This is a genomic window from Hymenobacter sp. GOD-10R, from assembly GCF_035609205.1.
GTDB lineage: Bacteria > Bacteroidota > Bacteroidia > Cytophagales > Hymenobacteraceae > Hymenobacter.
The window spans coordinates 1,150,868-1,266,210 of sequence record NZ_CP141184.1; the positions used below are offsets into that span (position 1 = coordinate 1,150,868).

The window sequence follows — 115,343 nt, forward strand, 5'->3', positions numbered from 1 at the left end:
CGGCCCATTGTAACGTTAGCAGTACGTCCTCCCCGTGCGAGATAGTAAAGGCTTGGGTGAGGTCGGTACCACTAGGGTTAAAATTGAGCTGGGCGCTGCCTTGCGTGCCTACCGGTACAAAGACTGGTTCCGTATTCTCATAACTCTGGCTGCCGTAGTTGCCGGCGGAGGAGAAGTAGGCGACGCCCCGTTGGGTGACTACTTCATTGATAGCCTGCGCAATGACTCCATCCTGAAAAAAGGGTTCTTCATAGTAGCGGATGTCGTCGGTAAGAATTTTACAGTTTCCTTGGCTTGGGCTAGCTAGGCGTCGAATTTGAGTTGCGAAATCTCCCTCACCTAGAAAAACGCTGCTAAATACTGGTTGCGCTCCTGGTGCTAAGTCATAAATGAGCTGGCACATGGCCCGTCCTTCATCGGAAGCGCCAGGCGTAGTAGGTAGCAAGTCCTGAAGTACCTGTACTCCCGCCGCTGGTAAGTCGCCGGAGGCAATGTCAGCAGCAGCTCCACCTAGGGCATTAAAAGAATCACTCATTACCCCGACCCGAATACCACGGCCGGTGTAACGGCCCGGTTGAGTAGCGCGTACGCGTTCCGTTTCAAGTACGTGGTCGGCTTCGCTGGTTACTCGACCAGTGTTGTTGAAGGGCCGGTAAGAGGCTCGTACTCCCAGAAGACCTAGCTTCGTAAGATGTGCCAAGCCACCCGAAGAGGCATCTAGCTCGGCAATAGGGAGGAAGCCATCTACAAAATGCAGCGCCGGCCAAGCAGACTGCACAACAAACCCGCGTGCTTGTAAGGCCGGTAATAAGCCCTCGATGTCGCGCGCCGTGATACGTACTAGTACTGTAGAAGCATCCGTGTTGAGTTGGAGCAGCGGGTAAGCAGCCGGCAACTGTTGGGTAGCAGTGTGCGCTGTTAGGCTTGCTGTCCTCGCGGCGTACAAGCGTTGCAGGTCACCTGCTATTGGGGAACTACGATCAATACGCAGACTAGCAAGAAGGGAAGAAGCCGTACGCTGCTGATGAGGAGTAGCTCGCTGAGTGCTGTTTAGCAAAGCAACAACGTGAGAAGATTGCGCCTGTGCTGACCACTGTGTGCTAACCCATAAAAGAAGAATGAGCAGTTTTAATCTGAGAAAAGGTAGCATGAAAAGTCACAAAAGCTGAGAAGCGCCAATCGTCAGCTGAACGAGCACTTCTTAGAATAACTACTTAATGTTTAAGTATATTAATTATATAATTATTAAATAGTATTTGTCTTATAAATATTTTAACACATGAATGTTTTCGGAACCGTATGCTAGGGTCACCGGTTTAGTAGGATGAATGCAGTATCTTTGTGTACTGCACTTTTCTCACTTTAAAGTTTGCACCTCATTATGGCCACCTATCCTGAATATATGGTAGCGCCCATCCGGCAAGACTTGGTTGAAGCCGGTTTCGAGCAACTCATGACTCCTGAAGAAGTCGACAACGCCCTAAATGAGCAAAGCGGCACCGTTCTCGTTGCTGTTAACTCTGTATGCGGTTGTGCGGCGGGCAAAGCACGCCCCGCGTTAAAGCTAGCCCTAGCTAGTTCCGAGAAGAAGCCAGCGAAGCTCGTAACGGTTTTTGCTGGCATGGAAACGGAAGCTGTGGCGAAGGCTCGCGAGCATATGCTACCTTATCCTCCCTCGTCACCTAGCATTGCGCTATTCAAAGATGGCGAGCTAGTGCACATGATTGAGCGTTACCACATTGAAGGCAACGACATGATGCGCATCGCCAACAACTTGCAGGGTGCTTTCGACGAGTATTGCTAGGCATATTGCAATTCTGAGTAGCACCTAGCTTCCAAGCTAAGTCACGATCATTCAAAACCCGCGGCAGCAAACCGCGGGTTTTGTTTTATTAATCAGCTAGCTTTTGTCGTTTACTTTGAGGACTTACCAAGGTGCCTTTCGTCACGCTGCTCGTCAATGCCTGCTTTGCCCACCAAGAAAGTTGCCATTCTACAATCGAACTACATTCCGTGGAAGGGATATTTTGATATCATTGGCAGCGTCGATGAATTCATCTTCTACGACGAAGTGCAGTATACTAGGCGGGATTGGCGCAATCGGAACTACATCAAAACGGCGCAGGGCTTAGCTTGGCTTACGATTCCGGTGGTGCAGCAGGAGCGAGAAACCCAACGGATAGACGAAACAATAGTATCTGACCGGAAGTGGGCGATGAAACACTGGCGCACGTTGGCGCAGACTTATGCCCGCGCCGCAAACTTTCACGTGCATAAAGAGCAGTTCGAAGAACTATACGCGGGTTTGACAACTGTTTACTTGTCGGAAATAAATGCTGCCTTTGTTCGGATGATTTGCCAAGTGTTAGGAATTCAGACGAAGCTTTCCTGGTCGACCGACTATAGTCTACCGACTGGGCTGGACAAAACAGAACGCCTCGTGCGCTTGGTGCAAGCTGCCAGTGGTACGGAGTACCTTACCGGTCCGGCTGCCAGGAACTACCTCGATGAAGCGCAATTTGCCGAGGCAAACATCACGTTGAGCTGGATGAATTACGAAGGTTATCCTGTCTACCGGCAGCTACATAGTCCTCCTTTCGCGCACGGTGTGTCCATTGTTGATTTACTTTTCAACGAAGGAGAGGAAGCCTCTACGTTTTTAAAGAACCGTCCTAACCTGCACAACCATGCCTGAATACTCGGTGGTGGTTCCAGTGTACCAAGGAGAAGCAACATTACGTTCGCTCACTCTACAAATACAGGCGTTCTTTCAGGAGCTAGGTCGTTCCTTTGAAATCATCTTCGTGTGCGACGGTGGCCCCGATAATTCGTGGCAAGTGATTCAGACTTTGCGTGCTGAGCTAGGTGCCGACGTGATTAAGGCAGTGCAACTGTCGCGCAATTTTGGGCAGCACAATGCTTTGCTTTGTGGTTTTAGGCACGTATGTGGCCGCTTCATCATCACCATGGATGAGGACTTGCAACACCGCCCTACTGATATAGCGCGCCTGCTGGAACGCCAAGCAGAGGCCGACTACGACGTAGTATATGGTAAATACGAGACGTTGCAACACTCTGCCTTTCGCAACAGTACATCGCGGACGATGCGGCGCTTGCTACGCTTAGGCATTCCGGATTTGCATCCTGATTATTCGGCTTTTCGCCTGATAAAAATGGAGGTGGCGCAGCATTGCCTGATGATGCGCAATTCCTACACCTTCCTCGACGGCTACCTGACCTGGGTAACCAACCACGTAGCCAGCGTGCCGGTGGAGCACCAAGAGCGAGCGGTCGGAAAGAGCGCTTATACCGTTGGAAAACTGGTTGCTCACTCCATCAACATATTTGCTACGTTCTCCGACTTACCCATTCGATTGCTGTCTATCACGTCGGTGGTCGTGTTTCTACTCACTAGCGCTTATTCCATCTACGTGCTGGTGCGTAAATTCCTGTACAATGATTTTTTGTCGGGCTTTCCATCGCTGATCATTTCGATCGGCTTTGGCGTGGGGCTGCTGCTGCTCGGCATGGGCATTTTGGGCGAGTATATTCACCGCATCAATCTGAAGACGACGCGCCGCCCCAACTTCGTTGAGCGTCAGGTGCTCGACTGAACGATGAGGCTAGAGTTTGCGGGCTGGCGCGCCAACGTATATCCCGGCTTCTAGCAAGTCACGCGTAACGACCGTGCCGCCGCCCGTACGCACGTCAGGGCCTAGGGTGCAGTTGTCGATAATGGTCGTACCGATACCTAAGAAACAGCGCGAGGCTATCTGCACGCGGCCAGCCAAGCGCACGCCCGGCGCTAAGAAAGAATGGGCCCCAATCAGCGAATCGTGGCTAATAAGGCAGTTTGCATACAGAAACGTGTTAGCCTCCAACGTCACGTTCAAATCGAGCACGCAACCTGGTGAAATAAATACGCCGGCACCTAGGGTAGCGCTTGGATCGACATAGGTCGAAGGGTGAACAAAGCGCCCAAAAACAATATGTGCCGCTAGCTCTTCATACAGGCGTTGCCGGGCTGCTATGTGCTTGTAGCCGATGCCTAGCAGTAACTCGTCAAAAACACCTTGTTCAAAGGCTGTCCGTGCGGAATGTATAGGACCTAGCACGAGGCCATGCTGTGTTACTCTGCCAACGGCTATGCTGTCGTCAAAGAAACCTGCTACTTGGTAAGCGCCAATTTGCGTTACGTGTTGCGCTATTTGCTGACCTAGCTCACCCGCGCCGATAATTGCCAAGCGTTTCATGCAGATCAACATCGTTAAAAAGACTAAAATAAAACCGCCATGCCGGCTCAATGCAGCATGGCGGTTTCACTAGCAAAGCTAGGGTAACTTCTTAGTTGGCTACTTCACTCAAGAACTTGATGCGCATCAAACGAATATCTTCCTCCGTGAAGTCATCTGGACCTAGCTCCTTCAGGGCTACCGCAATGTTGTCGGTTGTCGCCTGCATGAAGTAGTCGTAGATTTCCTCTTGACGCTCTTCGTCCAGTACGCCGTCGATGTAATAATCGAGGTTAAGCTTGGTGCCGGAGTAGCAGATGTGCTCAATTTCTTCGATCAGCTCGCGCATGTCGATGCCCTTGGAAGAAGCAATTTCCTCTAAGTCCATCTTCTTATCGATCTGCTGAATGATGTAGATCTTGATTTTCGACTTGTTGACGGCCGACTTTACCACCACATCGGCGGCCGTGACAATGTCGTTTTCCTCCACGTACTTCTGAATCAGGGCGAGGAAGGGGACGCCAAATTTCTGCGCTTTGCCTTGCCCCACGCCTCCGATGTGAGAAAGGTCGTCCATCTTCGTGGGGAAGGTGGTGGCCATTTCCTTTAGTGAGGGGTCCTGGAACAGCACGTAGGGGGGCAGGCTTTTTTGCTGGGCAATCTTCTTGCGCAGCGCCTTCAACATCTCAAATAGCGTCTCGTCGTGGCCGGCGGCTTGTTGCACCTCTTCTTGCTCTTGCTCCTGCTGCACCTCTTCGTCGAAGTTGTGGTCTTTGGTGAGCTTGATAGAGTGGGGCGCCTCAATGAAGTCGAGACCCTTCTGCGAGATTTTTACTACGCCGAAGTTCTCGATGTCTTTCTCTAAGAAGCCATTGAGTAGTGCTTGGCGCAGGAGCGAGTGCCAAAATTGCGCGTCGTGGTCTTTGCCTTTGCCGTATACGGGCAAGCTGTTGTGGCCGTAGCTTTCCACGTGGGCGTTGTTCATGCCCATCAGCACCGTACCGATATGATCGAGGCCGAAGCGCTCCTCCGTCTGCACGACGGCTTTCAAGGCTAGCAGTACTTCTTCTTTGCCTTCAAAACGCTCTTTAGGGTGCCGGCAGTTGTCGCAGAAGCCACAATCTTTTTCGAATATCTCTCCGAAGTAGTGAAGCAACTGTTTGCGGCGGCACACGGCTGAATCGGCGTAATTAGCCATTTCCTGCAGCAGCAGCTTGCCATTGTCGCGCTCAGTTACGGGCTTGTCCTTGTTGAACTTCTCCAGCTTCACGATGTCGTCGTAGCTGTAGAACATTAGGCAGTTGCCTTCTAGGCCGTCGCGGCCGCCGCGGCCGGTTTCCTGGTAGTAGCCTTCAATGCTTTTGGGGGTGTCGTAGTGTACCACAAAGCGTACATCGGGTTTATCGATGCCCATGCCAAAAGCAATGGTGGCCACAATCACGTCGGCTTCTTCGTTCAGGAAGGCGTCTTGGTTGGCCATGCGCACGTGCGGGTCGAGGCCAGCGTGGTAGGGCAGGGCCTTCACATCATTGACCCGCAGCAGCTCCGCAATTTCCTCAACCTTCTTACGGCTCAAGCAATACACAATACCAGCCTTGTTCTTGTGCTGCTTCACGTACTGAATCAGCTGCTTTTTGGTGTTGTGCTTAGGGCGAACTTCGTAGTAGAGGTTGGTTCGATTGAAAGAAGTTTTAAAAACCGAAGCATCGTCCATTTGCAGGTTCTTCTGGATATCCAGCTGCACTTTGGGCGTGGCCGTGGCGGTAAGCGCAATAATAGGCACGTTGGGCCCGATGTTGTCGATGATGCCGCGGATCTTGCGGTACTCGGGGCGGAAGTCATGGCCCCATTCCGAAATGCAGTGCGCCTCGTCGATGGCAACGAACGAGATGCTAGCTTTTTGCAGGAAGTCGATGGTTTCATCCTTAGTCAAGGATTCAGGCGCCACATAAAGCAGCTTTACCTCGCCGCTAATCACGTCCTTCTTTACCTTGTTTGTTTCCGATTTCGACAAGGTCGAGTTCAAAAACTGAGCATTCACTCCAAACGCATTGAGCTGGTCGACCTGGTTTTTCATCAGGGCAATCAGGGGCGAAATCACGATGGCCGTGCCGGGCAATACGAGCGCTGGTAGCTGGTAGCACAGCGACTTACCCGCGCCAGTGGGCATGATGACGAAGGTGTTGTTGCCCTCGATAACATTCTGAATCACGGCCTCCTGGGTGCCCCGGAACTGGCCGTACCCAAAAACTTCCTTTAACTTGCCTTTCAGATCAGCCGTTGGCATAACGGCATTTTTTACGGCTGGCGTAGACATCCTCGCTTACTCAATTGGGTTGTAGAAGAGAGTCGCAACCATATATGGTTGAATTCTCAATCTAGGAATTTTAACGGTAGTGAATACTGATGAGCAGGTAAAAAGGCAGAAGGCTGTATTGAAATTTATACCACCTTTTTGGGTCTTCTTACCCGCTAATCGATATCAAATTTAGATTGAAACAGCAGAACGATATCAACTCCGTTGCAAAAAAAGTGCTTCTGCAAGAGGCCGAAGCAATTCGCAATGTGGCTACCGCTATAGAGCAGACCCAAGATTTTGCACAATGTGTAGAGGCTATTCTGGCTTTGCGGGGCCGCGTGGTAGTAACGGGCGTGGGCAAAAGCGCCCATATTGCTGGTAAGATGGTGGCCACGCTGAACTCCACGGGCACACCTGCTCTGTTTATGCACGCTGCCGACGCCATTCACGGTGACCTAGGCATGATTCAGCCGGAGGACTTCGTCATTGCGATTAGCAAAAGCGGCGATACGGCCGAAATAAAAGTGCTGGTGCCTCTGCTGCGTCGCAAAGGCGTGCTGCTGGCGGCATTGGTTTCCAACGCAGGCTCCTACCTAGCTACGCAAGCCGATTATGTGCTGCACGCGCCCATAGAGCGCGAAGCCTGCCCACACGACCTAGCTCCGACCACAAGCACCACGGCCGCGCTTGCTCTCGGGGATGCCTTGGCCGTGTGCTTGCTGGAAGCCCGGCAGTTCAGCAGCGCCGATTTTGCGCACTTACATCCAGGGGGGACCCTAGGCAAGAAACTTTACTTGAAAGTAGGTGACTTGAGCCGGCAGAACGAAAAGCCGCGAGTGTCAGTGGAGGCTCCCTTGAAGGAGGTTATTCTCGAGATATCGGGTAAGCGCCTAGGGGCAACTGCCGTGCTCGACCCCGATGACGATGCGCTCCTAGGCATCATCACCGATGGCGATTTACGACGGATGCTCACCAACTTTGCCCGCCTCGATGATGTACGTGCCAGCGATATCATGACGTCTACTCCTGCCACAATTGACCTAGACGATTTTGCGGTTGAAGCTCTCACCCGCATGCAACACCGCAATATTACGCAGCTCATTGTAACTGAGAATGGGCACTTTAGCGGCTTTATTCACCTACACGATCTGTTGCGGGAGGGGCTGGTATAACTTGGATTGCCCGCAAAAACCTCCTAGTTTGCCTGCTTGCAATCCAATGTGTTGTTGTCAAAACACAAAAGATAATGTAGGGATAACTGCATTATCAATGGGAAATATAGCATATTTGCTTTCTTTAAGACATAAGGCTTTGCATGACTGTTGGTCATTGACCTCTTTAGAACTATGGAACAGAACACCTACCTCGTCGTAATGGCGGGCGGCATTGGTAGCCGCTTTTGGCCCTTCAGCCGTACCAATCATCCCAAGCAATTTCACGATGTGATGGGCGTGGGACGCTCAATGTTGCAGCTCACCGTTGACCGTTTTCAAGGCGTGTGTCCGCCCGAAAATGTATTTGTAGTGACAAACCGTGACTACACGGACTTGGTACACCAGCATCTCCCTGAGTTACCGCTCGATCAAATTCTAGGCGAGCCTATTGGCCGTAATACAGCTCCTTGCATTGCGTACGCGAGCTACCGCATCATGCAGCGCGACCCCAAAGCGGTTATCATAGTGACGCCTGCCGACCACGCCGTACTACGCGAAGAGGAATTCCGCAGCATGATTAACCGAGCTGTAGACGCCGCGCGTACCCACGAAGTGCTGATTACCCTCGGGATCAAACCCGCCCGTCCTGACACGGGATACGGCTACATTCAGTACCTCGACCAAGATGACAGCGGCATGCCCGGTGGGCTGAAAAAGGTGAAAACCTTTACCGAAAAGCCTAATCTCGAGCTAGCAAAGATGTTCGTAGAAAGCGGCGACTTCCTCTGGAACTCGGGCTTGTTCGTGTGGCGTGCCGATGTGATTGTACAGGCTTTCCATAACTACCTGAGCGACATTTCTGAGGTGTTCGATGATGGCTTGTCGCAGCTGGGCACGCCGCAGGAGGAAGAGTTTATCACGCAGGCTTACACGCGCTGCCGCAACATCAGCATTGATTACGGCATCATGGAGAAAGCCGATAACGTGTTTGTGCTGCCTGCCGACTTCGGGTGGAGCGACCTAGGTACCTGGGACTCGCTACACCGCATTGGTCGCCCAGACGAGTGCAACAACGTCGTGGATGGCGATGTAATCCTCTACGACACGTGCGAGTGCGTGATCAAAACACCTGCTGAACGCCTCGTAGTAGTGCAGGGGCTCGATGGCTACATCATTGCGGAGTACGACAATGTGTTGCTCATCTGCAAGCGTACCGAAGAGCAACGCGTGAAGGAATTTGTAGCTGATGTGAAAGCTAAAAAAGGCCACGGCTACAACTAATAGTAAGTAGCCACTGCGAGGCAGTAAGCCAAAGTAGCTAATATCGATTCCCCGGAATATCTTTTAGAATATTCCGGGGAATTGTTTTTTAGGCGGAGCGATGTTTCTGCTAAGAGATGGTAGTACTTGAGTTATCAGGTGGTTTTTTTCTAGAATTTAATCTGTTATTAATTGATTTTTAACGTTTTGCTAAGCAATGTGCCGTATTATTGCTGATAGCTATGGAATGTTAAATGCTTCCTCGCGGCTCTTGCGCTATTGTAGAGGAAGTGTTACTACTTCATGGGATTTTCTAGTTTCAGATCAAGCGTGATTTGAACAGCAAACTTGTAAGCGTTTATCCTTTCCTGTTGAGCTGATTAAACTAGTTCTTCAGCAACGAGCTAATCTAACGCACACCTATTCGCAGAGCATTTCTGGAAGCTAGCCTTGTAGAAGCTCCGTTCGCACACCTGCCGGTTCGCATTTACATCTTTTTTACTGGCGTTCTCAGCGTGGCGAGAACTGTTGTTGCGGCATTTGTCGGCAAAGGCAAGCATTGCGCGAGCTACTACTTACGTCCGAGTTCTAGGCTTGCGGCTGCGCTAGCTGCAAGCACGTACCTGATCCTACTACCATACCAGCAGAGCCCATGAATTTCAAAGACAGATTGTACGAAGTTTACGTGAGCAGTGAGCAAGCAGGTGGCGCTGTCGTCAATCAACTAAAAAGCGGCAAGCAGCCCTTCGACGGCAGTGGCCCTTACATCACGCAACTCATCAAGGAGTATATCCCAACTGACCGAAACCTACGCATTATCGACCTAGGTTGCGGACACGGCGCACACCTCTATTTCTTAAAGAAGCAGGGCTATCATAACCTGATCGGGGTAGATACTTCGGCGGAGCAGGTGGAGCTAGCCCATCAGCTAGGGGTGGAGGAAGTGCAGTGCGGTGACATGGAGGAGTTCTTATCCCGTGACCGGGAAGCGGCAGACGTTGTGTTGCTGATTGACATTCTGGAGCACCTGCCGCTAAAAATTGCATTCGAATTATTGGATAGCATTTTCGCCAAGCTGAACAAAGGTGGGCGGCTGATTATCCACGTGCCGAACGCAGAAGGCCTCTACGGCATGCGCATCCGCTACGGCGACCTAACGCACGAGCAAGCTTTCACGCCGACCTCTATCCGGCAGCTACTCAAAACGGTTGGCTTCTCCAAGGTCACGTACTCGGAAGATAAGCCTGTCGTGCATGGAATGCTGTCGTTTATCCGGCGGGTGCTGTGGGGAATACTAACAGCGCCGCACCGGTTGCTCCTAATGGCAGAAACGGGGCATAAGCGCTTTATCTTGTCTCAAAACATGCTGGTGGTAGCGCAGAAAGGCGGCTAGGCAAAGGCAGCAGCTCGATACTCGGTAACAACCGACCTAGGAAACGTTTGCCTTTGTGCCCAAGGTGGTTGCCGGAACGAAAGAATACGCTAGCTTTAAATGCTTGCTATTCGGCGCCCTTTTCTCCCATCCACCCGAGATATAGAGCAAGCGTTCTGCTACCATGATGCTGAACACCAGCTACTTTCTGCGGCAGCCACTCGTGCTGTTGTATCTCGTTCTTTTTGTTTCTTTTCAAGGCCAAGCTCAATCCGCAACCCGCTCTGCGCCTACTCGCATTGAGGTGAACTTACAACAGCCCCTAGGGCCGATGAAGCCAATTTGGGCGTGGTTTGGCTATGATGAGCCGAACTACACCTACATGAAGGACGGGCGCAAGCTGCTCACTGAAATCAGCCAGCTCAGCCCCGTGCCGGTATATGTGCGGGCGCACAACCTGCTGACGACCGGTAACGGCGAGGCCGCCATGAAATGGGGCTCTACCAACGTGTACACCGAAGATGCGCAAGGCCGGCCGGTCTACAGTTGGGCGCTGGTTGACAGCATCTTCGATACGTACGTGAAGCGCGGCATGAAGCCGCTAGCGCAGATCGGGTTTATGCCCGAAGCCATGTCGACACACCCGGAGCCTTACCGACACTACTGGCAGCCCGGCCAACCTTACCAGAACATCATCACGGGGTGGGCTTATCCGCCGAAAGACTACCAGAAATGGGGCGAGCTAGCCTACCAGTGGGTGCGCCACTGTGTGCAGCGCTACGGCCAGAAGGAAGTGGAAAGCTGGTACTGGGAAGTATGGAACGAGCCTGATGGTTTTTATTGGAAAGGCTCGCAAGCCGACTTCTTCAAGCTCTTCGATTACGCCGCTGATGGTGTAAAAAGGGCACTGCCCACTGCTCGCATCGGCGGACCCAACGTAACCGGTGGCGCCCAGAAATACCTAGATGCCTTCCTCAAACACTGCACCGAGGAAACCAACTACGCGACCGGTAAAGTAGGGACGCCCCTGGATGCCATCCTGTTTCACGCTAAAGGTGCACCAAAGCTCGTCAATGGCGTAGTCGTGATGGATGTGCGCCAGCAGTTGCGCAACATCGATGGGCACTTGAAGATTATTGCCAAATATCCGCAGTTGAAGAACTTACCCATCATCCTAGGCGAGTCGGACCCGGAAGGCTGCGCAGCATGCGGCATGAAGACCAACCCGGAAAATGCGTACCGCAACGGCACGATGTACTCGAGCTACACGGCTGCTTCGTTGGCTCGCGAATATGCCCTGATGGATGCGTACCAAGCTAACCTGATTGGCTCGACGAACTGGTCTTTTGAGTTTGAGAATCAGCCCTGGTTTGCGGGCTTTCGGGACCTAGCTACCAATGGCGTCGATAAACCAGTGCTAAATGTGTTTCGCATGTTTGGCATGATGAAAGGCAACCGCGTAGCCGTGCAAAGCCCGCGCATGTATCCCTTACAAACCGTGCTCGACTCTAGCGTGCGTGCTCGCCCCGACCTAGGTGCCCTCGCAGCGAAAGATCAGCGCACCGCCACCGTGATGGTGTGGAACTATCACGATGCCAACCAAACCAGCCCCGCCGAACCGGTGCAAATCTATTTGCAGGGCCTGCCTACTGGCGCCGTCACGGTGACGCATTACCGGATTGATGATGAGCACAGCAATTCATACGAAGCCTGGAAGAAGATGGGCTCACCGGCCCAGCCCACTGCCGCGCAGATTGCGACACTCGAAAAAGCAGGTCAGCTTCAGCTATTGGCTAAGCCTACCAAGCAGCAAGTAAAAGCTGGTTCTTTAGCGCTAAGCATGACGCTGCCGCGGCAAGGCGTATCGCTGCTGAAAGTAGACTGGTAAAAACGACTGTAGCGCGAAGCTCCTGCTTCGCGCCTCGTTGAACGACTCGCCTAGTGCTGTGCCAGGAGTATATCGTTCGACGAGGCGTGAAACGGGAGTTTCGCGCTACAGTCGTTCTTGCAAAAGACCTAGCTTAGGTCGTAGATACCTACAGGGTCCATGTCGGTGTACTCCAGGTTTTCGCCGGCCATGCCCCAGATGAAAGCATAGTTACTTGTGCCGCAACCCGTATGAATTGACCACGGCGGCGACAGAATAGCCTGCTCGTTGCTGATCCACAGTGGGCGCGTCTCTTGTGGCTGGCCCATCATGTGTAGCACGCGCTGATTTTCGGGCAGGTTGAAGTACAGATATGCCTCCATGCGGCGGTCGTGCACGTGGCTCGGCATGGTGTTCCACACGCTGCCAGGCTTCAACTGGGTGAGGCCCATCACAAGCTGGCAGCTTGGGATGCCCTCGTTGTAGATGTACTTGTAGATGGTGCGCTGGTTGGCAGTTTCCAACGTGCCCATCTCCACGGGTGTTGCCTCAGCTTGCGTACGGCGGGTGGTTGGGTATTCCTTATGCGCCGGGGCTGATAACAGGTAGTATTTCGCCGGATTAGCTGCATCAACGCTGCTGAATTGCACCTCGCGGCTGCCTTTGCCGATGTAAAGACAGTCTTGGGTACCTAGGTCGTAGGTCTGGCCATCAACGGTTATTTGCCCGGCGCCGCCAATGTTCAAGGCACCTAGCTCCCGGCGCTCCAGAAAGAAGTTAGCCCGCAGCTCGGCAGGGCAAGGGAGCGTTACTGGCTCCGCAAGGGGAGCCGCTCCACCTACCATCATGCGGTCGTAGTGTGTATAAACGAAGTGAATGTCACCAGGTACAAACATCGTTTCAATCAGAAAGTGGCTGCGTAGCTCAGCTGTGTTCATGGCCGCGGTTTCGCGCGGGCTACAGGCATAGTATTGAATCATAAAGCGAAGTGTTGATTGTTAAGTGTTGACGGTTGAGCGTTGAATGGCTTTGCTTATGTCTGAACGGTTTAGCCTTCAATACCTACTTCTCAGCCTTTCTTAGCGACCCATCCAGCCGCCGTCGACAGTCAGGATGGTACCGTGTACGTAGTCGCCGGCTTTAGAAGCTAGGAAAACCGTGGGTCCTTTGAAGTCGTCGGGGGTGCCCCAGCGTCCGGCGGGAATGCGACCTAGGATGCTCTGGCTGCGGTCGGGGTCGTTGCGCAGGGCTGTGGTATTGTCGGTGGCTATGTAGCCGGGAGCAATACCATTTACATTCACCCCCTTGCCAGCCCACTCGTTGGCCAACGCTTTCACCAAGCTACCAATAGCGCCTTTGCTGGCGGCATAGCCCGGCACCGTGATACCACCCTGGAAGGTGAGCAGTGAGGCTGTAAAGATGATTTTGCCCGAGCCTTGCGCGAGCATCTGCCCACCAATGGCGCGGGCTAAGCGGAAAGGCGCGTCGAGGTTGATGGTGAGCACCTCATCCCAGTCGGCGTCGGAGTGCTCGGCAGCGGGTGCTCGACGGATGGTGCCGGCGTTATTGATAAGAATATCGATGCGCGGGAAATCCTGCTGTACCTTCTGAATAAACGCGTCGACTTGGTCGCGCTTGCTGAAGTCGGCTTGGTACGCGGTGAAGGAACGACCTAGGGCTTGCACGGCCTGCTCGGTTTCGCTGCCCTCGAGGGCAAGAGAAGCTGACACCCCAATGATGTCGGCGCCGGCTTCGGCGAGGCCCAGGGCCATGCCTTGCCCAATGCCTTTGTTGCAGCCTGTGACTAGCGCAATTTTACCGGTCAGGTCGAAAAGGGAAGATGTATCCATAAGGTCCGTTTGGTTTAACGGGCGTTAAGGTAAGAAGCGCAGGCTTTTCTTGCTTGTTAGACCGGTATTTTACGCCTAGCTCGTTTTCGTAATAAAAAGTGTCTCGGCTGTCCGCATAGGTTTGCGCTGCTAGATAAACTAACTGTGATTTATCTGTAAGTTGCTAGTAGTCAAAAAATGGTTGATTTTAACCTTAGATTAATTTACCCCGCCTTTTGACTAAAAGTACCCTGTTCTTTCTAATAAGCTCCCTATACTTTTGATCCACTCAAACGATTGCAGGCGCATTAGCGAAATGCTTATCGAGATATTGCCAGTTGATAAGTGAGGTCGCTGAGTGGAGTTTGCTACGGAGGAAGAGTACACACCTGTTTCCCTATTTCCCACCTGTCCGGTGAAATGCCGGCGTTAATTTCTCTACCTATGAGGGTAAAAACCTTACTCTTGTGCGGGGCACTTGTGCCTCTGCAAGCCTCCTTCTCTGTGGCCGCCTATGCGGCGAGAGTAGAAGGCGATAACAAAGTTGTCGCTGGCTCCGACACGTTCGTAAACCTAGCCGCTGGCACGATTACCGGCACTGTGCTCGATGAAAAAGGGGACGGCATGCCTGGCGCCACGGTTGTGCTGAAAGGAAGTACTCAAGGTACCACGACCGACGCCAACGGGCGCTTCACCCTAACCATTCCGGCGGATATGCCCACGCCCACACTGGTCATTTCCTCTATCGGCTATGTGAAGCAGGAAATCCCCGTTGGCACCCAGACCACTTTCTCCATCAAGCTAGCCCAGAACACGCAAGACCTGAACGAAGTCGTGGTGGTGGGCTATGGCACCCAAAAGCGTTCCGACGTAACGGGCTCGGTAGCCTCGGTGCCGCAAGACCGCTTGGAACGCATTCCGGTTTCGAACATAGCCCAAGCCTTGCAAGGAGCCGTTGCGGGCGTTAACATCACGGCTGCGTCGAGTGTGCCGGGTAGCCAGCCTAGCATCCAGGTGCGGGGCGTGCGCTCCATCACGGCCGGTACCAATCCTTACTTGGTGGTAGATGGCGTGCCATTTCCGGGCAACTTGAACGACATCAACCCCAACGACATTGCCTCCATCGACATTCTGAAGGATGCCTCTTCGACAGCCATCTACGGTACGCGAGGCTCCAACGGAGTAATCCTGGTGACTACCAAACGCGGCAAAACTGGCAAGCCCCAGATTCGCTACAACGGCTACGCAGGCCCCGAAACCATGGTGTACAAGCTGCACCCGCTCGACGGACCGGCTTTCTCAGCCAAATGGCAGGAGTTTACCCGGCAGCGCGGCATCAACCTCACGCCCGTGCCTAACATCGGGGAAACGGAAAATTACAATGCAGGTCGTACCACGGACTGGATGGATCTGATCAAGCAGCAGGGCTCTATTCAAGATCACAATGCTTCTATTTCGGGCGGTACGGAAAACGTGAAGTACTTCGTATCGGGCGACTACTTCAAGCAGAAAGGCATCATCAAGGGCTACCAGTTCCAACGGATTAGCCTGCGCTCGAACATCGACGCCACGCTCACAGACTGGCTGCGCGTTGGTACTTCGGCGTTCTACTCAACTTCCAACGACGACGGGGGCCGCGCCGACTTGAGCCTAGCTCAGGTGCTGAGCCCTTACGGTAACGTGTATAACCCCGACGGCACTTACACGATTTATCCTCAGCCCCCGGAGCAGCTGGTGAAGAACGCCATGCTAGGGCTGACCACCCAGCGCCAGGACCGCGTAAACCAGCTTACTGGCACGGGGTACGCCGAAGTGGAGCCGACCTTCCTGGAGGGGCTGAAGTACCGGGTGAATGCTACATACTCGTACCGGCCCGGCCGCTTCGCCAACTACAATGGCCGCCAATTCGGTGACCTGCGTGGCACGGCCCAGCTCATCAACGATGAGCGCCAGAACTACACGGTGGAGAACCTGCTGTTCTACAACAAGAGTTTCGATAAGCACCACTTCGACCTAACGGCGCTCTACAGTGCCCAGGAGAACCGGTATTTCACGACCACCGAAACGGCCACCGGGTTTATCAACGACCAAATCGGCTTCAACAGCATCGGCTCGGGCTCAAACACGCCGACGATCAGCTCCTACAGCGAGCGGCGGACCTTGGTGTCGCAGATGGCGCGCCTCAACTACAATTACGATAGCCGCTACCTGTTCACGGTTACGGCCCGGCGCGACGGCTCGTCGGTGTTTGGCGTCGATGCTGACAAGTACGCCATCTTCCCCTCAGTGGCCCTAGGGTGGAACATTGCCAACGAAAATTTCCTGAAAGACCAGGATCGGGTGAGCGTGCTCAAGCTGCGCTTTTCGTACGGCACGACCGGTAATGAGGGCATCAACCCCTACCAGACCATCACGGGCGACGCGCTGCTGCAATACGCTTACGGTGGGGTAGCCTCCACAGGCTTGCGGGCCGACCGCATCGGTAACACGCGGCTGAAGTGGGAACAAACCACTAGCACCAACTACGCTGTCGACTTCGGCTTCCTGAAAAACCGCATTACGGGTACGGTGGAGTACTACAATGCGAAGACCAAAGATCTGCTGCTGAACCGTCAGATTCCGATCATTTCGGGCTATAGCACCATTCTGGACAACGTAGGGTCGGTGCAAAACCGAGGCTTGGAACTGAGCTTGACCACGGCTAACGTGCAGGGCTCCAACTTCACCTGGGAAACTACGCTGAATGCCTCGGGCAACCGCAACAAGCTGCTAAGCCTAGGCTACACCAGCGCCGACGACATTGGCAACCGTCTCTTCATCGGCCGTTCGTTGGGCGCTGTGTACGACTACGTGCGGACCGGCGTGTGGCAGCAAGGGGAAGACCCCAGCACCCAGGACCCCGGCTCCAAGCCCGGCGACCTGAAATTCGCTGACCTCAACGGCGACGGCAAAATCACGACCCTCGACCGCAAATACCTAGGTACTAATTACGCCAAATGGCAGGGTGGTATCACCAACACCTTTACCTACAAAGGCTTAAGTCTGCGGGTGTTCATCCAGACGGTGCAAGGTGCGCTGAAGAACAACCCTAACCTGAACTTCCTAGACCTAGGTGGGCGCCTCAACAGCCCACGGGAAGTAGGCTATTGGACGGCCGATAACAAGAGCCAAGACCGCCCCAGCCTGAGCTACATCAACCCTCGTGGCTATAGCTACCCGAGCAATAGCAGCTTCACCCGCCTCAAGGACGTAACGCTCAATTACAGCTTCCCCGCCGCCCTGGTTGACAAGCTAAAGCTAGGTACCCTGTCGGTATACGTGAGCGGACGCAACCTCTACACTTGGACCAAGTGGATTGGCTGGGACCCCGAGCAGACGTACACCATTGGCAACGGCACCGGCAACATCGATAACCCAACGAGCCTGCTTAACGCGCCCACCTCGTTTAGTCCAGGCAATGGAGTTAACCCGAACTTTCCCACCGTGCGGTCTTTCGTGTTTGGCCTCAACATCGGCTTGCGCTAATCTTCCCACCCGATTTATCACCTTTACATATGAAACGTTTTGCGTTAGCATTCACGGCTTTGCTGGGAGCATCCCAGCTGATGAGCTCGTGTAAGAAAGATTACCTGGAAGAAAATCCCGCCTCGCTCTACACGCCTCAAACAGTACTCGTTGACTCGCTAGGGTTTGAATCCGCCATGGCTGGTTTGCAGTCAGTGGTACGGGAGCAGTACACGCGTTCCGATGAGCAAGGCCTTCTCGGCATGATGCAGGAGGGCACCGACGTGGCCATTCCGGGCCAGGTGCAGGGCGCCGAGATACCTTATTATAACTACACATTGCTGAATGCCCAGGACCAAGCGGCCTCGGTGATGTGGAGCTGGGCTTATCGCACCATCAACAACTGCAACCAGATTATTGCGGGCGCGGCTACGGCACCTGCTACCCTGCGCCAGGGCTACAAAAACCGCATCAGCGCAGAGGCTAGGTTCTTCCGAGCCTACGCTTATAATTTCTTGGTTACGCTCTGGGGGGATGTGCCGCTGGTAGATGCGCCCGTGACTTCGCCGCGCACTGACTTCACCCGTACGCCTGTTGCGGATGTCAACGCCTTTATCATCAATGACCTGACCACCGCTATTCCAAGCATGTTCAATGCGAGCAAAGCTGTGTCGGGCCGCATCACACAGGGCGCGGCGCAGCAGTTGCTCGGCGAAGTGTACTTGCGGACCAAGCAGAATGCGCTGGCCGAGCAGGTGCTACAGTCCCTTATCAACAGCAACCAGTACAAGCTGATCACGGCTCGCTATGGCGTGCGTGCTTCGCTGCCGGGCGACTACTTCTCCGATATGTTTATTATCGGCAACCAGCGCCGCAACCAAGGGAATACGGAGCTTATCTGGGGAGTTGAGCAGCAACTTTTGGTGCCTGGTGCTACCACCAATGCGCAGCAGCGTCGCATGTGGGTGCCTGCTTACTATAACATCAAGGGGATGGCGCTAGCCGATTCCCTCGGAGGACGAGGCCTAGGTCGCTTACGCCTGAGCAACTGGGTCGACTACCGCCTGTATACAGCCCAAGACATGCGCAATTCGAAGTACAACCTGAAGCGGCGCTTTTACTACAATGACCCAACCCAAACCGCTACGTACGGCAAGCGCGTAACGGGCCTAGCGGGCTCGGATACCATCTACAACATCACGCCCTACACCACCAAGTGGAACCAGTTTGATCCGAGTGACACCTTTGGTTTTGGCACCATCAAGGACATCACAATGATGCGCCTGGGCGAAACGTACCTGCTGCTGGCCGAAGCTCAGTTCAACCAGGGTAAGCTAGCTGAAGCCGCCGCGAGCATCAACGTGCTGCGTACCCGCGCCCAAGCACCCCAAGTGACGGCTAGCCAGATAACGCTCAATTTTATTCTAGATGAGCGAGCCCGCGAGTTGATTGGGGAGGAGCAGCGCCGCATTACGCTGGTGCGCACCGGTACGCTGGTCGAGCGGACGCTACGATTGAATGGAGCCTCCGTAACCGGTTTGACCGACAAGAACCTGCTGCTGCCCATTCCGCAGACGTCGATTGACCTGAATAGCAGCGGTGGTTTGACCCAAAATCCAGGGTACTAACCTTGTTTCGCAAAGCTCCTAACTAGCAGCATGCTGGTAGCCTAGGCACAAAACAAAGCCCCGAACCTAGCTAGGTCCGGGGCTTTGTTTTGTATGAAATCACTTTAGCTAGTTGGCGGTGAGCCATACAGTGGCCTCGTCAACGGAAGTGAAATAAGCATACGTAAGGGGCTGCATTAAACTGCCGCCTACTGTGCGCGCCGCCAAACGGCTCAGCGGCTTTTCTGCTTCGACGATGGCGCAGCGAGCGTAATTCACCTCTGCAATAGCCTGTGGTACCCAAGTTTCTACCAACCATTGCTGCACGTCCTGCGGCATGGGCGGGCGTTGGTTGTGGGTTGTCATCAGGCTAGATGCTTCGAAGTATTTCATGGCTCGAAGCAAGTGCTCATAAATGGCTCGTAGCTCTTGACTAGAGACAACAGTAGGTTGCCAATCGAGCTGCACATATCCCGCCGGATGGTAAGAAATGCTGGCGGCTGCATTGTGAAAGTAACGAGTAGGAGCTAGCATACCACAAGTAGTTAAGACAGCTGTTTCTCCATCACTACAAAAGTCAGTACCTGGTTAGGGATGCCAAATTTCGGCGAAGTTGGAAATGGCTCCGTAGCACCCGTCAGCCGGTAGCCGCGCCGCTCGTACCAGGTTATCAGCTCGTGCCGCACCGAAATGACGGTCATCGTGACTGTACGGCAATGCTGTTGCTGCGCATAGGTTTCCCCAGCTTGCAACAGCTGCTTGCCAATACCTTTGGCCTGTAAGCCTGGCTTGACTGATAGCATACCTAGGTAAAGGGTATCCGCTTTTTTCTCCAGGTACACGCATCCAATCAGCTGCCCTTCGGCATCAGTGCCCTTCAGGATGGTGACAGCTGGCGTAGCTAGCATCTCTTGCAAAGAGTCAGCATCCGTGCGAATACCTTCCAACAAATCCGCTTCGGTAGTCCAACCTTTTCGCGACTCGTCGCCGCGGTAAGCATTATTAACCAGCGTAACCAACGCTGGAATGTCGGCTGCAGTAGCCGGGGTAATAAGCAGGGAGTCAATCATACAAAAACACAATGACGCTTAATCGCTTACTAAGCAAAAGCATTGCCTGTCTTTGTGAATGGCTACTGTACCGCCGCGCGTAGTCGCTGACGCTGCACTTCAAACAGCATGATGCCACTGGCCACCGACACGTTGAGCGAGCTGATTTGACCAACCATCGGAATACGAATCTTGTGGTCCGCGAGCTTCAGATACTCGGGCGAAATGCCATCTTCCTCGCTGCCCATTAGCACCGCTACCGGGCCTGTTAGGTCAACTGCGCCCGTCTCTAAGCTAGCTTCGGCCTTCTCCGTGCAGGCCACTATCTGCACGCCCGATTGTTGCAAGAAGGCAATAGTATCTTTTAGGTTGGGCTCGCGGCACACCGGAATCAGGTTTAGCGCGCCGGCCGACGTTTTGAGGGCGTCGCCGTTGATTTGGGCCGCGCCCCGGCTCGGCACCACAATGGCGTTGACCCCTAGGCATTCCGCATTGCGGGCGATGGAGCCGAAGTTGCGCACATCCGTGATGCGGTCGAGAAGGAGCAATAGCGGCGTTTTGCCTTCCTCATACAAGCCCGCCAAAATGCTGTCTAGCGGCTGGTAGTCGATTGGCGACACGAACGCCACCGCACCTTGGTGGTTCTTGCGGGTAAGGTCGTTCAGTTTTTCGAGCGGTACCAACGCCACCGGAATATTCGCGGCCTTAGCTAGCTCATTTATTTCCTGTGTGATGCTGTTCTTGGTACTGCGCAGCAAATAGATTTTCTCCAGCGTACGGCCTGCGTTCAGTGCTTCTAGAATGGGTCGCAAACCAAATAGCATCTCGATGCTACGGTCGGCGGCTGGGCGGTGTGGGTAGCGCGGCTTGTCGCCACGCGGCGCACGGTCGCCTCCCGCGCCACGGTCGGCGCGGTCACTCGGCCGATTGACGGGGCGGTTTTCGGAATCGTAAAAGCGGCGGCGCTCATTCAGCGGGCCGTCGGGGCGGTCAGTCCTTTTCTCCATTGATCGACGGCGGCATACCAGAGGCGTTCATACTCAGGGCGGCGCACCAATTCATAGTGTTCGGGGGCAAAGGTACTGGGTTTAGGGCGGAACGTGTATGTGCCTTCGCCCATCATACCGGGCCGGTAAAGCCAACGCTCCTCAGTAGCCGTGCGGTAAACCGTTTCGGGCGGGCCATACACGATGTAAAGCATGCCGCGGTCGGTCATCCAACCTGCTTTGTAGCTCGAAAATAAACGGTTAGCGGCCGCCACTCGCTCGTAGTACGTGCGAATTAATTGGCGCGCAACGACCTGCTGCCCGCCAGCTACATCCAGCCAAAACCGGTCGACGGCGCGCTTAGGGTCTGGCGAGTCATAAAGCCGCTGGCGTTCGGCCGTGGACGTCAAGTAAATGAGCGGTTGGATCAATTCAACGGCCTGCGTCAGTTCCGGGAAACTATTACGCTCCGCCAACAGCCCAAATGACTTTTCACTGCCACTCACCCGCATGGCGTACAAGCCAGGCCCCGCGAGCTTGATACGCCGACCAGCCTGGATGCTTGACGAGTCTTGTACGGCCATGCTGCGGGGTGGCGGCGGGAGAGTAGCGGGATTGGTCATGGGCGGCAGGGCCGTCATGAAGTTGGGCGCATATTGCTTAATGGTGAGGGGCTGCTGGGTGCCGTAGCTACTCACCTGAAAAACTTCGCCAACGCGCACGTAGCGCCGTAGCAAAGGCGCTCCAACGGAGTCAGCCAGCAGGAACGTGCGGCTGAGGCGCTCGGGTGTAATTTCCAGCCACACGCCTTCGCTACTATCCTCGCTTTTGGCCGCGCCACTGTGCACATTCACAATTTGCCCGGCGGCCAAGGAGGCAATTGGCAAACTGAAATCGACGAGCTTCGCCGAGCCAATCTGCCGTGTACGGTGAGCTAGGTGCCGTACACTATCCTGTAAAACGGGTTTTCGGCTTTCATAATCCTGCCAGAGGATTACCTGCAACGGCTGATTTAGCGGCAAGGATTTGGCGTCAGCAAAGCGAAGAAAGATGTGTAAACTATCGTTCTCGCGGCGGGTGTCAACCTGAACCTGGCGGTCGATGCGGTACTGGCTCGAGAAGTCGCGGCGTGGACCGGGAGGCACCGCGCTCGGCAAGCTCAGCAAACCTAGGACGAGTAAACAAGGCGCCCCTAGGGTAAGGAGAACAGGTTTTTTCATTTCAACAATCGACTAGCGCAACAGACCGGTATAGGGTAATGCCGCCTGCTAGAAAAGCTTACGTATTACAACAAAAAAAGCCGATTCCTGTAGAAGGAATCGGCTTTCGGAGCTAGCACCTAGCGTTATTGCTGCGGATAATACTGATTGAGCAGCGATACAGCTTTAGAAGCACGTTGCTGGTCGCCTATCTGCTCGGCGGCCCGGTACACATTGCTCAGGCTAATCAGGTGCGTCTGAATCTCGCGGTCGAACAGGGCGCTGTTATGCGTCGAGTAATACGCCAAAGCTTGCTGGGCCCGATTGGTCACCGTGTCCATAATCTCGTTGGCGCGTTTCTTCTCGCCCACAGCTACCAGCGGCACAATGGCTTGCGGCGTGTAGAAGTCATACGGAATCGACTTATCCGGCATTACTTCAAACGACTTATCCAGTACTTGCTTGGCTTTGGCCGTGTCGCCGGAAGCTAGGTAGGCTTCGGCAAGCTGGTTGAACTTATCACGGTAGTTAGCCGGGAAGCGCAGACTATTTTCGTCGTAGAAAATCTTCGGGTTGTTGAGGTTCCGGAAGGCAAAATTCTGCATCATGTTCTTCTGCATAATGTCCTTCGCGATGTACCCTTCCCGGTCCGATTTAGGGTCATAGCTTGGGTCGCGCGCTGGCAGAATGCGGTTAGCCATGCCTTCCAGCTGGAAGTAAGGCTGCAAATTCATGAAGTCGGAATTGTCAACCGTCGTCGAGAAGTACACCGGCCGCTTCCAGTTGTTGGTGGCCAGAATATCTAGAATAACCAGGTTCTTCTTCTCGATAGCACCCTTGCCTAGGTCCCAGCTCATGCGGGATACCAGCTGCTTGCGACGCTCGGCCGGAATGATACCTAGCTTTTCAACGGCCGCCGTATCGACGTCGAGGTAAAACTTACGTGTTGGGAAGGAAAGCATGGTGCTGCCACTCTGCGTTTCCACTTTGAGCAAGTCGCTGTTCTGCTCCACCAACTGGATGAACTGCTTCAAGTCGACTTCCTTCACTGACGGGTTTTCCACGTAAGGCAGATAGTCGTTGGTGCCCTGCGAGTAGTCCTTGTTCTGCATCGAGATGGGAAGCGGCTGCGAGTTGTAAGAGCGGCGCTTCATCTGGTCGATGTACCAGTCGGTGTTCAGGTAGCTCAACACGGCTACGCGCACGTCGGTCCGGATGCCTTCTACCTCCTGAGCATACCAGAGTGGGAAAGTGTCATTGTCACCGTTGGTGAATAGGATGGCATTCGGTGCGCAGGAGTTCAGTAGGTTTTTGGCCGAGTCTACCGACGAATAGCGGTCCGAGCGGTCGTGGTCGTCCCAGCCTTGGGCCACCATAATGCCTGGCGCAATGAGGCCGATAAGTAGAGCTACCGCGCCACGAGCCGTATCGGCCTTCAATACGGTGCGCAGCAACTCGGCTAGCCCGAGTACCCCTAAGCCGATCCAGATGGCAAAAGCATAGGTAGAACCAGCGAAGGTGTAGTCCCGCTCACGCGGTTCAATTGGAGGCTGGTTCAAGTACAGGACAATAGCTAGGCCGGTAAATACAAACAGCAGCCCGACAATGAACGACGTACGGCTGTCGCGGCGCACGTGGAAGAACAAGCCAACGAGCCCCAGAATCAGCGGAATTGCAAAGAAGTTGTTGTGCGCTTTGCTTTCAGCCACACGCTCCGGCAAGCCTTGCTTCGACGACGTTGGCCATACTACGCCCGCCTGCTGCACGTCGCTTTCCCGGCCCACGAAGTTCCAGAGGAAATAGCGCATGTACATGTGACCCATCTGATAGCGGAACAGATAGCTCAGGTTCTGCCCCATGGTCGGCTTCGCATACGAGGGGCGGCCTGTGTTCGGGTCAGTGTACTGCTGAATGTCGATCCACTTCTTGTAGTTGTAGATGTGCTCAGGCTGAGAGCTGTAGAGGCGGGGCAGCAGCATCTTGTCCTCGTCACGATAAATCGTTTCGAGGCGTTTTTCGGCTACCACGTACTTGTCACCTTTCCGAACGTAGCGCGGTGCTCCTTCTTCCTGATCGACAGGCTCAGCGTTGAACTGCGGGCCATAAAGCAAGGGCCGGTCACCGTACTGCTCGCGCTTCAGGTAGCTCACGAAGGACAATACATCTTCCGGATCGTTCTCGTTGATGGTCGGGTGATAGCTGCTGCGAATCGGTACAATCAGGTAAGTTGAGTAGCCAATCAGGATGAACACGAAGCTCAGCATGGCGGTGTTCACCAAGCGGTTACGCGTCCGGAAAGAATAGCGGAAACCTAGCCAGATGAGCGCAACGAAGACAATCAGGAAGAAGATCAAACCCGAATCGAACGGCAGACCTAGGCTGTTCACGAAAAACACTTCCACGGCACCAGCCAGCGAAGGCAGCCCCGGGATGATACCCACGAGAATGGCGCCCACAATCACCATACTAACTACCAGCGTGAGTACCCCACCCCACCAGGTTGGGTTAGCCGTGCGGCGGTAGTAGTAAATGAAACCCAATGCGGGCAAGGCCAGCAGGTTCAGCAAGTGAACCCCGATGCTCAGGCCTACTACATAGCCAATAAGGATGAGCCACTTATCGGAATCGGCTTCGTGGGCGCGGTTCTCCCACTTCAGCATGATCCAAACAACGGCGGCTGTGAACAGCGACGACATAGCGTACACCTCGCCTTCCACCGCGTTGAACCAAAACGAATCGGAGAAGGCAAAAGATAGCGCCCCTACCACGCCCGAACCCAGAATGAGGAGCGTTTGGCCGCTGGTAGGCTCTAGCTGCTCATCATTCGGCACGTTGATGCCGAGTACCAGCTTCTTCGCTAGTATCGTGATGGTCCAGAAGAGGAAGAGTACTGTAAAGGAGCTGCTAAGCGCTGACAGAGCGTTAATTAGCACCGACACTTTGGTGACGTCGCCGAAAGAGAACAGCGACATAATGCGGCCTAACAGTAGAAAGGTAGGCGCCCCCGGAGGGTGGGGAACAAGTAGCTTGTAGGAACAAGCAATGAACTCGCCGCAGTCCCAGAAACTGGCGGTAGGCTCTAGGGTAACTAGGTAAGTGAGCGTGGCAATGGCAAAGACTAGCCAACCCACCAAATTATTCAGGCTTTGATAACGACGCATACTACTTAATCAGAGAAGAGCCAAAAGTAGGTAATAAATCCGGCCGTGCCACACCTAGGTTTGGGTCACAAGAGTCGCCTTGCCAGCGTGAAGCACAAAAAAAGCAGTCGATAAATCGACTGCTTTCTCTAGGAAAACGATGGCAAGTTAAACAATTAGTTTTGTAATACGAGACGTTTCGTACTTACAATTTTATCGTTTACTAATAAGCTGTAAAAGTACATGCCCGCTGGCAGATCCGACAGATTCACGGCAATAGAGCTATTATCCTCGGGGCGGAGCAAGGTAGTCCGCACCTCCCGGCCAATGATGTTGCTCAAGCGCAACTTATAATCTTGGCCTAGCCCAATACGCTGGCTTAGCGAAACCGTTACCATGCCCTTGGCTGGGTTCGGGTAAACGCTCAAGCTAGGAGTAGAAGTAGTGGTCTTTACTTCTTGGACTTTAATAGCATGCACGAGTTGGGCGGTCTTGGGCGTAACTGAAGCGGCAAGAACCGTTAGGCGCACGGCTACAAAGGCAAAAACTAAAAAGTAGCGTGTAAAAATCTTCATGAGCAGATGGTGGGAAAGGAGGTGCGAGCGAAAAGTGAAAGGAAGATCTGAAGGTTTTCCGGGAAAAGTGTCCTGTGCTTACCCGTACTGCTGTTAAGTTACAAGCACCGTGCCCTAAGCAAGGGAGCTAGCAAGATGTCAGGGTACAGATACTGCGTTAGAGTGAAAGGTTGCAAGAAGGTTTACTTTAGCTGAACACGAAATGAAAAATTTAGGCTAATTCCTAAAATATTCATCAGCTTCTGACGTCATAAGGAGTAAACAATAACATTCGCATGACAAAGATGCTCTATTGCTCACCTGGATAGCCGGCTTTTCTACCATTTGGGCTTAATCATAGACGAACTTGATTTCCTGCAGGCCGAAGCGTTGCACCTTGCCATCCATCTCCACTATCAAGCGACCTGCCTCATCTATATCGACGATACGGCCTAGCACTCTTTTGCCAGCTACTTCATATGGGTGCCACTCTTCGTAGCGATAGAGGGCACGGAGGTAGTCGGAGCGCAATAGGGCACGCTGGTCGGCGCGCAGTTGCAGGTAACGCCGTTCTAGACTTTCGAGCAAACCTACGGCCAGTGGTGGCAGTAGATAATGTCGGCTGGTAAGCCGGCCGAAAGACGTGGCAGTAGGGATGCCAAAATTTTGTTGGTTGATATTTAAGCCAATTCCAACGATACTAGATTGAATTTTAGCGCCGCTCACGGTGTTTTCAATGAGTATTCCACCTAGCTTCTGGTCACCAAAAAACAAGTCGTTGGGCCATTTGAGACGCAACGCCGGGTCGGGACCTAGCAAACTACCAGCCCAATCGTGCACGGCCAGCGCCACGGCTTGGCTGAGTTGAAACTGATCGTTGATTGCCAGAAACGAAGGAAACCATACCACCGAAAGTGTCAGGTTTTCGCCGGCAACAGCTTCCCAACGATTGCCACGTTGACCGCGGCCGGCGGTCTGTTTGTCGGTAATGACGGTGCAACCTTCGGTGGCGCTGTTTTTGACGACCAAGGTCTGGGCTTCCGTGTTTGTGGATTCACATTCGGGCAACCAGATTAGTTGCTGGCCCGTGAAGAGGGTTTTGGGGGTTAGTGCCTCCACCTGATTTTCGTACTTTGTGACGTTCAAACCTAATAGTATCCTATGAAAAGTACCCTAGTCCGGCAGGATTCGGACAGATTGGCAGATGTAGTAGTGCGCGGTATGCAAGAAAAAAAGGCTGCCGATATCGTGGTACTCAATCTTAAAGAACTTAAGAATGCTGTAGCAGACTATTTTGTTATCTGTTCGGCATCTTCCGATACCCAACTCGACGCTATTGCCCGTTCAGTAGAAGAAGAGGTGGAGAAGCTTACCGGCCAGCATCCTTGGCAAACTGAGGGCCGCACCAATCGCGAGTGGGTGCTGCTTGATTATGTAGACGTCGTGGTGCATGTTTTTCTCCGCGACCGGCGCCAGTTCTATGCTCTGGAAGAGCTGTGGGGTGATGCCGAAATTTCCTACATCGAAGAAGAAGCCGAAGCACGTTAAACTCGCGTAGCGGCTCCGAACAAATCCTTCAAGCGGAGTGTTCCGCTTATGTTTTGCTCTGAAATCCCAATTCATGCCTGATACAACCCCCAAAAAGAAAAAACCCATGCTACCCGCGCCCACGCCGCGGCCGAGTATGCAGATGTGGGTGCTGGCTGGGTTAGTGGTGTTCATCTTCGGGATGTTCTACTTCAACCGCAGTACCTCGACCATCGAGACCACGCAGCAACGCTTCGAGCAGATGCTGCTAGCTGGCGATGTGCGCGACGTGACCTTGGTTAACGACCGGATGGTAGAAGTAACGCTCAAGCCTGAAGCCGTTAAGAATGCCAAATACAATCCTGAGCTAGCCCGTCGTGGCCCGCTTGCTATGGAGCAAGGGCCGCAGTACAGCTTCCGTGTCGTAGACGGTAAGACCTTTAAAGAAGACCTTGATAAAGTGCAGGCTGACCTGCCGCGTGAGCAGCGTGTGGGCCTCGACGTAAAAGACCGCCAAGGTTACGGCGACCTGATTACGAGCTGGGGTTTTATTCTGTTGCTCTTCGTGGGCTTCTGGTTCCTGATGCGTCGCATGAGCGGCGCTGGTGGCCCTGGTGGTCAGATCTTCAACATTGGTAAGTCGCGTGCTGCCTTGTTTGAAGGTGGAGACAAAGTAAAGATTACGTTCAAGGACGTTGCTGGCCTGGAAGAAGCTAAGGAAGAAGTACAAGAGATTGTAGAGTTTCTGAAGCATCCTTCCAAGTTCACCATCCTAGGTGGTAAGATTCCAAAAGGCGCATTGCTAGTAGGCCCTCCCGGTACGGGTAAGACCCTATTGGCGAAAGCTGTAGCTGGTGAGGCCGATGTTCCGTTCTTCTCGCTGTCGGGTTCCGACTTCGTAGAAATGTTCGTCGGTGTAGGTGCTGCCCGTGTTCGTGACTTGTTCAAGCAGGCCAAAGCAAAGGCGCCTTGTATCATCTTTATCGACGAGATTGACGCTATCGGTCGGAGCCGTTCGCGCGGCAACGTACCCGGTGGTAACGACGAGCGTGAGAACACGCTGAACTCGCTGCTGGTAGAGATGGACGGTTTCGGTACCGACTCGGGTGTTATCATCCTAGCTGCGACCAACCGCCCTGATACGCTCGACTCAGCGTTGCTGCGTCCCGGTCGTTTCGACCGTCAGATCAGCATCGACAAGCCAGATATCAACGGCCGCACGCAGATCTTCAATGTGCACTTGAAGCCGCTGACCCTAGCTCCTGATGTGGAAGCTAAGAAGCTAGCTGCTCAAACTCCTGGTTTTGCGGGTGCTGAAATCGCTAACGTCTGCAACGAAGCAGCCCTGATTGCTGCCCGTCGCGATAAGAAGATGGTAACGATGCAGGACTTTACCGACGCCGTTGACCGTGTTATCGGTGGTTTGGAGAAGAAGAACAAAATCATTTCTCCCGGTGAGAAGAAAATCGTGGCTTACCACGAAGCAGGCCACGCTATTGCTGGCTGGTTCTTGGAGCACGCCGATCCGTTGGTGAAGGTGAGCATTGTGCCGCGTGGTGTAGCTGCCCTAGGTTATGCCCAGTATCTGCCCCGCGAGCAGTTCCTATACAACACGGAGCAACTCACCGACGAGATGTGCATGGCCCTAGGTGGTCGTGCTGCTGAAGAGTTGGTGTTCGGCAAGATTTCGACCGGTGCGTTGAGCGATTTGGAACGTATCACGAAGATGGCGTATAGCATCGTGACCATGTATGGCATGAACTCGAAGCTAGGTAACATCTCCTTCTACGACTCGAAAGGACAGAATGAGTACGGCTTCACCAAGCCTTATTCGGAAGCTACTTCGCAGATGATTGACGAAGAAGTTCGCACCATCATCGAAAATGCTTACAACCGCACCAAGGATCTGCTAACTGAGCGTCGGCATGAGCTGGAAGTAGTTGCCAAAGAGCTGCTAGATAAGGAAGTGCTGCTACAGGATGACTTGGAGCGTTTGGTCGGCCGTCGTCCTTACGACAGCCAGACTACCTACCAAGCACACATGGCTGGCACTGATCGTAGCGAGACCCTCAGCGAGCGGAAGCAGGAGCATGCATTGCCGCTCGGCGATGACTTACCTGACATGAATCTGCCAGGCATCGACGACAAGCCGAACACCAGCGGCCATACGGATGTGCCTTCGGGCAGCGCCGTGACGCCGGTGTAAATAGAAGAGTAACTAAGTTGCGGAAGAGCTAGCCTTAACGGGCTAGCTCTTTTGTTTTGTAGCTGTTCGGTGGTTATTGCGTCCTATCTTTGACGAATAATCTTCGCTAACCAAGCACTCGCTGCGCATTCAATGGCTGAATCTTCCCGTGACCTTATTCTGCGCCGCATCCGCGAATCGCTGCAGAAACCGGCGCCCCAGCCCGCGGCGCCTGACTTCACGGCGCCCTTGTACCCGGCGCCCGCCGACGACTTAGCCGTGATGTTTGCTCAAAGTTTTGTGCGAACGGGCGGCGTTTTCTATTACTGCGAGTCAGAAGACCATTTCTTCGACCAGCTTTTTGCTTACAAAAAGGAAAAAGAGCTGGAAAACTTATTTGTGTGGGAGCCTGAGCTGAAAAAGCTGTTGCACAAAGCCGGACTCGTGTTTGTGGGCGACGAAAAGGATTTCATTAAAAAAGCGGATGCTAGCTTGACTACATGCGAAGCTCTAGTCGCTCGCACGGGCAGTGTGCTCGTGAGTGGCGCTTCTGCTAGCGGCCGACGTTTAAGCATTTACCCCGACCAGCATTTGGTGCTAGCCCGTACGTCGCAGATCGTGCCTGACATCGGCGATGGTTTGCAAGCTGTGAAGGAAAACCACAATGGTAAGCTGCCCTCTATGATTTCGCTCACCACAGGGCCGAGTCGTACGGCTGATATTGAAAAAACGTTGGTACTCGGTGCTCATGGCCCGCGTAGCATCGTGTTGTTTTTATTGGATGACGCGCCCGCCGCAACTACCTGACCTCGCGCTGCCGCCCGGCCGCCGCGTGTACTTCGCCTCCGACTTCCACCTCGGTACGCCCGATGTGGCTAGCTCTGCCGCTCGCGAGCGACGCATTGTGCGCTGGCTCGATCAGTGTGCAAAAGATGCTGCTGCCATTTACTTAGTTGGCGATATCTTCGATTTCTGGTTTGAATACCGCCATGCTATACCGCGCGGCTTTATTCGGCTCCAAGGCAAGCTGGCGGAACTGACGGATAGCGGCATTCCCGTAACGTTCTTCACTGGTAACCACGACATGTGGATGTTCGACTACTTTACCGAGGAGCTGAACATTCCCATCTTGCGCCACCCAGTTAGCCAGCGGATTGGGAATCACATCTTCCACATCGGCCACGGCGATGGGCTAGGTCCGAAGGATTACACGTATAAATTCCTGAAACAGGTTTTTGCGAGTCCTGTGGCGCAGTGGCTATTTGCGCGGCTGCATCCCAACTTCGGTATCGGTATTGCCAACAACTGGAGCCGCCGCAGCCGTATTCAAAACACGGCCAAGGACGAGAAGTACTTCGGCGACGATGAGTGGCTGCTGGTGTATTGCCGGGAGCTGGAGCGCCTGCATCATCACGACTACTATGTGTTCGGGCACCGCCACTTGCCGCTCGACGTTGAGGTAACAGCCAACAGCCGTTACGTCAACCTAGGTGAGTGGGTGAACTACCGCACGTATGCTAGCTACGATGGTGACCAGCTGGCTTTACTGCATTTCGAGAAGGATTTGAGTAGCTAATACTTAGTGATGCGTAGTTCTTTGTAAACAGTTGATACTAAAAAGTATGAGTAAGATGACGCTAGAAAAGATTAGTTGGCTGAAACAACTCGTCGTTATCTTATTACTCACTACCTACTACTCACTACCAACAGTCTACGCCCAAACCACGGTGCCATCAGCTGCCTCTGTAGCACCTGCTGCCAAGCCTGCGCCAGTTGCTCCTGCTTACAATACTGTAGCTAGCCCTAATCAGTCAGTGGTAGAGACCAATGGCTGGAAGCTGGTTCGTACGATCAAGCTGGCAAAGCCAGGCGCCGCTTCTCTGGATCGGCGCGGCAATTTTTACGTGGCCGATGAGCAGGACAACATCCACCAATACGGACCCGATGGACAGGCGCTAAATACCTATTCGCCGCCCCAGCCTGGCCATACTGCCCAGATTGAAGCGTGGAATAGCGCTAAGATTCTCGTCTTTTACGACGACCGCCAAGAGATTCTGCTACTCGACCGGTTCATGACGCCCATCACGAGCGTGCAGCTCCTTGACTTTGTGGACGGCAGCATTCGAGTGGCTACTCTCGCTCCAGACGACCGATTGTGGCTGTTCAATGAAAGTGACCTCACCTTGCGGCAGTTCGACCCGACGTTGCAGCGGCTGATGCTCAGTACCCCGCTCGACCTAATTATCGGCCGATCGAAACCTGATTTCCGCTTCTTGCGCCAATACCAGAACAACCTTTATCTGGTAGATCGAACGAGCGGCATCTTTGTGTTTGACAACCTAGGTAACTACCGGAAAAAGTTACCCTTCACAGGGCTGAATTCTGTGGGCTTTCGTGGTGATGAACTATACTACCTCACGAATAGCCAAGTACAATTTTTCCAGCTCTATAACTTCACGGAGCGCACAATGCCGTTGCCGACTACCACTAGTGCCGCCCAACAGGTTCTGCTAGGCGAACAATACGCCTATCTAGTAACGCCGGCGGGTGTGCTAGTTTATCAGATGACTGGAGGCTAGGTATCGCCAGCTAGCTCAGCGGAGCACGTAGTACATGGAATAAAGAGAAGCTAGCCTCAGAACAAGATTATGGCTAAGCAGGCGAATAGGGCCTAACACTAGTAACCTGCCTAATTGTCGAGCCGTTACTAAAAAGCTAGGTATCAGGTCTCCTGAACCTGCTAGTCCTGTCTCTTCCAAAACCAAATCCTGTTCTTATGAAAGCCCTCGTGTATCATGGGATGAAAGACGTGCGCGTCGATACCGTTGATGATCCTAAAATCGAAGAGTCGCGCGACGCTATTATTCGCGTAACCAGCACGGCCATCTGCGGCTCCGACCTGCACATCTACAACGGTAGCATTCCGCAACCTAGGCCAATGGTGCTCGGGCACGAGTTCATGGGTATTGTGGAAGAAGTAGGCAAAGGAGTTGGCAACCTCAAGCGCGGCGACCGGGTGGTGGTACCCTTCCCCATTGCGTGCGGTACGTGCTTTTTTTGTAATCACGACTTGCCCGGCCACTGCGAAAATTCTAACCCAGACCACTACGGGCCTGAAGGCGGCTTGATGACCGAGAAAGGCGGCGCCCTCTTCGGCTATACCGACCTTTACGGCGGTTACAACGGCGGCCAAGCCGAGTACGTGCGTGTTCCTTATGCCGATTACGGTCCGCGCATTGTGCCTGATAGTCTTACTGACGAGCAGGTTTTATTCCTCACCGATATTTTCCCTACTGGCTACTCCGGCATCGATTGGGGCCAAGTGAAAGGCGGCGAAGTAGTAGCCATCTTCGGAGCTGGCCCGGTGGGTATTATGGCAGCCAAATCGGCGTGGCTACGTGGGGCCGCTCGCGTAGTCGTGATTGATCCGCTGCAATACCGGCTCGATAAAGCCAAAGCAACGGCAAACTGTGAGACCATTCTGTGGGATAACGAGAAAGATACCACGGAGCAAATCCGTGCTATGAGCGGCGGCCGCGGTGCGGATGTCTGCGTGGAAGCCGTGGGCTTCGAGCCCATGCGCAACTTGTTCGACCGGGCAAAAGCAGTAGTGAACCTAGAGAAAGGGTCTCCCAAAGTGCTGGAAGCCTGCATGAGTGCTGTTCGTCGTGGGGGCACCGTATCGGTGCTAGGGGTCTATGCTACTCCCTTCGACAATTTCCCAATTGGTCAGTTCTTCGATAAAGGCATCACCATTCGCGGTGGTCAAGCCCCTGCCCAGAAGCACATTGATAAGCTGCTGGAATACATCGTGCAAGGGAAAGTGAAGCTGGATGATATCATTACGCATCGCCTGCCGCTTTCCGAAGCTGCGCACGGCTACGATATTTTCCGCAACAAAAAGGATAACTGCGTAAAAGTAGTGTTGAACCCCTAAATAAGGTAAGTAGCTACTCATCAAGTGCTAACTCTGTTGGTTAGTAGCTAGATACTAGGTCTATAATTGAAAAGCTCGTCATTTGACGAGCTTTTTTGTTTTATTGTTTACGAATTCTGCGGGGAACATTCAGAACCTAGCTATCCTTTAGGTGCAGTTATTAACCGGTATTATCTAGCTAAAACCTTGTAACAGGCGCTGGCAACTTAGAACCGGTATCTTTGTAGACAACCGATTTCGTGCGGTACTTTTTCCGCCTTACCTATAGATCTTTTCAAGCCGTGGCTTGCACTTCTTGTTCCTCCGGGGGCGGCTGCTCTTCCTCAGCGAAGGGTTGCGGCTCCAAAGGTGGTTGCAGCTCTGGAGGCTGCACCCGTCTCAATGTATTCGACTGGCTTCAGGACGTAGACCTGCCCAGCGACTTTAAAGAATTTGACCTCGTCGAGATTCGCTTCAAAGGCGGTCGTAAAGACTTCTTCCGCAATAATTCACGCTTACCCCTCGTCACTGGCGACGCTGTGGTCGTAGAGGCTGCCGGTAACGGCTGGCACCTAGGTCATGTGTCGTTGAAAGGGGAGTTGGTGCGCTTGCAGATGCGCAAGAAAAAGGTGCCCGTTGATTCCAAGGAAATTCGCTCGATTCTGCGCGTGGCTACCACCCAAGATGTGGAGCGCTGGGACGCCGTGCGTGACCTTGAAACAGGCACTATGTTCCGGGCCCGCTCAGTGGTAGAGGAGCTGAAGCTGAAAATGAAGCTCTCCGACGTGGAGTACCAGGCCGACCGTACCCGTGCCACCTTCTTCTACTCGGCGGAAGACCGCGTGGACTTCCGTGACCTGATCCGTCGCCTCGCCGATGAGTTTCGGGTGCGCGTGGAGATGCGCCAAATTTCTTTGCGCCACGAGGCTGGTCGCCTAGGTGGCATTGGCTCGTGCGGGCGGGAGCTGTGCTGCTCTACGTGGCTCACCGACTTCAAGAGCGTGAGCACGACGGCCGCGCGTTACCAAAACCTAAGCCTCAACCCTGCTAAGCTTTCGGGGCAGTGTGGCCGCCTGAAGTGCTGCCTGAACTACGAGCTCGACACTTACCTCGACGCGCTCAAGGACATTCCGCAGGTGCAACGCCCACTCCAAACCGAGAAAGGGGAGGCTTTCCTGCAAAAAACCGACATCTTCAAGAAGCGGATGTGGTTTGCTTTCCGGGGTGATAATAACTGGGTGATGATCCCCACGGAACGCGTGCGCGAGATTCAGGATTTGAACAAGCGCGGCGAAAAGCCCGAAAACCTCCTAGCTCCTGTGCAGGAAGAGGAGCGCGCGCCAGAGGTATCGGCTCACGTGGAGGGCAACCTCGACCGCCTCGATGATAAGATTAAGGCAAGCAAGCGTAGCAAGCGCAAGAAGAAAAAAGTTAGTGCTGAGCAGGGGCAACCTGTAGTTGCTGCGCCCGCACCAAAGCCCAACCAGCCGCAAAAAGAAAAGCCCCAAGCTCCTAAAGCTCCAACTTCAGTACCTAGTGCCGAGGCGGCATCCAGTGCGACCGGAGCAGCGGAGGCGCAATCTGAAGCACGCCGGCCGCGTGGTTCGGCTGCACGACCCCTCAACCGCCGAAACAACCGTAACCGGTCAGACAAAGACAACAAAGAAGGCAACAAGCCGGAAGGAGCCAATGGCGAAAATCGCCGGGCAGAGGCGCCACGCCCGCCGCGTGGCAACGAGCCGCGTTCACCACGGCCAGCACCTAACTCGGCCGCCGAGGGCAATGAGCGAAGTGGCCGCCCAACGCGGCGCGGACCTCGGCCGCCCCGCCCGGGCGGTGGTGATGCTCCGGCTGGCGCTCCTTCTTCTCCCGCTTCCTAATGTTGCCCATGCGTAAACTGATTCACTTGTGGCTAGCTCTGGGCATGGTGCTCGGGCTAGCTGCCTGCGACCCTAACCGGGTATTTGAGAAAAATACTGACCTCGATAACAACCGATGGGTGGTGCAAGTAAAGCCCACGTTTGAGTTTGAGATACCCGACACCACGCAGCGTTACGACATCTACATCAACATCCGTAACACGCTGTCGTACGGCTACTACAATCTTTACGTGAAGCATACGCTCACGGGCCCTGACAACAAACGCATTTCGCAGCTGCTGCACCAGATGCTGCTGATGGATCCGCAAACTGGCGAACCACGCGGCAGTGGCACCGGCGACATTTTCGACCACCAGTTTCTGGCGTTACCTAATCAGCATTTTCGCCACCCTGGCACCTACAAGATTGTGCTGGAACAATACATGCGCCAAGACCAGCTGCCCGATATTATGTCGGTGGGAATACGCGTAGCGAAAGCAGGCGAACCCAAGAAATAGCGGCTTCCTATTAGCTAGGGCCTAATTGGAAAGCTAGCTTTTTATCAAGTACTGAAAAATAAAAACCTCCTTCAGATAGCCTGGAGGAGGTTTTTTGCTTTCTATTTGCCCAGTCACGGGCAGAAGATCCGACTAGCTGATAAGACGTACTTTAACGGCATTCAGGCCTTTTTTGCCCTGCTGCACATCATATTCTACTTTGTCGTTGTCGCGAACGGGTTGCATCAGGTTCGAGGCATGCACGAAAACATCCTCACCACCGCCATCCGGCTTGATAAAACCGAAACCCTTGGTCTCATTGAAAAATTTTACGGTACCGGTACTCATAATCTGCTAAAAAATGAAATGGATTGTGGTGAATGAATGAGCTAAAGGTAAAACTTATTTCGAGTTCTCCTCACTATCAAAAAAGATGTAACTCGATTTTTTGATGAACAAGAAGTCGAAATTTGGCCGAAGCTGAGCAGTATAATTTGAGGGAGCTAGCTGCGGCTGCGCTAGATTCAGCCTTGAGCGTCAGCAATATGGCAAGCAGGAATAGCAAAACAAAATCCTGCCCCAGTCAAAACCGAAGCAGGATGTGCAAATAGCAGATGCTTAGCTTGTGGAAAAGCACCTTAGATACGCTCTACCTTAACGGCATTCAAACCTTTCTTTCCTTCGATAACCTCGAAAGATACTCGGTCATTTTCGCGGATTTCGTGGATAAGGCCAGTCTGGTGTACGAAGATATCTTGGTTGTTTTCGTCTTGAACGATAAAACCGAAGCCCTTTGATTCATTAAAGAACTTCACTTTGCCTGTTTTCATAAAGAGCAGGTGGTTTGGGGATTAATAAAAAAAGAATGGATTAGTTGAGGTGACTAACAAGATACACGCCGATTGGGAGTCGTGCGTGGGGCGAAAATAAGCGGCTTGATCAGTAACTCCAACAGCCGACCTAGGTAGAGCTGCTGCCTCCTGACAAATCGTAAACCCCACGTACAGGCTCCTTCTAGTTGAGCTGAGGCCCCGCAGATTTACTCAGCAAGCACTAACTCTGCTGACACACACGCGTATAGCTCAGATCACGAAGTACTTGTTTCCACCCACCTATGTACTCCCCCATGGAAGATAAAACGGAAAATCCTCGCAATAATGAGTCGCAAGTAACTGACGGCGCCGATAATAATACAACGGGTATGCAGGCCAAAATGGGTGCTGGAGTTAGCAACACCTTAGCCAACAGCGCAACGCAAGCTGAAACACCCGCCATGAACGGCACGCCCAACCCAAACCAGGATGCTTCATCAAGCGAGTCGCTTGTCGATTCGGAAATGAGCGTCGGAAAAGGAAGCATAGGCGGGCCAGCAGGCCAGCAGCCAAACAAAGAAGCTACCCCTGATGATGTGCAGCCTGGCACCGGCGAATCGCAGGAGCAGCAGGAGCGCAAGCAGCACTCCGACTCGGAACCTAGCAACCGATACGGCGGCAACTTTGGCAATAGCGTGCAACCTATCTACCAAGACGATGACCGGCGCGAAAACCAGATCAGCGGCGCTAGTCGCGGGGAATTTGGTACCCAGGACCACGGCAACACGCAAGGTGGTTACGGTAATCAATTCCGCGCTACCAATGAGAGCGGCAATTACAGCCTTACCGATGGGCTACAGTCCAATTCCTACCAGACCTACAACGGGCGCGATGATACCTATCGGCAAGAGTCGCGCAACCCTAATCAGGTTGTGTACGGCCAAGATAATTTGCCATACGAGCAGTTGCAGCCTAATGCGCAGGCTGGTAACGATGGCAGCACATATTTGAACGACAACGGTTCGGGCTACGGTCGTGGCCGCGGCTACAGCGCCGATTATGGCACCTCGTCGCTGACGGATAGCAATATGGGCACTTCTTCCTCAAGCCGGAGCGGCCTAGGTGATCAGCAGCGTAACCAAAACGAGGATCAAAACTCGTCGCGTGGTGGCTACGACAACCAAGACCGCACCCAAGGTGGTAACGGGCAGCAAACCAACCGCCGGGAGCGGGAAGAAAGCTACAATGAAGCGGGCGGCTCTGATGCTAACAGCCGTGGCACCTATCAGCAGCCCTCAGCCCGCGACGAGCAGGATGACAAAATGAATCGTAGTGGTTCGGGCAACGGCCAAGGTGACTACAACGGTAAGAGTACCGAGGGCTTTGGCTCGCAAGGAGGCTCTTACGATGATGAGTACGCTTCTGCTGATCCGAACAACAAACAAGGTGCGCCCGTCCGCGGCGACTACGACAATGCCGACAAGGCCAAGAACTACGGTGCTGATAAGCGCGAAGAGTACCGCGGCGACGACAAGGAAGACTACGGCAGCGCCCCCCGGCGCAACCAAGGCCGCGATGCTGCCGATAGCGATTTGTAAAGCTAGGTAGCGTAGTAAACTGCACTAACACAAAAGGGGCTTCTCAGATAATGAGAAGCCCCTTTTGTGTGAAGCTAGCAGGTAATCAAGTCGCTACGAAGCAGGCTGAAAGTGCTGATGATAATCTTGCGCAAACTGCTCAAACGTGTACGCTGGTCGGCCGGCTAGCTCTTCCACGGTGGAGGTAACCGCAGCGGCATGACCTGCTTTTCCTAGCGCGTGAAGTTCCAGCATAGCATCCGTCATCCACTGTGGGGCTTGGCTCATGGCTTGGCGGGCGGCAGCCTCTGGTACATCCACGTAGGCGATGGGCCGGCCGGTCGCTTGGCTGATAGCTGCGGCTACCTCCTCGCCGGTGAGAGCAGCTGGACCCGTAAGCGTGTACGCTTTGCTCTGATGTTGGGCAATATCAGCCGTCAAGATGTTAGCTGCTACTGAGGCAATATCGCGCACGTCTACGTAGCTGATGGCGCCGTTGCCCAACGGTAGATAGAACTTATCTTCCTGGCAAATAGACTCGCTGTTGTGATTGACGAAGTTTTGCATGAAGCTATTAGGGCGCACGAAGGTGTAGGGTATGCCGCTTTGCTCCAGGTATTCTTCCACCTCCCGATGCCAGCGCCCAAGTTGAATACCCGGTGTAGCATCGGCCCCAGCTACTGAAAGACGCACAATCTGCTGCACGCCGGCTTGCTTCGCCACGTCGATGACTTGCTTAGCTAGCGCTACTTGGTTTTCGACAAAAGGCGTAGCCAAAAACAGCCGCTCGACGCCCGTAAGCGCTACATGCAACGTTGCGGGGCGGGCGTAATCTATTTCGACGAGTTGGGTATCGGGATAGATATGCCGCAGCCGGTCGCCTTTGATGATGGAATGTACGCCAGCTCGCACCGTGACTCCGCGGTTCGCTAGGTCTAGTACAAGCTCAGAGCCCACCGTGCCGGTAGCGCCCGTAATAAGAATGGTATGAGGCATGGAAAGAGGAAGTAGTGAGGTAATGACTCTAGCTAGGGGCCGAGTCCATAAGCTTACGGCTGATCGTAAAAAGCCGTTTAACATCTATGACGCGCTGTCTACTTACTGCCGCGGGTGGCAATAGCCCGCTCCGTTACTTTTTACGTTGCGCCCGGAAGATTTTGCCCTTTTCGTTGCTGAGCACAAAGTCGTGCTCATTAGTAAAAACCAGCGCTTCGGCCTGCCCGGTAGTCGGGATGAGCAAGCAGCTTTTCGGGCTGTCAAACAGTTTACGGCCGGGTTGCAAATCAATCAAGTACACGCGTCCGTAACCGAGCAGAGCTACTGTACGACCATTAGGGCTGATGTCGGCGGCCGTAATCCAGGTGTTCATCTGAATACTATCGACCAAGGTGGCCGTGTAGGTACCGGGCTTGGCGGGCAGCACATATTCTTTCACCCAGCGTCCCTCGCCTCGGTTTTTCGTGAAAAGGTATAGGCTGTCGTGCCGGTAATAGAACGCTTCACAATCGAAGTTACGGGCTGCTTTCTTCGGCGGAAAATCTCGCTGGTCGGCGTAGCTGAAGTGAATAGTATCGATGGTGGGTTTGTTGGGCAAGCCGCTGAGGCGGTAGATAGCTAGATTGCGCCGTTTGTTCTGGTTGTTGCCAAAGTCGCCAATGTAGAGGCGCTTTTCGTCATCCTGCGCTAGGTCTTCCCAGTCAATATTCGTGAGCGGGGTTAGATCGAGCTTCTGCAGTAAGTCGCCCTCGGGCGTCACTTTGTAGAGGCTGGCTGAGTTGCCCCCATCTGCCTGCGTCCAGAGGTCACCTTCGGAGTTGGCTTGCTCAAAGCCAGAGCTTTCGGCCACTTGCTTTTTGTGCATCCGGCCAATTTGCTTCACCGTATAGTCTTTCCGAACTTTCTCGAAGTCGCCACGATCTTGCTGTTGGGCGCAGCCACAAAACACCGATTGAACAAAGACCGCAATCGGAAAAAGCTTGTCGCGCAGCAGAAAGAAAAGAGGAGGGACCATACAAATAAAAGGCGGCCTGCCTCCAGTAAATTGATGACATGCGGCTAGGCTGCGGTGCTCGTGCATACGCAAGCCTCCCCAACAAGGCCGACACCCGCGCCAAATTTCTGCCCACCGGCCTGCTAATACCTAGGTAGAAACACGTACCGCAAGCCTACTTAGCGCTCAGTACGCGAAGCTCAAAAACGCAGGTACGGCTTGAGCTTTTCAAAGGTAGCGTCGTCCAAAATGCGGATCTGACGCAGGTCGTCGGGTTGTTTGAACGGCCCGTGTTGCTGCCGAAACGCCACCACCACGCGCGCTAATCGCTTGCCCATGTAGGGGTGACTTTGTAGCTCATCAAAGCTGGCCGTATTCACATCGAGCGAGGCCGGAGCGAAGCTAGCTTTCACGAAGGTGTATTTACGCAAGCTGTCCACGAGGTCGGGCGCGTCGCGAAGGCTGTAGATTTCGGCCATCTGCTCGGCCCGCACGAAGCCACCAAGCTGCGCCCGATAGGCCACAATGCGCGCCGAGATACCGCGTCCAATGCCACGGATCTGCATCAGCTGCGTCGTATCGGCGGTATTCAGGTCGAAAGCTGCTAAGTGCGCGGGCTTGCGGGCAAACTTGCTAGGCGGGAAGCTAGGCCGCGCGGTGAATTTGCCGGCGAAGCGGTCAGGACTAGAAGAGAAACGAGTCGTCCGCGACGGTAGCTGGTCCGGCAGCAGGATGTACGGAGCCAAGCGCGCATACACCGAATCCGGCAGGCCGTAAGTGCGTCGAATCTGCTCCTTAGCCTTGAAGCCACCAATAACGTCGCGGAAGTGCACAATACGCTCGGCCACAAAGTGCGGCAACCCGCGCGCTTCCCAATCGAGAGGCGTGAGCATATTAGGGTCGAAAGGCGCAAGGGAGACCTGAGCCACGGGCACTCGGGCGGCGTAGCTGCGACGCGGGTAGCGCCGATCCGAGAAGGTGCGGGGCTGGCGCTGAGCAGCTAGCTCGGCGGCTACTTCATTCAGTTGGCGCTGATCGGCGGCCGGGTCGTAGTGAGGCAAGGCGGGACGCAATAGCGCCGGGACAAACAACCAGAGCAGCAGCAACGTCACCAGCACCACAAAGCCAGACGTTTCGCGGCGTGAAAAGCCAAAATAGCGCCGGATAATGGTTTGACTTTTAGTTAAGAAAGAGCTCTGGGGCGTATAGGGCCTAACTTGTTTGACTTTCATAGCGCACGTGCATACCTAGCTTAGCAACGTGCGCTGAAAATCAATTATCATTCCGATCTGAAGACCTGTAATAGGCTGTGCTTAGCCCAGAGCTAGGTTAGCGTTTGATCTTCACGTCTACTTCGTAGCGGTACTTCGGAGGGCCGCCCAGCGGAATAGCGAAGAAGGGCAAGGCGGTGTCATATTGGTCGGTGACGTAGAAAACCAAGTCGTTGCTAGCTTTAGAGAGGGAGTTGATTTGCATATCCAAGGAGAGACCGTGCTCTTTGGCGCTAATCGGGTGCGTACTGCTGCTCCATTCATTGTCGCCGCTCACAATGGCCGGATGACCGTTCTTCGCCACGCTGAAAATCTTGATGGTAGCATCCTTGTCAAGGTCAAAATTACTCTGCTTGATACTCACCACTCGGTCGTTGACGAAGGGATACAAGTGCGTGCGGGTTTTGCCTTGCGACAAGCGGAAAGAGTACTCGTAAGTAAAAGCATTGCCCCCTTCCACTGGCACATTTTGCGTGGGGCTGGTGCTCAGGAAGTAACGGTACAGGTTGCCGTCGTCGCCAGTGAGGCCTTGCGCCACCATCTTGAATACGTAGCCATCGAACTCCGGTACAAACTCACCTTCCAGCGGGTTCAGCGGCCCGAAGGTGTACCACTTATTGTCGTAGGTTGGCTCGGCGCCAAAGTTCTGCTGCTTGAGTAGCGTGCCTTCCCGAAAATTGCCACTAGGCTCGGTGCGGCGCGCGTCGGCACCCGAGTGAGCACCGGTGCCACCATAGAGACTAAAACGGGTGCTGGTGTTCCAGCCAAACTTCCGCTCGTCGTTTTGGCCGCCGCAGTCAGGGTCGAACACGCGTATGTAGACCGGTTGGCGGTTGTTTTTCGGAACCAGGAAAAAAAAGGTTTGGGCAAAGTCGTCGTCGCCCCAGCTTTTATCGGCTTTATTGCCAAAAGTAACTAAGAACGCAATGTTCTCACCAGGATTAGGCACAGCTTGTGCCTGGGCTACCTGGTTAACAACAACGCTAGCTAACAGCCACAACAAACAAAGAAAAGGACGAAACATAGAGGCAAGATACCTGGATTAGGATAAAATCTGGGTACGATGCGGGTGTAGCATTGCCGTTAATGTCTGCGGCACGTATCATTACAATACTTTCCTCTTCCTGTTCGCTTCCGTTCCTGCCCATCTATGAGCCCCACCGCCGTTCGTACTACTGACTTCCTAAACCGCTTAGCGGCTGACCTGCAAACGCTGCGCGCTATTACGGCTCAGGAATTTCGGCCACTCACCGACGAACAGCTCAACCGTCGACCTAGCCCCGGCAAGTGGAGTGTAGGGCAATGCTTAGAACACTTGAATATTGTGGGTGGCCACTACCTGCCTAGCATTGCGCTCCGCGTGCGCAGGGCCAAAGACCGCGGAACCCACCCCGCCGAGGTAATAAAGTTCGGACCTATCGGGCGGAAGTTAGTCGAGTCGATGCGGGCGGACAGTACCACGAAGCCTCAGAAAGCACCGCAAAAATTTGCGCCTAGCGGCAGCCGTCTGCCACGCACCGTGGTAGAAGTTTTCAGCCGCCAGCTCGACGAGCTACTCAGCTTAATTGAGCAGACGCGTGAAGTGAATGCCAATAACGTGCGCATTCCCAACGTCATTATCCCATTAGTGGCCTTGCGTCTGCCCGACCAACTGGAGCTGCTGGTGGTGCACATACAACGCCATGTCGCCCAAGCCGAACGTGTGCTAGCTAGTACGGTACGGCCAGCCAGCGCACGCGGTGAGTAGCTAGCTACCGTGGATTAGTTGAGCGCAAAGAAGTAATTCAACGTCAACTGGATGCTGCGGCTGCGTGGACTATACGCTCTACCTGTTTTGCCCTCCGGCTTGATGGTCATGGCACTTCTGCCATAAGCTGTCTGAATCTGCAGGGGGCCACACTTGTACCCGATGCCTGCGTTGAACCCAGCGTCAAAACGACGGAATTCATGGGGGGTGCTATAGCTGCTTCTTTGTTTGAAGCTTAATGGGTCGTTGCTTTCGGTTACTTCGCTCCCATACGTAAATGTGGAACGTAGGCGTCCGCCTACACCGAGCGCTACATAGGGCCCCGCAAATAGCTGAAATCCGTCTGATTTATCTATCGACAGTACGAAGTTTATGGGCAGCTCTAAATAGTTGACTCGTACGGCGTCATGCAGAGTCACATAGTCACTTTCACGCCAATCATTCTTATCTCCTTTTTGTGAAAAGACCAAAGCGGGCTGAATAGCGAAGTGATTGAATTGTGCATTAGCTACAACGCCAGCTTGCGCCCCATAGCGTTGGGTATGTGCTGCGTCGTTGAAACGAGGTCCATCAAAGCTGGTTGATTGCAGCCCTACGCGTGGGCCTATACTGAGTTGGACTTGTGCGTGCGTTGCCTGAGCACCTAGGAAAGTAATAGTAGCGAGGAATAGCTGTTTTTTCATTTGATTTCTAAAAGTAGAGTGTTGCCACTTGAAGAGAGCAGACAATAATATGTTGGTAAATGTATATTTAATTCTTAATATTAATAAGCCAATATAAAATGTAAATAAAATTTAACCTTAAACGGGCGTATGGAATATGCGAAGCGCTGGCATCTGTTCTTCAAAACCTAGCTCACTATTGTCTAGCTTGCCTCATGCGTCCGTTCTTATTGCTTTGCTTATTCCTTTTGTTATTGTTCAACGCTAGCTCTTCCGCGCCTACGCCACCCACCGGGCCTAACCCTAAGAAGTGGAAGCAGATAGATGCGCTGCTGGCAAAAGACCGCACCATAATGGCGGGCGAGTTGGTAGACGAAATCTACCGAGCGGCGCGCCGCCAGCAGGACACGCCCGAGTACTTGCGCGCCTTGCTCTACAAGCTGCGCCTGCTCGAGGCCAAGGAGGAGAATGCGGATGAAAAGGCCATTGCCCTCCTCAAGGATGATCTAAAAACAGCGCGCTTCCCAGCCCGGCCGATCCTGCATAGCCTACTCGCTCAACTCTACGCACGGTACTACCAGCAGCACCGTTACCAACTTTACGACCGCACCCGCATTGCCACGCCCGATTCCGCGGACCTAGACCTAGCTACCTGGGATGCTGCTCGCCTAGGCAGTGCCATCGTCCGTCACTATCAGGCCTCCGTAGCGGAGGAGCCCCAGCGCCAACAAAAGCTGCTAATCAACGACCTAGGGTACGCTATCCGCGGCGGCGATGTGGAAGGTCGTGCGTTGCGTCCTACGCTCTATGATGTGCTCGTACACCGCGCCGTTGAGGGGCTAGGTAATGACGAGTACTACATTACCCGCCCGGCCGCCAAGTTTCGGCTCACCAATCGAAAGTTGCTCGGGCCAGCTGCGGAGTTTGTGGGCTTGTCGCTGCAAGCGCCAGCCGCTGATTCGCTCAACGGACAATTTCACGCTTTATGGCTCTTGCAGCAGCTTACCGCCTTTCGCTTGAGCAAGGCGAGCGACCTAGCTGCGCTGGCCGATGCCGATTTGTCGCGCCTGGCGTTTGTGCATCAGCATGCTGAGTTTGCAAACAAAGATTCGCTATACCGCAAGGCCTTGTCGCGTGAGGCGGAGTATTATAAAGCGCTGTCTATTAGTGCGGAGTTTCTCGTAGAAGAAGCACATAATTGGCGCCAAAGTCAGCAGTCTGTTAAAGCACGTACGCTAGCTTTAGAAGCAGAGCGGCGCTTTCCTGCCTCGCACGGCGCCAAGCTAGCCGCGGTCTTACGGCAGGGCATTGAAGCCGTAGAGCTGCGTTTTACTACGGAAGAAGTGGTGTTGCCAAACCAGCCGTGGCTGTTGAAGCTAGAAGTTCGTAACGTAACTAGGCTCTACGCCAAAGCCTACCGCGTGAGCACAGCACAGGCGCTCCGGCAATTGGAGCAGCAGCAACCTAGCGTTAGCTTCTCTAAAACCTATGCCCGCACGTTAGCTGCCGCGCCGGCGGCGTCTTGGACGCTCGATGTACCTAGCTCTCAAGACTACACAAGCCACACTGTGCAACAGGTAGGTCCGGCGTTGCCGCTGGGCTACTACCTGGTGGTTGTCAGTACCACGGAGCAGGGCTCGGTGAAGCAGCAGCCGGAAAGAATCGTGGTCTATGGACAATTAGCAGTAAGTGAGCTAAGCCACCTGCAACGACCACGTACTACTTCCTCCAGTGGCGTTGATATGCTGGTGTTGCATCGCCAAAGTGGACTGCCCCTGCCTGGGGTAAAAGCGCAGCCCTTTTACCGAAAGAACTACGTAGACCCGCTGCGACCAGTTGCAGCACAAACGACCAACGAGGCAGGCCACGTGCTGCTACTTAAAGACGTAACACCCGATCAGCCTACCTATGCTACGGTGTTGCTATCGCGCGATGCTGATTCGTTGGTAGCCAAGACGATTTATTACGGCTCCTTCTTCCCGCGCAACCCAATCCCGGAGGAAACCCGCCGCGTGTTCCTTTTCACTGACCGAGCTATTTACCGGCCGGGTCAAACCTTGTATTTCAAAGGAATACTTACGGAAGAACGCGCCGGTACATCGCAACTGTTGCCAGACAAAGGCATCTCCGTGCGACTGCTCGATGTGAACCGCCAGACGGTACAAACGCTTACGTTCACTACGTCTGACTTCGGCAGCTTTCATGGCTCTATGGTGTTACCGACAAGTTTGCTCAACGGTGAAATGAGTTTACAAACAAACTTTGGCGAGTTGTCCTTTGCGGTAGAGGACTACAAGCGGCCTACATTCCAAGTTGCGTTTGAGCCTATAAAGGGCAAGCCTGTGTTGGGGAAAGCAGTAACAATGCGCGGCCTCGGTACGGCCTATGCCGGTCAGCCCATTGACGGCGCTACGGTGCAATATCGCGTGGTGCGCCGTACGTTGTGGTTGCTTGTCCGGCCCTACCTAGGGGGGCAATATGAGCCATTCCCTGGGCAGGCAGAAGTTGAAATTGCCAACGGTACGACCCAAACGGCTGCTGATGGTAGTTTCTCAGTTACGTTCACGGCGCAGGCTGATACATCAGTTGACCGAAACCGAAAGGGGTGGCGACCAGGCTATTTCTTTGAAGTAACAGCCGACGTAACCGATGCCGCTGGCGAAACCCGTACAGCGCAACAGCAAGTGAGCCTAGGGTCTAGCACACTCAACTTGCAATTCATCATGCCCCAGCTCTTGAACCGGGAGCAGGTTCCTGCCCTGAAGTTGCTAAGTACGAATGGCCTCGGGCAAGAGGCGCCAGCGCGTGGGCAGGTGCGCCTCTACCGCCTGACGCCGCCTGCCCGTAGCTTACGCCCCCGGCCCTGGGAACGACTCGAGCGTGAAGCACTTAGTCGGGAGGAGTTCAAGCGACAATTTCCGCTGGACGCATACGCAGACGAAGATGACGAAAGAAAGTGGGCCCGCACGCTCGTACTAACCGAAGATTTTGACACCGAAAAAACACCGGTACTTACTTCACTAGTGGCCCCTTTGCAGCAGCAACCGCCGGGGCGCTACCTCCTGGAGGCCACCGCCACAGATGCCGATCAGGTGGTTAAGGCCGAACAATTCTTCACGCTTTACGCGCCCAGCGCCACCACGCTGGCGGTGCCAACCCCTAACTGGTTTGTGAGCTTGCAGGACAGCGTTTTGCCAGGACAGACGGCTCGTTTCCTGCTAGGGAGTAGCGAAGCCGGTGCGCGCGTTTTGGTAGAGATAGAAGCGGGTGGGAAATCCTTGCAACAGGAATGGATAACGCTGACCGCGGGCGCGCAGCGCCAGCTAGCTATACCCGTACCCGCCGACCTAGGTGAAACCCAACTTTTCGTGCACACCACTCAAGTGCGTGATAATCGTTTGTACACCAACAACAGTATCGTGCAAGTGGCCAAGCCTGCCGAGCCGCTGGCGCTCAGCATTGCCACCTTCCACGACAAGCTCCAGCCCGGTCAGAAAGAAACTTGGCGTATCACTATTCATAATGCCGCTGGCAAAGCCGCCGAAGCAGAGTTGGTAGCAACGCTCTACGATCAGTCACTGGATCATTTTCGGATGCACCATTTTTCGGAGCTTGCCTTTCCGCAGCCATACTATCCAACCATGTTAGGGTGGAATGGAAGATTCGAGCTCAAATACTCCATGGTAGGGGTTGAGGGAAAGTCAATGCTTGATATGGTTAATGAGGTAGCATACCCTAGGTTGAATTTGTGGGGCTACCAAGGTGAACAAGTTATGGAGCCGGTGAAGGAAGTAGTGGAAACGAAGGTGTACACTACCCCCCGCATGAACAAAGGGGTAAGGGTCACATTAAGAGGCACTAGTTCCTTGGCCCAGCCCGCGCCTATGGCTGCACAACTGGATGAGGTTCAAGTAGCGGGGTATGGCGCTCAGCAACAGAGTATATCAGGTAGCGTAACAACAGCAGGCGCGCCGCAAGCTGACCTCTCCCTTATTCAAGCCCGCCAAAACTTCCAGGAAACGGCGTTTTGGCGCCCCGACTTACGCACCAACAACAAAGGCGAGATTGTGCTGGAGTTTCAGATGCCGGAAGCTGTAACGCGCTGGCAGCTGCTCGCCCTAGCTCACGACAAACAGCTGCACGCCGGTTTGCTCCGCCGCACGCTGGTCACGCAAAAGCAACTGCAAGTAACCCCCAACGCCCCGCGCTTTTTCCGGGAAGGCGACCAACTGCGCTTTACCGCCAAGGTCAGCAACTTGACAGCGCAGCCGGTTGGTGGTACTGCCCAGCTTTTTCTCTTCGATGCGCGCACCCAACAGCCGCTAGAAAGTAAGCTGTTGAAAACCAAAGCACAGCAGAAGTTTGCGGTAAACGCCAACCAAAGCAGCGCCCTCAGTTGGGACCTAGCTATTCCTGAAACTGCCGACGGCCAAGTGCCGCTCGAAGCCATTACATACCGGGTAGTAGCGCAAACGGAACCAGCAAAAAAGCGCAAATCCTCCAAGCAGGAATCTTTTTCCGACGGCGAAGAAAACACCCTGCCCGTACTACCCAACCGGCTGCTCGTGACGGAAGCCTTACCGCTTTCCGTCATTGGACCGAACACGCAGACGTTCGAGCTGAAAAAGCTGACCAGCACCACGTCGCCGACGCGCCGCAACTACTCGCTCACATTAGAAATGAGCCAAAATCCTGCGTGGTACGCCGTGCAGGCCTTGCCGTACCTGATGGAGTACCCGTATGAATGCTCAGAGCAGATCTTCAGCCGCTTCTACGCGAGCGTATTAGCGGCGAAAATTCTGCAAAGTAACCCGCGCATTAAGCCGGTGTTAGCGGAGTGGAAGCGGGTTGCCCAAGGTGGCAACAAGCAGGCGCTGACTTCTAAGCTGGAGCAAAACCAGGAGTTGAAGAATCTGCTTCTCCAAGAAACGCCTTGGATGCGCGACGCCCAAACCGATACGGAACGGATGCGCCGCTTGGGAGAACTGTTCGACGAGCCGCGCTTACAAGCCGAAACTAGCAAGGCCCTTACGAAGCTAGCTCAGTTACAGCAGCCCAACGGAGCTTTCCCGTGGTTTGAGAAAATGCCCGACGACCGCTATATCACTCAGTTGATAGTGGCAGGTTTAGGGAAGCTGCAGAAGCTAGGTGCCTTCGATGCTACGCAGGATGAGCAGGCAAAACGCATCTTGCAGAATGCGTTAGGTTATCTGGATGCACAACTCCAACAGGAGTATGATGCGCTTCGGCAGGGAAAGGGCATCAATATGAAAGCCAATCATCTTTCCGACGTGCAGATTCAGGCGCTGTATGCGCGTAGCTTCTGGCCACAGCAACCCGTAGCGAAAGGTGCGCAGTCGGCGGTTGCGTATTACCAGCAGCAAGCCGCTACGTACTGGAAAGAGCAGACCCGCTACCTCCAAGCGCAACTAGCCTTGGCCCTACACCGGCAAAAAAATCAACCGGCCGCGGTACAAAACATCATGACTGCGCTCCGGGAAAATGCCTTGCACGACCCCGAGCTAGGTATGTACTGGAAGGATGTGCGCGGCGGCTATTACTGGCGGGAGGCGCCTACTGAAACCCAGGCCACGCTCATCGAGGCATTTGACGAAGTAGCCAACGACCAGAAAGCCGTAGACGAAATGAAGCTGTGGCTGCTTCGGCAGAAGCAAACCCAGAACTGGCCAAGCACCCGCGCTACTGCCGATGCCTGCTACGCCTTGCTGCTACGTGGCTCCGATTGGTTGCAGCCGAGCCAGCCAGTGGTAGTGAAGCTAGGGGAGAAGCCTGTACAACCTAGCTCGTTGGAGGCGGGCACGGGTTACTTCAGGACGACTTTCCCGGCTGCCGAAGTCAAGGCTGAACAGGGGCGAGTAGCTGTTACTAAGTCCGACGCAGGCCTAGCTTGGGGCGCATTGTATTGGCAGTATTTCGAACAGCTGGATAAGCTGACACCGGCTGCAACATCCCTCAGCTTGGAGCGGCAGCTTTTCCGGGAGCAGCGCACAGCGGGTGGGCCGGTGTTAGAGAAGCTAACTTCCACCGCGCCCCTGCGGGTTGGCGACGTGCTAGTCGTTCGTCTCATTCTCCGCTCGGACCGCGACTTAGAGTACGTACACCTCAAAGACCAGCGCGCCGCGGGCTTGGAGTTGATCAATCAGGTGAGTGGCTATCAGTACCAAGCAGGGCTAGGCTATTACGAGAGTCCGCGTGATGCTGCCACAAACTTTTTCATCAGCTACTTCCCCAAGGGCACGCACACCTTCGAGTATCGGTTGCGCGCCTCGCAGAGCGGGGACTTCTCGGGTGGGCTCTCGCAGTTGCAATGCCTCTACGCGCCAGAGTTCACGACCCATTCTGCCGGAACGCGCATGCAGATTGCACCTCAGCTTTGATATAAGATACAGCCTGTGTTGCTGCAGAATGCTCGTTCAGTGGAATTTATGGTTTCAAGGTGTGGCGTTCTGAATTAGATCGGTAACTTAGCTCGACTAGTCCGAGTCATAATTTTGTACGTGCGTAAAACTGCCCAACAGAGCACTGGCAGGCTTTTCGTTAGGCGCAGAAAACACAGGAGGTTGTCGCAGCCCTGCTTGCGACTTACCTTTGCCGATTCATAGTATGATGGAATGATGCAGAAACGTAAGATCTATGTCCTGGCCGGCGTGCTGCTTTGCAGCGTTTCGGCTTTTGCTCAGAGTGGAAGGAAGTCAATTGCTGTTGACCGCAAAAACCAGGTGAACCTGCCCGCTGGGTCAGTATTGCCGGGTGAAGAGAACTTATCCGCCCAAGAGCGTGCTGAGCGTGATTTCTTAATGCCCACGCGCCGCAAGAAGGCTGCTGCTACCGAGAAAGTAGAAGAAGCACAACAAGCGGCCGTTGAAGTAACCGCCCGTAACCTAGAAGCGGCCGAAGCCGCAGTAGCAGCAGAAGAAGCCGCCGCGCCAGCTGAGAAGGCAGCTCCTCGCACGTATCACCGCAGGTCGCACCGGCGCACCAGCAGTACACACCGCACCACGTCGCACGCAAGCAAGCGCAAGACTACCAGCAAGTCGAGTTCTTCCAAATCTAAGCACGTAACGAAGAAACCTGCTACTAGGCGTCGTCGCTAAACGACCTACTTACCGATAAAAGAAAAGGAGAGCCTCGGCTCTCCTTTTCTTTTATCAACATATAACATGTGCGCTCAGGACCTAGGCCATCTGTGGCATCAGCCGCACCACCAAACCGTCTAGGCGAGGGGTAATGCGAATCTGGCATGAAAGACGGCTGCCGTCACTCAGAATCGGAAGGCTTTCGAGCATATACATTTCGTCATCGCTCGGCTCGTCGAGGGCAGGGCCGGCTAGCACTTCTACGTGGCAGGTGCCACACAGCGCCATGCCACCGCACGTCGCCTGAATGTCGTAGCCACTCGCTTTTAGGGCTTCCATCAAACTCAAGCCCATATCGGTAGGCGCGATGATTTCGCGGCGCTGACCGGGAGCCTCTTCCACGTACACGCGCACGTCCAAGTTATCTGCACTCATAGTAAAGCGGTTGGCTTTTAGCTGCTAGCTTTTTGGCTGTCAGCTAAAAGTTTTGTTCAAAAGATGATGAGCAAAGCTAACAGCTAACAGCCAAAAACGAACGGCTTTTACAAAGTAGGTACTCCGTTGACGGTAGTATACTTGAGCACGTACTTCTTATCGGGGAAGATGTGCTTGTAGGCGCCCTGCGCCATAAGCGCCGCTTCGTGGAAGCCGCACAGGATGAGCTTGAGCTTGCCCGGGTACGTGTTAATGTCCCCAATGGCATATATGCCCGGAACAGAAGTTGAGTAGTCCATGGTGTTAACCTTCACCGCGTTGTCCTCAATTTCCAAACCCCACTCGCCAATAGGACCTAGCTTAGGCGTAAGACCAAACAAGGGCACAAAAGCATCTACCGGCACTTGCTCCGGAGTACCATCGTTGCCAGTAATGGTCACGTACTCCAGCGTACCGTCGCCGTGCACGTGCGTCACGTTCGACGACAGCACCAACCGGGCCCGACCTGCGTCATGCAGGGCTTTCACTTTCTCGGCCGAGTCGGCGGCACCGCGGAAGGTAGTGCCCCGGTGAACCAGCGTCACTTCCTTGGCCACATTAGCCAAGAAAATCGTCCAATCAAGAGCAGAATCGCCACCGCCAGCGATAACCAAACGCTTGTCGCGGAAGTGTTCGGGGTCGCGGACCATATAATGCACCCCTTTACCGCCTTCAAAGTTTTCCAAGTTCTCAATAGCTGGCTTGCGCGGCTCGAAGGAACCTAGGCCACCGGCAATAGCAATGACTTTGCAGTGAATCTCGGTGCCATCGGTAGTCGTGAGCTGGAAAGACCCATCGTCCTGCTTCTCAAACTTCTCAACCCGTTCGCCAAGCGTGAAAGTGGGGTGGAAGGGTTCAATCTGGCGCATTAGGTTCTGCACCAAGTCGCCGGCCAATACTTCAGGGTAGCCGGGAATGTCGTAGATGGGTTTCTTCGGATAAATTTCCGACAGCTGCCCGCCTACTTGCGGCAGGGCATCTACTACGTGGCAACGCAACTTCAATAGGCCAGCTTCAAACACGGCAAACAGCCCCACTGGGCCCGCCCCGATAATGCAGATATCGGTGGAAATGGTATTGGTCATGAATTAAACAGCGAATACAAATGAACGGCTAATGCTCAGTAGCTTAACAATTAAACCGTCGAAATCGTTGGCTAGCCCATCAAAAGTATCGGGTAATTAGCTCAAAAAGCTAGCTTTATCCACTCTGTTTCGGGCACCCGCTAAGGCGCCGCAAAGATAGAAGCCCAAGCACGTAATTCATAATAAGTCTAAATTAGTCTATTGCAAATCCGCCTGCTTGTTTGCAGGCTAGGATATCGCACCCAAGAAAACAGCTAAGCGACCAACTCTTTAGCCGACCAAAAATACTGTAGAACGAAAAAGGCCCTCAGCAAGCTGCTGAGGGCCTTTTGGTGGTCACGTAGGGAGTCGAACCCCAAACCTCCTGGTTCGTAGCCAGGTGCTCTATCCAGTTGAGCTACGTGACCGTTTCCGTGTTTGTGGGTGCAAAGATAGGGTCTAATTTTTCAGTCAAGCAAGCATATACTCACTATTTCTCTGAAAAAAGCTTCAAAAAACACGCAAGCGTCTGATTGTCAGTTAAAGTTTTTTGTGTGATTCTCTGCGCTCTTACTCAACGTGCGCTTTAATGCGCGGTTGATAAGGTAGTACAAACCAAAAAGCGACACCATCACCAGTACCAACACCAGCAATTTGCCTGTGGGGCCGGAATCGGGGTCGCGCACGAGGGCTAGCACGTCTTGGGCTTTTGTGCCAAGCCAGTAGAAGAACAGGCTACGCGGCAGCATCCCCACAACTGAAGCTAGCAGGAAGCGCACCCAATCGACGCGTAGCACGGCTAGCACAAACGTCATCAGGGCAAACGGCGTGACCGGCGAAATACGCGTGAGAAAGATGAGCTGCCAACTGTCGGTTTTGAGCTCATTCATCACGGCGTCTACTTTCGGAAAGTGATGTAGGAAGCTCGTCATCTTGCCGTGGTCGAGGGAAGAGGCTACTTGGTAGCCGATCAGGGCTGCCAAGGCATAGGCCACCAACATGCCAGGCGCACCCGCCCACCCAAAGTAAAAGCCGGTGAGCAGCACGGCAACGGTGGTCGGCATAAGGGCAAACGTCATCAGGAAGGCCAGTACTACGAAGTAGAGGAGGCTTTCTCCGAGGCTAAGGTCCTGAAGTAGCGTTGGAGAGCGGTACAGAACGTAGCTGACCAACGAAACACCTACCAGCGGCATGCCCGATAAGAAAAGCATGGACAGCAGCGTAGAAGCGTTCTTTTGGATGAGCTCTTTGAATAGCATAGGCGAAAACAAATCGGGCCGACTGGTGTCAGTCGGCCCGAAGCTAAAACGAAAATGCGGCGCAAATGGCTACACTTGCTTCTCAGTTTCGTTCGTCGACTCCGTTTCCAGCGCTAGCTGCTCTGTGGAAGAAGCTTTCCCGCCGAAAAATTTGCGGATAGCCGAAACCCCCGCCGCCAACAGACCTAGGAGAACTTGCCAGAACTTGAGCAGCATAAGCAAAATGACTTTGCCAAACTTCAGGATGATTGCGAAGAAACCGACTTTAGCTAGCACCTTGCCCGCTACCAAACCCCCGATGGTGTAAGCGGCCACTTCGTCGATACCGGGGTTGAAATCAGCGTAACGCAAGCCTTTAGCGAAGGCAACGCCGTCGATTACCGCCGGAATCTGCTGTTGAATTTCCGCTACCTGATCGGGGGTACCCACAGCATTCAGGATCAAGACTCCCTTACGACCTAGCAGGCGCAGGTTGTAGTTGAGCGTACGTTCGGAGCCCTCCCCAAACTGCAACTCCTTGGCCCAATGTAGAGCCTTCTTGTCTTTATCGTAGTAGGGCTTAGCGGCCCAACCAATAAGCTGCACAGTTTCGTAGCCGGCAGAGGTACGTTCTTCGTTGGCTTCCACCATGTCGTCTTGCATCTCCTTGAGCAAGTCGTCGTAGTTGATTTCGTCGGCATCAGTATCTTTTACGTAGCCCATGGGCTTGTATTCTATCACGAAAGCCCAGTTCTGCTCGTCGAGCGGACCTTTGGTCATGGGCAGTAGCATGCCGAGCGACTCGCCAGTTGGGTTGCCCCACCACTCGGTGAGTACGTGGCGGCTTTGGGTAGAATCTAGGTAACGAAAGCCGTCGGGCACTTCTAACTCTCCAACGCCTCCTGGCAGCTTAATGCGACCTAGCTGATAATGCAGCTTATTCTGGAGCGAATCGATGACGAACTTGCGCCGGGCAGATTGTTCTGGGGTAGGCGTTTCGGGAGCCGCCGCCCGTGCTACCAGGCAAGCCAGTAAGCAGATAAGTAAGAGAAAATGTTTTTTCATAAATGATAGGAGGATTGATGAGAATAGATTCAGCAGCAAGTTATTAACTTAAAATATATTATTTACTTAATATTTAGCTTAACTCAAAAAGTATTTCAGGCCTTCTACCTTTGGGCCTTCTAACTCCTTACACTACTGGCCACCCATGAAATTCGGTACCAAGACCATTCACGCTGGGGTGCACCCTGACCCCGCTACCGGGGCCATCATGACCCCGATTTATCAGACTTCTACCTATGTGCAACGCTCGCCCGGCGACCACAAAGGCTACGAGTATTCCCGCACGCATAACCCAACCCGCACGCAGCTTCAGAACTCGGTGGCGGCGCTGGAAAACGGCAAACATGGCCTAGCTTTCGCCTCAGGTATGGCTGCTACCGACTGCATTGTCAAGCTGCTGCGCCCTGGCGACGAAGTCATTTCGACCAACGACCTCTACGGCGGGAGCTACCGCATTTTCACCAAAGTGTTTGAGCCGCTTGGCATCAAGTTTCACTTTGTGCCGATGAACGATATGGCGGCCGTACGCGAAAAAGTATCGGAGCGCACCAAGCTGATTTGGGTTGAAACGCCCACCAACCCGCTACTGAATGTCATTGACATTGCCGCAGCATCGGCCGTGGCGAAGGAAGCGGGTGCCCTATTGGTAGTCGATAACACGTTTTCTACGCCGTACCTGCAAACGCCTCTGGACCTAGGTGCCGATATTGTGGTGCACTCGCTTACCAAGTACATGGGCGGCCACTCCGACGCGGTGATGGGCGCCCTGGTAGTGCAAGACGATGATCTAGCGCAACGCCTAGCTTTCCTGCAAAATGCATCAGGTGGCACGCCTGGCCCGCAGGACTGCTTCCTGATTCTGCGTGGCATCAAGACCCTGCACATTCGCATGCAGCGGCACTGCGAAAACGGTCGGGCTGTAGCCGAGTTCCTGCGGCAGCACCCGAAGGTGGAGAAAGTGTATTGGCCCGGCTTCGCTGACCACCCAAACCACGACGTAGCGGCCAAGCAGATGCGCGACTTCGGTGGCATGATTTCCTTCGTGCTAAAAGGTGACCGGAAGGAAGACGCCGTGGCGGTGCTGGAAAAGTTTCAGCTGTTTGCTCTCGCCGAAAGCCTAGGTGGCGTAGAGAGTCTCTGCGGCCACCCAGCCACCATGACCCACGCCAGCATTCCGGCCGAAGAGCGGCGCAAAGCGGGCTTGTCGGATTCTCTCATTCGCCTGAGCGTCGGAATTGAGGATGCCGAAGATTTGATTGAAGATTTGAGACAGGCCATTGGCTAGAACGATGCTGCAAAAGACATCTGGCTGCTGAGTGGAAACATACCCAGGCTAGCTAGTCATACAAAAGCGCCGTGTAACTGGAAGGTTACACGGCGCTTTTGTATGACTAGCTAGGGCCTAGCCAACCCAATAGATAAGTGCTCTTGGTCTTTAGTTAAAATGTATTCCGCTGATATTGAAACTGTTGTTTTAGGAAGCTGCCTGTAGTCAAGGTAAACGAGTGGTTTAGCCGTCAATAGCAGTACGCTTCACATCGTTTTACTACCTAGCTCATGCAAACTGCCTCCCAATTCAGTGGTAAAAAGTACCTCAATGCTATTGACACAGCCATGTCGGCGCCCGGTGGATACGGGCGAATGCTGCGGCGGTGGCTGCTGGGGAAGGAAGAGCGCACGCCCCGTCAGAAGCTAGGTCCATTTACCGTCGACTTGGCAGCATTAGCAGAGTCGGTACCAGCTAGTGCGTTGCGGGTTACGTGGCTAGGCCATTCGTCGGTGCTGCTAGAAATTGATGGGAAGCGTTTCCTGACCGATCCGGTATGGGGGCGTGCCTCACCCGTCGGCTTCGCGGGTCCTAAGCGGTTTTTTTCCATGCCATTGCCCATTACGGCGCTGCCCGACTTGGACGGCATTATCCTCTCGCACGACCACTACGACCACCTCGACAAAGCGGCCGTGCAGGCCTTTGCGTCCACTCAGGTCCCTTTCTTTTGCCCGTTGGGCGTGGGTGCTCACTTGCAACGATGGGGGATAGCCGCTAGTCGCATTACGGAGCTAGATTGGTGGCAGCGTGTGGAGATAGGTAGCACGCACACGCTAGTCGCAACGCCAGCGCGGCACTTTTCCGGCCGTGGCCTGCGGAACCGTGACAGTACGTTGTGGGCTTCGTGGGTCGTGCTAGGTCCGCAGCACCGCGCTTTCTTCGGTGGCGACTCAGGGCCTTTCGAGACTGGCTTCCAGGAAATTGGCGCAGCCTACGGACCGTTCGATCTAACGATGCTCGAAATAGGCGCCTACGATAAGGAATGGGCCGATATTCATATGGGCCCCGCGCACGCGGCTGTTGCGCATCAGGCCTTGCGCGGCCGGTTGTTGCTGCCGTTGCACTGGGGTACCTTCAACCTCGCCTTTCATAGTTGGACGGAGCCCGTAGAGCAGCTACAAACTATTGCCGCTGCCCAAGGAATGGAGCTGTTGCTGCCTACGCCTGGGCAGCGAGTAGATGCGCTGCAAGGTGGGCTAAACTCCCACTGGTGGAGACGATAGAAGGGTCATTACGCAACTACTGAAGTTGGTAACGATGATCTAAGTGTAGCGTAGAAGGCAGTAAGGTTCTTATGTGATATTTCACTTGGGATGGCCGTAGCTGTCACAGCTCTATTATATTGCTCTTTCTAAAATACATAAGCAGCAGCAGATCTGCTTAAATGTTAGCAAGTTAAGAACTCGCCAAAATCTCTTTTTTCTTGTCCCACTTTCTTTACCAAACATCTCTCGCATGAGAAAACTATTACTCTTATCTCTCTTCTTTCTGCTGTTGCTGAGTGGCGCGGGCCCTGCCTGGGCACAGAGCATTACCGTAACTGGTCGTGTGACCGGTGCTAGTGGGGCTGCCGTGCCGGGCGCTACCGTGCTGGAGCGTGGCACCACCAATGGAACCCCAACCGATAACACAGGCCGCTACCGCATTGAAGTGCCGAGCACGGCCACGCTAGTAATCTCCGCTATCGGCCTAACTACGCAGCAGATTCCGGTCAACGGACGCACGAACATTGACGTGCAGCTAGCCGACAGCAAAACCGATCTGAGCGAGGTCGTCGTGACGGGCTCACGCGCTACGGAAGGCCGCTCCAATATTCTAACGGCCTCCCCCGTCGATGTGATTTCGGCGCGCGAAATCCGGGCTTTTGCGCAAACCGACGTATCGCAGGTGCTCACGTACACGGCGCCTTCGTTCCAGTCGTCGCGCCAGTCGATCACCGATGGCACCGACTTCATCGACCCGGCTAGCTTGCGCGGCCTAGGTCCCGACCAAGTGTTGGTGCTGGTGAACGGCAAGCGCCGTCACACGCAGTCTTTGGTAAACATCAACGGTTCCATTGGCCGGGGCTCGGTTGGTACGGACCTGAACACCATTCCGACGGCTAGCATCAAGCGCATCGAAGTACTGCGCGACGGAGCGGCCGCGCTCTACGGCTCCGACGCTATTGCGGGTGTTATCAACATTCAACTCAAAGATGACTCCACGGGAGTAAGCAGCAGCGCCCTCTACGGCCAAACCACTGAAAGCGACGGCAAAACGGAGCAGGTTGACGTGAATGTGGGCATTGGTTTGAATAAGCGCGGCTTCCTGGACCTGAGTGGTCAATTCCTGAACCGAGGCTATGTGAACCGCGCTTTCGATGATACCGCACCGCTCATCTACCTAGGTGGCAATGGCGGCAACTATCCCGCCTCTGCTAACACAGAAGAGGCGCGGCGGCAACTCAAAGCGCAAGACGATGTTTTGGTGGCCGCTAATGGCTTTAATCGCAAAGACATCCGAGTAGGGCAATCAGCTTCCCGCAATTTCGGCGGTTTTTTGAACGCCGCTTACCGCCTAGGTATGGGCTATGAAGTGTACGTATCGGGCGGGGCGTCGTACCGTACAGGCCGCGGCGCGGGCTTCAATCGCCTGCCCAACCAACCCACGCAGAGTGACCCGAACATCTTCCCGAATGGCTATTTACCGTTCATCAACACCAAGATTTATGATCAATCGGCCATCGTGGGTGTGCGCAGAATGTTCGGTGGCTTTGCCACTGATCTGAGCAATACTTTCGGTCGTAACGAGCTAGCGTACTACGTGAGTGGCTCCATCAACGCATCGCTACCGCAGGGCGCGGACCGTATCAACCCGACTGATTTCTACGCAGGTCGCCTAGCTTTCTTGCAGAATACCACGAACCTAAACTTCTCGCGGCACTACACGGAGCTAGGTCCGTTGGAAACTTTTAACCTAGCTTTTGGTGGCGAGTTTCGCTATGATCGGTTCCTGATTGGCAAAGGTGAATATGCTTCGTACGCCAACTTCGGCCGGGTTGCCAGCAACGGCAGTCCTGCCGTACCTGGCGCGCAGGTATTCCCTGGCTATCAACCGCAAGACGAAACCAACCAATCACGGACGAACGTGGCGGGCTACCTCGACCTAGAGAGTGACATCACTGCGCGTTTGCTGTTGCACCTAGCCGGCCGCGCCGAGCGCTACAGCGACTTTGGTGGAAACGTAAGTGGCCAGGCTTCGGCACGCTACACATTCACCGATGCGCTATCGTTCCGCGGTACCGTCGGCAACGGTTTCCGGGCGCCATCGTTGCAGCAGCGCTACTTCGTGAACACCAGCACCCAGTTTGTGAGCGGCGTGGCTAACCAAGTGTTGACCGTGAACAACGAGAATCCCATTGTTCGCAACGACATTACTAACACTACGCAGCCTGGCTTCGGGGTCGAGCCTCTGAAGCAGGAAAAGTCGAAGAACTACAGCGCCGGCCTGACCTCGCGCATTGGCAAGAGCTTCACGCTGACGGTGGATGCATACCAGATCGACATCCGTGACCGGATCGTGTTATCGTCGCAGTTTACTACGGCTAATACGACTGTAGCTACGATCCTGAAAGGGTTGCCTGTGAGCCGGGTGCAGTTCTTTGCCAACGCCGTGAACACGCGCACGCAAGGCATCGACATTGTGGCCAACGAGCGGCTATCACTCGGGGAGAAAAGCCGCCTGCTGCTAACGGCAGCGGCCAACTTCAACCAAACGAAGGTGCGCAGCTTTAATAGCTCTTCTTCCACCATCAACAACGACGAGACGACTGGCACGAACAACCTACGCAACACGCTATTCGACCGCGCGCAACGCGCCCGCCTCGAAAATGGCAACCCGCGCAGCAAGATCAACCTCTCGGCCAATTACACCTACGGCATCTTCGGCATTGAAGCCCGCACAGTACGCTTCGGCGAGATTCAGATCAAAGACGCTGACCCAGCGCGCTCAAATCTAGACCAAACATTCTCGGCGAAATGGGTGACGGACTTGACCCTGAGTGCTCAGCTCATGAAGCAGATCAGCGTTATCATCGGTGTGAACAACTTGTTCAACGTCTATCCTGACAAGATCTACGTGAACCCACGTAACAACCCAAACAACTTCTCCGTGGACCCAACCCTGAGCTATAGCTCGACGCTGGACAACTCAAACCGGGGGCGTTTTCTGTATCCCGCCAACCAGTTTGGCTTCATTGGTGCATACTATTTCGCCCGGGTGAACTTCACGCTACCCTAGGGTAGCGGAGTATTATCGGAACAAAAGCCGGCTCTTAGGAGCCGGCTTTTTTGTGCCTGTGCACGAGCTTTTTCCGGTGCAGCATACCCTTCGGTACCAACCTTTGGAAAGGTGAGGCACCCTCCCGCGCTGTAAGTAGTCGAGTGTGGTGCGCGAACCTAGGTAAAAGATTATGGTGAAGTTTGGGGATGCGGGCAAATGTTTTGATATTCAATTATATACCTGCCTTACGAAGCATTCTTTACACACCTAGGCTTCCTCTCAATATCCACCACCATACCACTCCAAAATCATTATGAAACGTTTACTCTATTTGGGCGCCTTCCTAGCCCTAGGTACCATGATTAGCTGCGACGACCAAGCAGGCGAAATTATCCGGCTGGCGCACGCCGATCTGGAAGCGAAAAGTGGTAGCAGCCTGACGGGCACTGTTAGCTTCAGCCAATTATATGGGCGTGGCGTCCGCGTGTACGTGGTGGTGAGTGGGGCAACGCCTGGCTTGCACGCCGTGCATCTGCACCAAAACGGGGACTGCTCCGGCCCCACGGCCATGAACGTCGGAACGCACTGGAACCCGACCAACGAGCCGCACGGCCGGCGGGGTACGCCGCCTTTCCACCGTGGCGACATTGGCAACATCACCGTAAACTCAGATGGTACGGGCGTGCTAGCCCTCACTGCCGACGACTGGACCATCGGTGGCACCGACGCAAGCCGCAACATCCTGAACAAAGCCGTGATTGTACACGCCGGCGCCGACGACTACGTAACTCAGCCTTCCGGCAACTCTGGCGTGCACGTGGGCTGCGGCGTTGTAATGGACGATCAGTAGAATTTGCTACTTTCTAAACGCACAAAAGCGCCCCTAGCTAGGTAGCTAGGGGCGCTTTTGTATCATGGTCGAGCTACTTTACTGACGTACCAAGCGCTGTACTTGTTGCCCATCAGCGGTGCGGGCGATATACAGGCCTGGTCGAACTGTTGCTGCCGGTTGCCACACCACAGTACCGTCGACTTTGCTGGTAAGCTGCTCAACCACGCGACCTAGCTCATCTACAATCACAACGGCTTGCGCCTTGTGAGTAGTTAGCTGGAACTGCACTTGCTCGCGGAAAGGCGTTGGGTAAGCCGGTTGAGCTAGGTTTTGGCGGGAACGAGTGGCGAGAACCTGGTTGGTAACCAAGAAGGTGATAGTCCGGACCTCAAGGCCTGGCGTCGGACAGCCACTATCTTCAACTGTTACTGTGAAAGAGTAACGACCTAGTGGCTGTTGCGGTGGTACTTGCCAGTCGAGTTGCGCTTGACCAGCTGTAGGCGCTCGAAAAGTAGCTCCTGGAATAAGAGCACCGACATCACTGCTGATGCGAAGGGTCTGGCCGGCATCAGGATCAGTTGCTGCTAGCTGAAGAGAAACAAGCTGGCCAGGTCTTACCGGAATTACTCGCTCAACTGGCTGTGGGGCTGCGGCACCAGCTACTCTGACCTCCGTAATGGTAGGGTTGTGATTATCAGCACCGTTCGGGGATCTGAACACAATATCGCGCGTGACGCTCCCAATCTGCTGCCAACTACCACCTAGGCGTCGGTATTCATCGACGCGAACAGCTACGCTTTGGTAGCCGATAACTACCGGGCGGGTGAGGAGTTCTCCAGTTGCCGCGTTTAATTGGAAAAACGGAACAGCATTGCCACCCACTACCTGGTAAGTCAAAAAAGGAAAGGCAGGCGTGAATTGAACCGGTCCGTACGTTATTCTGGCTCCCGTGATTGGGTCAACGAACTCGCCTCCCGAGGAACGGTTATAACTGATGGAAGTACTACATGTTCCTGGAAATTCTAGGCCTGCTAAAGGTTCAACGGAAGTATACACCAACGAATCGCCATCTACGTCGAAGGCGCTGAAGCTATAACGGCTCAATTCGTTGTTGGCAAAAGTAGGTAGCGTGAACGAAGTGAAGGTAGGCGAAGAATCTATAAGCCCACTAGAGTTATCCAGAGTAGCTGCGATATACATACTATTCATGCCAGGGTTCATCAGATTTAGAATTACTCCATTCCGGTTTTCCCCATATACGCTAAGTGTCCAGCGCGCCGGCGGTAGTGTAACATCGCCCTCGAAAACACCCATTTCAAAGGGGGACGAAATAGCAGGACTACAAGTAGGAGAGTAGGAGCGTCGTTGCGTTAAAGTGAGAGTCACCTTGAAATTTCCTGGCAGCGTTGGCAAGCACCCATTGCTCGTACAGTTTAGGTCAAGAGAACTGCCTAGCGTGACGCTTACTGAGCTCGCATCACGGTAGAGCCTGGCGGTGATGTGGTACTGGTTTGGTGCGCCACTTATAGGCTTAAAAGCTAGCTCACCCCCAACTAAGTGACTTGCTTGACCAAGGGTACTGCTCACGCACAACGCGGTGAGCAGCAGCATACGAAATAAGAGTAAATGCATAGCTATCAGTAAAGTAAGAAGGTGAGGAACAATAATGAGTACACCTTCAAAGTAAGGTTTTCCTCTAGCTCTACACTACTGTTATTCAAAATGGGAACACGCCGCTTGTTGAGTACACTACCTAGCTTTCCCTAGTAAGCCTACAAACGAGCAAGACCACGCAGACAGCTCCGAAGAGTTTGTCTACGTGGTCTTGCTCGTTGAGGCAGAAACGTACTTTCTGTCTACTTACCCGTTGAAGTAGATGAGGTTGAATTCGTATCCAAAATCTTGAACAGCTCGTCGAGCTTCGGCGTCAGGATGATTTCTGTGCGGCGGTTCATGGCCTTATTAGCTGGCGTGTCGTTGCTGGCAACGGGTACGTACTGCGAGCGGCCTGAAGCCGTAACTTGGCTCGGCGTCACGCCGCCCTCGGTGAGCAGGCGAGCAATTTCGGTGGCGCGCAGCACGCTCAAATCCCAGTTGTCCTTCATGCCACCCGAAGCTCCGCGGAAAGGCACGTTGTCGGTGTGGCCTTCTACTACCACGTTCACATCTTTCTGCTCTTGTAGCACCACGGCTAGCTTTTTTAGTGCGTCGATGCCTTTGGGATCCACTTTGGTGGAACCACTCTTAAACAGCAACTGCTCGGAAAGCGACACGTACACCTTACCGTCTTTCATCTTTACCTGCAAGTCGCTGTCTTTGAAGCTCAAGAGCGCATTACTTACTTTGGCTTTCAGGTCGTTCACCGCTTTGTCTTTATCGGCAAGCGCCTGCTGAAGTTCAGCGAGCTTGGCTTCGCGGGTTTTTAGGTCGGCGTTTAGTTTGTCAACGTCTCCTTTGCTTTTATTCAGCGAGGTGGCTAGCTCCCCTAGTTCTGCTTCGCGGCGAGCTAGGTCTTTAGCAACCTTGTTATAATCGGCCGACTTATCGGCAATAGCTCGGTCACTGTTTTTAAGAAGTTTATCGTAGCTGTCGGTGAGTTGGGTATAGAGTGTGCGTGTGCGACGCAGGGCATTGCCGTTCTGGGTGGAGTCGTCCATGAGGCGACGGTTGTCCAGCTTCAATTGCGCTAGCTCGTCGGTGGTTTTCTTCAACTCTACTACGGCTTGACGGTACTGGCGCTCAGCGGTCTCCTTACCCTGCTCAGTGGCGGCTTGACGGGCGCGCAGGTCTTCATATTTCTTCGATGCAACACAGCTAGGCAATAGGGTAGTAGCCGCTAGTGCGGTGCCGAGTAGGAGAAGATTAGACGTTTTTTTCACTACTAAAAATAGATTAAACAGAAAGACACGGCGCTAGCGTTGTTTCGGCTGTAAGTGCGCATAGCTAAGGTAGGACGCTACAAGCGCAAGTTGCAACTCTACCCGGTAGGGAACCGTTTTTCAGGCTATATTTGCCTTGTTCTTCCGGCGTATTCTCTCAATTTACTTTTCGAATGGCCCTTTCCGCAAGCAACAGTGCAAGCGTTACGTTAGCCACCGTGCCGGATCTTCACCAGCTTTCTACTTCACCTAATTAATTTAGCGTCACTTCCTAGCGTCGGCCCTGTTGGCCACGTTGACTTGTGTTCGACTAATTCAACTTAATTAAAGCTTTCAGCGAACAGCTTGCAACAACATATGTCTTGGTTTAAGCGCGTAGAAAAAGGCATCGTTACGCCAACGGAAGAGAAAAAAGAAACGCCGGATGGACTGTGGTATAAGTGTCCTGAGTGCAAGACGGTAGCGACCATGGCCGAGCACAAACGGCTGCTGTACACCTGTGCCAAGTGCAACCACCACGACCGCATCGACTCGGCCGAATACTTCGAGATTCTGTTCGATAACGACCAATTTGTGGAGCTCGACGCTGCCATGACTTCGGCCGATCCCCTGCACTTTGTGGATACAAAGGCATATCCGCAGCGTGTGGCTGCCACGCAGAAGCAAACGAACCTAAAGGACGCCGTCCGTACCGCGCATGGCCAATTGGAAGGCCTCGACCTCGTCGTGGCGTGCATGGATTTCAAATTTATCGGGGGCTCGATGGGCTCGGTGGTAGGGGAAAAAATTTCCCGCGCCATCGACTACGCACGGCAGCACCGCATTCCTTTCCTGATGATCAGTAAGTCGGGCGGTGCGCGCATGATGGAAGCAGGCTACTCACTCATGCAAATGGCCAAAACATCGGCCAAGCTAGCGCTGCTCTCGGAAGCTGGCGTGCCGTATATCTCCATGCTTACCGACCCAACCACGGGTGGCGTCACGGCCTCTTTCGCCATGCTCGGCGACTTCAACATTGCCGAGCCCGGCGCCCTCATCGGTTTTGCGGGCCCGCGGGTTATCAAAGAAACCATCGGTAAAGACCTGCCCAAAGGCTTCCAAAGTGCCGAGTTCGTGCTGGAACACGGCTTTCTCGACTTCATCATCGACCGTAAGCAGCTAAAGCAGCAACTCGCCGATTTGATTACCATGCTCCGTCCGTCGGAAGTGGCTGCTCCCATTGCCGCCACCCGTTCAAAGTCAAGCGCACGCTCGTAGAAAGTAGGTCGCGCAGCTAAACCTCGGCCCGTCAGTCGCTTCTAATCCCTACCGGATGTGAGAAGCAGCTGACGGGCCGAGGTTTTTCTTTGAGCGTAAACGAGCTGCTTAGCCTAGCTAAACATTTTTTGTTCGAAAGCAGTAAGCAGCATCACAGGAGCTTGCTCCTCACACCTCTTTACCACACAAGTTCCCATTTATGAAATCTCCCAAGTCCCTTCTTTCTCTGTTCATGGCGCTGACTCTGCTATTAGGGTCGTGCGCTACTTCTAAGCAAGCCAATCAATCAGACGGATATTCTACCAGCGGTTCGGCAAATGGCACTGGTCCTCGCAAAACGGGGATGAGTAAAACAGCGAAAGGAGGCCTATTTGGAGCTGGTGGAGGCGCAGTAGCAGGTGCTGTTATCGGTGGGTTGCTAGGTGGCAAGAGCGGAACTGCCGCTGGAGCCATCATTGGAGCTAGCGTGGGTGGCGCCGGTGGCGCCCTCATTGGCCGCAAAATGGACAAGCAAGCAGAAGAACTGCAACGCGACATGCAAAACGCCAAAGTGGAACGCGTTGGCGAGGGTATCAAAATCACCTTCGATGCGGGCATTCTGTTTGACGTGAACAAAGCCGATTTGCGCCCAGCCTCTATGACTGAAATCGAGAAGATGGCTACCGTGCTGCAGAAGTACCCCGACACAAATGTGCTAGTAGAAGGCCACACCGATAATACCGGCTCGGATGCTATCAACCAGCCGCTGTCGGAGCGCCGCGCACAAGCCGTTGCCGATTACACGCGTACGAAAGGGGTAGATGCTTCGCGCATCACCACTAAAGGCTATGGTTCCTCACAGCCACTTGCCGATAACTCGACAGAAGCAGGTCGGCAAGCTAACCGCCGCGTGGAAATTGCCATCTACGCCAACGAGAAAATGAAGAAAGCTGCCGAAGCTGGCCGTTTGTAAGCAACTATTGCCATTACAACAAAAAAGCAGTGCTAGTAAGCGCTGCTTTTTTGTTGTGACATACTCTGGTACTAAGTTTTTGTAGGCCAAAGTGTTTAGTAGAAAATAGCCGCTTCTCAGCGGCTAGGTTGTAGCTCAAAGGCAAAGAGTATTGAAAAATGCCTGTAATTTGCCGCCTGTTAACGCTTGTCGAGGTCGTTGATACTGAAGGGAGTAAGGTTGAGAAAAGCCTTTTATGATGGTTTTTTTATCCTTTTCAAATAATTTATCACCCTTTCTCAGCGTTTTGGCAAGGAGGTTGCAAAATGTTGGGTAGAAAAGGGGACTCCTTCAGAGCTATTGCTGAACACTCATTTGTCCTGGCTCACCCTTACTTATTCTAATAAACAAACTCAGAAACATGAAAACTCTCCGTTCGTATTTCGCCTTCATGCTAGCGCTGCTACTGTTGGGGACCAACTTTGCGCAAGCGCAGGACTCTGCTAAAACCAAGAAGCCTTGGAGCAAAACCGCCAAAGGCGGCTTGCTAGGTGCTGGTGGCGGTGCTGTTGTAGGTGGCGTGCTAGGCCGCGTGATTGGTGGTAAGAACAGCACTGCTGGTGGTGCTATCATTGGTGCCGCAGTAGGTGGTGGTGCTGGCGCCCTGATCGGCCGTCGCATGGACAAGCAGGCTGCTGAGCTGAAGAAAGACATGGAAGGCGCCAAAGTTGAGCGCGTAGGCGAAGGCATCAAGATCACCTTCAACTCGGGTATCTTGTTCGCTAAGAACTCGGCTACTCTAACGAGTGCTGCTGCTGAAAACATCAACACGCTGGCTACTACGCTGAAAAAGTACGGTGACACCAACGTGCTGATCGAAGGCCACACCGACAACACCGGTACGGATGCTATCAACGATCCGCTGTCGAAGCGTCGTGCGCAGGCCGTTGCTAACGCCATCACGGCCCAAGGTATCGATACGTCGCGCTTGACTACCCAAGGCTACGGCTCGAAACAGCCAGTTGCTGACAACTCTACGGAAGCTGGTCGCACTGCCAACCGTCGTGTAGAAGTTGCCATCTACGCTAACGAAAAGCTGAAGAAGGCTGCTGAGAAAGGCACCATCTAAGCCAATAGACAGATGGCGATGAGCAATTAGTGATTGCAAGCCAACTGTAAACTAGAAAGCCTCGTTACCTGAGCGGTAGCGAGGCTTTTTCTTTTGTGGAAGTACGGCCTCCTTAGTAAGTACTCATTGTTTGCTGTGCATGACACCCGACCAGAAAACTTGGCAAAATCACCTCATTCTACACGAGTTCTACGGTCCGTTGCCGTTAGCGCCGCGTCGCACACCCATGCGCGAGTTGATTTCTACGTTGCTTTCGCATCGTACTACTCACGTGGCAGAAGAGCTAGCATATAGTCGGATGCTGGAAGAATTTGGAGACTGGGAAGGAGTGTTGGTCGCGCCATTGGCTGCCCTAGCCCACGCCATTCGGACCACTCGGTGGCCCGATACGCAAGCACCACGTATCCAAGAAATACTGCGGCGCATCAAGGCCGAGCGAGGTGAGTTTAACCTAGACTTCTTAGCCGAGTGGCCTGTAGAGAAGGGGTTGCAATGGCTAACCGACATGCCTGGTATTGGCCTGAAGACTGCCTCACTGGTGTTGCTCTTCAACTTTCAAAAGCCAGTATTGCCCGTTGACACGCACGTGCACCGAGTGGCACAGCGAGTAGGCATGATCGGGCCGAAAGTGTCCGTGGAGAAGGCGCACCAGCTTCTATTAGCGCAGTTGCCCAAGGATCCGGTGGTACTACTCAACTTTCACAAGCACAACTACTGGCACGGGCAACATATCTGCTTTTTTGCGAAGCCTGACTGCGCTCGTTGTCCATTAAAGGGCTTTTGCAACTACTATGAAGAGCATTACGGTCCAGCTACGGCTGAAGCCCTCGCAGCTACCCCAAAACACTGGGATATAGCTTGGGGTGAGTTGCAGCACTAAGGCAAGCAAGCGAGTAAACGAGGGTTCGTTCAAAAGCTTGTAGCTTGCGACCTGAAGCTAGCAGCTATTCCATGCGCCTCGTTCGTCACCCGGTTCTCTGCAATTATTACGTCACGTACCGGTGCAATGCGCGCTGTTCGTTCTGCGATATTTGGGAAAAGCCTTCACCTTACATTTTGTTAGCTGATGTCGAGCAAAATCTGCGGGATCTTAAAAGGCTTGGCGTAAGCGTCATCGACTTCACAGGGGGCGAGCCACTGCTGCACCGGCAGATTCATGAGTTTGTGGGCTTGGCGCACGAACTAGGTTTCATCACGACGCTCACGACTAACTGCCTTTTGTACCCCAAATACGCCGAGCGGCTGCGGGGCAAAGTGGATATGTTGCATTTCTCCCTCGATGCCTCCGAGAAAGAGGTACACGACAAAGGCCGTGGGGTGGCTTGTTTCGACTTTGTGCTCGAAAGTATTCGGGTCGCAAAGGAGCTAGGGGAGCGGCCTGATATTTTGTTCACTGTCTTTCGCGAGAACTTAGCTGATTTGGAAGCTGTGTACCGCGACATTGCGCAGCCCAATGGGCTAATGCTCATCATTAACCCGGCATTCGAGTACAACAGCGTTGCTACCGGCGAGCAACTCACCACGGCAGAGCTAGATTATTTGTCGGCTTTCGGCAAACGTAAAGGGGTGTACCTCAACGAAGCTTTCATTCAGCTGCGGCGCGATGGGGGCAACCACGTTGCCGCACCTGTGTGCCGTGCCGCCAGCACTACGCTCGTTATTTCCCCCAACAACGAACTGGTGCTGCCGTGCTACCACCTAGGTACGCAACAATTCCCTATTGCTGGCCAGCTCTTCGACCTCTACAACTCCGCCACGGTGCAGCAGCTAGCAGCGCTGGAAGGGCGGCTACCGCAGTGTGAAGGCTGCACCATCAACTGCTACATGCAACCTAGCTTCGCCGTCGAAACCAGCAAGTATTTCTGGCAGGCCTTACCAAGTACGTTGAAGTACAACCTGCATAAGGGCACGTGGAAGCGCATGCTCACTCGCTAGAAGAGCGTGTCAGAAGAGTGTTGCCACTAAGTACAACCCAGAGAAAGGCTTACTATATTTTCACTTACGTCTGTATTTAGACGACTATATCACTCAATCACTTTTCCTATGCCTGCTCTGATTCTGCCCGTTCATGGTGTCACGCCTCAACTAGGCCCTAATTGTTTCGTTGCAGATAATGCGACTATTGTGGGGGATGTAGTGCTAGGTGCTGACTGCACGGTGTGGTTCAATGCCGTTATTCGCGGCGATGTGAACAGCATTCGTATTGGGGAGCGAACCAACATTCAGGATGGAGCCGTGTTGCACTGCACCTACCAGCGGGCAGCTACCACCCTAGGATCGCGCGTCAGCATTGGCCACCGGGCCATTGTGCACGGTTGCACCGTTGAAGACGACGTGCTGATTGGTATGGGCGCCATTGTGATGGATCACGCGATAGTAGGCAAAGGCTGCATTATCGCAGCGGGAGCGGTAGTCCTGGAAAATACCCAGTGCGAGCCCGGCTACCTCTACGCAGGCGTGCCGGCTCGCAAAATAAAGCCGGTGACAGAAGAACAACGTAGCAATTTGTTACGCACAGCCGACAATTATGTGCTGTATGCTAGCTGGTTTAAAGCGGAATAGTGTTTGTAAAAAATGAACAAAGCGCCGAAAAGGAATCTCAAGTGCTGGTAGAGACGGTATCTTTATCGGTATCGGTGCTGTGGTTATTCTAATCGGTGGCTTGATTGGGGAAGCAAATTTCGTTTCTACCATCGGCGGAATCATTTTTCCTACCGGCGTGGTCATGTTGATTATAGCTCTGATGCGAGGTACGTAATTAATGTTGCTTACCTAGGTTCAACAGTTGAATGTCAACAAAAAGGGAGGCTCTACATTTGTAGAGCCTCCCTTTTTGCGTGAAAACCAAGTATGGGAAGGTTATAGATCTAACTCGCTATCTGGCTGCTCATCTTGCTGTTGCGTATTCGTAACGCGTAGCTGTACCAACTCTACCACGCGCTTCGAGCGCTTCAGAATGCGGAACTCATAATTTTCGAGCACAGCGACGTCGCCTACTTCTGGAATGTTCCCATAAATCAGGTTGAGCAGGCCGCCTACCGTTTCGTAATCTTCGCCTTCGGGTAGCGCGTAGGGTAGGTACTCGTTCGCGTCAGAAATAGGGGTTGCAGCGTTTACCCGGTATTCGTTCTCCGAGACTTTTTCTACCACAGGCACCTCGTTGTCGTACTCGTCCTGAATTTCGCCTACTAGCTCTTCGATAATATCCTCAATTGTGACGATACCAGAAACGCCGCCAAACTCGTCGCTCACAATGGCAATGTGCATGTGCTTGCGCTGAAACTGGCGCAGCAAGCGGTTGATCTTCTTCGTCTCAGGTACAAAGTAAGCCGGGCGCATAATCTTGGAAAGCTCTACCGACTCATTGCGCCGGATAAGCTGGAGCAAGTCTTTCACGTAGAGAATACCCACGATATTGTCAATCGACTCCTCGTACACGGGAATGCGAGAGTATCCCTCGCTGTACACCGTTTCGAGGACGGTGTCTTGCGGCGACTTTACATCGATGGCAGCAATCTTGGTGCGCGGCACCATGATTTGCTTCACCATCCGGTCGTTGAATTCGAACACATTCTCGATCAACTCGTGCTCCGACTCCTGAATCTCACCGCTCTGTTTGCTCTGGTCGAGCAGCAACCGAATCTCTTCGGCGGAGTGCACATCCCCGCTGTGCGACACCTGACCACCAAAGAAGCCCGCTACCAGGTTCGATAGCTTATTAAGCATCCAGATAAACGGAAACGTGATGAGGTAGAAGCCTCGCAAAGGGGCTGCGATGATCAAGCTCGTGTTTTCAGGCTGCTGAATCGCTAGCACTTTAGGCGCTTGCTCCCCAATTACAATGTGTAAGGTGGTGATCAGCGAAAAAGATGTGCCTAGTGCAACGCGGTGCACTGTATCGGCCGACCAAGTCAGATCAAGCTTGTGAATAATAGCCAATACAATCTCAGCTACAACACTCTCGCCGATCCAGCCAAGGGCAAGGGAGGCGAGTGTAATACCTAGCTGAGTTGCGGAAAGATAAGCATCGAGGTTGTGGAGTAGCGAGAGAGTTAGCTTTGCTAATCGATTGCCTTCCTGTGCTTTGACCTCCATTTGGGAGATACGTAGCTTGACCAAAGCAAACTCTGCTGCTACAAAAAATCCGTTCAGCAAAACCAGCAGAACGGTAAATAGTATGTTTAAGCCCATAGTGTCGGTTGCATAGGCTTAGCCGGCCTAGCACCCATTTTATCACAAAAGTACGAGATTCCGCTCAAGCGGTTCGGAGTAAAGAACAAGACAACAGTCTGGCATGCATGCTAGTTCATCTGGATTATAAATGCTTATAGCAGAAAGTGTGACACTTCCTGCCGAACTTTGTTTGTTCTCTTACTGAACTTTGCCTCTTTGTTACTGCCTGTTTATGCCTCGAAAAATAAGTTTGCTGACCTTTCTGCTCGCATGGTGCTTTGTGCTGGCAGCTTCGGCCCAGGTGCTCACGCCCACCAAACTCTCTACTGCCGTCAGCAAACCGGCCGCTCAAGTAGGAGAGGAAATAGAGTTGATTGTAAATGCTAAAATCGACGATAAGTGGCACCTCTACGCTACCGACTTCGATCCGGACTTAGGTCCAACGGTATTTTCTTTCACTTTTCCGAAAAGTGCTGCTTATGAAATCGTAGGCAAACCCAAATCGGTTGGGGCAACGAAGCATTTCGACGACGTTTTTAAAGGCGACGTCATGTACTTTGAAAAAACTGGCCAGATTCGTCAGCGCATTCGGGTGCTCCAGCCAGGGCCGCTCACCATTCAAGCTAGCGTAGAATACCAGAGCTGCACCGACGTAGATGGGCGCTGCATCCCCGGCGACGAAAAGCTGAGCTTTGGTACGATCGACGTGACGGGCAAAGCGGCGGCTCCTGCCAAGCCTAGCAAACCAACTGGGGCTCTCACCCCAGCTTCAGCTGATAGTGTTGCCTTGGCCACCGTAGCGCCCCAAAAAGCTACAGCAGCTACCTCGTCAATAGCAGCTGCCCCAGTTGATACAACTACGGGGTCGGCCGCCGCAGCCACGTCATCTGTTACTACCAACGCGCCCGGCTCAACTCCGAGCAATGCATCTGCTGCCGTGGTAGCACCAGCTGTTACCGCTGGCGCCGCTGCTGATGGTGGCGGTTTATGGAGCTTTGGCTTTGTCGCTTTTCTCTCTGGCTTAGCTGCCCTAATTACGCCCTGTGTATTCCCCATGGTACCCATGACGGTGTCGTTCTTCACCGGTAGCGCCGACAGCCGCAGCCAAGGTATTTTGAAGGCTTTGGTGTACGGGTTGTCTATTATTCTGATTTATACCATCATTGGGGTCGTAGTAGCGCGACTGCTGGGGGAAGACGGACCCAACTTCATGGCCACGCACTGGCTGCCTAACCTGATCTTCTTTGTGGTCTTTGTGGTGTTCGGCCTGTCGTTTTTAGGGCTGTTCGAAATTACACTACCGCACGCCATTGTGAATAAGGCCGACGCGCAAGCCGACAAAGGCGGTTGGCTAGGGGTATTTTTTATGGCTTTTACGCTGGTGCTCGTGTCGTTTTCCTGCACAGGTCCTATCGTGGCTACGGTGCTTGGCCTAGCTGCCCGCGGCCAAACGATTATGCCAGTAGTCGGCATGTTTGGCTTCTCGTTAGCGTTTGCGCTGCCTTTTACCCTGTTCGCCATTTTTCCTTCGTGGCTCAAGAGCTTACCGCGGTCAGGAGGCTGGCTTAATACGGTGAAGGTGGTACTAGGCTTCGTCGAACTAATGCTGGCTCTCAAATTCTTGAGCATGGCTGACCTAGCTTACCATTGGAATATCCTCAACCGCGACGTGTATTTGGTGCTGTGGATTGTGTTGTCAGCTCTGTTAGGCTTGTACCTGCTGGGTAAGTTCAAGCTTTCCCACGACAGCGACTTGCCCCACGTTAGCGTCGGCCGTTTGTTGATGGCAGTACTTGCTTTCAGCTTTATGGTGTACTTGGTGCCAGGCTTGTTTGGTGCACCATTGCCACTGCTAGCCGGCTACCTGCCGCCCCAAAGCAACCGGGATTTCAGCCTAGCCAACACGGAAGCACCTGCTGTAGCGGCGGCTAACACCTTATGTGAGCAGCCACGGTATACAGAGTACCTCGAACTGCCACACGGTTTGCAAGGCTACTTCGACTTAGAGCAAGCCAAACGTTGTGCACGTCAGCAGCACAAGCCCATTTTTATTGACTTCACGGGCCACGCCTGCGTGAACTGCCGCAAGATGGAAGCTACCGTTTGGAGCGATCCGCAAGTACTCAAGCGCCTACGCGAGGACTACGTGGTAGTGGCTTTGTATGTCGACGACAAAACTGAGTTGCCTAAAGACGAATGGTACACCTCGAAGCGCGATGGGCAGGAGAAAACGACGCTAGGTAAGCAGAACGCGGACTTGCAAGTAGTAAACTACGGCGTTAATGCCCAGCCTTACTACGTGCTCCTGAACCCTGACGGCACCAGCAACCAGCCCATCGTGACCCCCGTAGCCTACGAGCCTGATGTCGCTGACTTTGTAAAGTTCTTAGATGCTGGGCTCGCTAGCTACCATCAGCAGGCAGCGCCAGTTGCCAGCCGCTAATCGCAAAATCAGCCGCTCAATCTTGCCGATTTTCAAATACTAACGCAGTTTGACTGAGTAGTTTGCTAGATAAACAATAAAAAAGGGAGCCACAGTCACGACTGTTGGCTCCCTTTTTACGTAGATTCGCCGTGCAAAAACGGATAAGAATATAAAATAAAAAGGCTGCACCCACCCAGATGCAGCCTCTTAAATAAGAACGCACCCACCCAGATACGTTCCGTTTTTCCCCTCACACATTGTCCACCCAAAAAGCTGTAGAAGAAGGGTTCGAACCTCCACGGTGTAGTTAGCCGGCCGCCGGACCAGTTTCTCCCAAATCACCACCCCCGAGAGAGGAGGGCATGTCTGCCAATTTCATCATTCTACATTTTGAATCGCTCGCCGTTCGCGATTGATTATGACAAATGTAGAGGAAGAATCCTTATTATAAAAACATTGATGGCTTTCAATTGAAAATTTACACTATTTTTAATTTTTAGCTATTATTTTTGAAAGCCGAATAATCACCCCACCCAAATAATATGAGGAATTACGAACTTGATGACACCGATCGTAAGATTCTGGCGCTGTTGCTAGAAGACGCCAAAATGCCCTATACTGAGATTGCGCGGAAGGTGCATGTCTCGGGAGGTACGGTGCACGTCCGGATGGCCCGGATGGAGGAGCTAGGTATTGTGCAAGGTGCTACCTTACGCGTTGATTATCAGAAGCTAGGTTATGGAATGACCGCTTTCTTGGGTATCTATCTGCTGAAAAGCTCGCTATACAACAGCGTGGCTGAGCAGTTACGAAAGATCCCGGAAGTGGTAAGTATCTACTACACGACGGGTAACTACGGGATGTTTACTCGCATTGTGTGCCGCGATACGCAGCACCTGCGCGACGTGCTCCACGACCAAGTGCAGCACATTGAAGGCATCGAACGCACCGAGACGCTTATCTCGCTTGAAGAAACGCTTAACCGTCCTGTACAGCTTCGCTAAGCGCTTAGCTAGGTCCAACAAAAAAGAGCGCCCAGTTATGGGCGCTCTTTTTTGTTGGACCTAGGTTGTTAGCCTACATGGTTGTTTTGGTGCTGGTTGTCGTTTTGGTCGTCTTGCTAGAAGCGGCCGATGACTCTTTGTGCACCGGAGTAGTAGTGGTTTTGGTCGAAGCAGCTTTTGTGCTCGTGGCTCCCGTGGAAGTAGTGGTCTTCGTAGTGGAAGTAGCAACGGCGGGTTTGGTAGTCGTCTTCGACGTTTTTGTGGAAGTGCTGCTGTGGCTCGCCTGCTGGGTAGTAGGAGTTTGTGCCATTGCAACGGAGCCAACTAGGCTCAGCAAACAGGTAAGCTGAAGAGCGCGGAACATAGGGAGAAATATTAGGTGAGAAAGTAATAGCATAACGAAATACCGTTCTAAAAGTTGAGCTTACAACGGACAAGTATTGGCTAAGCTAATTACTAGTATATATTCTTTCCTACGCTTCTGAAAGTGAGTATCTTTCGTGGCTGTCCTGTTTCGCTCGTGTCCTAGCTCATGAGAGTCTGTTTACCTACCTTATCGCTTTTGTTGTTAGGTGTAACTCCCCGCGCGAGTTATGCGCAGAGCTTGCCAGCAGTCTACCTAAATGCCCGGAACCAGGCAACCGTGCCGGATAGTGCTACGCATTATCGCGTAGTAGATCAGAAAGAAGAAGCTGGCGGGCACGTCATGCGCGAGTACTCACTAGCCGGTACGTTGCTGCTACAAGGGACGCTGTCGGCCATTGATCCAGCGGTGCGCAATGGTCTGTTTACCTGGTTTCACCCCAATGGGGCCAAAGCTAGCCAAGTACACTACCACGATGATGTAGCGAATGGCTTATACCTAGCCTGGTACGAGGACGGACGCGTAAGTCAGCGTGGCGAATACGCGAACGGGCGACGTACTGGACGCTGGCTTAGTGTGCATCGCAACGGACAAAAGCGTTCGGAGGGGCATTATTTGGTAGGGAGGCAGCACGGCGAATGGCACTACTACTTTAATACGGGTCAGCTGAGTGCTGTAGAGCGCCTAAACCAAGGGCGTAGTTTGAACCTAGCGCTGTATCAAGCTGATGGCAGCCCTAGCTTGGCCGCAGGACAGCGCCGGCGCGCACCGGAGTTTCCGGGCGGCGAAGCTGCATTGCTCAGTTACCTAGCCCGTAATACCGTTTACCCCAAAACTGACCGGCAGCGCAATATTACGGGCAGCGTATACGTGACCTACACCGTTGGCGAAGATGGCCAAGTAGGGCAGGTGCACGTCGTGCGCGGGCTCTCTCCCGAGGCCGACAGCGAAGCTAGGCGTGTAGTAGCTAGCCTGCCCGCATTCCGACCCGGCTCCGAGTATAATGTGCCGACGGCTATGACGTACACGTTGCCAATCCACTTTGCTCCATCATTTACGCTATTACACGGCATACGTCCGGCCCAGGAGCCACCAACGGAAGCGCGCGCAGGTTATCCGGACGACGGCTTGTGATGCCTCGGTCGGTTAAACCGGTCTCTCCATCGGTTGCTTTGAGAGGGTAATTTCAATAAGCAGCTGTACGTGAAGTACTTGTTGATTTAAGCATAGTTTGGGCCGAGGCCAGCTGGCATAACGCTTGAGTTAAGAAGGGAAGACGCGTCTTAAAACTTCCTTTCCGAGCAGTATCGGGCACAATGGATCCCGATTGCTCCCTTTCAACTCAATAAGCGTAACTGCTTTTCTTATGAAAACTTCCCTGCTTTCCGTTGCTGCTGCTTTTTGCTTGCTAGCTTCCACCACTTCCAACGCCGCTAAACTCCCGCTAACTATTGGTACTAGCTACCAAGAAGGTCGGCAAGATGATCATGACAAGGATCGTAAGCACGACAAAGACCACAAGCCTACTCCTGCCGAGCGTGCCAAGTGGGAAGCCGAGCACAAGAAGGATGGCAAAGGCTTCAAGAAGAACGACCAGGACTTCAACTATGGCTACGATAAGAACCACAAGGTAACTGCTGCGGAGCGGTCCAAATGGGAGGCCGACCATAAGAACGACCGCCCAGGTTTCGGCGCCAAGGGGAAAGATTTCAACTACGGCTACGACAAAAACCACAAAGTGACGCCCGCCGAACGTACGAAGTGGGAAGCTGAGCACAAGAACGACCGTGACCACGATGGTCGCAGCAAATAAGGTCTAGCCTTTAGAACACGAAAAAGCCCCGCTCCTTTAAGAAAGAGCGGGGCTTTTCTATGAAGTGCCTAGGTGAACTAAGCGGTTACTTGCGCATCTAGTTTCTGAGCGAGTACGTGCTTCGGAACGGCACCTACTTGCTTATCAACGATTTGGCCGTTTTTGAACACCAGCAGCGTCGGGATGCTGCGGATGCCGAACTTGGCCGACGTCTGAGGGTTAGAATCTACGTCAACTTTGCCGATAACGGCTTTGCCTTCGTATTCGCCAGCCAACTCTTCCACTACCGGGCCAACCATGCGGCACGGGCCACACCACTCGGCCCAGAAGTCCACGAGTACAGGCTTATCGGAGTTGATAATTTGGTCGAAGTTAGCATCGGTAATTTCGATGGCTTTGTGTCCCATGATAGTCGGGGTTTATGTTCAAAAGATGTGCTGTTTACGGTCAACCAGGCCGCAAGGTAGCAGTTGGGAGTTCAACAAGCTGCAATGTATAAAGTTCAAAAAACGAATCGATAAACGTATATACATGATTTGTTGAACGCTTCTACCTTGGTAGTGGTCAAACCAAGGCTAGCAACAGAAGCTACTGAGGTTTGTTCAGCACAAAGTCTAGCGTACGAGCGTCGTCGTGGGCGCGGTTGCGCAGTTTGTAGAAGACGTAGAGGTTGAAGAAGTGCATCGCGCCCAGGATGAGAATGATCGTTCCGACCTTAACACTGAGCGTCTCGACGGTCTGTTGGTAGCTGTGCACTTCGGCCGTGCTACGCAAAGTGAGCGTAGCATATCCTACATTGATTAAGTAAAAACCCGTGATTAACAGCTTGTTGACAGAGTCAGCGAGGGCTTCGTTGCCGTGAAAAATGTCGACCAGAAAAGTGCGGCCATTGGTGAAGAGGGTACGGGCTACCCATACCGTTAGGAGTACCGTGATGGGCAGATAAGCCCCGTAGACTAACAGATAATAGTTCATGATTTTTAGATTAGAAGTGAATGGTTAAAGCTGAAAATTGAGAAGGCGAATACAGGGTAGGAGGGCGTGCATTGCGCATACAAAAAGCTAGGGTAGCTGTGGGAGTAAGTTGGCCAGCGCTAGGTTGCAGGTAGGAAAGCGAAACATGAAGCCGCTTTCTAGCAGCCGTTGAGGCACTACCTTGCGGCTTTTCAGAACTAGCTCGGTTTCGGTGCGGAGCAGAAATGCACCGATTTCTAGCAGCCATTTAGGTTGAGGCAGCTGCCACCTAGGCTGGTAGTGCTGGCAAAGCTGCGCATTGAAGTCCTCGTTGCGAATGGGGTGTGGGGCGCAAAGATTGAAAGTGCCTTCTAAGTCTTGACGCGCAATCAGAAGCTCCAAGGCCTGGCAGAAATCATTGATGTGCAGCCAGCTTATCCACTGTCGGCCATCGCCCTGCGGGGTAGCTAAGCCCCAGCGAGCTAGCCGCGCCATTACCGGTAGGGCGCCGCCATCGGCCCCTAGCACAATGGCAGTACGCAAGGCTACGCGGCGGGTGCGTGGCGTAGCGGCTACCCAAAACTCGGCTTCCCACTGTTGCGCTACCCGCTCCGAGAAGTTCCGGCCGATATTGCCAACTGCTTCCGTATTGGCAGGCTGTTCGTCTTTCGTGTCGGTGTAAATGGTGGCCGTCGAAGAATTCAGCCATACAGCTGGAGGGTTTTGGCAGCAGGCAATGGCTTCACCTAGCACCTTGGTACTATCAAGGCGGCTGCGGATGATAGCATATTGATTAACGATGTTGTAGCGACAATCTACTGAGCGACCTGCTAGGTTGAGCACCACTGCAGCGCCTTCCAACGCTTTCGTCCATGGCCCAAGCGTGTGCCCATCCCAATGCAGCATACCAATGCGATAGCCTCGTTTGCGAGTCAGGATAATTACTTGATAGCCAAGTGCTGTGAAGTGGTGAGCTAGGTGTTTCCCGAGAAACCCGTTGCCACCAGCAACAATCATCTTGGGCTTTTCCATGACGAAAGTAGTTAGAGTAGAAGTGTTTTATTAATTCTAAACTTTCAATAAAATTTGAAATATTGAAGCAAAAAAATAAGCTGCCTATTTAGCCTGGGCGCATCAGCTTCATAAACGTGCTCAGAAACCAGTTTTCATCCGCTTTGATGAGCGTAGAAGCAGCGCTATTCGCGAAGTTGGCGAAGCTCTGTACACTGGCTATCATTTTTGTGAAAGCCTCTGTTTCTTCAGGAGTAGAAGTAAGAGAGGGCTCTACTTGGCTGATTTCGCCGAGTACACGCATGATGGGTTCTAACTCCCGCTTGCGGCGTTCTTGCAAAATGAGGGTAGCTACCCGGTGAATGTCTTTCTCAGCGGAGAAAAACTCGCGCCGCTCGCCGGGGCGGAGCTCTTTGCGCACGATACCCCAATCCATGAGTGCGCGCACGTTCATGTTCACGTTGCCCCGCGAAATCTGAAGCTGATCCATGATGTCTTCGGTGCTCAGCGCGTTCGGCGACACCAGCAACAACGCGTGTACCTGCGCCATCGTCCGGCTCACGCCCCAGGCCGAACCTAGGGTGCCCCAGCCTTCTATGAATTTGCTTTTGGCTTCGTCGAGTTGCATGGTTCAAATGTAAAAGAGTATTTCGAACTTTCAATAAAAATTGAAAGAAATATTTCTACTCTTTCTTCTTAGCCAAAAAGCATTTTGTTAAGGCAAATTCTTCTGCCTTCGCGGTACGCACCTAGACTTATTTGCGAGCGATGCCTGTTATAACTCTAACAAAGTAACTAGTTACTCTTCTTCCTCCGTGTATACACCTAGCTGAGCGTTGATCAGCGGCATTTTGGGCGAAAGGAAAAACCCCGTGAGACTAGCAAACATGACCGGTACGATACTATGAAAGCCAGTGAGCGTACCGAGCAGTACCGTCGTGCTGATGGGCGTGCGCGTGACGCAGGCGTTGATGGCCGCCATGCAGCTGATCAGGATGAGTGACAGGTTTTGATCGGGGAATAAGGAGTGCAGGAGCAGCCCAGTAACGGCACCCACGAAAAACAGCGGAATAATGAAACCGCCGCGCCACCCCGAAGTTACCGTCAGTGCAATAGCGAGCAGCTTGGCACCCATCAAAAGTAGTAGAAACTGAGGTGAGAACGTCATGTGCAGCAACTCAGCCAACTGGTCGTGCCCAAAGTAACGCGCGAGCGGCACAAAGTAGGCAATAACGCCGAGCAAGATACCACTCAAAGCCATCCTCCAATAAATGGGCAAGCGTCGGCTGCGAAACAAACTTCGGCAACGCCGCACAATGAAAATAAACAGCCACCCCACCGCGGTTCCTGCCAGCGCATACAGAACGGCCAGAAAACAGTCGTTAAGATTGGGCGAAGTATAGAGCGGAAATTGCCACGTAGGACCTAGGCCCGTGTGCGTAATTAAAACGAAGATGATGTAGCTGGAGCAGCTAGCCACAAACGCCGGAATGAGCGCCTGGTAGTACTCGACCACATGGCGGTGATGCAGGATTTCCAGAGCAAACAAGCTACCGCCGAGTGGCGCCCCAAATAGAGCTGTGAAAGCTGCTGCCATGCCCGCGATACTAAGTGAGCGTAAGTCTTCGCCACGCAGGCGAAAGCGCTGAGCCAGCCACGTACCCGTAGAGCCCACTACTTGTACTAGTGGCGCTTCGGGGCCAGCACTGCCGCCGCTGGCAATACACACCAACGACGACAGAATCATGGAAAGATTATTCCGAGGGTCTAGCTGCCCCCCTTTGAAACGGATGTTGTTCACAATCAAGTCCATCTCGCCAGGGTCGCCAAGCTTATAAATGACTAGTCCGGCCAGCAACCCGGCCGTAGCCATGAGTGGAATAACCCAGAGACCTGGTACCAGGGCCAGCCACTCCATGAGGTGTTCAAGCACAATCCAATAGCCGCCCGCCAAGACGCCACCCATTATCCCGATCAACGCCCACAGAAAGAACAAACGGCTAAAAACGAATGGATTAAATTGTAGCGAGTCGTTTACTCTGGTCCGTAGCTGTAAGGCGCGTCGACGGGTGCGAAACTTCATGGTGCAAAGGGAAAGGGTGTGAAATAGCTAGCACTACATCCTGGGAAGAATGTAGTGCTAGACGTGACTAGTAGGTGGGAGAAAAAGCCCTAGATCAGCTGGCAGGCCTCAATCTCCATTTCCCGCATCTTGCGGATGAAGGCTTTCGGCTCGATGCGGTAGCGGCGCGAATAGGTGTCCACGGTGAGATGCTCGTGCGGCTCGGCAAACTTGATTTCCAGCTTCTTAGAGCCGGCTGATTCCTCCACGGCGGCCATGAAGCGGTCCATAAAGGGCTCGGTCACGGTGCGAAGGTTGAGCTGCACGCGCACGCCGTTGGCTAGCTTTTCGGCCACGTTGAACAGCGGCTCCATGGTCAGAATCTTGAACTCAAACTGGTCGGAGTCGCGGAAGCGCTGGGCGTACTTGCCCCGGATGTACATGGGCGGCACCTGCTCCTTGTCGTAGTTGCGCGGGTTGATAATGGAGCTGAAGCGCGAGTAATCGTCGCGGAACAAAGCTAGGTTCAAGCTCGATTCATAATCTTCCACGCTGAACGACACGAACGGCTGGCCGGTCTTGGTCGTCTTGAACATCACGTTCGAAATCAGACCGGCTACGGTTACTTCGCGGTTTTTGTAGCTCTCTACTTTGTCAAGACCGCAGGTACAGTAGGAGTCGATTTCCAATTTGAAGTCATCGAGTGGGTGACCGGAGAGGTAAAAGCCTACCACTTCCTTTTCGCGGCGCAGCTGCTCGGTAGCGGGCCAGGGCTCCATATCGGCCACTTTGGGCAGGGGCATGGCCACCGCGCCGAACGCGCCACCGCCAAATAAGCTTTGCTGGGCCGAATCTTGGTCAGCTTGGTACTGCTGGCCCATGCGGACCGCCTTGTCGATGAGGTTCTGGTCACCGCCGGGCGCTTCCACGAATTGACGGCGGTGGTAACGCTCGAATGAGTCGAAGGCGCCCGATAAAGCTAGGCTTTCAAACGTCTTCTTGTTGACGGCCCGCAGGTTCACACGCTTCGAGAAGTCGAAAATATCCGTGAACGGTCCTTTTTTACTGCGCTCCGCTACAATGTTCTCAATAGCCGCTTCGCCGGCGCCTTTCACGGCAGCCATACCGAAACGGATTTGGCCTTTTTCGTTTACGTTGAACTTGAGGATCGATTCGTTCACGTCGGGACCTAGCACGGGCACACCCTGGCGGCGGGCTTCCTCGATGAAGAACGTCACCTTCTTGATGTCCGACATGTTGTTGGTCAGCACGGCAGCCATGTACTCGGCGGGGTAGTTAGCTTTCAGATAACCGGTCTGATAAGCTACGACCGAGTAGGCGGCGGAGTGAGAGCGGTTGAAGCCGTAGGCCGCAAACTTCTCCATCACGTCGAATACTTCGTTGGCCTTCTTCTCCTTGATGCTGTGCAGCTCAGCCGCGCCCTTGCAGAACTTCTCGCGCTCCAAGGCCATCTTCTTCATGTCCTTCTTACCCATGGCGCGGCGCAGCAAGTCGGCGCCACCGAGGGAGTAGCCGGCCAAAATCTGGGCGGCTTGCATGATCTGCTCCTGGTACACCATGATGCCCTGAGAGTAGTTCAGGATGGGCTCCAGCAGTTCGTGCGGGTATTCTACCACTTCCCGACCGTGCTTGCGGTTGATGAAGTTCGGAATGAACTGCATCGGACCCGGCCGGTATAGGGCGTTCATGGCAATCAAGTCCTCGATGTTGGTGGGCTTGAGGTCCTTGAGGTACATGCGCATACCCTCGGACTCAAACTGGAACGTGCCGATAGTATCGCCGCGCTGGTACAGCTCGTAGGTCTTAGGGTCGTCGAGCGGAATATCGTCGATGTTGATATCAACGCCGTGATTCTTCTTGATCAGCTCCAAGGCGTCCACGATGATCGTGAGCGTTTTGAGGCCCAAGAAGTCCATCTTGAGCATGCCGGCCGATTCAATCACCTTGCCGTCGAACTGCGTCACGAGCAGGTCCGAGTCTTTGGAGGTCGAAACCGGGATGTACTTGGTGATGTCGTCGGGAGCGATGATGACGCCGGCCGCGTGGATACCGGTGTTACGCACCGAGCCTTCGAGCTTCTCCGCCAAGCGCAAGATCTGGCCGCGGAGGTTATCGGGCGCATCGTCGCGCCGGATCATATCTAGCTCCTGGTTTTCAGCAAAGGCGCCGGCTAGGGTAGTGCCGGGCTTCTCAGGAACCATCTTCGCTAGCTCGTTGGTCACCGGCAGCGGCAATTCCATGGCCCGCGCCACGTCCTTGATGCTGGACTTGGCGGCCATGGTACCGAAGGTGATAATCTGGGCCACCTGCGTTTTGCCGTACTTATCCACCACGTAGTCAATCACGCGCTGGCGGTTTACGTCGTCGAAGTCGATGTCGATATCAGGCATCGACACACGTTCGGGATTCAAGAAACGCTCGAACAGCAGGGAGTACTTAATCGGGTCGATGTTGGTGATACCGACGCAGTACGCCACCGCCGAGCCTGCGGCTGAGCCCCGGCCCGGGCCCACCGCCACGCCCATGTCGCGGCCCTTGTTGATGAAGTCCTGCACGATGAGGAAATAGCCCGCGAAGCCCATCGTCTGAATAATGCGCAGCTCGTATTCCAGCCGTTCATCGATTTCAGGCGTGCGCTCGGAGTAACGGGGCGGCTTAGTCATCGTCACGATACCTTTCCCGGCACTCGGTCCAAAAGCCCCCACGTACGTTAGCTCCCGCAGGAATTCGTCGGCGTTGGCAAAGCCGGCAGGTAGCGGGAAATTGGGCAATAGGATGTCGCGGGCCAGTTTGGGCGGCGAGATCTTATCCACAATCTCGTTCGTGTTATCCACACTTTCCGGCACATCCCGGAACAAGTGGTTCATCTCCTCCTGGCTCTTGAAATAGAACTGGTCGTTGGGGAAGCCGAAGCGCGACCTAGGTCTAGGCATCTGAGCTTCCTCATCGATACGCATGAGCTGACGTCGCACTTGGTCGTCGGACGAAGCTAGGGGGCGTAGATTGTCTAGGTGGTCGTAAAGCACCCTCTTCTCCGACGACATCAGGCGGAAGTACTTGGTCTCGAAGTCGCCCACCGGGATGCTGTGCTCCTCCCCGGTGTTCACGCACAGCAGCAAGTCGTGGGGCGCAAAGTCCTCCTGGTTGACGTAGTGGGAGTCGTTGGTGCAAATGACCTTGACGTTGTACTTTTTGGCCCACTTCAGCAGCACCTGGTTCAGGTCTTCCTGGCTTTTGCCGGTGTTGTCGATGTTCTCGATGCCATGGCGCTGAATCTCGATGTAGTAATCGTCGCCGAACACATCAAGCCACCATCTCAGCTGTTTCTCAGCTTCCTCTTCCGTTTTCCACAGCAGCGCCTGCGGAATTTCCGCACCGATGCAGCACGACGTGGCAATCAGGCCCTCGTGGTACTGAAGCAGCAGCTCCTTGTCGATACGCGGGTATTTGGAATACACACCTTCGATAAAGCTCAGAGAGCAGAGCTTCGCTAGGTTGTGGTAGCCGGCCTGGTCTTTCGCCAGCAGCAGCTGGTGGTGACGCACGTCTCGCTCGCCTTTTTCGCGGCTGAACTGCTTCTTGTGCCGGTCTTCTACCAAGTAAAACTCGCAGCCTACGATGGGCTTTACGTTGTACTTGTTTGCCTCGGCCACAAAGTTGAAGGCGCCGAACATGTTGCCGTGGTCGGTGAGAGCGACGGCGGGCATGCCGTCGGCCTGCGCTTTCTTCATCAGCGCGCCAATGCTAGCTTGGCCGTCGAGGAGGGAATACTGGGTGTGGCAATGAAGGTGGGAGAAAACAGGCATAGTAAGCAGAGTTGAAGGCAGAAAGCACCTAGCGTTCAGTAAAGTTACCGCCGCCAACTGGGAAAGGAAAGTTGCCGAACCGGATGTTTCTGTGTATCAATAACAAAAAAGGATGGCTTTTCGAGCCATCCTTTGCATTGCCATCTTCCCGGCAACTAGTTACCCACGAAGCGACGTGAGCGAGATGCGGTTGGCTACTAACGTAAGATCACGCGTTTTGTAGTGCCGTGTTGCCCTATTGGGGTTACTGTTAGCAAATACACTCCTGGTGTCAAGCCAGCCGTAGGCAGTGTTGAGGTTTGTCCTTCGAAAGCCAGCTCGCGCACCAAACAACCCAAGGTGTTGTACAGGGCCGCTTTACCACCGGTAGCGGTAGCGGTTTCGAAGTGGAGGTCGGCGCCACGCTCCACCGGGTTTGGCCAAGCACCCATAGCTGGAACTTTGAGCGCCGTTTGCTGAGTAGCTAGTATCGTATTTGCGTTGCGATGCACGATTATTTGGCCTCTCAGATCGTTGCTGTTGCCACTGAGGCTATACACGACCAAATCCAAGTCACCGTCGTTGTCCATGTCGCCGAGTGTAAGGTCTATCGGGAACGGGCCGGTCGGAATACTTGCTTGTCGGATAAAGTTGCCTGTGCCAGTATTCAAGTTCAGATTGACAGAGTTCGCCGAGGAGCTATTTTCTCGGGCATCGGTGATAATATCTAGGTCCTTGTCACCATCAACGTCGCCTATCTCTACTACTTGTGGCGCGCTGCCAATTGATAAGTCAGGTCCTTTCGCAAAGGTGCCGTTGCCATTGTTGCGCCATAGGCTAAGCTTTCCATCAGGCTCAAAAAGTGGAACGGCAATATCGACGTCGCCGTCGTCATCGAAATCGGCCAGGCCGATGTTGCCCCGGTAGCCGCCCACCGGCAATTCAGTTGTCCCAGAGAACTGTCCTTGACCATTGTTCAGACGAATGTTTAGGGGACCAGCTGTTGTGCCGCCGTAGCCAGTTAGCGCATCTAAGTCACCGTCGTTATCAAGATCGGTAAGCTCTATTCGTATTGCGCTAGAGGAGATGCTAACCTGCCCGTTGCCCGTGAACACGCCTGCCCCGTTGTTCAGGCGAACTTGAAGCGTCTTACTGCCACCTTCCGAGAAGATAAGATCTAGGTCGCCGTCGCTATCCAAGTCGCCTAATGCGAGCGCAACAACCTCGGTGCTTGTACTAATAATGCCTGACACAGGAGTAAAGGTACCCGCGCCGTTGTTGCGCAACACGCCTAGGCCAGTGCTTTTGATGGCATATACAAGGTCGAGGTCGCCGTCGCCATCCACGTCGCCCGGCCTGAAACGCTGGGTAGCCACATTTAGGTCAACAAGTGGCGCGAGTTTGCCGGTGCCGTCATTACGCAACACGCCCAACGAATACCGATCTAGGTAGTAAGGGGCTAGCACATCCAAATCGGCGTCGCCGTCCACGTCGACAAGCGTCAGATAGTCTTGTGAGTAGCTTTGGGTGCTTATCGGTGTAACTACTCCCGCCTCAAACCGGCCGCTGCCGCCTGAGACGGCGGCTGTAAACTGCCACGCGTATTTGGCCCCGTTTGGACTCGTGAGCGTCGCCGACAATGTTTCGCCTGCTCGAAAAAGGGCAGCAGGTGCAAAGGAAATTGTGTTGTTATTGGTGGTGGTAGTACCACTCCGTAAGCCGCCTGCCTGCGAGCTATATACCTTTAGACTGACTGTTGTAAAGGGGGTTAATGTGGCCGACACAGGAGTAGTGACGGGTTGCTTGAAGCTATGTGGTGCGGGAAAAACGTTAGAAATGATGGGCGCCTGCGCCATCGCCTGGTTGGCAACGAGTAAGCCGATAAGTGTAGCACCAAAAGTTGGCCAATAGGAAGTAAATGGACGCATAAAAGTTAGCTTATAATAGTAAGAGAAAGGAATACTTGAAGGTAGTATTTTAAACAGATATAGTTGGCTTTTTGCAAAACTGAGCTGCTATGTGTTTGAATTATGGGAATAGTTCAGCTTGCCATTACTCAGCGCGCTGATACTAGTTTGATTGTAGAGAGAAATACTGAGCACAGTAATGAAAGTGGGAGATAGTAGGAAGATGTGAAGGCAGAAAGCACCTAGGGGGCAGCAAAGCTGCCGAATCGATAATATCGATTGTCAATAACAAAAAGAGGATGGCTTTTAGAGCCATCCTCTTTATTCAATGGAGCTAGGTCCTAACGCTAAACCGGACCAGCTTCGTCTGATAAGGGCTTAACCATGCAATGGCGCGACATCTGCGCCGCCGGTTGAAAACCGTGCGTCAGCTTCGAAACGGTCGTTTTGCGGCCGGTACCCGTTTCGCGTAGCAGCAGCGCCGCCACGATGGCCACGCTCGTGCACCCGATCCAAAACAAGCCGCCGGTCTGGAAGTGCGCGGCTGGGTCGGCAGCGTTGCCTAGCGTTTGGCCGTAGAGGTGGGCGAACATCGGCCCGAGGATGGCACTCACGCTAAAGGTGAGGAAGTTCATGGCGCCGGTAGCGCTGCCTTTTACCTCATCGGGGTTGGCTTCCTTGATGATAGAATATGGAATCATAGCTGCGCCCGAGGCGACGCCGAACAGAAATAAGCTGACATACAGTGGGAGCAAGCTAGGTAAGTACAGCTGTTGCAAGCCCAGCAAGATCATGCTGGCCGCCCCGCCAAACAGCACCGGCTTACGGCGACCTAGGCGGTCGGCCAGCCACCCGAGCATTGGGCAACCCACCACCCAGCCCAGCGGCACCATCGAGCACGCCCACGTGGCAGCCGCGTAGCTCATTTGTTGGTCTTTTTGCAACGAAGCCACGCCCCAGTTCATGGCAAAGATGGTGGTCGGGGCGAAGAGCAACCCGGCAATCAGCCCGCACAAGTACGACTGCGGATTGCGGAAAACCACTTTGTAGGGTTCCAGTAAGCTAGCCTTAGCTCTGGGTTGTTGCGCCTGCTCAGCCGCATCATTTGGGGTAACGAAAAACAGTGCTAAGCAGGTAGCAAAGTTGGCTGCGCCCATCAGGAGCCAAAAGGTGCGCAAATCAAATCCGTTGTGAATCAGGGGTCCCGCGGCCGATTGTCCGAGGGCACCACCTAGCATACCAAGGCATTGCGTAGCTCCAATAGCCGTGGCCAAGGACCGCGCTTGAAATCCGCGGGAGGCTAGGTACACCGAGCCCGTAAATGCAAATGCTGACCCCGCGCCTTGCAGCAAACGGCCGGCGTTGCCAGCCCAGGAACCCGGTACGGCAAACAACGCGCATCCGAGCGCTACCACGAGCACGCCAGCCGGCAGCGCGAATTTAGCGCCCGTGCGGTCGAGGGCAATGCCGGCTATCAGCCCGGCCAAAGAATACGTGTAATAATACGTGCCCAGGATAGAGCTGACTTCCGTGGTGCTCACGCCGAACACGCCCGCTAGCTCCGGAAGCATGACCGCCGGACCGGAGCGCACGGCGTATTCCAGGAAGTAAAAAATGAGGGAGAAGACCCACGCAATAACGTAGGGCCGGGTGCGGTTGGGGCTACTTAGTACAGCCATTTTGGTAAGGTGCAACCTAGGTTCCCTGGCGCTTTACTCAGCAACAGAAAGCAAGCTCGGGTATCAAGGTATGTTGAGACTATCTTCTGTTTACCGCCGACAAAGCTGGTTTGTTTAGGTCGAGCTGTCGCAGTTTAGCTTGTTTCGCTAGCTGTTGAGGTGGTCTTCGACACTCCTCCCTTGTCTTTCGGATTGAGGCTGAACGCCCCGGTGTAGCACTATTTTTCGCCCTGCAACTCATCTTAAACAAATAGCCTATTTAGCTATAAGCCTATAGGAAAGGGCCACCCGAAGAAAATAGGAAGCGGATAGTACAGCGTTAAAACAAAAACTCCCGGCGGCTACAATGGCCACCGGGAGCTACTAGTACCTAGGTTACGAGATGATAGACTAATTAGCTGGCTGAATAACGAGCACTTCCCCTGGCTTCACGTTGAAATCAGGCTTGTTGTTCCACTCCATTATCTGCTTGATCGTCACCTTATACTTCCGCGAAATGCTGTACATCGACTCCTTGGCCTCCACCGTGTGCCGAACGACGTTGGTAGCCGGAGCAGGCGACGTGGCAGGTGGTGGAGAAGAAACGGTCGACGCTGAAGCAGCGGCTGGGCGTGGGCTAGGAGCAGCCGTAGCGGCAGGCGCAGCGGTCTTGGGCGCCGAGGCGGGTGCTGATACCGGGCTTGAAGTCGGCTTGGGAGCGGCGGCTGGAGCTGGAGTGGTTGGCGTGGCAGTTGTAGCAGCAGACGTAGCTGTGCTAGGGCCCGTGAGACGCAGCGTCTGGCCTAGGCGCAACGAGGGGTTCGGGGGTAGTTCGTTCCACGCAATCAGATCGGCGGGGCGCAAGCCGTAGCGACGGGCAATGGCATAGATTCCTTCGCTTTTCTGCACGATGTACAAGCCATTTGCGGGCAACGCCTCTGTTGCTACCGGCACCACTAAGGGGGCGGCCGCACCAGAAGGCGCAGTAGTTGCGGCTGGCTTAGAGGCGGCTGGCGTTGAGGCAGGTGCCGGATCACGCAGCACGACTGCGGCCGGCGTCTTCGGAGTCGGTGCTGGAGTAGGTGTTTTCGCCACGGGCGTTTCCGCAGGGTTGCTGGCTGCGCCCTCGGTCACAGGCTCTGTGCTTGGCGTCGGCGTTGAAGGGGCTTGCTGCGTTGGTCGCCCGGCATACACAGTCCGGGGCGCTGCCGGCGCTGGCGGAGCGGCGGCAGGTTCAGTGGTAGATTCAGTTTCAGCAGTAGAGTCGGTGGTTACGGTAGCGGCGGGCGCAGCTGGCAGGTCATTGAGATTTTCCGTGGCTAAGTCGCCGGAAGTCATCGTAACGCTGTCTTCTTCCGCTGCATCTTCCTCCAGCCGATTGTGCGCAGCCACGTTGCCGGCATATGGTTCTGGCTCGGTTGCCTTGGGTTTCGGTGAGCTAGGTGCCGGCGCCGGCGCAGCGGCCGGAGTAGGCTTAGCCGTTTGGCGGGCCAAGGGGCGCTCGAAAGCGGCCTGAGCGGTTGCGTTGGTACTTGGCGCATACTCAATAGGTACTTCGCGGGGCCGGGTGTGTTGCAGCCAAAGTACCCGACCAGGGCGCAACTCTTCATTGCGGGCCATGCGGTTCTTGTTCCAAATAGCTTTGGCACGCACCCCGTACTTCTGCGATACAATGGCGACACTCTCGCCAGGCTGGGCGGTGTGGTAGGCTACGGCCGCTTTATCGCGCTTCTTCTGCACGAAGTAAGGCTGCCCAACCACGATGTTGTCGAACGCCATCAGGTCGTTGTAGTTCAGGAACCGGCGCATCTTCAATCCGCCGCGTTGGGCTAGGCTCTCCTTCGTGTCGCCGGGCAGTGCAATGAGGGCCCGCAAGCCGTTGATGCGCACGAAATCGGCGTTTTGCGGGTCCATTTCGGGTTGGGAAAGCAGTTGGCCTTTGGTCCCTAGGTTCTGCTTGGCCGCCATGGCCGTCAGCTGAATAGGATCGGTAACGGGGACGAGAACGGTGTAGGCGCGGTCGGTGGGTACTTTTTTGTCCAACAGCCAGCGGTTATGCTTGGCCAAGATGTCGGCCTCCGTTTGCAAGCTGAAGGCAATAGCCGATAAGGTTTGGCCACCCACCGCCGGGAATTCCTGCAATAGCATGGGCGGGTTCGGATTCTGTCCTACCGCTTGCTCAAAGGCTATTTTGTGCGCCAGAAACGTGAGGATATATGGGTGCGTATCCTGCGTAATCTCCATTTCGGTCGCATCGTAGTCGGTGGGGAGGGTGTAGGGCTTGGCGCCGCTCAGACCTAGGTTGTAGGTGAGCAGCGTGTTGACCCAGTTGTGCAGCACCTTGTTGTTGCGCAGCAAGTACTGCGCAGCGCCATACGTTGCTACGGTGATGTGCTTGCGCTCATCCACCGCATCATTCACCTGCACACCTAGCTCCACGGCCGACTCCCGCTTAAACTGCCAGTAGCCAACGGCCGCGTGAATCGATTCGGCGTCGCCCTGCAAGCCGCTTTCTTGCAGCGATAAGTAGTGATAATCGAGCGGGATGCCTTTTTCTTTGAAGACTCGGTCAATAATCGGGAAGTACGCATCCGCTAGGTCGACGCGGGCCTGAAAGGAGGGCTGATAGCGCCGCAGCGCGTCCACTTTTTCCTGCACGGCGCGGCGGCCTTTATCCGTCAGGCGCAGGTGTAAACCGGCAAATTCAATGGTAGGGGGTACTGTGACACTCTGCGCCACTGCCAGCAACGGCAGCAGACAAAAGAGCAAAAGCACAATTCGTTTCATGGGCAGAATTTAGCTAGGCAGGAGCCACTCCCAACGCATTTCCGGGCTCCTTAGCTTACAAAGTAGGAGAAAAATCCTGGGAGGCACGCAGTAAAAAGTACTATTCGCCGCGCTTAAGCTAGCCAGAAAGTGCAATGAGCCCGACCCAGTTGAATGCACAAAAGGTCCGAAACAACCACTAGGGCTCTGTTTCGGACCTTTCTGCTGCCCTTGCGAAGCTAGGCTCATTGCTCAGGCGTCGGATACTTTAGTTGCCCCCAGGCGGACGGCCGAAACCACCGCCACCGCCGCCGGGAGGCCCTCCACCACCTGGGCCCATGCCGCCACCGTCCCCACCACGGCGCCAGTTGCCACGGTTCGGGTTATCGGAATTTCGGTCGCGGTTCTGGTCGCCGCCCTGTTGGGGCACGTTGCCTTTGCGCAGGTTGTAGGTGAACATGGCCATGAAGTACTGCTGCAAGTTGTTGGTGCGCACCGTCTCGTTATAGGCCGTCGAGATGTTGTTCTGGATGCTACGGTTTTGCTTCAGCAAGTCGAAGGCGAATACTTTAAACTCGCCCCGCTGGTTGGGGAATACTTTCTTGCCGATGCTGGCATTCCAAAGGACGTATTTCTGAGTGGGAGCGGAGGCAATGCCCTGGTTGTAAATGTGCGTCAGGTCGGTTTGCACCGAAATGCCGGGGCCTACGATCCAGCTGATGCGTGCCGAGCTGTTTTGCGTGTAGTAGTTGGTGTTCAGGCGGGTATTGACGGTGTTGCGCGCGTACGTCACATTGCCGTTCGACGAAAGCGTGAAGTCTAGGTTCGGGCTGATGTTGCTGCTGATGGTGACCCCGAGGTTGCCGCTAGGCGAGCGGGAGTAGTTGATCAGCTCATTGTTGAGGCCTGGCGTGCGCGAGTAGCCCACGCTGCCGTTCAAGTTCAGGTTCGACTTGATGAAGGCCAAGGGCATGCCGTAGTTGGCAAAAGTGCGGAAGTTATACTGCTGACCTAGGTTGACAGGCCGCGTGAGCTGCCCACCGAGCGGCAGCTGTACCACGCCCCCATTGATGGCAATGGCCGTGTCGCGCAGGGCCACGAAGGTGCTGTTGGTAATGTAGTTATCGGTGAACGTAGCAAAAGCACCCACGAAGAACGACGTCGACTTCTCCGGCTTCGAGGCCGAGTAGCGCAGCGACATCACGTGTTGGTACTGCTGAATCAGGTCGGGGTTGCCGGTGGTGAGCTGCAGCGGGTTGGAGTTGTTCACTACCTCCTGCAACTGGTTGATGCTAGGAGCGGAGGTGCGGCCGTTGTAGTTAAAGCGTAGGTTGCGCTCACGCGAAAAGTTGTAGCGCAGCATGGCGTTGGGCAGGAAGTTGTAGAACGTCCGATCGAGTACACTTGCCTGAGGGAAGCGCTGCCGGTTGTTGAGGTCAGCTTTCTGGCCCGTTACGCCCACCATGATCTGATAATCCTTAGTCTGGCGCCGATAGCTAGCCCCTAGGCCCTGCGTGAGGTAGTTGCTCTTGAAGACGTTGCTCAGACCAATATTCGGGTCGTCGTAGTTGCCTGTCAGCTCCGAGAGATTGTAGGTGCGCTTGTCAGAGTTGTTGGGCGCGTAGGAAGTGTTATAGTTGAACTGCAGCAAGTCCGTCTTGCTCAGCGGCTCGGTGTAGGAAATGCCCGAGTTGAGTTGCCACCCTACTTGGTTGAGGTGGGAGAACTGATCCAGCGTGGTTTCAAGGGTGGTATCGCGCGAGGTTCCCCTGATGGTCGACAGCGACCGAGAGTAGGAGTAGAGGTAGTTGTCGGAGTTGCGCGTGTTGTAGTTTGCGTTCAAATCAACCGAAATCGTCCGGCCGGGTTTGTGGAAGCGGTGCCGGTAGAGCAGTTGGTTCGAGGAGGAAATGCTTGAAGCCTTCGAGTTGTATTTGCTGCTGGTGTTGCCGCGCTCCGTGCCACCTACCTGCGTGAGTCCGTCGACATTGCTGTTGCTGCTGTTGCGCTGAAACGTCAGCGAAGGAATAAACAGAATAGAGTTGGCGGAGTCAATCTTGTGCTCCAGCCGCAGGTTGAAGCGGTGGTTCAGGTTGCGACTCTGTGCCAGCGAAGTTTGCTGGTAGGTTTGCTGCTGGCTGAGAGGCGTATCGCTGCTGGAGCCGCGGGTGGCGTAAATGCGGTCGGTCAGCTGATTGGTAGTGTTGTTGGCTAGGTTGAAGAAATAGCTAGCCGTCACCTGCGTGTTCTTGCCCCACTGATCAGAGTAGTTGAGGCCAATGGCGTTGGTGCGGGAAATGCCGTTGCCGCCCCCGCCGCCACGGGAGTTATTCGTAACCCCGAGCAAGTCTGCCGAGCCGAAGTTCTGCTGGTTTATGTTGTTTGATTGACCGACCACCGAAATACGGCGGTTGCCGCTGAACGTGTTGTAGTTGCCGCTGACCTGGTAGCGCTCCGCCCACGATGAGCCAGTGCCCGTTTGCTGGCCACCGCCTGCGCCGGCCACAAAGCGCCCAAACTGACCTTTGCGGTATTGCTTCTTCGTAACGATGTTGATGGTTTTCTGGGTGTTGCCATCGTTAAAACCCGAAAAGCGCGACTGCTCACTTTGGCGGTCGAACACTTGGATGTTGTCGATGATTTCGGCCGGAATGTTCTTCAGCACCGCGTCGGGGTCGTTGCCAAAAAACTCTTTACCGTCAACGAGTACCTTTTGCACGTCTTCGCCCTGGGCCTGCACCTTGCCATTTTGCGTCGTGACGCCGGGCATCTTGGTTATCAAGTCCTGGGCGTTAGCGTCGGGATTCGTTTTGAAAGCATTGGCATTGAACTGCGCCGTGTCGCCCTTCTGCACGGCGGCGGGCGTTTTGCCTACTACTTCCACGCCTTTCAGCGTTACACCGGCCTGCAAGGCTAGGTTGCCCAACGCAACCGATTGTGTGGTAAGCGCAATAGGACGCGCAAACGTCTGGTAGCCAAGAAAGGAAATAGAGAGTTGGTAGCGCCCGGCAGCTAGGCCCGTGAAGCTGAAATTGCCAGTGGGGTCGGCGGCTACTCCGCGCTTCACCGAGTCGGGTAAGTGCAGCAGCAGCACGTTAGCCCCAATCAGCGGTGACTGATCTTTGGCGTCGAGGGCCCGGCCGGTAATGGATAGCGTTTGCGCAAAGGCTGCGCTACTAAACCAGTATAAAAGAAATAGGGTAAGTAACTTTCTCATGCGATACGTGCGAGGGGGCTTATACTTCCTCCCTAGACGCTCGCCACGAGACAAGGTTTAATTAGTTCCCGGTAGAAAAGAAAAATTATTTTCGGCCGGGAGTAATCGCAGAGCTAGGCTACCGCTTACGAACGATCAAAATACCGTCGCGCACCGGGAGCAGCACATTTTCCACCCGCTCATCCTGCTGCACCTTATCGTTGAAGGCGCGCACGGCGTGCGCGTCTTTATCGGCAGGTTTTACCGGGTACGAAGCCAAGGCTTTGCCGCTCCACAGCACGTTGTCAATCAAGATAAAACCACCGGGGCGCACATGCGGCAGCACCAGCTCGTAGTAGGCATCGTTGTTGATTTTGTCGGCGTCGATAAATACTAAGTCCCACGTTTCCTGAAAGCTAGGTAGCAGATCGAGTGCCTGACCAATGTGCAGGCGAATACGCTCCGCCAAACCAGCCTCGGCCACGTAGCGGCGAATCCGGTCTTCCAGCTCCGGATTTTGCTCCACGGTGTGCAGCTCGCCATCGGGGGCTAGGCCTTCCGCCAAGCACAGAGCCGAATAGCCCGTAAACGTACCTAGCTCTAGAATGCGGCGGGGCCGTACCATATGGCTAATCATGCTGAGCAGGCGGCCTTGCAAGTGCCCTGAGAGCATGCGCGGAGCCAGTACTTGCACGTGCGTTTCGCGGTTAAGGCGGCGCAACACGTCCAATTCAGGAGAGGTGTGGGTTTCGGCGTAGGAATTTAGTTCGTCCATGAGTTAAGAGCCGGCGGGCTCCCCAACGGAACGCGCTGTATGAATGTAGGGCCACAAAGGGCAGGTAACGAGCAGGGCGGCCATCATGGCGCTCATGCCCGTGACGATGAAAATGCCGTCGAAAGCAGACTTCATCAGGAGTGGATAGGCTAGGTGGGCGGCGTAGAGGAAGGCGGCCCAAAACAGCAGCGTCAGGACGGCGCACAGGCCCCAGAAGTTACGCCGCACCCGAGAGGAAACGTCGGGTACTTTGCGGGTAATGGGCAAGTTCCACACGTACCAAGCAATGACAGCCAAGCCAACAACAGACGAACCATTTTGCAGCCACGCCCGTAGCGTGATGTTCGCAAATTGATAGCTCAAGATCTGAAGCTCCGATTCGAAGCGTCCTCGTTGGTGGGTAAAAGTGTCCCAGACTAGGTGGGATGCGCAGCCAACCAAAATACCAAGCAAGAGCCGCGGGCTCCATAAGTTGCGCAGGGGCCACGGCTGCTTCGCGAACCATTCCAACCTGAGTCGGAAAGAATCGGGCAAACTAAAAATCAGCGGCTTTTTGACAATGCCGTGAAACAGCCCAATAATTAATAAGCTAAGCGGCAAATCAAGCCAGAGCACACCCAGTAGGGTATGGCCGACGCCACCGCCGGGCCGCAACCGAAAAAAGTATTCGAGGTCGGGCGCCATGCTGCCCACAATGAGCCCCGACGCCGAAAGCCAGCGGCGCGTTCTGCGCAACAACGGCAGGACAATAGCTGGGTGAGCGGGAGTAAAAGGCATGCTTCAACAAATCAAAATGAAGTCGTAAAGACGCAAGTAAGCGCTTAATGATTCAAGCCGGGAGGCTAAAACCTAGCCAACAGCGCCAAGCGGCACCAGACGAAACAGCCAAATACCGTAGCCCGACTTGCCACGGGTGTACTCGTAAGCGGCTACGCGAAACAAGCCTTCGTAACGAAAAACCGTGCTGCCTTCGTGTTCGACTTTGCGCAGCACCCGCACAGGCTTGCCGGTTTCTTGACTTTTCACCAAAGCTAGGTTGCGGTCGGTCAGTACCTGGTCGGTTACCTGCTTTCCTGTGCGCGGGTCGCGTCCACCGTGGCCCGTGTAGCAGATTTCGTCGTCGGTAAATACGTCGTCTTCGTAAGCATCCGCCAGCACGATGGAGTCGGCGCCTTCCCGTTGCGTACCGCTAATGCCTGCTCGGGTGGGGCGGTGCAAGCCCGCCGCCGACAGCGCGAGCCGATTAGCGAAAAAGTCGCCGGGACGATAACTCCCAACATGTCCGAACTGTCGCGCCAAAAAAAGGAAGAGAGTAGCTGGGTAGGTAAAGTCGTTCTGACAAGAAAACGGAGTAGCTAATTGCTCAGCTACTCCGTTGCTCCGTTACTTCTGCGGCACGTATTGCAGCACGCTTAGGTTGTCCTCGCGTAGCACGTCGTTCGCTAGGTCGCACAGCTCGCTTGCTGAAATCTTCCGGATTTTGTCGAAGATTTCATTCAGCGGTTCCACGCGGCCAATGTCGAGGGTGCTTTTGGCTAGTAGCTGCATCAGGCCACTATTACTTTCCTCGGCCATGGCGAGCTGGCCCATTAGCTGTTCTTTGGCCGTGTGCAACTGCGTTGAGCCAAGCTGCTTTTCGCGCAGCTGTTTCAGCTCTTTCTGCACCAAGCCCACGGTGCGGTTCACCTGCTTCTTTTCCGTCCCGAAATAAATACCAAACAAGCCAGTATCGGTGTAGGGCGAGTACGTGGCGTCGATGGTATACACCAAGCCGTACTTTTCCCGAATACCTAGGTTCAGGCGCGAGTTCATGCCCGGGCCACCCAAGATGTTGGTGAGCATGAAGAACGGAATCCGGCGCGGGTCATTGATGGCGTAAGCTGGCCCTCCGATGAGGCAGTGCGCCTGCGTAATGGGTTTGCGCTCCAGCTGTTCCACGCGATGATAGTCGGTGAACGGCGTACGTGGCCGTTCACCTAGCCGGGCGGGCAACGGGGCTAGGTATTTATCTGCCAACCGCTTTACCTCCTTGAAGGGCAAGTTGCTAACGGAGCTGAAAATGAGCCGGTCCGTGCGAATCTGTTCGGCGAGAAAGTCTCGAAAGTCTTTCTGCTGAAAGCCTGAAACGCTCTGGCGCGTACCCAAGATATTGTGGCCCAGAGCGTGCTTGCCGAAAATCACTTCATCGAAGTCGTCGATAATAGCATCATCGGGAGCATCGAGGTACATCGACATTTCCTCCAGAATCACGCCGCGCTCCTTCTCAATTTCACGCTCCGGAAACACGGAGTGGAAGGTTAAGTCGGTCAGCAGCTCGAAGGCGCGTTCGAAGTGCGTGCTCAGCAGCGAGGCGTAGAAGCAAATTTTCTCTTTCGTGGTGTACGCATTCAGCTCGCCACCTACCGTTTCGAGGCGATTCAGAATGTGAAATGAACGACGCTTCTCGGTGCCTTTAAAGGCCATGTGTTCCCAGAAGTGCGCGAGGCCTTGCTGGTGTTCACTTTCATCGCGGGAGCCGATATCAAGCAAAAAGCCGCAGTGTGCAATCTTGGTGTGCAGAACTTGTTTGTGCAGGACCCGAATGCCATTCGGCAACTCGTATAGATCGTAATCAGACATTATATGGGGTCTTGGAAACGAAGAAATGGGGAGCTTGAAAATATAAAAAGCTCAACCTGATAATAACCATCCAACTACCTAGGTAGTTGCAAAATAATAACGGAGCAATTGCGTAGTTCGTCGATTGCCATGACGGAATTACTCCGCTACTCTTTCTGCTAACACCGTCAGCAGTTGAGTGGTTTTGATGTCGCGGGCGCATCGAAAATGGCCAAGCGGACACTGGCGGTAGCCATGCAAGCCACACGGCTTGCAGGCTAGCTTTTCCTCCCGCTCCACAATCCAGGAGCGCGAGCTAAGCGGCCCAAAGCCAAAAGCCGGCACCGTAGAGCAGTAAATAGCACAAGTAGGCGCATCGACGGCCGAGCACAAGTGCATGGGCGCCGAGTCGTTGACGTAGTTCAATACCGACCCGCGCATAAGCGCTGCCGATGCCACCAACGACAGCTTGCCAGCCACATTCAGCACGTTGGGCCGACTGCTCGCTAGCCGTAGCTCCTCGCAAGCCGCTACGTCGGGCGGTCCACCAATCAGGAAGACTGTGTACTGAGCTGGCAACGCCTGTAGGAGCTTCACCCACTGCTCCTGTGGAAACTGCTTGGTAAACCAAACCGAAGTAGGCGCTATGCAGATGTAAGGGCCGCCGTTGGCCTGCTGCGCAACTTGCGCGGCAGCCGATTCATCGAGGGCGGTAGGGTAGAGGCGCGGACGGATAGGCGGCGCTGCCTTGTCGACGCCCAGCAGCATCAGGTTACGCTGTACCTCGTGCAGCCCTTCCCCGAGCAGGTGCGGCACCGTGCGGGTAAAGGCGAAGGAAAGAGGATTCTTATCGAAGCCAACCCGCTCTCGCGCGCCTGAAAAAGCCGTGAGAAAACCCGTGGAAGCAAAGCGCTGTAGGGTGATGACCTGATCGTAGCCAGTCGCCCGAATTTGCCGCAGCAACCGACCTAGCCCTAGGTATTTGTCCTTCTTCTTATCCCAGATCAGGACCTGGCGCACGTGCGGATGGTCTTTCACCAAGCCTTCGTTACCCTTGCGTACTAAGAAATCAACGGGAGTGCCGGGGTGCTCTTGGTGCAACCGCTCCAACAGCGCCGTGGCCAGAATCACGTCGCCAATGAAGGCTGTCTGAATCAGAAGAATAGCACGTTCGGTGGGAGGAGACATCAGGGCAAAGTAAAAGGCAAAGATACCTAGGTGTACGCTGGCGGTGCAACTCGCCCCTGTCATTCCGAGCAACGCGAGGAATCTGAAGACTCACACCTTGGGCTACTACCTCAGATTCCTCGCGCTGCTCGGAATGACAACAAACTATCCGTTCCGCGAAAGAAAGCTAGCCTCTTTGCTTATCAAACAGTCTTGCGCATTGTTCTAACTTGCGCAAGCCGCGCCTCGGCGCGTTTTCCCTTACCAAAGTTTCTTTTCTATGCGTTACGGCCCCATCGATCCGCAGCTCTTCATCCAGAATCGTCGCAACTTCAAGGAGCACTTGCCACCCGCTTCGTTGGCTATCTTTCAGTCCAACGACATCATGCCTACCAATGCCGACGGCACCATGGCATTTCGGCAAAATACCGACCTGTTTTACCTCTCCGGCGTCGATCAGGAAGAAAGCATCTTGGTGATATTTCCGGATGCCAAACTGCCGCAGCACCGCGAAATCTTGTTTTTGCGCGAGACCAGCGAGCATATTCTAATCTGGGAGGGCTACAAGCTGACCAAAGATGAGGCGCGGGCGCAGTCAGGTGTTCCTACCATCATGTGGCTCGACTCCTTCAAGCAGGTGTTGCCTGCGCTGATGAACGAAGCCGAGAATGTGTACTTGAACTCCAACGAGCACATCCGGGCCGTGGTAGAGGTCGAAACGCGCGACGCTCGCTTCATCAAGTGGATGAAGGAGCACTACCCGCTGCACCAATACCGTCGGGTGGCGCCCCTCATGCACCAGTTACGCGCTATCAAGAGCGCCGAAGAAATCCGCCTGATGCGCGTAGCGGCTGATATTACCGACAAAGCCTTCCGCCGCCTGCTCGGTTTCTTGCAGCCAGGCGTGTGGGAGTATGAGATTGAAGCCGAGATTCTGCACGAGTTTGTGCGCAACGGCAGCCGTTGGCCCGCTTACAGCAGTATCATCGCCTCGGGACCTAGCGCGTGCATTCTGCACTACGTGAGCAACGACCGGCAGTGCCAAGACGGCGACGTGCTGCTGCTCGACTTCGGCGCGGAGTATGCCAACTACGCCGCCGACCTTTCGCGCTCCATTCCCGTGAACGGCACCTTCACCAAGCGCCAGCGCGACGTGTACGAGGCCGTGCTGAATGTCATGAAGTTTGCAACCTCGCGGTTGGTGGCCGGTGGCAACATCGAGGAGTATCACGCCGCCGTGGGCCGCACCATGGAGCAGGAGTTGATCAAGCTTGATTTACTCAATGAGTCGGACGTAAAGAACCAAGATCCAGCTGCTCCCTTATACAAGAAATACTTCATGCACGGCACCTCGCACTACCTAGGTCTGGATGTGCACGATGTGGGCAACAAGTATCGCACGTTCGAGCCCGGTATGGTGTACACCTGCGAGCCGGGCATCTATATTCGGGAAGAAGGGCTCGGAATTCGTCTTGAAAACGACATTTTAATTACGGAGAGCGGCAACGACGACCTGATGCGAAGCATCCCCCTAGAGGTCGAAGATATAGAGCGACTTATGCGTCGGCGCTAGGCCAAGTAGCACTAGCTAAAAACGGTGCGCTTGCCTGCTTGGCAGGTGCGAAAAGGCTTTCTGTGCGAGCAGAAAGCCTTTTTTTTGTGCTTTTCTAAAGTATATTTGCCCCAAAATAAGAAATAAGATAACCCTATATAGTGGGGTTATTGGAACTACATAGAAGCTGATAGTCAACCACTAATAGTATCTAGCCAAGATAAACTAGTAGTGAGGAGATCGGGCTGAAAAGGTTCCATTTTTCGCCTTGACAACAACTTTATTTTAAAGTCGAAGTATAGGCAGCTAGTTCTCTTACGCATTCACCTACTAAATGCAACAATACCGGACGTCTTTGTTCACACTCAAACACCCTGCTATGAGAAACGTTCTAGCAAAATCTGCTGCCCTGGGTCTGGCGCTGCTGGCGGCTGCCCCCGACGGGCACGCGCAGACCTCGGACCAAAAAACTGCCATCAACATCTATGGCAGCACCCTACAGTACCACGGCGACCTAGGCTCGGAGTGGTTTAAGCACGACAAAATCGAGAAAGGCTTCGGCATTGGCGTTGACCGCTACGTAGCTAAAGGTCTTGATGTAGGCTTGAACCTGAGCTACGGCGACATGAAGTTCAATGCCAACCCACCCAAGAACGCATTGTATGTGCTAGAAGGTAAAACCGTGCGGGGGTTCGATGCGAACGTGGTGAACGTAGGCATTCCGATCAAACTGAAGCTGAACAACGGCACGTGGGCGCTGAAAGAAGATGCTTTCTTCGCTCCCTACCTGATTGTGCAGCCAGGCGTATTCTTCGCCAGCACCGACCGTCGCTTCACCGACCAGACGCAGCGTAACTCCAATGTCGACATCTATGCGTTCGACATCATGGGTGCTGCTGGTATCAAGCTGCAGTTCTCGCCTGCTTTCTCCATCTTCGTTCAAACCGGCCAGCACTATCCGCTGAGCGACCGGGTTGATGGGGTAGCGCTGAAAGGCAACATCAATGACCGCTACCTACAACACACCGCTGGTATCACGGTAGGCCTAGGCAAACCAAAAGATACGGACGGCGACGGTGTTCCAGACCGCAAAGACAAGTGCCCCGATACGCCCGCTGGCGTAGCTGTTGATCCTAACGGCTGCCCACTTGACGGTGACGGCGACGGTGTACCGGATTACCAAGACAAGTGCCCCACCGAAAAAGGCTTGGCTACCCTCGAAGGCTGCCCTGACCGCGACGGTGACGGCGTACGTGACGGCGACGACGCTTGCCCAGACCAAGCTGGTCTGCCTGCTCTGAAAGGCTGCCCTGACTCGGACGGTGACGGTGTACGTGACTCGGATGACAAGTGCCCCGGCACTCCTGCTGGCACGCAAGTAGACGCTACGGGCTGCCCAGTAGTAACTGACGCTGACGGCGACGGTGTACCAGATGACCGCGATAAGTGCCCTGGCACTGCTCCTGGCTCAACGGTTGACTCGACTGGCTGCCGCGTAATCGACCCAGCGTTGATGGAGAAAGTGAAGCCAGTACAGTTCGAAACGAACAGCACCGTGCTCCGCAAGTCTTCTTACCCAACCCTCGACAACGTAATCACGATCCTGAACCAGTATCCTGAATACAGCGTCCGCATCTCGGGCCACGCAGATAGCCGCGGCACGGATGAGTACAACCAAGGCTTGTCGGAACGTCGCGCTGCTTCGGCTAAGCGTTACTTCACCACCAAGAAGATGGATCCGAACCGCATCACGACCGAAGGCTTCGGCGAATCGCAACCAGCTGCTCCGAACACTTCGAAAGCAGGTCAAGCGAAGAACCGTCGCGTAGAGTTCAAGTTCGAGTTCTACATCCCAAGCGCACCTCAGCCGTAATCGCTGAATAGTGTAAGCTTACCGACCAAAAGCGGCGGACCCATTCGGTCCGCCGCTTTTTTGTTGGCTTTTAGTCAAGAAGCACCCTAAGCATACCTAGCTCCGTCGAGCGTACAGCTCTGACGTGCACGGATCAGTACTTAAATAAGGTCGGTCGTGTTGCTAATTGGATGGTAATGCATGTCCGAGCGCTTCAAAGCATCATGCTAAGCGAAGCATCACTACCACTTCGTCGAACAATGTAGAGGCACCTACTTATGTCTTCTCGTTGCTGCTGCTATTTACCTAGGCCTTGAGGATAATGGCGCGGAAATCTGTTCTGCAACAAGCAAACGGCGGGTGATGGGCCTAGGCTAGTCCAGTGCTGCCTTAGCACTGCTGCGCCACGCGGACAGAGTTTATGCGCTAGATAGGCCTACCGTCCACATACCGTAGAATAACATCAGGCATGTACCTAGCTATTTTGCCCTTAGATGCCCACACTCAGTTTTCGAAAACATAGCACGGCGCTAGGCAAATAGCACGGACATGCACCCAACTGCTCACAACAAAAAAGGCCCTGCTAGCTAGCAGGGCCTTTTTTGTTGTGAGCAGTTGGGGAAGCTTACTTCGTAATCTGATTAACCGCAGTGGGAAGAAACTTGGTCAGTTGATTGAGCTGCTCTTTGGTAAAATCGCCGGAGACGTCCACCAGCATAAAAGAGTCGGGGGCGCCTTGCACATTGCCAGTGGCAACTAGCTCCTGAACCCGGTCGCCCTGTTGGCGCGCGGAATAGCGTAGTTTGCCGGCGCTATCATCGGTTGAGGTAACGGGGAGTGGCGTGTAGCGTTCGTTGGAGAGCAGCCCATCTACTTCCTTCAGCAAGCCTTCCGCCACCAGCTTCTCCGACTTCACAGAAGTGGGAGTAAAAGTGAGAACCTTCACGCCGCGCACGGCCGTCAGGGCTTGCGATATATCATTGTCGCCACCTAGCTTGCCCAGGCGACCTAGCAACAGTCGGGTCGTGAGGCCCGCCGACCAATCGGTGGTGCGGAAGCCCGGACGGTTCTGGTACTTATTGAAAAAGGCTGCAACAGTTTTAGCGGGTCGGCCGGGGCCGCCCGTGCGGCAGCTGGCCGCTAGTAGCGCCAGCAGTACAAACAGGGAGAGAAGACGAGATTTCATACGGAGGCAGAAAGCGTAAAAATAGAACTTGCTTTCTGTACGCAAGCGCGCGGCGGCTGTTTGGCTGCTTTCGTTAGTCGAAAGCAATTGTATTAAGGAAAAATACGTCGCGGTCTTGCCCGTGGGGTACCCGAACGTGTTGGTAGCCATACGCCAAGAAGCGGCTGCCGTACCAAGGTAGCAAGCCTTCCTGATTGGTATCAAGCGGCTTTTCTTTCGACTCAGGATTGGGGGAGGTAGCAAGGGTTACCGTCAGGTCGTTCGGCGAGGCTACCGAATGATCGATAATCTTGTAGTGAACTTCTTCGTCTTTGAGGTAAGCCATGACAAACTTGTTTCCGCCCGCCAGCGGCCGAATTCGGACGGTTTCTACCAAACTGGTTTGTCGTACATCTTTGAGCACGAAAGCATTGTCCCACAGCAACAAGCCATTGCGGTCGAAGCCGCACACGATAGCTTGGGAAGCTAGGTAGCTGTTCGAGGAATTATTCGACGAGTTGAGCGGATAATAGCTAGGTACATAGCCATTCGCGTAATATGGGCTGAAGCTACGGGCGTAGTAATTATTGAAGGCACTGGTGCTCTGCGAACTTGGGAAGTAAACCTCGCCCACCAGCACGTAGCCATCCTGATAAGGCTCTAGGTCGTGCATGAGCAGGTTGTAGTGGTGCCGCAGTTGCTTATCCAGTTCTTTCATGCGCTGGCCTCGCTCACGCACCCGAGCGGCACGGGCGGGCTGCATGAAGTCAAAAAAGTGCTTCAGGTTCATGAAATCGTAGAAGCGCAGTGATTTGCGAGAGCCAGTGGGCGTGGTGCCTGCCGAAAGGTCGGTGGCAAAAAGGCCTTGCGAATAGCGAGGGTCGCGCAGTGTATAAGTGCCGGCCAGCAAATTGGCGGCGCTATCGCCGGGGCTAATTTGAGCCGTGATAAGCCCTCGTTCGCTTTCCGCCTGCACAAACTCCGACTTCAGAAGCGTTCCGTCGGCGGCGAGCTGCTTCACCTGCAAACGCGTTTTCTGCCCGTTCGACTGACTCATGACAAACTTAGCCCGCTTCGTCACCGAATCGGCCAGGAAAGTGAACTGCGTGGGTAGCGTTTCGTAGACGGCCGGCAAAAACTGGTGCGTACCGGCCCGCAAGTTGAGCAGCATCACGGTAAGATGGTTTTCCACCATCGTTGTCACAAACAGATTGCCCCCGAGTGCTTTCGCCTCGTAAATCGTTCGGCTGATTTTGGTCTCGAAAGCGCCGGAGTGCAGCAAGCCATCGTGGGCGTCGAGGCTAGCTACCCACAGGTGGTCGGGCGTGTACTGCGATTGGAAGAGGGCGTACACCATCGAACCTTCGGTGCACAGCTGCACCACTTCGTATTCAGGGGCTACCTCCAGCGGTAGCGACCAAACGGGCTTTAGCTTGCGGTCGAACTTCTGAAAACTGATCTGACGATGCATGGCACCCGACTTTTCGTCGTTCACGAGCAGCACTACGCTGCTGTCTTCGGCCAGCGTCTGCACGTAGACGTCGCTGGCGTAGGCTGGCAACGGCAGTTCAAGGCGATTAGGTTGGGTGGGAGGAGCTTGGGCCAGGCTCCAAGTTGGTAAACCAACCAGCAGGAGCGCAAGCATGCGGAGTAGTGGGTGTTTCATAGCGGCAGGAGTGTGGTACTGCCTTTTTGAGGCGTTTTACTTAAGGTAAGATACGAGGAAGCAGCGGCAAAGTCACGTTCTATTTCAAGATCAAACGCGTGTTTTTCTGCTCTGATTTCGCGTCGTATCAACACGTAAATCGTGGTACAACGTTCACCCCTCGTACCTAGATCAGCGGCAATAAAAAAGCTAGGTTTCTACCGCGTAAGGCGGTAAGAACCTAGCTTCTGCAAATCTGATGGGCTGTGCTAGCTTCCTAGCTCCAACACAACATCGAATTCGGCGGATTGCAAGGGCATCACAGATAAGCGCGATTGCCGCAGCAGGCCAATTTGGCTTAGTCGTTCGTCTTGCTTGATTTGGGCAAGCGACACGGGGCGTGATAGCACTTGGTGCGGCGTAAGCTCCACGGCAACCCAGCCGCTGCCTGCTTCAGCGGTAGCGTCGGGAGCAGCAGCGCGGCTTACTTCGGCCACTCCGACTACATTTTTGTCGGTCACGCTGTGGTAGAAGAGGACCAAGTCGCCGGGTTGCATCTGTTGTAAGTAGTTGCGCGCTTGAAAGTTGCGCACGCCTGTCCACTCGGTGCGGCCTTCGGTGGTGAAGTGCGTCCAAGAGTATTTAACGGGTTCTGATTTGACGAGCCAGTAGTTCAAAAGAGCAAGCAGTTAAGGGTGAGAAGCGGAAAGACCTAGCTAGGTTGGCTACTAATAGGTCCTAGGAGCTATCAATCAGCAAACTTCTCAACTTTTCGCCGTATCCCTCTACTGTAACTGCTGTACTTTTAAGACGTCACGCGTCAACTCTATGACTCTCAGGCGGTACTTGCCCGAGCCATACTGAGCAGAAAACTGCGTATGAATGATAGCATCCTGCTCCCAAGTCCAGGTTCCGACCTCCGTCGGAATAGAGCCGCCATCGTTAGCCGCTGGGCTGTAGGTTACCAGCCGCCCATCTGCGTAGAAAAGAAAGCCCGTGCGTGGCCACGAAGGAGGAAACGCGTAGCCTTCGGGCCGATAAATCTGTACGGAGCTGTTGGCCGGTTCTTCTTCGTGCGATCTTAGCCAAGTCCGGTCAATCAGCTTTGTTTGCGTCGGTTTAACGTCGGCGTCAGACTTGCACGAAGCTAGTTGCGCAAACAAAAAGACGGTAAGGAGTAGTGTTAGGAGTCGCATCAAAGGAGGGAAAAGTTGCAGCCAAGAGCCTCCAGCCACGTCGAATGGTTGCAAGCGCTACTGCACCCGCCGCACTTTTAACGGCACGGTTTATAGGCTACCTATGGCCGCACTTCAGAATACCCAAGCGCCGCAATTTAGCTAGGCTCTAAAACACGTAGTGCGCCTGCACCACGCTATCCTGTACCGACTCAATGACAAGGCTGAATTCCTTGTATTTAGTATCAGTTGGCTTGACCTTGAACGTCTGCTCGTCCGTGCTCGTCCAGGTGCCAAGAATGGTAAGCCCTTCATCAGCGGGACCAAACGTGTAACGGACAAAGGAGCCATCACGTCCAAGTTGAAATGCCTCAAGACCAAAGCTAGGCATGAGGGTTTTTACAGGCTTATAAGTAAAAGTGTAGGAGCCTAGTTCGTTTACCTTCGACGTGGTGGCTTGCCATTTTACCCCAAATAATGGGCTTTCAGGCGTAACCTCATTGTTATCCTTGCAGCTGCTAGCTAAAAAAAGGAACAGAAAAAAGGAGAGTACATAGGAGAAGCGCATAAATAGAGAGGCTTTAGGTAGAACAGTTTCTTTTTACCAAGAGCCTCTAGCCGCATCGAATGGTTGCAAGTGCTATTGCACCCGCCGCACTTTCAGCACGTCCTTTTCCAGCGACACGATTTCCAGGCTATAATCCGGGTCACGCTTGTCGTCGAGGGCAATGCGCAGCGTATGGCTGCTTTCCGGTTTCCAAGTGCCCTTGCGTCCTTCTAAGCCATCGGTGGGCGCAATATCGAACTGGGTGAACAAGCCATTCGGGTCAAAGCTGAACCCCGTGCGGCCGCGCGACGGCGGGAAGCTATAGGTATTGGGGCGGTATACTAGCACATCGCCCTGGTCCTCTTCCTGGGCGTGGAGCCACGTGCGGTGCAGCTGCTGAAACTGCGGAGCAGAGCTCGTGTTTGGTCGGCAAGTAGCAGCTAGTAGGGCTACGCTCAGGCAAGTTAAAAGAGTGAACAAGCGCATAAGGCAAGGAGCGAAGAAGCCTGAAGAAAGGGATTCACAAATAGCAGCAGCTTACGTACAGCTTCTAATAATACGTTGGCGGCCCAATTTAGTCATGTAGGCGATAGGGCGCTTTCGCAGTTCCCGCGTACTGTATTGTACCTTTACTTTACCACCTGGCGTCTGAGCCGCATTCCAGACGCCGCAGAACCTTTTGATTTTGGATAACCGCGCCCTGATCCGCGCCTTCCGTTTGGCGGCTTCGCTGCTGGAGCTGCACGACGAAAACCCGTTTAAGATTCGGGCTTATGAAGGCACTGCCGCCGCTCTGGAGCGGCTTGAGTTCCCCGTGGCCGAGGTAGAGCGCACTGGCCTGCCCGACCGCACCGGCCTGAGCAAAACCGCCGCCGCCCGCGTCGCCGAACTACTCGACACCGGCAGCTTCGACGAGCTAACCCGTTTGCTTAGCATCACTCCGCCCGGCGTGGTGGAGATGCTGAATATCAAAGGGATTGGGCCTAAAAAGATTCGGGCCTTATGGCGGGAGCTAGGTGTCGAGAGCCCAGGTGCCCTGCGCGAAGCCGCCGAGCAAGACCGCGTGAGCAAGCTCAAGGGCTTTGGTAAAAAGACCCAAGATGCCATCCTACAAGCCCTGGAGTTCAGCCAAGAGAGCCGAGGTAAGCTGCTGTATCCGCAGGCCGAAGAGCTCGGCAATGATCTAGCTGCTCGTTTGCAGGAAGCCCTGTTTACCGACCAAGTAGCGGTAGTAGGCGAAGTGCGGCGCCGCCTGGAAGTCGTGGAAACGGTGTGCCTAGTAGCTGCTACGGCTCAGCCGTGGAAAGCGCAGGAAATGCTCAACAACCTCGATGGCCTTACCGCCGATCCAGCACGTTCGGGACCATTTGCCTGGCGTGGCACGGCCACTACTTCGGGCGTGAAGGTGGAAGTGTACCTAGTGAAAAAGGAAGATTACATCAATCAATTGTTCCTGCTCACTGGCGCCGAAGCCCACCTAACAGAGCCCCTACCCGGTGCACTGCCAGGACAACCTAGCTCGTTGCGGCAGGTAGTAAAGCGCGAACAATTTTACCAGGAAGCGGCCATTTACCAGAAAGCTGGCCTACAATACGTAGAGCCCGAACTGCGTGAAGGCCTAGGAGAAATAACGCTGGCGAAGGAGCAAAAGCTGCCGCAGCTACTCGAAGATAGCGACCTGCGGGGCTCCCTGCACAACCACAGCACCTACTCCGACGGCTCGCACACGCTGCGGCAGATGGCGGAGTTTCTGCGCGACAACGGCTACGAGTACCTAGGTATCTGCGACCACTCGCAGGCGGCACATTACGCTAATGGTCTGAACCCTGACCGGGTGCGGCAGCAGCAGCGCGAAATTGATCAGCTTAATCAAGAACTAGCTCCGTTCCGCATCTTCAAAGGCATCGAGAGCGATATTCTGGGAGATGGGGCCTTAGACTATGCACCCGACGTGCTGGCTTCCTTCGACTTCATTGTGGCCTCGGTGCACAGCAACCTAAAGATGGATGAGCAACGCGCTACTAATCGCCTGTTGCGCGCCATCGAAAACCCCTACACCACCATGCTAGGGCACCCAACGGGCCGGTTGTTGTTGCGGCGCGAAGGATATCCCATCAACTATAAAGCCGTTATCGACGCTTGTGCCCAGCACAATGTCATTATCGAAATCAACGCTAACCCGTGGCGGCTTGATCTGGATTGGCGGTGGGTACGCTACGCCCTGGACCAAGGCGTGAAGCTGAGCATCAACCCCGACGCGCACCACACCAACGGCTACGCCGACATGCGCTACGGGGTCATGATGGGTCGCAAAGGTGGTCTGACGAAGGAAATGACCTTTAATGCGCTATCAGGTGAGGAAATGGCCGCCTACTTTGCTGAGCGTAAAGCGAACATCAAGCCCGCGGAGGTATTCAAAACGACGTTATTCTAAAAGCTAGGTAGCAGCCACGCAACGTAATCAGTCTAGTGTAGACTCTTCTCGTTGCGTGGCCTGCCACCTAGCTTGGTAATAAAAATCTTCGGGTTGGTGAAATAGAGTAGAAAGGGTTTCTGTTCTACCATGCGCTAGGAGCCGATTACCGTGCTACATCCTACCAAACCTTTATGAAAATTCTTGTTCTGCGCTTTTCCTCTATTGGTGATATTGTGCTGACCACACCCGTAATCCGCGGGTTGAAGCAGCAGGTGCCCGGCGCGCAGGTGCATTATTGCACGAAACCCGCGTACCGTGGCATTATCGAGTCGAACCCCTACATAGACAAAACGCATTACCTCACTGGCACATTAGGTGAGCTGATCAAGGAATTGCAGGCCGAGCGCTTTGACTTTGTGGTTGATCTGCACAATAACCTGCGTACGGCCATGATAAAGCTACGCTTGGGGGTGCATGCATCCAGCTTCGAGAAGCTGAATCTGCAAAAGTGGCTGCTAGTGCGCTTCAAGATCAACACGCTGCCGCACGTACACATCGTGGACCGGTACCTAGCCGCCGCGGCCCCGCTCGGCGTGCGCAACGACGGCAAAGGACTTGACTACTTTATTCCTACTAAAGATGAAGTCGACTTGGAGGTATTGCCTGCGGAGTTTCAGCGGGGCTACGTGGCGTTTGCCATCGGTGCGCAACACGCCACCAAGCGCCTGCCCGTAGAACGGATCATTGAGTTGTGCGCCTTATTGCGGCGGCCAGTCGTGTTGCTAGGCGGCCCCGAAGACGAAAGCACCGGCCACGTCATTGAGCTGCATTTTGAACAGCAGCGCCAGCAAGCAAAAGTCGACAACCTAGCTTTGCGCAGCGTGCCCGACAGTCCGTACTACTTCCCCCGAAACACGAGTGCGCGCCCCGCGCAAACGTCAATTTACAACGCGTGCGGGCATTTTTCACTTAATCAATCGGCTTCGCTAGTGCGGCAATCGGAGTTCGTTGTGAGCCACGATACCGGCTTGATGCACATTGCGGCGGCGTTCAAAAAGGAAATCTTCAGTGTGTGGGGCAATACGGTGCCGGCTTTTGGCATGTACCCGTACCGCACCGAGTTCCGCATTCTGGAGCGGGAGGGGCTGAGCTGCCGGCCGTGCTCGAAGATAGGCTACGCCAAGTGCCCGCTCGGCCATTTCAAGTGCATGCGCGAAATACCGTTCAACCTAGATCTGCCACCAGCCCGCGACGGGCGCTGAGCAACGCAAAAACAATATGGCTGCGGATGTGTAGTTTGGGGCGCGTATTATTCGCTACCCACCCCCAAACTCATGGAAGCATCTCCTCTTATTCCTGCTAGTGTTGTTATTAAAGTTGGTCCGGCAGCGCTGTTAGCCGAAGTGCATGCTGGCCGCCACACCTTCTTTCTGGATGAGCCAGTTGCCGTGGGAGGACAAGACCTAGGTCCTACGCCCTACGATATGTTGTTATCGGCCCTTGGCTCTTGCACCGCCATCACGTTGCGCTTGTATGCCACGCAGAAAAAATGGCCCTTAGAAAGTATTGAAGTGCATCTGAGCCACCAGCGCGTACACCGCAAAGACTGCGACAAGTGCGAAGCGTCGGGTGAAATGCTGGAAGAAGTGTACAAGGAGCTGCGCTTGTTGGGGCCTCTTAGCCCCGAGCAACGCCAGCGCCTGCAGGTCATCTCCGAAAAATGTCCAGTGCAAAAAACGCTAACCAGCGGTGCTATGCGCATTATTACCACCGTCGCTGAGTAGATTGCCGCTTGGCCCTATTAACCTGCTAAAAACAAACTTTATGGCTCTCTGCGCGCACCTCCAAGCTATTGAAACGATCATTCCGACTCCGTCCGAGCACGTCTGCCCCGAGTGCGTAGCCATGGGCGACACCTGGGTGCACTTACGCGTGTGCCAGACCTGCGGGCACGTTGGCTGCTGCGATTCTTCTAAGAACAAGCATGCTACCCATCACTTTCATGCAAGCAGTCACCCCGTCGTCTCGTCGGGCGAAGTGGGCGAGCAGTGGGTGTGGTGCTACGCTGACAGTCAAATGGCGGAATATTAGTAGGTGAAGCTAGCTTCGCCGATGCTGCTTTAGAAGCGCAAAACGAAGAACGGGCCGCTAGCTAGCGACCCGTTCTTCGTTTCAGGCAAACAGAAGTATTACCCAATCTTCTCAAATCCGCAGTAGCTGTGTAGCACCTGCGGCAGGCGGATACCATCTTCCGTCTGGTTGTTTTCTAACAAGGCGGCCACGATGCGCGGCAAGGCTAGGGCCGAGCCATTGAGCGTGTGCAACAGCTGCGTTTTGCCGCCTTCGGCGCGGTAGCGGAGCTTGAGGCGATTGGCTTGGTACGTTTCAAAGTTGCTGGCCGAGCTTACTTCCAGCCAACGACCTTGTGCAGCACTCCACACTTCCAAGTCATAAGTGAGGGCCGAGGTAAAGCTCATATCGCCGCCGCAGAGGCGTAGCACGCGGTAAGGCAGCTCTAGCTTTTGCAGCAAGCCTTCGATGTGCGCCCGCATGTCTTCCAGAATGGCGTAGCTCTGCTCAGGAGCGGCAATCTGCACGATTTCAACTTTATCGAACTGGTGCAGGCGGTTGAGGCCGCGCACATCAGCGCCCCAGCTGCCGGCTTCACGGCGGAAGCAAGGCGTGTAGCCAGCATTGCGGATGGGCAGCTTTTCCGCCGGAATAATCTCGTCGCGGTAGAGGTTGGTAATGGGCACCTCCGCCGTCGGAATCAGATACAAGTTGTCTTGGGCGTCGTGGTACATCTGCCCGTCTTTATCCGGCAGCTGCCCCGTGCCGTAGCCCGATGCTTCATTCACCAGGATAGGTGGTTGCACCTCGAAGTAGCCAGCGTTGCGCGCCTCATCCAGAAAGAAGTTGATAAGAGCCCGCTGCAACCTAGCTCCCTGGCCTTTGTACACCGGAAAACCTGCGCCGGTGATCTTATTGCCTAACTCAAAGTCGATGATATCGTACTTCTTAATCAGCTCCCAGTGGGGGAGGGCATGGGCGGGTAGCTCCGGCTTGGGGCCGTGTTCGGCTACTACTTCATTATCGGCAGGGGTGCGGCCAGCGGGTACGCTGCTGTGAGGCAAGTTGGGTAGCTTTACCAAGGCTTGGTGGAGCGAAGCTTCAACCTGCGTTAATTCTTCAGCCGCTGCTTTGGTTTGTTGCTTTAGCGTAGCCGTACGGGCCTTAAGCGTTTCAGCGCCGGCTTTGTCGCCGCTTTTCATTAGGCCACCGATCTGGCGGGCTAGCTCATTGGCTTCGGCCTGGGCTTGGTCGTGCTCCGTTTGGAGCTGACGGCGCCGTTGATCGAGGTCGAGAATGGCGGCCACTTCCGTTTGGGCGTTGGGATAGTGTTTTTTCGCCAAACCAGCCAAGACGAGGTCAGTTTGCTCTTTTAATACAGAAACTTGCAGCATATAGCAGAAAACGCGTAGTGGAATGGGAACAAAAGTAGATAGAAGTAACGTAAGCAACATGCAAGGAGCTTGGTACGTATTGAAGGAATCAAGTTTGGCTAGCTTATTGGCTAGCAACCCGTAGAACTTATAAATTTCGTGTATCCTATTTGGCGGTTCGGGCGTATTCTGTTAACATTGCGTTAGCAAGCCGGCTGCTGATGCCGGGCCCGCAGTTAGTATTTCTCGCGTACGGCCCGCTTTCTTTCCAGCGCCTCCCCTACTATCACCCCGGGTTTAGTGCTACTCTCAATGTCGCGCGCCGTTCTGCGGCTACTCACCCTTGTCAGGTTTGATCTATAGTGCTCCATTGCCGGTTCTGTGCCCTGTCCGTTTTTTCCTCCTGTTTAGTTTATGTACAATATTGAAGAGTTGAAGGATCGACTGCTATCCGAGCTAAAGGAGATAGCAGAAGAGCTAAATGTTGGCAACTTCAAGAAACTCAGCAAGCAAGACCTTATTTACAAGATCTTGGATCAACAGGCGGTTACGCCTACTGATAAGCTCCCTAAAAAATTAAAATCGGCTATCGGCAAGGCAACCGATCAACCCTTCTCCGACGTGGCAGTAGCTGCACCGCCCGTGGAAGTGGAAGAAGTGGCTCCTGCCCCAGCACCGGTTGCTAATGGGAAAGCTGCCGCATCGCCAGCGCCTGCTCGGCGTGAGCCAGCGCCCCGGCGGGCTCCTCGTGCTCCGCAACCTGCTGTTGCGGCCCCTGCCGCTGCTGCCGTCGTTAGCCAGGTAGAAGCACCAACCCCTGAAGCTTCTGCACCTAGCCCCGCGCCAGAGGCTGTAGCAGCCCCAGAGCCCATAGCAGCTCCGGAAGCAGTAGCTGCACCGGGTGCAGATCCACAAGACTTAACGGGTCCTAATCGCCCCGTCAAAATTTATCAGCGCCCGGAGCGCCGCACGCGCAATGGCGCAGGTGTAAATGGCCGTGCATCGGAAAACGGTGCTGTAGCCGCACCTGCATTGGAAGGGCAGCCAGAGTTTTCCTCAGACTCGCCAGCACCAATAGCAGTCGAAACCTCAGAAGCCCCAGTAGTAGAAGCGCCTAGCGTTGAAACAGCTGCTATCGAAGCGCCAGTTGCGGTGGAAGCAGTAGCGACTCCCGCGCCACGTGAAGCGCGCCCCGAGCAGCCTACGGGATTTGTGCGGGAAGGCCGTGAGCCGCGCGAAAATCGTGAATTCCAGCGTGAACCAAGGGAAAACCGTGACGGGCGTGAGCAGCGGAACGATACTCCGCGCGAACCACGCGAATACCGCAACGATGCACCCCGCGACCGGGACAACCGCGAGCCACGTGCATTGCGCACGGATGCGCCGCGTGAACCCCGCGAGCAGCGCGACGGCCTAGGCAATCGTGATCAGCAGCAACGCCGTGACGATCGGTTTGCAGCTCGTGACCAGCAGCGCCAACAGCGCCAGGGTGAAGTGCGGGAGCCACGCCAAGGGCAAGGTGATCAACAGCAGCCACGGACGCCGCGCAACGACTTCGACATCACCATCAACAGCGAAGGCACGCTAGAAATGATGCCTGACGGTGGTTATGGTTTCCTTCGCTCGCCGTTTTACAACTACCTATCTTCGCCCGACGACATTTACGTAGCACCTCAGCAGGTGAAGCAGTTTGCTCTCAAAGCGGGCGACACGGTAAAATGCACGATTCGTCCGCCCCGGGAAGGTGAAAAATACTTCGCGCTGGTAAACGTAGAGGGCATCAACGGCCGCACGGTAGAGGAAGCCCGCGACCGGATTCCGTTCAACAACCTGACGCCTCTGTTTGCGCAGGAGCGTCTGAAGCTGACTACCAAGTCTAGCCTGCTAAGCACTCGCATTCTTGACTTGTTTGCTCCTATCGGTAAAGGCCAACGGGGCCTAATCGTGGCGCAACCCAAAACGGGTAAAACGGTGCTGTTGCAAGAAGTGGCCAACGCTATTTCGGAAAACCACCCGGAAGTTTACCTCATGATTCTGCTCATCGACGAGCGCCCGGAAGAGGTAACTGATATGGCGCGCTCGGTGAAAGCCGAAGTGCTCAGCTCGACCTTCGACGAAACTGCCGACCGGCACGTGAAGATTGCTACCATCGCTCTAGAAAAGGCGAAGCGGTTAGTAGAGTGCGGCCACGATGTGGTCATTCTGCTCGACTCTATCACGC

The 115,343-nt window shown here is 54.1% G+C and carries 91 protein-coding genes and 1 tRNA gene (2 of these 92 running past the window's edge); 42 read left to right on the forward strand and 50 right to left on the reverse strand.

Annotated elements, in window-relative coordinates; genetic code table 11:
- Nucleotides 1-895, reverse strand: the 5' portion of a protein-coding gene (locus SD425_RS04800; protein ID WP_324675963.1) for a S8 family peptidase. It extends 1,550 nt beyond the left edge of the window; only the first 895 of its 2,445 coding nucleotides appear in the window; it begins with the start codon at nucleotides 893-895; its stop codon lies beyond the left edge, outside the window.
- A gap of 486 nt (nucleotides 896-1,381) precedes the next feature.
- Here SD425_RS04800 and SD425_RS04805 point away from each other — a divergent pair, with 486 nt between their 5' ends.
- From SD425_RS04805 to SD425_RS04815, 3 genes are all read left to right on the forward strand, one after another.
- On the forward strand, nucleotides 1,382-1,804 hold the full coding sequence (locus tag SD425_RS04805; protein ID WP_324675965.1) for a BrxA/BrxB family bacilliredoxin: 423 nt from the start codon (nucleotides 1,382-1,384) through the stop codon (nucleotides 1,802-1,804).
- Between the two features lie 156 nt (nucleotides 1,805-1,960).
- The gene (locus tag SD425_RS04810; RefSeq protein WP_324675967.1) at nucleotides 1,961-2,695 is read left to right on the forward strand and encodes a WbqC family protein; all 735 of its coding nucleotides are present in this window, start codon (nucleotides 1,961-1,963) and stop codon (nucleotides 2,693-2,695) included.
- Nucleotides 2,688-3,614, forward strand: a complete 927-nt coding sequence (locus SD425_RS04815) for a glycosyltransferase family 2 protein (RefSeq protein ID WP_324675969.1) — start codon at nucleotides 2,688-2,690, stop codon at nucleotides 3,612-3,614. Before SD425_RS04810 ends, SD425_RS04815 begins: the two co-directional genes overlap by 8 nt.
- A gap of 9 nt (nucleotides 3,615-3,623) precedes the next feature.
- Here SD425_RS04815 and SD425_RS04820 read toward each other — a convergent pair whose 3' ends face one another.
- Together SD425_RS04820 and recQ are read right to left on the reverse strand one after the other, a co-directional pair.
- The gene (locus SD425_RS04820) at nucleotides 3,624-4,253 is read right to left on the reverse strand and encodes an acetyltransferase (RefSeq protein WP_324675972.1); all 630 of its coding nucleotides are present in this window, start codon (nucleotides 4,251-4,253) and stop codon (nucleotides 3,624-3,626) included.
- Between the two features lie 91 nt (nucleotides 4,254-4,344).
- Nucleotides 4,345-6,549 carry a DNA helicase RecQ gene (recQ, locus tag SD425_RS04825; protein WP_324675974.1) on the reverse strand — a complete coding sequence of 735 codons (2,205 nt, stop codon included), beginning with the start codon at nucleotides 6,547-6,549 and terminating at the stop codon, nucleotides 4,345-4,347.
- A 176-nt stretch (nucleotides 6,550-6,725) separates the two neighbouring features.
- On the opposite strand from recQ, the gene SD425_RS04830 reads away from it, so the two are divergent.
- The 4 genes from SD425_RS04830 to SD425_RS04845 all read left to right on the forward strand — a co-directional run bounded on the left by SD425_RS04830 (nucleotide 6,726) and on the right by SD425_RS04845 (nucleotide 12,205).
- Nucleotides 6,726-7,703 carry a KpsF/GutQ family sugar-phosphate isomerase gene (locus SD425_RS04830; RefSeq protein ID WP_416381022.1) on the forward strand — a complete coding sequence of 326 codons (978 nt, stop codon included), beginning with the start codon at nucleotides 6,726-6,728 and terminating at the stop codon, nucleotides 7,701-7,703.
- 174 nt (nucleotides 7,704-7,877) lie between these two features.
- Complete coding sequence (locus tag SD425_RS04835; RefSeq protein ID WP_324675976.1) at nucleotides 7,878-8,966, forward strand: mannose-1-phosphate guanylyltransferase; 1,089 nt, start codon at nucleotides 7,878-7,880, stop codon at nucleotides 8,964-8,966.
- A gap of 631 nt (nucleotides 8,967-9,597) precedes the next feature.
- Nucleotides 9,598-10,338, forward strand: a complete 741-nt coding sequence (locus tag SD425_RS04840) for a class I SAM-dependent methyltransferase (RefSeq protein WP_324675978.1) — start codon at nucleotides 9,598-9,600, stop codon at nucleotides 10,336-10,338.
- 163 nt (nucleotides 10,339-10,501) lie between these two features.
- Entirely contained in the window at nucleotides 10,502-12,205 is a 1,704-nt protein-coding gene (locus tag SD425_RS04845) for a GH39 family glycosyl hydrolase (RefSeq protein WP_416381023.1), read from the forward strand.
- Between the two features lie 128 nt (nucleotides 12,206-12,333).
- Here SD425_RS04845 and kduI read toward each other — a convergent pair whose 3' ends face one another.
- Together kduI and kduD are read right to left on the reverse strand one after the other, a co-directional pair.
- Nucleotides 12,334-13,164 (reverse strand): 5-dehydro-4-deoxy-D-glucuronate isomerase, encoded by an 831-nt coding sequence (gene kduI, locus SD425_RS04850; protein ID WP_324675980.1) that lies wholly within the window; start codon nucleotides 13,162-13,164, stop codon nucleotides 12,334-12,336.
- A 99-nt stretch (nucleotides 13,165-13,263) separates the two neighbouring features.
- Nucleotides 13,264-14,034, reverse strand: a complete 771-nt coding sequence (kduD, locus tag SD425_RS04855) for a 2-dehydro-3-deoxy-D-gluconate 5-dehydrogenase KduD (protein ID WP_324675982.1) — start codon at nucleotides 14,032-14,034, stop codon at nucleotides 13,264-13,266.
- 459 nt (nucleotides 14,035-14,493) lie between these two features.
- Between kduD and SD425_RS04860 the strand changes: the two genes are divergently transcribed.
- Together SD425_RS04860 and SD425_RS04865 are read left to right on the forward strand one after the other, a co-directional pair.
- Complete coding sequence (locus tag SD425_RS04860; RefSeq protein WP_324675984.1) at nucleotides 14,494-17,538, forward strand: TonB-dependent receptor; 3,045 nt, start codon at nucleotides 14,494-14,496, stop codon at nucleotides 17,536-17,538.
- Nucleotides 17,539-17,567: 29 nt separating this feature from the next.
- Nucleotides 17,568-19,145, forward strand: coding sequence for a RagB/SusD family nutrient uptake outer membrane protein (locus SD425_RS04865; protein ID WP_324675986.1), 1,578 nt, complete (start codon nucleotides 17,568-17,570; stop codon nucleotides 19,143-19,145).
- 108 nt (nucleotides 19,146-19,253) lie between these two features.
- Here SD425_RS04865 and SD425_RS04870 read toward each other — a convergent pair whose 3' ends face one another.
- The 7 genes from SD425_RS04870 to SD425_RS04900 form a co-directional block, all read right to left on the reverse strand.
- Nucleotides 19,254-19,658, reverse strand: coding sequence for a hypothetical protein (locus SD425_RS04870; protein WP_324675988.1), 405 nt, complete (start codon nucleotides 19,656-19,658; stop codon nucleotides 19,254-19,256).
- Nucleotides 19,659-19,669: 11 nt separating this feature from the next.
- Nucleotides 19,670-20,194 (reverse strand): GNAT family N-acetyltransferase, encoded by a 525-nt coding sequence (locus SD425_RS04875; RefSeq protein ID WP_324675990.1) that lies wholly within the window; start codon nucleotides 20,192-20,194, stop codon nucleotides 19,670-19,672.
- A gap of 62 nt (nucleotides 20,195-20,256) precedes the next feature.
- On the reverse strand, nucleotides 20,257-21,180 hold the full coding sequence (rlmB, locus tag SD425_RS04880) for a 23S rRNA (guanosine(2251)-2'-O)-methyltransferase RlmB (protein WP_324675992.1): 924 nt from the start codon (nucleotides 21,178-21,180) through the stop codon (nucleotides 20,257-20,259).
- Nucleotides 21,144-22,379 (reverse strand): GWxTD domain-containing protein, encoded by a 1,236-nt coding sequence (locus SD425_RS04885; RefSeq protein WP_324675994.1) that lies wholly within the window; start codon nucleotides 22,377-22,379, stop codon nucleotides 21,144-21,146. The genes rlmB and SD425_RS04885 overlap by 37 nt, the downstream gene beginning before the upstream one ends.
- Before the next feature lie 125 nt (nucleotides 22,380-22,504).
- Nucleotides 22,505-25,519: a DUF2723 domain-containing protein gene (locus SD425_RS04890; protein ID WP_324675996.1), complete on the reverse strand. Its 3,015-nt coding sequence runs from the start codon at nucleotides 25,517-25,519 to the stop codon at nucleotides 22,505-22,507.
- Nucleotides 25,520-25,674: 155 nt separating this feature from the next.
- Entirely contained in the window at nucleotides 25,675-26,073 is a 399-nt protein-coding gene (locus SD425_RS04895; RefSeq protein WP_324675998.1) for a T9SS type A sorting domain-containing protein, read from the reverse strand.
- A gap of 330 nt (nucleotides 26,074-26,403) precedes the next feature.
- A complete protein-coding gene (locus SD425_RS04900; RefSeq protein ID WP_324676000.1) occupies nucleotides 26,404-27,198 on the reverse strand; it encodes a biotin--[acetyl-CoA-carboxylase] ligase in 795 nt (264 codons plus the stop codon).
- 15 nt (nucleotides 27,199-27,213) lie between these two features.
- Between SD425_RS04900 and rsfS the strand changes: the two genes are divergently transcribed.
- From rsfS to SD425_RS04940, 8 genes are all read left to right on the forward strand, one after another.
- The gene (gene rsfS, locus SD425_RS04905) at nucleotides 27,214-27,600 is read left to right on the forward strand and encodes a ribosome silencing factor (RefSeq protein ID WP_324676002.1); all 387 of its coding nucleotides are present in this window, start codon (nucleotides 27,214-27,216) and stop codon (nucleotides 27,598-27,600) included.
- A 73-nt stretch (nucleotides 27,601-27,673) separates the two neighbouring features.
- Nucleotides 27,674-29,785 carry an ATP-dependent zinc metalloprotease FtsH gene (gene ftsH, locus SD425_RS04910; protein WP_324676004.1) on the forward strand — a complete coding sequence of 704 codons (2,112 nt, stop codon included), beginning with the start codon at nucleotides 27,674-27,676 and terminating at the stop codon, nucleotides 29,783-29,785.
- 132 nt (nucleotides 29,786-29,917) lie between these two features.
- Nucleotides 29,918-30,571: a LutC/YkgG family protein gene (locus SD425_RS04915; RefSeq protein ID WP_324676006.1), complete on the forward strand. Its 654-nt coding sequence runs from the start codon at nucleotides 29,918-29,920 to the stop codon at nucleotides 30,569-30,571.
- Nucleotides 30,546-31,340 (forward strand): UDP-2,3-diacylglucosamine diphosphatase, encoded by a 795-nt coding sequence (locus SD425_RS04920; protein ID WP_324676008.1) that lies wholly within the window; start codon nucleotides 30,546-30,548, stop codon nucleotides 31,338-31,340. Before SD425_RS04915 ends, SD425_RS04920 begins: the two co-directional genes overlap by 26 nt.
- A gap of 46 nt (nucleotides 31,341-31,386) precedes the next feature.
- Nucleotides 31,387-32,343, forward strand: coding sequence for a hypothetical protein (locus SD425_RS04925; protein WP_324676010.1), 957 nt, complete (start codon nucleotides 31,387-31,389; stop codon nucleotides 32,341-32,343).
- A 197-nt stretch (nucleotides 32,344-32,540) separates the two neighbouring features.
- Nucleotides 32,541-33,701 (forward strand): zinc-dependent alcohol dehydrogenase, encoded by a 1,161-nt coding sequence (locus SD425_RS04930; protein WP_324676012.1) that lies wholly within the window; start codon nucleotides 32,541-32,543, stop codon nucleotides 33,699-33,701.
- Between the two features lie 281 nt (nucleotides 33,702-33,982).
- Complete coding sequence (gene ricT / locus SD425_RS04935; RefSeq protein ID WP_324676014.1) at nucleotides 33,983-35,560, forward strand: regulatory iron-sulfur-containing complex subunit RicT; 1,578 nt, start codon at nucleotides 33,983-33,985, stop codon at nucleotides 35,558-35,560.
- Between the two features lie 8 nt (nucleotides 35,561-35,568).
- Complete coding sequence (locus tag SD425_RS04940; protein ID WP_324676016.1) at nucleotides 35,569-36,057, forward strand: gliding motility lipoprotein GldH; 489 nt, start codon at nucleotides 35,569-35,571, stop codon at nucleotides 36,055-36,057.
- A gap of 132 nt (nucleotides 36,058-36,189) precedes the next feature.
- On the opposite strand, the gene SD425_RS04945 is transcribed toward SD425_RS04940, so the two are convergent.
- The gene (locus SD425_RS04945; protein ID WP_324676018.1) at nucleotides 36,190-36,384 is read right to left on the reverse strand and encodes a cold-shock protein; all 195 of its coding nucleotides are present in this window, start codon (nucleotides 36,382-36,384) and stop codon (nucleotides 36,190-36,192) included.
- A gap of 290 nt (nucleotides 36,385-36,674) precedes the next feature.
- Entirely contained in the window at nucleotides 36,675-36,866 is a 192-nt protein-coding gene (locus tag SD425_RS04950; protein WP_086592920.1) for a cold-shock protein, read from the reverse strand.
- A 296-nt stretch (nucleotides 36,867-37,162) separates the two neighbouring features.
- On the opposite strand from SD425_RS04950, the gene SD425_RS04955 reads away from it, so the two are divergent.
- Nucleotides 37,163-38,446 (forward strand): hypothetical protein, encoded by a 1,284-nt coding sequence (locus SD425_RS04955; RefSeq protein ID WP_324676021.1) that lies wholly within the window; start codon nucleotides 37,163-37,165, stop codon nucleotides 38,444-38,446.
- Nucleotides 38,447-38,539: 93 nt separating this feature from the next.
- On the opposite strand, the gene SD425_RS04960 is transcribed toward SD425_RS04955, so the two are convergent.
- From SD425_RS04960 to SD425_RS04975, 4 genes are all read right to left on the reverse strand, one after another.
- A complete protein-coding gene (locus tag SD425_RS04960; protein ID WP_324676023.1) occupies nucleotides 38,540-39,421 on the reverse strand; it encodes an SDR family oxidoreductase in 882 nt (293 codons plus the stop codon).
- 133 nt (nucleotides 39,422-39,554) lie between these two features.
- Nucleotides 39,555-40,436, reverse strand: a complete 882-nt coding sequence (locus SD425_RS04965) for a hypothetical protein (protein ID WP_324676025.1) — start codon at nucleotides 40,434-40,436, stop codon at nucleotides 39,555-39,557.
- A 179-nt stretch (nucleotides 40,437-40,615) separates the two neighbouring features.
- Nucleotides 40,616-41,647 carry a helix-hairpin-helix domain-containing protein gene (locus SD425_RS04970; RefSeq protein ID WP_324676027.1) on the reverse strand — a complete coding sequence of 344 codons (1,032 nt, stop codon included), beginning with the start codon at nucleotides 41,645-41,647 and terminating at the stop codon, nucleotides 40,616-40,618.
- A gap of 97 nt (nucleotides 41,648-41,744) precedes the next feature.
- The gene (locus SD425_RS04975) at nucleotides 41,745-42,710 is read right to left on the reverse strand and encodes a hypothetical protein (RefSeq protein ID WP_324676029.1); all 966 of its coding nucleotides are present in this window, start codon (nucleotides 42,708-42,710) and stop codon (nucleotides 41,745-41,747) included.
- Between the two features lie 126 nt (nucleotides 42,711-42,836).
- On the opposite strand from SD425_RS04975, the gene SD425_RS04980 reads away from it, so the two are divergent.
- Nucleotides 42,837-43,433, forward strand: a complete 597-nt coding sequence (locus tag SD425_RS04980) for a DinB family protein (protein ID WP_324676031.1) — start codon at nucleotides 42,837-42,839, stop codon at nucleotides 43,431-43,433.
- Nucleotides 43,434-43,447: 14 nt separating this feature from the next.
- Here the strand turns inward: SD425_RS04980 and SD425_RS04985 are convergent, their stop codons facing one another.
- A complete protein-coding gene (locus SD425_RS04985; protein WP_324676033.1) occupies nucleotides 43,448-44,116 on the reverse strand; it encodes a porin family protein in 669 nt (222 codons plus the stop codon).
- 194 nt (nucleotides 44,117-44,310) lie between these two features.
- Here SD425_RS04985 and SD425_RS04990 point away from each other — a divergent pair, with 194 nt between their 5' ends.
- Nucleotides 44,311-50,493, forward strand: coding sequence for an alpha-2-macroglobulin family protein (locus tag SD425_RS04990; protein WP_324676036.1), 6,183 nt, complete (start codon nucleotides 44,311-44,313; stop codon nucleotides 50,491-50,493).
- A 234-nt stretch (nucleotides 50,494-50,727) separates the two neighbouring features.
- Entirely contained in the window at nucleotides 50,728-51,210 is a 483-nt protein-coding gene (locus SD425_RS04995) for a hypothetical protein (protein WP_324676038.1), read from the forward strand.
- 81 nt (nucleotides 51,211-51,291) lie between these two features.
- Here SD425_RS04995 and SD425_RS05000 read toward each other — a convergent pair whose 3' ends face one another.
- The 5 genes from SD425_RS05000 to SD425_RS05020 form a co-directional block, all read right to left on the reverse strand.
- Nucleotides 51,292-51,627 carry a 2Fe-2S iron-sulfur cluster-binding protein gene (locus SD425_RS05000; RefSeq protein ID WP_086592929.1) on the reverse strand — a complete coding sequence of 112 codons (336 nt, stop codon included), beginning with the start codon at nucleotides 51,625-51,627 and terminating at the stop codon, nucleotides 51,292-51,294.
- Nucleotides 51,628-51,734: 107 nt separating this feature from the next.
- A complete protein-coding gene (locus SD425_RS05005) occupies nucleotides 51,735-52,751 on the reverse strand; it encodes an NAD(P)/FAD-dependent oxidoreductase (RefSeq protein ID WP_324676041.1) in 1,017 nt (338 codons plus the stop codon).
- A gap of 330 nt (nucleotides 52,752-53,081) precedes the next feature.
- Nucleotides 53,082-53,158 (reverse strand) — tRNA-Arg (locus SD425_RS05010).
- A gap of 108 nt (nucleotides 53,159-53,266) precedes the next feature.
- The gene (locus SD425_RS05015; RefSeq protein ID WP_324676043.1) at nucleotides 53,267-53,989 is read right to left on the reverse strand and encodes a TVP38/TMEM64 family protein; all 723 of its coding nucleotides are present in this window, start codon (nucleotides 53,987-53,989) and stop codon (nucleotides 53,267-53,269) included.
- A 69-nt stretch (nucleotides 53,990-54,058) separates the two neighbouring features.
- Complete coding sequence (locus SD425_RS05020) at nucleotides 54,059-55,033, reverse strand: DUF2167 domain-containing protein (protein ID WP_324676045.1); 975 nt, start codon at nucleotides 55,031-55,033, stop codon at nucleotides 54,059-54,061.
- A 145-nt stretch (nucleotides 55,034-55,178) separates the two neighbouring features.
- Between SD425_RS05020 and SD425_RS05025 the strand changes: the two genes are divergently transcribed.
- The 4 genes from SD425_RS05025 to SD425_RS05040 all read left to right on the forward strand — a co-directional run bounded on the left by SD425_RS05025 (nucleotide 55,179) and on the right by SD425_RS05040 (nucleotide 61,470).
- Nucleotides 55,179-56,318: a cystathionine gamma-synthase gene (locus SD425_RS05025; RefSeq protein ID WP_324676047.1), complete on the forward strand. Its 1,140-nt coding sequence runs from the start codon at nucleotides 55,179-55,181 to the stop codon at nucleotides 56,316-56,318.
- Between the two features lie 272 nt (nucleotides 56,319-56,590).
- Complete coding sequence (locus SD425_RS05030; RefSeq protein WP_324676049.1) at nucleotides 56,591-57,583, forward strand: MBL fold metallo-hydrolase; 993 nt, start codon at nucleotides 56,591-56,593, stop codon at nucleotides 57,581-57,583.
- Nucleotides 57,584-57,815: 232 nt separating this feature from the next.
- Nucleotides 57,816-60,638, forward strand: a complete 2,823-nt coding sequence (locus tag SD425_RS05035) for a TonB-dependent receptor (protein ID WP_324676051.1) — start codon at nucleotides 57,816-57,818, stop codon at nucleotides 60,636-60,638.
- A 295-nt stretch (nucleotides 60,639-60,933) separates the two neighbouring features.
- Entirely contained in the window at nucleotides 60,934-61,470 is a 537-nt protein-coding gene (locus SD425_RS05040; protein WP_324676053.1) for a superoxide dismutase family protein, read from the forward strand.
- Between the two features lie 78 nt (nucleotides 61,471-61,548).
- Here SD425_RS05040 and SD425_RS05045 read toward each other — a convergent pair whose 3' ends face one another.
- Both SD425_RS05045 and SD425_RS05050 read right to left on the reverse strand, forming a co-directional pair.
- Nucleotides 61,549-62,652 carry a T9SS type A sorting domain-containing protein gene (locus tag SD425_RS05045; RefSeq protein WP_324676055.1) on the reverse strand — a complete coding sequence of 368 codons (1,104 nt, stop codon included), beginning with the start codon at nucleotides 62,650-62,652 and terminating at the stop codon, nucleotides 61,549-61,551.
- A 656-nt stretch (nucleotides 62,653-63,308) separates the two neighbouring features.
- The gene (locus SD425_RS05050; protein ID WP_324676057.1) at nucleotides 63,309-64,331 is read right to left on the reverse strand and encodes an OmpA family protein; all 1,023 of its coding nucleotides are present in this window, start codon (nucleotides 64,329-64,331) and stop codon (nucleotides 63,309-63,311) included.
- A 357-nt stretch (nucleotides 64,332-64,688) separates the two neighbouring features.
- Between SD425_RS05050 and accD the strand changes: the two genes are divergently transcribed.
- From accD to SD425_RS05080, 6 genes are all read left to right on the forward strand, one after another.
- A complete protein-coding gene (gene accD / locus SD425_RS05055; protein WP_324676059.1) occupies nucleotides 64,689-65,588 on the forward strand; it encodes an acetyl-CoA carboxylase, carboxyltransferase subunit beta in 900 nt (299 codons plus the stop codon).
- Between the two features lie 199 nt (nucleotides 65,589-65,787).
- Nucleotides 65,788-66,540 (forward strand): OmpA family protein, encoded by a 753-nt coding sequence (locus tag SD425_RS05060; RefSeq protein ID WP_324676061.1) that lies wholly within the window; start codon nucleotides 65,788-65,790, stop codon nucleotides 66,538-66,540.
- A gap of 400 nt (nucleotides 66,541-66,940) precedes the next feature.
- Entirely contained in the window at nucleotides 66,941-67,648 is a 708-nt protein-coding gene (locus tag SD425_RS05065; protein WP_324676063.1) for an OmpA family protein, read from the forward strand.
- Nucleotides 67,649-67,787: 139 nt separating this feature from the next.
- Nucleotides 67,788-68,528, forward strand: a complete 741-nt coding sequence (locus SD425_RS05070; protein WP_324676065.1) for an endonuclease III — start codon at nucleotides 67,788-67,790, stop codon at nucleotides 68,526-68,528.
- Nucleotides 68,529-68,599: 71 nt separating this feature from the next.
- The gene (locus tag SD425_RS05075) at nucleotides 68,600-69,583 is read left to right on the forward strand and encodes a radical SAM protein (protein WP_324676067.1); all 984 of its coding nucleotides are present in this window, start codon (nucleotides 68,600-68,602) and stop codon (nucleotides 69,581-69,583) included.
- 108 nt (nucleotides 69,584-69,691) lie between these two features.
- The gene (locus SD425_RS05080; RefSeq protein WP_324676070.1) at nucleotides 69,692-70,210 is read left to right on the forward strand and encodes a gamma carbonic anhydrase family protein; all 519 of its coding nucleotides are present in this window, start codon (nucleotides 69,692-69,694) and stop codon (nucleotides 70,208-70,210) included.
- Nucleotides 70,211-70,507: 297 nt separating this feature from the next.
- On the opposite strand, the gene SD425_RS05085 is transcribed toward SD425_RS05080, so the two are convergent.
- The gene (locus tag SD425_RS05085; RefSeq protein ID WP_324676072.1) at nucleotides 70,508-71,839 is read right to left on the reverse strand and encodes a hemolysin family protein; all 1,332 of its coding nucleotides are present in this window, start codon (nucleotides 71,837-71,839) and stop codon (nucleotides 70,508-70,510) included.
- A gap of 214 nt (nucleotides 71,840-72,053) precedes the next feature.
- Between SD425_RS05085 and SD425_RS05090 the strand changes: the two genes are divergently transcribed.
- Together SD425_RS05090 and SD425_RS05095 are read left to right on the forward strand one after the other, a co-directional pair.
- On the forward strand, nucleotides 72,054-74,264 hold the full coding sequence (locus tag SD425_RS05090; RefSeq protein WP_324676074.1) for a protein-disulfide reductase DsbD family protein: 2,211 nt from the start codon (nucleotides 72,054-72,056) through the stop codon (nucleotides 74,262-74,264).
- Nucleotides 74,265-74,788: 524 nt separating this feature from the next.
- Nucleotides 74,789-75,250: an Lrp/AsnC ligand binding domain-containing protein gene (locus tag SD425_RS05095; RefSeq protein ID WP_086592948.1), complete on the forward strand. Its 462-nt coding sequence runs from the start codon at nucleotides 74,789-74,791 to the stop codon at nucleotides 75,248-75,250.
- A gap of 73 nt (nucleotides 75,251-75,323) precedes the next feature.
- On the opposite strand, the gene SD425_RS05100 is transcribed toward SD425_RS05095, so the two are convergent.
- On the reverse strand, nucleotides 75,324-75,614 hold the full coding sequence (locus SD425_RS05100) for a hypothetical protein (protein ID WP_324676078.1): 291 nt from the start codon (nucleotides 75,612-75,614) through the stop codon (nucleotides 75,324-75,326).
- Nucleotides 75,615-75,812: 198 nt separating this feature from the next.
- On the opposite strand from SD425_RS05100, the gene SD425_RS05105 reads away from it, so the two are divergent.
- Nucleotides 75,813-76,748, forward strand: a complete 936-nt coding sequence (locus tag SD425_RS05105; protein WP_324676080.1) for a TonB family protein — start codon at nucleotides 75,813-75,815, stop codon at nucleotides 76,746-76,748.
- Between the two features lie 232 nt (nucleotides 76,749-76,980).
- Nucleotides 76,981-77,427, forward strand: a complete 447-nt coding sequence (locus SD425_RS05110) for a hypothetical protein (protein WP_324676082.1) — start codon at nucleotides 76,981-76,983, stop codon at nucleotides 77,425-77,427.
- A gap of 77 nt (nucleotides 77,428-77,504) precedes the next feature.
- Here SD425_RS05110 and trxA read toward each other — a convergent pair whose 3' ends face one another.
- The 15 genes from trxA to SD425_RS05185 all read right to left on the reverse strand — a co-directional run bounded on the left by trxA (nucleotide 77,505) and on the right by SD425_RS05185 (nucleotide 99,348).
- Entirely contained in the window at nucleotides 77,505-77,834 is a 330-nt protein-coding gene (gene trxA / locus SD425_RS05115; protein WP_188810283.1) for a thioredoxin, read from the reverse strand.
- 181 nt (nucleotides 77,835-78,015) lie between these two features.
- A complete protein-coding gene (locus SD425_RS05120; RefSeq protein WP_324676086.1) occupies nucleotides 78,016-78,402 on the reverse strand; it encodes a hypothetical protein in 387 nt (128 codons plus the stop codon).
- 87 nt (nucleotides 78,403-78,489) lie between these two features.
- Nucleotides 78,490-79,413 carry a TIGR01777 family oxidoreductase gene (locus SD425_RS05125; RefSeq protein ID WP_324676088.1) on the reverse strand — a complete coding sequence of 308 codons (924 nt, stop codon included), beginning with the start codon at nucleotides 79,411-79,413 and terminating at the stop codon, nucleotides 78,490-78,492.
- An 88-nt stretch (nucleotides 79,414-79,501) separates the two neighbouring features.
- The gene (locus SD425_RS05130) at nucleotides 79,502-80,020 is read right to left on the reverse strand and encodes a GbsR/MarR family transcriptional regulator (protein WP_324676090.1); all 519 of its coding nucleotides are present in this window, start codon (nucleotides 80,018-80,020) and stop codon (nucleotides 79,502-79,504) included.
- Between the two features lie 171 nt (nucleotides 80,021-80,191).
- Nucleotides 80,192-81,475, reverse strand: a complete 1,284-nt coding sequence (locus SD425_RS05135) for a chloride channel protein (protein ID WP_324676092.1) — start codon at nucleotides 81,473-81,475, stop codon at nucleotides 80,192-80,194.
- Nucleotides 81,476-81,564: 89 nt separating this feature from the next.
- Nucleotides 81,565-85,281, reverse strand: coding sequence for a DNA polymerase III subunit alpha (dnaE, locus tag SD425_RS05140; protein ID WP_324676094.1), 3,717 nt, complete (start codon nucleotides 85,279-85,281; stop codon nucleotides 81,565-81,567).
- 197 nt (nucleotides 85,282-85,478) lie between these two features.
- A complete protein-coding gene (locus SD425_RS05145; RefSeq protein WP_324676096.1) occupies nucleotides 85,479-87,188 on the reverse strand; it encodes a T9SS type A sorting domain-containing protein in 1,710 nt (569 codons plus the stop codon).
- Between the two features lie 326 nt (nucleotides 87,189-87,514).
- On the reverse strand, nucleotides 87,515-88,846 hold the full coding sequence (locus SD425_RS05150; RefSeq protein ID WP_324676098.1) for an MFS transporter: 1,332 nt from the start codon (nucleotides 88,844-88,846) through the stop codon (nucleotides 87,515-87,517).
- A gap of 390 nt (nucleotides 88,847-89,236) precedes the next feature.
- The gene (locus SD425_RS05155) at nucleotides 89,237-91,612 is read right to left on the reverse strand and encodes a LysM peptidoglycan-binding domain-containing protein (RefSeq protein WP_324676100.1); all 2,376 of its coding nucleotides are present in this window, start codon (nucleotides 91,610-91,612) and stop codon (nucleotides 89,237-89,239) included.
- Between the two features lie 247 nt (nucleotides 91,613-91,859).
- Entirely contained in the window at nucleotides 91,860-94,808 is a 2,949-nt protein-coding gene (locus SD425_RS05160) for a TonB-dependent receptor (protein ID WP_324676101.1), read from the reverse strand.
- 118 nt (nucleotides 94,809-94,926) lie between these two features.
- Nucleotides 94,927-95,562, reverse strand: coding sequence for an O-methyltransferase (locus SD425_RS05165; RefSeq protein ID WP_324676103.1), 636 nt, complete (start codon nucleotides 95,560-95,562; stop codon nucleotides 94,927-94,929).
- A gap of 3 nt (nucleotides 95,563-95,565) precedes the next feature.
- Nucleotides 95,566-96,339, reverse strand: a complete 774-nt coding sequence (locus SD425_RS05170; RefSeq protein ID WP_324676105.1) for a DUF4184 family protein — start codon at nucleotides 96,337-96,339, stop codon at nucleotides 95,566-95,568.
- A gap of 72 nt (nucleotides 96,340-96,411) precedes the next feature.
- The gene (locus SD425_RS05175) at nucleotides 96,412-96,861 is read right to left on the reverse strand and encodes a YDG/SRA domain-containing protein (RefSeq protein WP_324676107.1); all 450 of its coding nucleotides are present in this window, start codon (nucleotides 96,859-96,861) and stop codon (nucleotides 96,412-96,414) included.
- Nucleotides 96,862-96,945: 84 nt separating this feature from the next.
- The gene (locus tag SD425_RS05180) at nucleotides 96,946-98,181 is read right to left on the reverse strand and encodes a pitrilysin family protein (RefSeq protein ID WP_324676109.1); all 1,236 of its coding nucleotides are present in this window, start codon (nucleotides 98,179-98,181) and stop codon (nucleotides 96,946-96,948) included.
- Nucleotides 98,182-98,319: 138 nt separating this feature from the next.
- The gene (locus SD425_RS05185) at nucleotides 98,320-99,348 is read right to left on the reverse strand and encodes a glycosyltransferase family 9 protein (protein ID WP_324676111.1); all 1,029 of its coding nucleotides are present in this window, start codon (nucleotides 99,346-99,348) and stop codon (nucleotides 98,320-98,322) included.
- Between the two features lie 259 nt (nucleotides 99,349-99,607).
- On the opposite strand from SD425_RS05185, the gene SD425_RS05190 reads away from it, so the two are divergent.
- Nucleotides 99,608-100,900, forward strand: coding sequence for an aminopeptidase P N-terminal domain-containing protein (locus tag SD425_RS05190; RefSeq protein ID WP_324676113.1), 1,293 nt, complete (start codon nucleotides 99,608-99,610; stop codon nucleotides 100,898-100,900).
- A gap of 358 nt (nucleotides 100,901-101,258) precedes the next feature.
- Nucleotides 101,259-102,752 carry an OmpA family protein gene (locus SD425_RS05195; protein ID WP_324676116.1) on the forward strand — a complete coding sequence of 498 codons (1,494 nt, stop codon included), beginning with the start codon at nucleotides 101,259-101,261 and terminating at the stop codon, nucleotides 102,750-102,752.
- A 604-nt stretch (nucleotides 102,753-103,356) separates the two neighbouring features.
- Here SD425_RS05195 and SD425_RS05200 read toward each other — a convergent pair.
- The 6 genes from SD425_RS05200 to SD425_RS05225 all read right to left on the reverse strand — a co-directional run bounded on the left by SD425_RS05200 (nucleotide 103,357) and on the right by SD425_RS05225 (nucleotide 107,749).
- Entirely contained in the window at nucleotides 103,357-103,917 is a 561-nt protein-coding gene (locus tag SD425_RS05200) for a DUF4252 domain-containing protein (RefSeq protein ID WP_324676118.1), read from the reverse strand.
- A gap of 73 nt (nucleotides 103,918-103,990) precedes the next feature.
- A complete protein-coding gene (locus tag SD425_RS05205) occupies nucleotides 103,991-105,562 on the reverse strand; it encodes a hypothetical protein (protein WP_324676120.1) in 1,572 nt (523 codons plus the stop codon).
- A gap of 248 nt (nucleotides 105,563-105,810) precedes the next feature.
- The gene (locus SD425_RS05210; protein ID WP_324676122.1) at nucleotides 105,811-106,218 is read right to left on the reverse strand and encodes an EVE domain-containing protein; all 408 of its coding nucleotides are present in this window, start codon (nucleotides 106,216-106,218) and stop codon (nucleotides 105,811-105,813) included.
- Nucleotides 106,219-106,326: 108 nt separating this feature from the next.
- Complete coding sequence (locus SD425_RS05215) at nucleotides 106,327-106,740, reverse strand: hypothetical protein (RefSeq protein WP_324676124.1); 414 nt, start codon at nucleotides 106,738-106,740, stop codon at nucleotides 106,327-106,329.
- 145 nt (nucleotides 106,741-106,885) lie between these two features.
- Nucleotides 106,886-107,284 (reverse strand): hypothetical protein, encoded by a 399-nt coding sequence (locus SD425_RS05220; RefSeq protein WP_324676126.1) that lies wholly within the window; start codon nucleotides 107,282-107,284, stop codon nucleotides 106,886-106,888.
- Between the two features lie 72 nt (nucleotides 107,285-107,356).
- Nucleotides 107,357-107,749, reverse strand: a complete 393-nt coding sequence (locus SD425_RS05225; RefSeq protein WP_324676128.1) for a hypothetical protein — start codon at nucleotides 107,747-107,749, stop codon at nucleotides 107,357-107,359.
- Between the two features lie 199 nt (nucleotides 107,750-107,948).
- On the opposite strand from SD425_RS05225, the gene polX reads away from it, so the two are divergent.
- From polX to SD425_RS05245, 4 genes are all read left to right on the forward strand, one after another.
- Entirely contained in the window at nucleotides 107,949-109,697 is a 1,749-nt protein-coding gene (gene polX, locus SD425_RS05230) for a DNA polymerase/3'-5' exonuclease PolX (protein ID WP_324676130.1), read from the forward strand.
- 173 nt (nucleotides 109,698-109,870) lie between these two features.
- Nucleotides 109,871-110,941 carry a glycosyltransferase family 9 protein gene (locus SD425_RS05235; RefSeq protein ID WP_324676132.1) on the forward strand — a complete coding sequence of 357 codons (1,071 nt, stop codon included), beginning with the start codon at nucleotides 109,871-109,873 and terminating at the stop codon, nucleotides 110,939-110,941.
- A 72-nt stretch (nucleotides 110,942-111,013) separates the two neighbouring features.
- Entirely contained in the window at nucleotides 111,014-111,463 is a 450-nt protein-coding gene (locus SD425_RS05240) for an OsmC family protein (RefSeq protein WP_324676134.1), read from the forward strand.
- Nucleotides 111,464-111,503: 40 nt separating this feature from the next.
- The gene (locus SD425_RS05245; protein ID WP_324676136.1) at nucleotides 111,504-111,770 is read left to right on the forward strand and encodes a UBP-type zinc finger domain-containing protein; all 267 of its coding nucleotides are present in this window, start codon (nucleotides 111,504-111,506) and stop codon (nucleotides 111,768-111,770) included.
- Nucleotides 111,771-111,868: 98 nt separating this feature from the next.
- Here SD425_RS05245 and serS read toward each other — a convergent pair whose 3' ends face one another.
- Nucleotides 111,869-113,143 carry a serine--tRNA ligase gene (serS, locus tag SD425_RS05250; protein WP_324676138.1) on the reverse strand — a complete coding sequence of 425 codons (1,275 nt, stop codon included), beginning with the start codon at nucleotides 113,141-113,143 and terminating at the stop codon, nucleotides 111,869-111,871.
- 393 nt (nucleotides 113,144-113,536) lie between these two features.
- Here serS and rho point away from each other — a divergent pair, with 393 nt between their 5' ends.
- Nucleotides 113,537-115,343: the 5' portion of a transcription termination factor Rho gene (gene rho / locus SD425_RS05255; RefSeq protein ID WP_324676140.1), read on the forward strand. The gene runs 452 nt beyond the window's last position; only the first 1,807 of its 2,259 coding nucleotides appear in the window; it begins with the start codon at nucleotides 113,537-113,539; its stop codon lies beyond the right edge, outside the window.

Coding starts and splice junctions, on each gene's coding strand:
- SD425_RS05150 (WP_324676098.1), bottom strand. CDS start 88,846: ATGGCTGTACTAAGTAGCCCCAACCGCACCCGGCCCTACGTTATTGCG.
- SD425_RS04845 (WP_416381023.1), top strand. CDS start 10,502: ATGATGCTGAACACCAGCTACTTTCTGCGGCAGCCACTCGTGCTGTTG.
- SD425_RS04895 (WP_324675998.1), bottom strand. CDS start 26,073: ATGAAGATTTTTACACGCTACTTTTTAGTTTTTGCCTTTGTAGCCGTG.
- rsfS (WP_324676002.1), top strand. CDS start 27,214: ATGAAAAGTACCCTAGTCCGGCAGGATTCGGACAGATTGGCAGATGTA.
- SD425_RS05160 (WP_324676101.1), bottom strand. CDS start 94,808: ATGAGAAAGTTACTTACCCTATTTCTTTTATACTGGTTTAGTAGCGCA.
- SD425_RS04995 (WP_324676038.1), top strand. CDS start 50,728: ATGATGCAGAAACGTAAGATCTATGTCCTGGCCGGCGTGCTGCTTTGC.
- SD425_RS05120 (WP_324676086.1), bottom strand. CDS start 78,402: ATGAACTATTATCTGTTAGTCTACGGGGCTTATCTGCCCATCACGGTA.
- SD425_RS04865 (WP_324675986.1), top strand. CDS start 17,568: ATGAAACGTTTTGCGTTAGCATTCACGGCTTTGCTGGGAGCATCCCAG.
- SD425_RS04980 (WP_324676031.1), top strand. CDS start 42,837: ATGAGCCCCACCGCCGTTCGTACTACTGACTTCCTAAACCGCTTAGCG.
- SD425_RS04930 (WP_324676012.1), top strand. CDS start 32,541: ATGAAAGCCCTCGTGTATCATGGGATGAAAGACGTGCGCGTCGATACC.
- SD425_RS04920 (WP_324676008.1), top strand. CDS start 30,546: ATGACGCGCCCGCCGCAACTACCTGACCTCGCGCTGCCGCCCGGCCGC.
- kduI (WP_324675980.1), bottom strand. CDS start 13,164: ATGATTCAATACTATGCCTGTAGCCCGCGCGAAACCGCGGCCATGAAC.
- SD425_RS05075 (WP_324676067.1), top strand. CDS start 68,600: ATGCGCCTCGTTCGTCACCCGGTTCTCTGCAATTATTACGTCACGTAC.
- SD425_RS04870 (WP_324675988.1), bottom strand. CDS start 19,658: ATGCTAGCTCCTACTCGTTACTTTCACAATGCAGCCGCCAGCATTTCT.
- SD425_RS04890 (WP_324675996.1), bottom strand. CDS start 25,519: ATGCGTCGTTATCAAAGCCTGAATAATTTGGTGGGTTGGCTAGTCTTT.
- SD425_RS04840 (WP_324675978.1), top strand. CDS start 9,598: ATGAATTTCAAAGACAGATTGTACGAAGTTTACGTGAGCAGTGAGCAA.
- SD425_RS04805 (WP_324675965.1), top strand. CDS start 1,382: ATGGCCACCTATCCTGAATATATGGTAGCGCCCATCCGGCAAGACTTG.
- SD425_RS05205 (WP_324676120.1), bottom strand. CDS start 105,562: ATGAAACACCCACTACTCCGCATGCTTGCGCTCCTGCTGGTTGGTTTA.
- SD425_RS05025 (WP_324676047.1), top strand. CDS start 55,179: ATGAAATTCGGTACCAAGACCATTCACGCTGGGGTGCACCCTGACCCC.
- SD425_RS05225 (WP_324676128.1), bottom strand. CDS start 107,749: ATGCGCTTGTTCACTCTTTTAACTTGCCTGAGCGTAGCCCTACTAGCT.
- SD425_RS04965 (WP_324676025.1), bottom strand. CDS start 40,436: ATGGTCCCTCCTCTTTTCTTTCTGCTGCGCGACAAGCTTTTTCCGATT.
- SD425_RS05020 (WP_324676045.1), bottom strand. CDS start 55,033: ATGAAAAAACATTTTCTCTTACTTATCTGCTTACTGGCTTGCCTGGTA.
- serS (WP_324676138.1), bottom strand. CDS start 113,143: ATGCTGCAAGTTTCTGTATTAAAAGAGCAAACTGACCTCGTCTTGGCT.
- accD (WP_324676059.1), top strand. CDS start 64,689: ATGTCTTGGTTTAAGCGCGTAGAAAAAGGCATCGTTACGCCAACGGAA.
- SD425_RS05090 (WP_324676074.1), top strand. CDS start 72,054: ATGCCTCGAAAAATAAGTTTGCTGACCTTTCTGCTCGCATGGTGCTTT.
- SD425_RS04815 (WP_324675969.1), top strand. CDS start 2,688: ATGCCTGAATACTCGGTGGTGGTTCCAGTGTACCAAGGAGAAGCAACA.
- SD425_RS04915 (WP_324676006.1), top strand. CDS start 29,918: ATGGCTGAATCTTCCCGTGACCTTATTCTGCGCCGCATCCGCGAATCG.
- SD425_RS04945 (WP_324676018.1), bottom strand. CDS start 36,384: ATGAGTACCGGTACCGTAAAATTTTTCAATGAGACCAAGGGTTTCGGT.
- SD425_RS05245 (WP_324676136.1), top strand. CDS start 111,504: ATGGCTCTCTGCGCGCACCTCCAAGCTATTGAAACGATCATTCCGACT.
- SD425_RS05095 (WP_086592948.1), top strand. CDS start 74,789: ATGAGGAATTACGAACTTGATGACACCGATCGTAAGATTCTGGCGCTG.
- SD425_RS04950 (WP_086592920.1), bottom strand. CDS start 36,866: ATGAAAACAGGCAAAGTGAAGTTCTTTAATGAATCAAAGGGCTTCGGT.
- SD425_RS04985 (WP_324676033.1), bottom strand. CDS start 44,116: ATGAAAAAACAGCTATTCCTCGCTACTATTACTTTCCTAGGTGCTCAG.
- SD425_RS05065 (WP_324676063.1), top strand. CDS start 66,941: ATGAAAACTCTCCGTTCGTATTTCGCCTTCATGCTAGCGCTGCTACTG.
- SD425_RS05000 (WP_086592929.1), bottom strand. CDS start 51,627: ATGAGTGCAGATAACTTGGACGTGCGCGTGTACGTGGAAGAGGCTCCC.
- SD425_RS05185 (WP_324676111.1), bottom strand. CDS start 99,348: ATGTCTCCTCCCACCGAACGTGCTATTCTTCTGATTCAGACAGCCTTC.
- SD425_RS04955 (WP_324676021.1), top strand. CDS start 37,163: ATGGAAGATAAAACGGAAAATCCTCGCAATAATGAGTCGCAAGTAACT.
- SD425_RS05130 (WP_324676090.1), bottom strand. CDS start 80,020: ATGCAACTCGACGAAGCCAAAAGCAAATTCATAGAAGGCTGGGGCACC.
- SD425_RS04990 (WP_324676036.1), top strand. CDS start 44,311: ATGCGTCCGTTCTTATTGCTTTGCTTATTCCTTTTGTTATTGTTCAAC.
- SD425_RS05080 (WP_324676070.1), top strand. CDS start 69,692: ATGCCTGCTCTGATTCTGCCCGTTCATGGTGTCACGCCTCAACTAGGC.
- SD425_RS05040 (WP_324676053.1), top strand. CDS start 60,934: ATGAAACGTTTACTCTATTTGGGCGCCTTCCTAGCCCTAGGTACCATG.
- SD425_RS05135 (WP_324676092.1), bottom strand. CDS start 81,475: ATGAAGTTTCGCACCCGTCGACGCGCCTTACAGCTACGGACCAGAGTA.
- SD425_RS05100 (WP_324676078.1), bottom strand. CDS start 75,614: ATGTTCCGCGCTCTTCAGCTTACCTGTTTGCTGAGCCTAGTTGGCTCC.
- SD425_RS05060 (WP_324676061.1), top strand. CDS start 65,788: ATGAAATCTCCCAAGTCCCTTCTTTCTCTGTTCATGGCGCTGACTCTG.
- SD425_RS05045 (WP_324676055.1), bottom strand. CDS start 62,652: ATGTATATCGCAGCTACTCTGGATAACTCTAGTGGGCTTATAGATTCT.
- SD425_RS05190 (WP_324676113.1), top strand. CDS start 99,608: ATGCGTTACGGCCCCATCGATCCGCAGCTCTTCATCCAGAATCGTCGC.
- SD425_RS05145 (WP_324676096.1), bottom strand. CDS start 87,188: ATGCGTCCATTTACTTCCTATTGGCCAACTTTTGGTGCTACACTTATC.
- SD425_RS05165 (WP_324676103.1), bottom strand. CDS start 95,562: ATGGACGAACTAAATTCCTACGCCGAAACCCACACCTCTCCTGAATTG.
- kduD (WP_324675982.1), bottom strand. CDS start 14,034: ATGGATACATCTTCCCTTTTCGACCTGACCGGTAAAATTGCGCTAGTC.
- SD425_RS05170 (WP_324676105.1), bottom strand. CDS start 96,339: ATGCCTTTTACTCCCGCTCACCCAGCTATTGTCCTGCCGTTGTTGCGC.
- SD425_RS05125 (WP_324676088.1), bottom strand. CDS start 79,413: ATGGAAAAGCCCAAGATGATTGTTGCTGGTGGCAACGGGTTTCTCGGG.
- SD425_RS05030 (WP_324676049.1), top strand. CDS start 56,591: ATGCAAACTGCCTCCCAATTCAGTGGTAAAAAGTACCTCAATGCTATT.
- recQ (WP_324675974.1), bottom strand. CDS start 6,549: ATGTCTACGCCAGCCGTAAAAAATGCCGTTATGCCAACGGCTGATCTG.
- SD425_RS05235 (WP_324676132.1), top strand. CDS start 109,871: ATGAAAATTCTTGTTCTGCGCTTTTCCTCTATTGGTGATATTGTGCTG.
- SD425_RS05035 (WP_324676051.1), top strand. CDS start 57,816: ATGAGAAAACTATTACTCTTATCTCTCTTCTTTCTGCTGTTGCTGAGT.
- SD425_RS04970 (WP_324676027.1), bottom strand. CDS start 41,647: ATGAAAGTCAAACAAGTTAGGCCCTATACGCCCCAGAGCTCTTTCTTA.
- SD425_RS05005 (WP_324676041.1), bottom strand. CDS start 52,751: ATGACCAATACCATTTCCACCGATATCTGCATTATCGGGGCGGGCCCA.
- SD425_RS05085 (WP_324676072.1), bottom strand. CDS start 71,839: ATGGGCTTAAACATACTATTTACCGTTCTGCTGGTTTTGCTGAACGGA.
- SD425_RS04835 (WP_324675976.1), top strand. CDS start 7,878: ATGGAACAGAACACCTACCTCGTCGTAATGGCGGGCGGCATTGGTAGC.
- SD425_RS04925 (WP_324676010.1), top strand. CDS start 31,387: ATGAGTAAGATGACGCTAGAAAAGATTAGTTGGCTGAAACAACTCGTC.
- SD425_RS04940 (WP_324676016.1), top strand. CDS start 35,569: ATGCGTAAACTGATTCACTTGTGGCTAGCTCTGGGCATGGTGCTCGGG.
- SD425_RS04810 (WP_324675967.1), top strand. CDS start 1,961: ATGCCTGCTTTGCCCACCAAGAAAGTTGCCATTCTACAATCGAACTAC.
- SD425_RS04960 (WP_324676023.1), bottom strand. CDS start 39,421: ATGCCTCATACCATTCTTATTACGGGCGCTACCGGCACGGTGGGCTCT.
- trxA (WP_188810283.1), bottom strand. CDS start 77,834: ATGGGACACAAAGCCATCGAAATTACCGATGCTAACTTCGACCAAATT.
- SD425_RS05180 (WP_324676109.1), bottom strand. CDS start 98,181: ATGTCTGATTACGATCTATACGAGTTGCCGAATGGCATTCGGGTCCTG.
- dnaE (WP_324676094.1), bottom strand. CDS start 85,281: ATGCCTGTTTTCTCCCACCTTCATTGCCACACCCAGTATTCCCTCCTC.
- rlmB (WP_324675992.1), bottom strand. CDS start 21,180: ATGGAGAAAAGGACTGACCGCCCCGACGGCCCGCTGAATGAGCGCCGC.
- SD425_RS05195 (WP_324676116.1), top strand. CDS start 101,259: ATGAGAAACGTTCTAGCAAAATCTGCTGCCCTGGGTCTGGCGCTGCTG.
- SD425_RS05220 (WP_324676126.1), bottom strand. CDS start 107,284: ATGCGCTTCTCCTATGTACTCTCCTTTTTTCTGTTCCTTTTTTTAGCT.
- ftsH (WP_324676004.1), top strand. CDS start 27,674: ATGCCTGATACAACCCCCAAAAAGAAAAAACCCATGCTACCCGCGCCC.
- SD425_RS04975 (WP_324676029.1), bottom strand. CDS start 42,710: ATGTTTCGTCCTTTTCTTTGTTTGTTGTGGCTGTTAGCTAGCGTTGTT.
- SD425_RS05110 (WP_324676082.1), top strand. CDS start 76,981: ATGAAAACTTCCCTGCTTTCCGTTGCTGCTGCTTTTTGCTTGCTAGCT.
- SD425_RS05200 (WP_324676118.1), bottom strand. CDS start 103,917: ATGAAATCTCGTCTTCTCTCCCTGTTTGTACTGCTGGCGCTACTAGCG.
- SD425_RS05155 (WP_324676100.1), bottom strand. CDS start 91,612: ATGAAACGAATTGTGCTTTTGCTCTTTTGTCTGCTGCCGTTGCTGGCA.
- SD425_RS05015 (WP_324676043.1), bottom strand. CDS start 53,989: ATGCTATTCAAAGAGCTCATCCAAAAGAACGCTTCTACGCTGCTGTCC.
- SD425_RS05240 (WP_324676134.1), top strand. CDS start 111,014: ATGGAAGCATCTCCTCTTATTCCTGCTAGTGTTGTTATTAAAGTTGGT.
- SD425_RS04875 (WP_324675990.1), bottom strand. CDS start 20,194: ATGATTGACTCCCTGCTTATTACCCCGGCTACTGCAGCCGACATTCCA.
- SD425_RS05070 (WP_324676065.1), top strand. CDS start 67,788: ATGACACCCGACCAGAAAACTTGGCAAAATCACCTCATTCTACACGAG.
- SD425_RS04820 (WP_324675972.1), bottom strand. CDS start 4,253: ATGAAACGCTTGGCAATTATCGGCGCGGGTGAGCTAGGTCAGCAAATA.
- SD425_RS04885 (WP_324675994.1), bottom strand. CDS start 22,379: ATGAAAAAACCTGTTCTCCTTACCCTAGGGGCGCCTTGTTTACTCGTC.